The 110506-nt window shown below is 68.5% G+C and carries 106 protein-coding genes and 2 pseudogenes (1 of these 108 running past the window's edge); 47 read left to right on the plus strand and 61 right to left on the minus strand.

Annotated features, from left to right (window positions below; translation table 11 throughout):
- Nucleotides 1–441: 441 nt before the first annotated feature.
- Together ACT9AS_RS04140 and ACT9AS_RS04145 are read right to left on the minus strand one after the other, a co-directional pair.
- Nucleotides 442–1143, minus strand: a complete 702-nt coding sequence (locus ACT9AS_RS04140; protein WP_445098839.1) for a pseudouridine synthase — start codon at nucleotides 1141–1143, stop codon at nucleotides 442–444.
- Nucleotides 1140–2261 carry a methyltransferase gene (locus ACT9AS_RS04145; protein ID WP_445098840.1) on the minus strand — a complete coding sequence of 374 codons (1122 nt, stop codon included), beginning with the start codon at nucleotides 2259–2261 and terminating at the stop codon, nucleotides 1140–1142. The genes ACT9AS_RS04140 and ACT9AS_RS04145 overlap by 4 nt, the downstream gene beginning before the upstream one ends.
- Nucleotides 2262–2357: 96 nt before the next feature.
- On the opposite strand from ACT9AS_RS04145, the gene ACT9AS_RS04150 reads away from it, so the two are divergent.
- Entirely contained in the window at nucleotides 2358–3110 is a 753-nt protein-coding gene (locus ACT9AS_RS04150) for a DNA-formamidopyrimidine glycosylase family protein (protein WP_445098841.1), read from the plus strand.
- A 72-nt stretch (nucleotides 3111–3182) separates the two neighbouring features.
- The gene (locus tag ACT9AS_RS04155) at nucleotides 3183–3449 is read left to right on the plus strand and encodes a hypothetical protein (RefSeq protein ID WP_445098842.1); all 267 of its coding nucleotides are present in this window, start codon (nucleotides 3183–3185) and stop codon (nucleotides 3447–3449) included.
- Between the two features lie 123 nt (nucleotides 3450–3572).
- Here ACT9AS_RS04155 and ACT9AS_RS04160 read toward each other — a convergent pair whose 3' ends face one another.
- Nucleotides 3573–6155: an FtsX-like permease family protein gene (locus tag ACT9AS_RS04160; RefSeq protein WP_445098843.1), complete on the minus strand. Its 2583-nt coding sequence runs from the start codon at nucleotides 6153–6155 to the stop codon at nucleotides 3573–3575.
- On the minus strand, nucleotides 6152–6892 hold the full coding sequence (locus tag ACT9AS_RS04165) for an ATP-binding cassette domain-containing protein (protein ID WP_445098844.1): 741 nt from the start codon (nucleotides 6890–6892) through the stop codon (nucleotides 6152–6154). The genes ACT9AS_RS04160 and ACT9AS_RS04165 overlap by 4 nt, the downstream gene beginning before the upstream one ends.
- A 140-nt stretch (nucleotides 6893–7032) precedes the next feature.
- Between ACT9AS_RS04165 and ACT9AS_RS04170 the strand changes: the two genes are divergently transcribed.
- From ACT9AS_RS04170 to ACT9AS_RS04180, 3 genes are all read left to right on the plus strand, one after another.
- Nucleotides 7033–7701: a GDSL-type esterase/lipase family protein gene (locus ACT9AS_RS04170; RefSeq protein ID WP_445098845.1), complete on the plus strand. Its 669-nt coding sequence runs from the start codon at nucleotides 7033–7035 to the stop codon at nucleotides 7699–7701.
- Between the two features lie 113 nt (nucleotides 7702–7814).
- Nucleotides 7815–8405 carry a sigma-70 family RNA polymerase sigma factor gene (locus tag ACT9AS_RS04175; RefSeq protein ID WP_445098846.1) on the plus strand — a complete coding sequence of 197 codons (591 nt, stop codon included), beginning with the start codon at nucleotides 7815–7817 and terminating at the stop codon, nucleotides 8403–8405.
- A complete protein-coding gene (locus tag ACT9AS_RS04180) occupies nucleotides 8405–9100 on the plus strand; it encodes a hypothetical protein (RefSeq protein WP_445098847.1) in 696 nt (231 codons plus the stop codon). The genes ACT9AS_RS04175 and ACT9AS_RS04180 overlap by 1 nt, the downstream gene beginning before the upstream one ends.
- A 101-nt stretch (nucleotides 9101–9201) precedes the next feature.
- On the opposite strand, the gene ACT9AS_RS04185 is transcribed toward ACT9AS_RS04180, so the two are convergent.
- The 6 genes and pseudogenes from ACT9AS_RS04185 to ACT9AS_RS04210 all read right to left on the minus strand — a co-directional run bounded on the left by ACT9AS_RS04185 (nucleotide 9202) and on the right by ACT9AS_RS04210 (nucleotide 14388).
- The gene (locus ACT9AS_RS04185; RefSeq protein ID WP_445098848.1) at nucleotides 9202–9939 is read right to left on the minus strand and encodes a peptidoglycan DD-metalloendopeptidase family protein; all 738 of its coding nucleotides are present in this window, start codon (nucleotides 9937–9939) and stop codon (nucleotides 9202–9204) included.
- Nucleotides 9940–9967: 28 nt separating this feature from the next.
- Nucleotides 9968–10996: a L,D-transpeptidase family protein gene (locus tag ACT9AS_RS04190; protein WP_445098849.1), complete on the minus strand. Its 1029-nt coding sequence runs from the start codon at nucleotides 10994–10996 to the stop codon at nucleotides 9968–9970.
- A gap of 79 nt (nucleotides 10997–11075) precedes the next feature.
- Complete coding sequence (locus ACT9AS_RS04195) at nucleotides 11076–11918, minus strand: murein L,D-transpeptidase catalytic domain-containing protein (RefSeq protein ID WP_445098850.1); 843 nt, start codon at nucleotides 11916–11918, stop codon at nucleotides 11076–11078.
- 52 nt (nucleotides 11919–11970) lie between these two features.
- Nucleotides 11971–12873, minus strand: a pseudogene (gene ligD / locus ACT9AS_RS04200) (non-homologous end-joining DNA ligase); the annotation flags it as partial.
- Between the two features lie 27 nt (nucleotides 12874–12900).
- On the minus strand, nucleotides 12901–13884 hold the full coding sequence (gene ku / locus ACT9AS_RS04205) for a non-homologous end joining protein Ku (RefSeq protein WP_445098851.1): 984 nt from the start codon (nucleotides 13882–13884) through the stop codon (nucleotides 12901–12903).
- A 108-nt stretch (nucleotides 13885–13992) separates the two neighbouring features.
- On the minus strand, nucleotides 13993–14388 hold the full coding sequence (locus tag ACT9AS_RS04210) for a baeRF12 domain-containing protein (RefSeq protein WP_445098852.1): 396 nt from the start codon (nucleotides 14386–14388) through the stop codon (nucleotides 13993–13995).
- 138 nt (nucleotides 14389–14526) lie between these two features.
- On the opposite strand from ACT9AS_RS04210, the gene ACT9AS_RS04215 reads away from it, so the two are divergent.
- The gene (locus ACT9AS_RS04215; protein ID WP_445098853.1) at nucleotides 14527–14826 is read left to right on the plus strand and encodes a DUF3247 family protein; all 300 of its coding nucleotides are present in this window, start codon (nucleotides 14527–14529) and stop codon (nucleotides 14824–14826) included.
- Between the two features lie 36 nt (nucleotides 14827–14862).
- On the opposite strand, the gene treF is transcribed toward ACT9AS_RS04215, so the two are convergent.
- The 10 genes from treF to ACT9AS_RS04265 form a co-directional block, all read right to left on the minus strand.
- Nucleotides 14863–16443, minus strand: a complete 1581-nt coding sequence (gene treF, locus ACT9AS_RS04220; protein ID WP_445098854.1) for an alpha,alpha-trehalase TreF — start codon at nucleotides 16441–16443, stop codon at nucleotides 14863–14865.
- Nucleotides 16436–17236 carry a glucose 1-dehydrogenase gene (locus ACT9AS_RS04225; protein WP_445098855.1) on the minus strand — a complete coding sequence of 267 codons (801 nt, stop codon included), beginning with the start codon at nucleotides 17234–17236 and terminating at the stop codon, nucleotides 16436–16438. The genes treF and ACT9AS_RS04225 overlap by 8 nt, the downstream gene beginning before the upstream one ends.
- A 64-nt stretch (nucleotides 17237–17300) precedes the next feature.
- Nucleotides 17301–17492, minus strand: a complete 192-nt coding sequence (locus ACT9AS_RS04230; protein WP_445098856.1) for a hypothetical protein — start codon at nucleotides 17490–17492, stop codon at nucleotides 17301–17303.
- A 294-nt stretch (nucleotides 17493–17786) separates the two neighbouring features.
- A complete protein-coding gene (locus ACT9AS_RS04235) occupies nucleotides 17787–18845 on the minus strand; it encodes a DUF6708 domain-containing protein (protein ID WP_445098857.1) in 1059 nt (352 codons plus the stop codon).
- A 1-nt stretch (nucleotide 18846) separates the two neighbouring features.
- Nucleotides 18847–19494: a hypothetical protein gene (locus ACT9AS_RS04240; protein ID WP_445098858.1), complete on the minus strand. Its 648-nt coding sequence runs from the start codon at nucleotides 19492–19494 to the stop codon at nucleotides 18847–18849.
- A gap of 91 nt (nucleotides 19495–19585) precedes the next feature.
- Nucleotides 19586–20632 (minus strand): DUF6708 domain-containing protein, encoded by a 1047-nt coding sequence (locus ACT9AS_RS04245; protein ID WP_445098859.1) that lies wholly within the window; start codon nucleotides 20630–20632, stop codon nucleotides 19586–19588.
- A 1-nt stretch (nucleotide 20633) separates the two neighbouring features.
- Nucleotides 20634–23345: a T6SS effector BTH_I2691 family protein gene (locus tag ACT9AS_RS04250; protein ID WP_445098860.1), complete on the minus strand. Its 2712-nt coding sequence runs from the start codon at nucleotides 23343–23345 to the stop codon at nucleotides 20634–20636.
- A complete protein-coding gene (locus ACT9AS_RS04255; RefSeq protein ID WP_445098861.1) occupies nucleotides 23342–24205 on the minus strand; it encodes a DUF4123 domain-containing protein in 864 nt (287 codons plus the stop codon). Before ACT9AS_RS04255 ends, ACT9AS_RS04250 begins: the two co-directional genes overlap by 4 nt.
- A 1-nt stretch (nucleotide 24206) precedes the next feature.
- The gene (locus tag ACT9AS_RS04260) at nucleotides 24207–27017 is read right to left on the minus strand and encodes a type VI secretion system tip protein TssI/VgrG (protein ID WP_445098862.1); all 2811 of its coding nucleotides are present in this window, start codon (nucleotides 27015–27017) and stop codon (nucleotides 24207–24209) included.
- Nucleotides 27018–27230: 213 nt separating this feature from the next.
- A complete protein-coding gene (locus ACT9AS_RS04265) occupies nucleotides 27231–27440 on the minus strand; it encodes a cold-shock protein (protein ID WP_036194962.1) in 210 nt (69 codons plus the stop codon).
- Nucleotides 27441–27790: 350 nt separating this feature from the next.
- Between ACT9AS_RS04265 and ACT9AS_RS04270 the strand changes: the two genes are divergently transcribed.
- Nucleotides 27791–28060 (plus strand): DUF3297 family protein, encoded by a 270-nt coding sequence (locus ACT9AS_RS04270; protein ID WP_445098863.1) that lies wholly within the window; start codon nucleotides 27791–27793, stop codon nucleotides 28058–28060.
- Nucleotides 28060–29631 carry an SDR family oxidoreductase gene (locus tag ACT9AS_RS04275; protein WP_445098864.1) on the plus strand — a complete coding sequence of 524 codons (1572 nt, stop codon included), beginning with the start codon at nucleotides 28060–28062 and terminating at the stop codon, nucleotides 29629–29631. Before ACT9AS_RS04270 ends, ACT9AS_RS04275 begins: the two co-directional genes overlap by 1 nt.
- A gap of 12 nt (nucleotides 29632–29643) precedes the next feature.
- On the opposite strand, the gene ACT9AS_RS04280 is transcribed toward ACT9AS_RS04275, so the two are convergent.
- The 3 genes from ACT9AS_RS04280 to ACT9AS_RS04290 form a co-directional block, all read right to left on the minus strand.
- Nucleotides 29644–30435 (minus strand): ZIP family metal transporter, encoded by a 792-nt coding sequence (locus tag ACT9AS_RS04280; RefSeq protein WP_445098865.1) that lies wholly within the window; start codon nucleotides 30433–30435, stop codon nucleotides 29644–29646.
- 168 nt (nucleotides 30436–30603) lie between these two features.
- Nucleotides 30604–31365 carry an ABC transporter permease gene (locus tag ACT9AS_RS04285; RefSeq protein WP_445098866.1) on the minus strand — a complete coding sequence of 254 codons (762 nt, stop codon included), beginning with the start codon at nucleotides 31363–31365 and terminating at the stop codon, nucleotides 30604–30606.
- Nucleotides 31362–32330 (minus strand): ATP-binding cassette domain-containing protein, encoded by a 969-nt coding sequence (locus ACT9AS_RS04290; protein WP_445098867.1) that lies wholly within the window; start codon nucleotides 32328–32330, stop codon nucleotides 31362–31364. Before ACT9AS_RS04290 ends, ACT9AS_RS04285 begins: the two co-directional genes overlap by 4 nt.
- A 411-nt stretch (nucleotides 32331–32741) precedes the next feature.
- Here ACT9AS_RS04290 and ACT9AS_RS04295 point away from each other — a divergent pair, with 411 nt between their 5' ends.
- Complete coding sequence (locus ACT9AS_RS04295; RefSeq protein WP_445098868.1) at nucleotides 32742–33293, plus strand: NAD(P)H-dependent oxidoreductase; 552 nt, start codon at nucleotides 32742–32744, stop codon at nucleotides 33291–33293.
- Between the two features lie 111 nt (nucleotides 33294–33404).
- Nucleotides 33405–35099 carry a hypothetical protein gene (locus ACT9AS_RS04300; protein ID WP_445098869.1) on the plus strand — a complete coding sequence of 565 codons (1695 nt, stop codon included), beginning with the start codon at nucleotides 33405–33407 and terminating at the stop codon, nucleotides 35097–35099.
- A 33-nt stretch (nucleotides 35100–35132) separates the two neighbouring features.
- On the opposite strand, the gene ACT9AS_RS04305 is transcribed toward ACT9AS_RS04300, so the two are convergent.
- Complete coding sequence (locus ACT9AS_RS04305) at nucleotides 35133–35702, minus strand: DUF6630 family protein (protein ID WP_445098870.1); 570 nt, start codon at nucleotides 35700–35702, stop codon at nucleotides 35133–35135.
- A gap of 208 nt (nucleotides 35703–35910) precedes the next feature.
- Between ACT9AS_RS04305 and ACT9AS_RS04310 the strand changes: the two genes are divergently transcribed.
- The gene (locus tag ACT9AS_RS04310) at nucleotides 35911–36153 is read left to right on the plus strand and encodes a hypothetical protein (RefSeq protein WP_445098871.1); all 243 of its coding nucleotides are present in this window, start codon (nucleotides 35911–35913) and stop codon (nucleotides 36151–36153) included.
- Between the two features lie 23 nt (nucleotides 36154–36176).
- On the opposite strand, the gene ACT9AS_RS04315 is transcribed toward ACT9AS_RS04310, so the two are convergent.
- On the minus strand, nucleotides 36177–37490 hold the full coding sequence (locus ACT9AS_RS04315) for a sigma-70 family RNA polymerase sigma factor (protein WP_445098872.1): 1314 nt from the start codon (nucleotides 37488–37490) through the stop codon (nucleotides 36177–36179).
- A gap of 90 nt (nucleotides 37491–37580) precedes the next feature.
- On the opposite strand from ACT9AS_RS04315, the gene ACT9AS_RS04320 reads away from it, so the two are divergent.
- On the plus strand, nucleotides 37581–37970 hold the full coding sequence (locus ACT9AS_RS04320) for a YciI family protein (protein WP_445098873.1): 390 nt from the start codon (nucleotides 37581–37583) through the stop codon (nucleotides 37968–37970).
- A 12-nt stretch (nucleotides 37971–37982) separates the two neighbouring features.
- Here the strand turns inward: ACT9AS_RS04320 and ACT9AS_RS04325 are convergent, their stop codons facing one another.
- Nucleotides 37983–39122, minus strand: a complete 1140-nt coding sequence (locus ACT9AS_RS04325; protein ID WP_445098874.1) for an HD domain-containing phosphohydrolase — start codon at nucleotides 39120–39122, stop codon at nucleotides 37983–37985.
- A 135-nt stretch (nucleotides 39123–39257) separates the two neighbouring features.
- The gene (locus tag ACT9AS_RS04330) at nucleotides 39258–40703 is read right to left on the minus strand and encodes an MFS transporter (RefSeq protein ID WP_445098875.1); all 1446 of its coding nucleotides are present in this window, start codon (nucleotides 40701–40703) and stop codon (nucleotides 39258–39260) included.
- Between the two features lie 74 nt (nucleotides 40704–40777).
- Between ACT9AS_RS04330 and soxR the strand changes: the two genes are divergently transcribed.
- The gene (gene soxR / locus ACT9AS_RS04335) at nucleotides 40778–41227 is read left to right on the plus strand and encodes a redox-sensitive transcriptional activator SoxR (RefSeq protein ID WP_445098876.1); all 450 of its coding nucleotides are present in this window, start codon (nucleotides 40778–40780) and stop codon (nucleotides 41225–41227) included.
- A 78-nt stretch (nucleotides 41228–41305) separates the two neighbouring features.
- On the opposite strand, the gene ACT9AS_RS04340 is transcribed toward soxR, so the two are convergent.
- Nucleotides 41306–43360 carry a TonB-dependent receptor domain-containing protein gene (locus tag ACT9AS_RS04340; RefSeq protein WP_445098877.1) on the minus strand — a complete coding sequence of 685 codons (2055 nt, stop codon included), beginning with the start codon at nucleotides 43358–43360 and terminating at the stop codon, nucleotides 41306–41308.
- A 104-nt stretch (nucleotides 43361–43464) separates the two neighbouring features.
- Here ACT9AS_RS04340 and ACT9AS_RS04345 point away from each other — a divergent pair, with 104 nt between their 5' ends.
- Genes ACT9AS_RS04345 through ACT9AS_RS04355 form a run of 3 tightly spaced genes read left to right on the plus strand, consistent with a single transcriptional unit; the run spans nucleotide 43465 to nucleotide 45685 of the window.
- Entirely contained in the window at nucleotides 43465–43752 is a 288-nt protein-coding gene (locus ACT9AS_RS04345; protein WP_445098878.1) for a hypothetical protein, read from the plus strand.
- Nucleotides 43742–44026 carry a hypothetical protein gene (locus tag ACT9AS_RS04350; protein ID WP_445098879.1) on the plus strand — a complete coding sequence of 95 codons (285 nt, stop codon included), beginning with the start codon at nucleotides 43742–43744 and terminating at the stop codon, nucleotides 44024–44026. Before ACT9AS_RS04345 ends, ACT9AS_RS04350 begins: the two co-directional genes overlap by 11 nt.
- A 15-nt stretch (nucleotides 44027–44041) precedes the next feature.
- Complete coding sequence (locus tag ACT9AS_RS04355) at nucleotides 44042–45685, plus strand: PepSY domain-containing protein (RefSeq protein WP_445098880.1); 1644 nt, start codon at nucleotides 44042–44044, stop codon at nucleotides 45683–45685.
- Nucleotides 45686–45688: 3 nt separating this feature from the next.
- Here the strand turns inward: ACT9AS_RS04355 and ACT9AS_RS04360 are convergent, their stop codons facing one another.
- The 3 genes from ACT9AS_RS04360 to ACT9AS_RS04370 form a co-directional block, all read right to left on the minus strand.
- Nucleotides 45689–46729, minus strand: a complete 1041-nt coding sequence (locus ACT9AS_RS04360) for an alpha/beta hydrolase-fold protein (protein ID WP_445098881.1) — start codon at nucleotides 46727–46729, stop codon at nucleotides 45689–45691.
- A 178-nt stretch (nucleotides 46730–46907) separates the two neighbouring features.
- A complete protein-coding gene (locus ACT9AS_RS04365; RefSeq protein WP_445098882.1) occupies nucleotides 46908–47330 on the minus strand; it encodes a PepSY domain-containing protein in 423 nt (140 codons plus the stop codon).
- A 195-nt stretch (nucleotides 47331–47525) separates the two neighbouring features.
- A complete protein-coding gene (locus ACT9AS_RS04370; protein WP_445098883.1) occupies nucleotides 47526–48437 on the minus strand; it encodes a LysR substrate-binding domain-containing protein in 912 nt (303 codons plus the stop codon).
- A 100-nt stretch (nucleotides 48438–48537) separates the two neighbouring features.
- Between ACT9AS_RS04370 and ACT9AS_RS04375 the strand changes: the two are divergent.
- Nucleotides 48538–49779 (plus strand): annotated as a pseudogene (locus tag ACT9AS_RS04375) (MFS transporter); the annotation flags it as partial.
- 621 nt (nucleotides 49780–50400) lie between these two features.
- Nucleotides 50401–50997 (plus strand): GDSL-type esterase/lipase family protein, encoded by a 597-nt coding sequence (locus ACT9AS_RS04380; protein ID WP_445099032.1) that lies wholly within the window; start codon nucleotides 50401–50403, stop codon nucleotides 50995–50997.
- Between the two features lie 57 nt (nucleotides 50998–51054).
- Here the strand turns inward: ACT9AS_RS04380 and ACT9AS_RS04385 are convergent, their stop codons facing one another.
- Entirely contained in the window at nucleotides 51055–51726 is a 672-nt protein-coding gene (locus ACT9AS_RS04385) for an SDR family NAD(P)-dependent oxidoreductase (RefSeq protein ID WP_445098884.1), read from the minus strand.
- Between the two features lie 168 nt (nucleotides 51727–51894).
- Here ACT9AS_RS04385 and ACT9AS_RS04390 point away from each other — a divergent pair, with 168 nt between their 5' ends.
- The 5 genes from ACT9AS_RS04390 to ACT9AS_RS04410 are packed head-to-tail and all read left to right on the plus strand — an operon-like array spanning nucleotide 51895 to nucleotide 57245.
- Entirely contained in the window at nucleotides 51895–52737 is an 843-nt protein-coding gene (locus ACT9AS_RS04390) for a phytanoyl-CoA dioxygenase family protein (protein WP_445098885.1), read from the plus strand.
- Nucleotides 52734–53855: an alcohol dehydrogenase catalytic domain-containing protein gene (locus tag ACT9AS_RS04395; protein WP_445098886.1), complete on the plus strand. Its 1122-nt coding sequence runs from the start codon at nucleotides 52734–52736 to the stop codon at nucleotides 53853–53855. Before ACT9AS_RS04390 ends, ACT9AS_RS04395 begins: the two co-directional genes overlap by 4 nt.
- Nucleotides 53852–54697, plus strand: coding sequence for an alpha/beta hydrolase-fold protein (locus ACT9AS_RS04400; RefSeq protein ID WP_445098887.1), 846 nt, complete (start codon nucleotides 53852–53854; stop codon nucleotides 54695–54697). Before ACT9AS_RS04395 ends, ACT9AS_RS04400 begins: the two co-directional genes overlap by 4 nt.
- Before the next feature lie 11 nt (nucleotides 54698–54708).
- A complete protein-coding gene (locus ACT9AS_RS04405) occupies nucleotides 54709–56355 on the plus strand; it encodes an alpha-amylase family glycosyl hydrolase (RefSeq protein ID WP_445098888.1) in 1647 nt (548 codons plus the stop codon).
- A 23-nt stretch (nucleotides 56356–56378) separates the two neighbouring features.
- The gene (locus tag ACT9AS_RS04410; RefSeq protein WP_445098889.1) at nucleotides 56379–57245 is read left to right on the plus strand and encodes a helix-turn-helix domain-containing protein; all 867 of its coding nucleotides are present in this window, start codon (nucleotides 56379–56381) and stop codon (nucleotides 57243–57245) included.
- 15 nt (nucleotides 57246–57260) lie between these two features.
- On the opposite strand, the gene ACT9AS_RS04415 is transcribed toward ACT9AS_RS04410, so the two are convergent.
- Nucleotides 57261–57521 (minus strand): hypothetical protein, encoded by a 261-nt coding sequence (locus tag ACT9AS_RS04415; RefSeq protein ID WP_445098890.1) that lies wholly within the window; start codon nucleotides 57519–57521, stop codon nucleotides 57261–57263.
- A 119-nt stretch (nucleotides 57522–57640) separates the two neighbouring features.
- Between ACT9AS_RS04415 and ACT9AS_RS04420 the strand changes: the two genes are divergently transcribed.
- The 7 genes from ACT9AS_RS04420 (at nucleotide 57641) to ACT9AS_RS04450 (ending at nucleotide 64144) form a co-directional block, all read left to right on the plus strand.
- Entirely contained in the window at nucleotides 57641–58456 is an 816-nt protein-coding gene (locus ACT9AS_RS04420) for an alpha/beta hydrolase-fold protein (protein WP_445098891.1), read from the plus strand.
- A gap of 98 nt (nucleotides 58457–58554) precedes the next feature.
- Nucleotides 58555–60687, plus strand: coding sequence for a M13-type metalloendopeptidase (locus tag ACT9AS_RS04425; protein WP_445098892.1), 2133 nt, complete (start codon nucleotides 58555–58557; stop codon nucleotides 60685–60687).
- Nucleotides 60688–61455, plus strand: a complete 768-nt coding sequence (locus tag ACT9AS_RS04430) for a glycosyltransferase (RefSeq protein WP_445098893.1) — start codon at nucleotides 60688–60690, stop codon at nucleotides 61453–61455.
- A 13-nt stretch (nucleotides 61456–61468) separates the two neighbouring features.
- Complete coding sequence (locus tag ACT9AS_RS04435) at nucleotides 61469–61747, plus strand: hypothetical protein (RefSeq protein WP_445098894.1); 279 nt, start codon at nucleotides 61469–61471, stop codon at nucleotides 61745–61747.
- A 126-nt stretch (nucleotides 61748–61873) separates the two neighbouring features.
- Nucleotides 61874–63145, plus strand: coding sequence for a histidine kinase (locus ACT9AS_RS04440; protein ID WP_445098895.1), 1272 nt, complete (start codon nucleotides 61874–61876; stop codon nucleotides 63143–63145).
- Nucleotides 63138–63911 carry a response regulator gene (locus ACT9AS_RS04445; RefSeq protein WP_445098896.1) on the plus strand — a complete coding sequence of 258 codons (774 nt, stop codon included), beginning with the start codon at nucleotides 63138–63140 and terminating at the stop codon, nucleotides 63909–63911. The genes ACT9AS_RS04440 and ACT9AS_RS04445 overlap by 8 nt, the downstream gene beginning before the upstream one ends.
- Nucleotides 63912–63937: 26 nt before the next feature.
- Nucleotides 63938–64144, plus strand: a complete 207-nt coding sequence (locus ACT9AS_RS04450; RefSeq protein ID WP_445098897.1) for a hypothetical protein — start codon at nucleotides 63938–63940, stop codon at nucleotides 64142–64144.
- 2 nt (nucleotides 64145–64146) lie between these two features.
- Here ACT9AS_RS04450 and ACT9AS_RS04455 read toward each other — a convergent pair whose 3' ends face one another.
- The 4 genes from ACT9AS_RS04455 to msrB all read right to left on the minus strand — a co-directional run bounded on the left by ACT9AS_RS04455 (nucleotide 64147) and on the right by msrB (nucleotide 66793).
- Nucleotides 64147–65130 carry a hypothetical protein gene (locus tag ACT9AS_RS04455; protein ID WP_445098898.1) on the minus strand — a complete coding sequence of 328 codons (984 nt, stop codon included), beginning with the start codon at nucleotides 65128–65130 and terminating at the stop codon, nucleotides 64147–64149.
- Complete coding sequence (locus ACT9AS_RS04460) at nucleotides 65127–65771, minus strand: DUF5671 domain-containing protein (RefSeq protein ID WP_445098899.1); 645 nt, start codon at nucleotides 65769–65771, stop codon at nucleotides 65127–65129. The genes ACT9AS_RS04455 and ACT9AS_RS04460 overlap by 4 nt, the downstream gene beginning before the upstream one ends.
- A 72-nt stretch (nucleotides 65772–65843) precedes the next feature.
- Nucleotides 65844–66347 carry a peptide-methionine (S)-S-oxide reductase MsrA gene (msrA, locus tag ACT9AS_RS04465; RefSeq protein ID WP_445098900.1) on the minus strand — a complete coding sequence of 168 codons (504 nt, stop codon included), beginning with the start codon at nucleotides 66345–66347 and terminating at the stop codon, nucleotides 65844–65846.
- Nucleotides 66344–66793: a peptide-methionine (R)-S-oxide reductase MsrB gene (gene msrB / locus ACT9AS_RS04470; protein WP_445098901.1), complete on the minus strand. Its 450-nt coding sequence runs from the start codon at nucleotides 66791–66793 to the stop codon at nucleotides 66344–66346. The genes msrA and msrB overlap by 4 nt, the downstream gene beginning before the upstream one ends.
- 120 nt (nucleotides 66794–66913) lie before the next feature.
- Between msrB and ACT9AS_RS04475 the strand changes: the two genes are divergently transcribed.
- From ACT9AS_RS04475 to ACT9AS_RS04485, 3 genes are all read left to right on the plus strand, one after another.
- The gene (locus ACT9AS_RS04475) at nucleotides 66914–67681 is read left to right on the plus strand and encodes a HipA family kinase (RefSeq protein WP_445099033.1); all 768 of its coding nucleotides are present in this window, start codon (nucleotides 66914–66916) and stop codon (nucleotides 67679–67681) included.
- Nucleotides 67668–68054: a DUF3037 domain-containing protein gene (locus tag ACT9AS_RS04480; RefSeq protein ID WP_445098902.1), complete on the plus strand. Its 387-nt coding sequence runs from the start codon at nucleotides 67668–67670 to the stop codon at nucleotides 68052–68054. The genes ACT9AS_RS04475 and ACT9AS_RS04480 overlap by 14 nt, the downstream gene beginning before the upstream one ends.
- Before the next feature lie 136 nt (nucleotides 68055–68190).
- Nucleotides 68191–68541, plus strand: a complete 351-nt coding sequence (locus ACT9AS_RS04485) for a hypothetical protein (RefSeq protein WP_445098903.1) — start codon at nucleotides 68191–68193, stop codon at nucleotides 68539–68541.
- A gap of 83 nt (nucleotides 68542–68624) precedes the next feature.
- On the opposite strand, the gene ACT9AS_RS04490 is transcribed toward ACT9AS_RS04485, so the two are convergent.
- From ACT9AS_RS04490 to ACT9AS_RS04500, 3 genes are all read right to left on the minus strand, one after another.
- Nucleotides 68625–68999, minus strand: coding sequence for a hypothetical protein (locus ACT9AS_RS04490; protein ID WP_445098904.1), 375 nt, complete (start codon nucleotides 68997–68999; stop codon nucleotides 68625–68627).
- Between the two features lie 53 nt (nucleotides 69000–69052).
- Complete coding sequence (locus tag ACT9AS_RS04495) at nucleotides 69053–69838, minus strand: TSUP family transporter (protein WP_445098905.1); 786 nt, start codon at nucleotides 69836–69838, stop codon at nucleotides 69053–69055.
- Nucleotides 69839–69937: 99 nt separating this feature from the next.
- Nucleotides 69938–71146 carry an acyltransferase family protein gene (locus ACT9AS_RS04500; RefSeq protein WP_445098906.1) on the minus strand — a complete coding sequence of 403 codons (1209 nt, stop codon included), beginning with the start codon at nucleotides 71144–71146 and terminating at the stop codon, nucleotides 69938–69940.
- Between the two features lie 180 nt (nucleotides 71147–71326).
- On the opposite strand from ACT9AS_RS04500, the gene ACT9AS_RS04505 reads away from it, so the two are divergent.
- Both ACT9AS_RS04505 and ACT9AS_RS04510 read left to right on the plus strand, forming a co-directional pair.
- Nucleotides 71327–72172 carry a LytTR family transcriptional regulator DNA-binding domain-containing protein gene (locus tag ACT9AS_RS04505; RefSeq protein ID WP_445098907.1) on the plus strand — a complete coding sequence of 282 codons (846 nt, stop codon included), beginning with the start codon at nucleotides 71327–71329 and terminating at the stop codon, nucleotides 72170–72172.
- Between the two features lie 25 nt (nucleotides 72173–72197).
- Nucleotides 72198–73106: an ATP-grasp domain-containing protein gene (locus tag ACT9AS_RS04510; RefSeq protein ID WP_445098908.1), complete on the plus strand. Its 909-nt coding sequence runs from the start codon at nucleotides 72198–72200 to the stop codon at nucleotides 73104–73106.
- 36 nt (nucleotides 73107–73142) lie between these two features.
- On the opposite strand, the gene ACT9AS_RS04515 is transcribed toward ACT9AS_RS04510, so the two are convergent.
- The 4 genes from ACT9AS_RS04515 to ACT9AS_RS04530 form a co-directional block, all read right to left on the minus strand.
- The gene (locus ACT9AS_RS04515) at nucleotides 73143–73556 is read right to left on the minus strand and encodes a DCC1-like thiol-disulfide oxidoreductase family protein (protein ID WP_445098909.1); all 414 of its coding nucleotides are present in this window, start codon (nucleotides 73554–73556) and stop codon (nucleotides 73143–73145) included.
- Nucleotides 73540–74061: a DUF4166 domain-containing protein gene (locus ACT9AS_RS04520; protein WP_445098910.1), complete on the minus strand. Its 522-nt coding sequence runs from the start codon at nucleotides 74059–74061 to the stop codon at nucleotides 73540–73542. Before ACT9AS_RS04520 ends, ACT9AS_RS04515 begins: the two co-directional genes overlap by 17 nt.
- Entirely contained in the window at nucleotides 74058–74600 is a 543-nt protein-coding gene (locus tag ACT9AS_RS04525) for an excalibur calcium-binding domain-containing protein (protein ID WP_445098911.1), read from the minus strand. The genes ACT9AS_RS04520 and ACT9AS_RS04525 overlap by 4 nt, the downstream gene beginning before the upstream one ends.
- A 98-nt stretch (nucleotides 74601–74698) precedes the next feature.
- Entirely contained in the window at nucleotides 74699–75598 is a 900-nt protein-coding gene (locus ACT9AS_RS04530; protein WP_445098912.1) for a LysR substrate-binding domain-containing protein, read from the minus strand.
- A gap of 116 nt (nucleotides 75599–75714) precedes the next feature.
- On the opposite strand from ACT9AS_RS04530, the gene ACT9AS_RS04535 reads away from it, so the two are divergent.
- Complete coding sequence (locus ACT9AS_RS04535; protein ID WP_445098913.1) at nucleotides 75715–76482, plus strand: SDR family oxidoreductase; 768 nt, start codon at nucleotides 75715–75717, stop codon at nucleotides 76480–76482.
- A gap of 6 nt (nucleotides 76483–76488) precedes the next feature.
- On the opposite strand, the gene ACT9AS_RS04540 is transcribed toward ACT9AS_RS04535, so the two are convergent.
- The 4 genes from ACT9AS_RS04540 to ACT9AS_RS04555 all read right to left on the minus strand — a co-directional run bounded on the left by ACT9AS_RS04540 (nucleotide 76489) and on the right by ACT9AS_RS04555 (nucleotide 80637).
- The gene (locus tag ACT9AS_RS04540; protein WP_445098914.1) at nucleotides 76489–77883 is read right to left on the minus strand and encodes a PQQ-dependent sugar dehydrogenase; all 1395 of its coding nucleotides are present in this window, start codon (nucleotides 77881–77883) and stop codon (nucleotides 76489–76491) included.
- Nucleotides 77880–78308, minus strand: coding sequence for a DUF2231 domain-containing protein (locus ACT9AS_RS04545; RefSeq protein WP_445098915.1), 429 nt, complete (start codon nucleotides 78306–78308; stop codon nucleotides 77880–77882). Before ACT9AS_RS04545 ends, ACT9AS_RS04540 begins: the two co-directional genes overlap by 4 nt.
- Before the next feature lie 94 nt (nucleotides 78309–78402).
- Nucleotides 78403–80274, minus strand: a complete 1872-nt coding sequence (locus ACT9AS_RS04550; RefSeq protein ID WP_445098916.1) for a DUF885 family protein — start codon at nucleotides 80272–80274, stop codon at nucleotides 78403–78405.
- 66 nt (nucleotides 80275–80340) lie between these two features.
- Entirely contained in the window at nucleotides 80341–80637 is a 297-nt protein-coding gene (locus tag ACT9AS_RS04555) for a winged helix-turn-helix transcriptional regulator (RefSeq protein ID WP_445098917.1), read from the minus strand.
- 130 nt (nucleotides 80638–80767) lie between these two features.
- Here ACT9AS_RS04555 and ACT9AS_RS04560 point away from each other — a divergent pair, with 130 nt between their 5' ends.
- A complete protein-coding gene (locus ACT9AS_RS04560; protein WP_445098918.1) occupies nucleotides 80768–81475 on the plus strand; it encodes a glutathione S-transferase N-terminal domain-containing protein in 708 nt (235 codons plus the stop codon).
- A 193-nt stretch (nucleotides 81476–81668) separates the two neighbouring features.
- On the opposite strand, the gene ACT9AS_RS04565 is transcribed toward ACT9AS_RS04560, so the two are convergent.
- Both ACT9AS_RS04565 and ACT9AS_RS04570 read right to left on the minus strand, forming a co-directional pair.
- Nucleotides 81669–83537, minus strand: coding sequence for a DUF885 family protein (locus ACT9AS_RS04565; RefSeq protein ID WP_445098919.1), 1869 nt, complete (start codon nucleotides 83535–83537; stop codon nucleotides 81669–81671).
- Nucleotides 83538–83696: 159 nt separating this feature from the next.
- On the minus strand, nucleotides 83697–84536 hold the full coding sequence (locus ACT9AS_RS04570; protein WP_445098920.1) for a LysR family transcriptional regulator: 840 nt from the start codon (nucleotides 84534–84536) through the stop codon (nucleotides 83697–83699).
- 111 nt (nucleotides 84537–84647) lie between these two features.
- Between ACT9AS_RS04570 and ACT9AS_RS04575 the strand changes: the two genes are divergently transcribed.
- The 3 genes from ACT9AS_RS04575 to ACT9AS_RS04585 all read left to right on the plus strand — a co-directional run bounded on the left by ACT9AS_RS04575 (nucleotide 84648) and on the right by ACT9AS_RS04585 (nucleotide 86570).
- Nucleotides 84648–85142: a lipocalin-like domain-containing protein gene (locus tag ACT9AS_RS04575; protein WP_445098921.1), complete on the plus strand. Its 495-nt coding sequence runs from the start codon at nucleotides 84648–84650 to the stop codon at nucleotides 85140–85142.
- Nucleotides 85143–85329: 187 nt separating this feature from the next.
- Nucleotides 85330–85917: a pesticin C-terminus-like muramidase gene (locus ACT9AS_RS04580; RefSeq protein WP_445098922.1), complete on the plus strand. Its 588-nt coding sequence runs from the start codon at nucleotides 85330–85332 to the stop codon at nucleotides 85915–85917.
- Nucleotides 85914–86570: a hypothetical protein gene (locus ACT9AS_RS04585; RefSeq protein ID WP_445098923.1), complete on the plus strand. Its 657-nt coding sequence runs from the start codon at nucleotides 85914–85916 to the stop codon at nucleotides 86568–86570. Before ACT9AS_RS04580 ends, ACT9AS_RS04585 begins: the two co-directional genes overlap by 4 nt.
- On the opposite strand, the gene mddA is transcribed toward ACT9AS_RS04585, so the two are convergent.
- Entirely contained in the window at nucleotides 86545–87330 is a 786-nt protein-coding gene (gene mddA / locus ACT9AS_RS04590) for a methanethiol S-methyltransferase (protein ID WP_445098924.1), read from the minus strand. The two genes, ACT9AS_RS04585 and mddA, sit on opposite strands and share 26 nt — an antisense overlap.
- A gap of 154 nt (nucleotides 87331–87484) precedes the next feature.
- Nucleotides 87485–88549: an alpha/beta fold hydrolase gene (locus ACT9AS_RS04595; RefSeq protein WP_445098925.1), complete on the minus strand. Its 1065-nt coding sequence runs from the start codon at nucleotides 88547–88549 to the stop codon at nucleotides 87485–87487.
- A gap of 176 nt (nucleotides 88550–88725) precedes the next feature.
- On the opposite strand from ACT9AS_RS04595, the gene ACT9AS_RS04600 reads away from it, so the two are divergent.
- Nucleotides 88726–89052: an excalibur calcium-binding domain-containing protein gene (locus tag ACT9AS_RS04600; RefSeq protein WP_445098926.1), complete on the plus strand. Its 327-nt coding sequence runs from the start codon at nucleotides 88726–88728 to the stop codon at nucleotides 89050–89052.
- Nucleotides 89053–89083: 31 nt separating this feature from the next.
- Nucleotides 89084–89983 carry an NERD domain-containing protein gene (locus ACT9AS_RS04605; protein WP_445098927.1) on the plus strand — a complete coding sequence of 300 codons (900 nt, stop codon included), beginning with the start codon at nucleotides 89084–89086 and terminating at the stop codon, nucleotides 89981–89983.
- Between the two features lie 198 nt (nucleotides 89984–90181).
- On the opposite strand, the gene ACT9AS_RS04610 is transcribed toward ACT9AS_RS04605, so the two are convergent.
- Together ACT9AS_RS04610 and aceE are read right to left on the minus strand one after the other, a co-directional pair.
- Nucleotides 90182–91885, minus strand: a complete 1704-nt coding sequence (locus ACT9AS_RS04610) for an AAA family ATPase (protein ID WP_445098928.1) — start codon at nucleotides 91883–91885, stop codon at nucleotides 90182–90184.
- Nucleotides 91886–92016: 131 nt separating this feature from the next.
- A complete protein-coding gene (gene aceE / locus ACT9AS_RS04615) occupies nucleotides 92017–94722 on the minus strand; it encodes a pyruvate dehydrogenase (acetyl-transferring), homodimeric type (RefSeq protein ID WP_445098929.1) in 2706 nt (901 codons plus the stop codon).
- Nucleotides 94723–95048: 326 nt separating this feature from the next.
- Between aceE and ACT9AS_RS04620 the strand changes: the two genes are divergently transcribed.
- The gene (locus ACT9AS_RS04620; protein WP_445098930.1) at nucleotides 95049–95522 is read left to right on the plus strand and encodes an REP-associated tyrosine transposase; all 474 of its coding nucleotides are present in this window, start codon (nucleotides 95049–95051) and stop codon (nucleotides 95520–95522) included.
- A gap of 247 nt (nucleotides 95523–95769) precedes the next feature.
- Here ACT9AS_RS04620 and ACT9AS_RS04625 read toward each other — a convergent pair whose 3' ends face one another.
- The 5 genes from ACT9AS_RS04625 to rsgA form a co-directional block, all read right to left on the minus strand.
- Entirely contained in the window at nucleotides 95770–98052 is a 2283-nt protein-coding gene (locus ACT9AS_RS04625) for a phosphate acyltransferase (RefSeq protein ID WP_445098931.1), read from the minus strand.
- Between the two features lie 146 nt (nucleotides 98053–98198).
- Complete coding sequence (locus ACT9AS_RS04630) at nucleotides 98199–100370, minus strand: ESPR-type extended signal peptide-containing protein (RefSeq protein WP_445098932.1); 2172 nt, start codon at nucleotides 100368–100370, stop codon at nucleotides 98199–98201.
- Between the two features lie 119 nt (nucleotides 100371–100489).
- Nucleotides 100490–102076 carry a M4 family metallopeptidase gene (locus ACT9AS_RS04635; RefSeq protein ID WP_445098933.1) on the minus strand — a complete coding sequence of 529 codons (1587 nt, stop codon included), beginning with the start codon at nucleotides 102074–102076 and terminating at the stop codon, nucleotides 100490–100492.
- A gap of 192 nt (nucleotides 102077–102268) precedes the next feature.
- Nucleotides 102269–103531, minus strand: coding sequence for a tyrosine/phenylalanine carboxypeptidase domain-containing protein (locus ACT9AS_RS04640; RefSeq protein ID WP_445098934.1), 1263 nt, complete (start codon nucleotides 103529–103531; stop codon nucleotides 102269–102271).
- Nucleotides 103531–104685: a ribosome small subunit-dependent GTPase A gene (gene rsgA, locus ACT9AS_RS04645; RefSeq protein WP_445098935.1), complete on the minus strand. Its 1155-nt coding sequence runs from the start codon at nucleotides 104683–104685 to the stop codon at nucleotides 103531–103533. The genes ACT9AS_RS04640 and rsgA overlap by 1 nt, the downstream gene beginning before the upstream one ends.
- Nucleotides 104686–105024: 339 nt before the next feature.
- Here rsgA and ACT9AS_RS04650 point away from each other — a divergent pair, with 339 nt between their 5' ends.
- The 3 genes from ACT9AS_RS04650 to ACT9AS_RS04660 are packed head-to-tail and all read left to right on the plus strand — an operon-like array spanning nucleotide 105025 to nucleotide 107639.
- A complete protein-coding gene (locus tag ACT9AS_RS04650; RefSeq protein WP_445098936.1) occupies nucleotides 105025–106275 on the plus strand; it encodes an aminotransferase class I/II-fold pyridoxal phosphate-dependent enzyme in 1251 nt (416 codons plus the stop codon).
- 21 nt (nucleotides 106276–106296) lie between these two features.
- Nucleotides 106297–106932, plus strand: coding sequence for a GDSL-type esterase/lipase family protein (locus ACT9AS_RS04655; RefSeq protein ID WP_445098937.1), 636 nt, complete (start codon nucleotides 106297–106299; stop codon nucleotides 106930–106932).
- A gap of 17 nt (nucleotides 106933–106949) precedes the next feature.
- Nucleotides 106950–107639, plus strand: coding sequence for a methyltransferase domain-containing protein (locus tag ACT9AS_RS04660; protein ID WP_445099034.1), 690 nt, complete (start codon nucleotides 106950–106952; stop codon nucleotides 107637–107639).
- Between the two features lie 196 nt (nucleotides 107640–107835).
- Here ACT9AS_RS04660 and ACT9AS_RS04665 read toward each other — a convergent pair whose 3' ends face one another.
- Nucleotides 107836–108642 carry a polysaccharide deacetylase family protein gene (locus tag ACT9AS_RS04665; protein ID WP_445098938.1) on the minus strand — a complete coding sequence of 269 codons (807 nt, stop codon included), beginning with the start codon at nucleotides 108640–108642 and terminating at the stop codon, nucleotides 107836–107838.
- Between the two features lie 148 nt (nucleotides 108643–108790).
- Between ACT9AS_RS04665 and grxD the strand changes: the two genes are divergently transcribed.
- A complete protein-coding gene (gene grxD / locus ACT9AS_RS04670) occupies nucleotides 108791–109720 on the plus strand; it encodes a Grx4 family monothiol glutaredoxin (RefSeq protein WP_445098939.1) in 930 nt (309 codons plus the stop codon).
- A gap of 249 nt (nucleotides 109721–109969) precedes the next feature.
- On the opposite strand, the gene ACT9AS_RS04675 is transcribed toward grxD, so the two are convergent.
- Nucleotides 109970–110506: the 3' portion of a DUF924 family protein gene (locus ACT9AS_RS04675; RefSeq protein WP_445098940.1), read on the minus strand. Its footprint extends 3 nt past the window's final position; the window shows 537 of its 540 coding nt (coding positions 4–540); its start codon lies beyond the right edge, outside the window; it ends in the stop codon at nucleotides 109970–109972.

Here is a 110506-nt window from a genome sequence, read left to right on the forward strand (position 1 = left end):
GTCGGGTGTCGGGTGTCGGGACCGGGAACGGGAACGGGCTTCAGACTTTGGTTCGCTGTCCGCTCATCTTCGATGGTGGCGTCAGGTCGAAAATGGGCTTCGGGCGGGAGCGTCGCCCCGGCTGGGGTATTGCTTCCCGGCTCGGTCGGGCATCCATGCCCGACTCGCCGGCCGCGGACATCCATGTCCGCTGTGCGCAATACCCCAGCCGGGACGCCGCGTCGCGACGGGCTGGTGTGGGCGGTTTTTGGCTGGGCCGGCTTGATGTAGGAGCGACGTAAGTCGCGATTTCCTCGCCGTTTCCGGGTTCAGGGCGTCGCGACTTACGTCTCTCCTACAACGGAGGGACACCGCGATAACGTGGAAACGCGCGCGATGAAGGAAAACCCGATGCGTCGGCAGAGCCCGTCGCTGAAGAAGGGCCACCTCCGTGCCAGCCCATCAACCGGCGAACAACCGCTCGATATCCGCCTCGCCCAACATCCGCCACTCGCCCTCCGCCAGCTCCTCGAGCGCCAACCCACCCACCCGGCTGCGATGCAGCGCCTCCACATGGTTGCCGACCGCGGCGAACATGCGCCGGGCCTGGTGGTAGCGCCCTTCGGTCAGGGTCAGTCTGGCGTGCCTCGGGTCGACCACCTCCAGCCCGGCCGGCGCCAGCGGGGTCTTCTCCGACTCCAGCATCAGCGTGCCGCTGGCGAAGATCGCCTTCTCGTCGCCGCGCAGGTCCTGCGCCAGGGTCGCCTCGTAGACCTTCGACAACTTCGACTTCGGCGAGACGATCCGGTGCAGCAGCTGGCCGTCGTCGGTCAGCAGCAGCAGGCCGCTGGTGTCGCGGTCGAGCCGGCCGACGGTCGACAGCAGCGGCGAACGCAGGCGGTAACGCGGCGGCAGCAGGTCGTAGATGATCCGGCCGGGGTCGCGGGTCGAGCAGGTATAGCCGACCGGCTTGTGCAGCATCAACAGCATTCCCGCAGGTGGATCAAGCGGTTCGTCGTCGATCCGGATGGCATCGTGCGCGACCTTGTCGTCGGCGTACAGCACCTCGCCATCGGCATCGGTGATACGGCCCTCGCGGAACATCAGCGCCACCTGCTTGCGGCTGCCGTAACCGAGGTTGGCGATCAGCTTGACCAGTTTCATCGCCCGTGGTTCCTCGCGGCGGCGGCCTTGTCGAATGGTTTCGGCGCGCGTTCGGGTCGCGCCGGCAACGCCTTGACGGCCTCGATGATCTTGAAGCCGTCCTGTTGGGCGACGGTGCGCACGCTGCCGAAGCTCGCGTTGAGGACTTCCTCGTACGGCAGGTGGCGGTTGGCGACCAGCCACAACCGGCCACCGGGCTTGAGCGCTTCGGCGGCGACGGCGATGAAGCGGCGGCCGATGTCGGGACGGTCGGCGCGGCCCTGGGTGTGGAACGGCGGGTTGCTGACGATCACGTCGTAGCGTTCCGGCAGGCCGGTGGTGACGTCCTGCCAGTGGTAGCCGAGCGCGGCCTGCGACTCGAACGACGCGAGGTTGTGGCGCGCCAGGTCCAGCGCGCGCGCTTCGGCCTCGTACAGGTCGAGCGCGGTGATGCCGGGACAGCGTTGCAACAGTTCGACGGAGAGATAGCCGAAGCCCGCGCCGAGGTCGGCCGCGCGGCCGGACAGGTCGGCCGGCAACTGGGCGGCCAGCAGGGCCGAGGCCGAATCGATCCGGTTCCACGCGAACACACCGGGGCGGCTGGTGAAGCGCCCGTCGGCAACCGCTCGCGGCGCGTCCAGCGCCTGCCACTGCGCCAGCAGCGCGACATCGACTTTCGCGGCGCTGTCGGCCCGATGCAGCGGTGCGGTCCAGAACACGCGGCATTTGTTCTTGGTCAGGCTGCCGACCGGACCGGCGAGCCTGCGCAGGTCGTCCTCGCCCGAACGTGCGCCCTCGTTGTTGGCAAGGCAGGCGACGACCCGGCCGCCGGGCGCCACCGTAGCCACCGCACGCGCATACAGTGCCCGCGCTTCCTCGCGCTGGCGCGGAGGCAGCAGCAACACCAAGGGGTAGCGTCGGTCATCGCCGGGCTCCGCCAGCGTGAGTCCCGCGCGTTGCAGCGCGTCCGCATCGGGCTTGAAGCTCTGCTCGCAGACCAGCCCCGCACGCGGGCGCCGGTGCAGCGCCGCGCCCTCGCGCGCGCGCAGGAACAGCGTGCCGGCGGCGTCCGGCCACGGCAGCAGGTTCTGCTCGAACGGCAGCATCAGGGTGTCCAGCGCGGGATCGTCGAGGGTCATGCGGGCGGGCGTGGCAGCGGGTCGCCCAGTTTACTGGCGCCCGGCGGCGCGCACGCCTGCACGCATCCGTGACGGTTGGCCACGCAGGCTGCGGAAATGCCGGAAGGTCCCTCCATCGTGATCCTGCGCGAGCAGGCCGCCAAATTCGCCGGCCAACGCATCCACGAGGTCGGCGGCAACAGCCGGCTCGACATCCAGCGCATGGCCGGCCAGCGGGTGGAGGCGCTGCACAGTTGGGGCAAGCATTTCCTGCTGTGCTTCGAGCCGCCGGACGCCGGCAACTTCACCCTGCGCGTGCATTTCCTGCTGTGGGGCAGCTACCGCATCGACGAGCGCCGCGAGGGCCGCGCCGAGCGCCTGTCGCTGGCATTCGACAACGGCGAGCTGAATTTCTACTCGAGCTCGCTGAAATACATCGAAGGTGACCTAGACGCCGCCTACGACTGGAGCGCGGACGTGATGTCCGACGCCTGGGACCCGAAGGCCGCGCGCCGCAAGCTGCGGGAACGACCCGATGCCCTGGCCGCCGATGCCCTGCTCGACCAGGACGTGTTCGCGGGCGTCGGCAACATCATCAAGAACGAGGTGCTGTTCCGCATCCGGGTCGACCCGCGCACGCCGGTCGGGGCGCTGTCGGCGCGCAAGCTGGGCGAGCTGGTCACGCAGGCGCGTGAATACAGCTTCGATTTCTACCGCTGGAAGAAGGACTACGTACTCAAGAAGCACTATCAGGTCCATACCCGGACCGAATGCCCCCGGTGCGGTCGCGGGCTGAAATTCGAAGCAAAACTCGGCCGCAAGCAGCGCCGCGCGTTCTTCTGCGGGCATTGCCAGAAACTGTACGAATGACGTTCACTTTTTTCATCCGGACCCAACGTCTCCGCCCTCATCCTTGCCCCCACACTTCCAGCGGAGAACGCCATGCGCGCCCTATTCGTCGGTGGCACCGTCGACAACAGCGAACTGGACATGGACGGTGAGCCGCCAACCCACTATCCGGAGAACACCGGCGCCGGCCGCCCGCGTTATCGGCTGCACCAGCTCGGCCAGCGCGACGACGGCATCGCCTACGCGGTCTACGCCGCACCGGAGATGGCCGACGACGAAATCGAGCGGATCACCGACGAGCGTGATTACGCGCGACGCTTCAACGCCACGGCGGTACGAGCGGACCTGCCCGCACCTTGAGCGACTGTTCGATCGCCGGTCGGATGCTGCAGGCAGCACCCCTGTAGGAGCGACGCAAGTCGCGACCCGCCGATCCCCGGAGGCGATGAACGGTCGCGACTCATGTCGCTCCAACCTGGCCTGTCAGCCTTGCAGTTCGCGCAGCGTCACCGACGGCGGCGCATCCAGCACCCGGCGGGTGGCGAACAGGCCCGCCGCCAGCGCGGCCAGCATCCCGAGCGCGGCACCGACCGCGGCCATGCCCCAGTTGGCCTCCCATGGCAGGTCGAACACCCGGGTCGCGACCACGCCGGCCAGCACCGAGGCCGCGATCGCCGCGACCACGCCCGAGAGCAGCCCGATCGCCGCGAACTCCGACGCCTGCGCCAGGCGCAACTGCCTGCGGCTGCCGCCGAGGGTGCGCATGACCCCACCTTCCAGCAAGCGCTCGTCCTGGCTGGCGCTGACCGCCGCCATCAACACCAGCAACCCGGCCAGCAGCGAGAACCAGAACACCACCTCGACCACGGTGGACACCTGGTCGGCGGTCGCGCGTACCTGCTTGAGCACCGCGTCGATGTCGATCACGCTGAGGTTGGGGAAGCGTCCGACCAGATCGGCGGTGAAGCGTGGGTGTTCCGGCGACACGCTGACGGCGGTGATGTGGCTGGCCGGGAAGCCGTCGAGCGCACCCGGCGAGGCGACCACGAAGAAGTTGGGCCGGAAGCTCTCCCAGTCGACCTCGCGCAAGCTGGTGATGGTGGCGCTGAAGCGCTGGCCGGCGATGTCGAACGCGACCGTGTCGCCGATCTCCCAGCCAAGCGATTCGGCATAGCCCTGCTCGACCGACAGTTCCGGCGCAGCCGGCACCTTGGCCCCCCAGAACGTGCCGGCGACCACGCGGTTGTCGTCGCGCAGTTCATCGGCCATCGACAGGTTGAACTCGCGGTCGGCACGGCGACGCGAGCGCTGCGCATCCTCGCTGGCGGCACCATCGTTGCCGTCGTCGGCAGGGGTATCGACATAGTCATCGCCCGACACCGGCTCGCCGTTGTGCTCCACCAGCCGGCCGCGGACCATCGGGTACAGCGTCGGCGCATCGATACCCTGCGCGGCGATGAACGCACGCACCGCGTCGACCTGGTCGTCCTGCACGTTGATGATGAAACGGTTCGGCGCGTTCGCCGACAGCTGCAGCTGCCAGCGGTCGAGCAGGTCGGTGCGCACGAAGGTCAACAGCAGCAGCGCCATCAGCCCGAGGCCGAGCGAGGCGACCTGGGCGATGCTGGTGGCGGGCCGGCGGCCGACGTTGGCCAGTCCGTAGCGCAGGCTGCCGCGCAGCCGCGAGCGCAACCGCCGCAACAGCACGATCAAGCCCCATGCCAGCAGTGCCAGCACCGCGAAGGTGCCGACGATGCCGGCCAGCATCGCGGTGCCGAGCGTGGCCGAGCCGGCCTTCCACCACAGCAGCGCGCCGAGCCCGCCCAGCCCGGCCAGCGCCACCAGCCATGCGCTGGGTTCGGTCGGATCGAGGTCGCGGCGCAAAACCCGCAACGCCGGCACCCGGCGCAGAGCGAGCACCGGCGGCGCGCCGAACGCCAGCAACACCAGTAGGCCGACGCCGTAACCCTGCAGCGCCGGCAGCCAGCCTGCGGCCGGGATCGCCATGCCGAGCACGGGCTCAAGCCACAGGCCGATGGCCCATTGCAGGACGAACGCGATGCCGACGCCGACCGTGCTCGCCAACAGGCCGAGCAGCACCAGCTCGCCGATGTGGACGCCGGCCAGGGTCGCCTGGCTGGCACCGAGGCAACGCATCACCGCGGTGCCCGACAGATGCCGCTCGCTGTGCCTGCGCGCGGCCATCGCCACCGCGACCGCCGCCAGCACCACCGACACCAGCGCGGCGAGGCCGAGGAAGCGGCCGGCGCGATCGAGTGCGGAGCGGATTTCCGGCCGCGCATCGCTGACCGTCTCCAGCCGCTGGCCACGCGCGAGTGCGGGCTTGGCTTCGGCGACGAAGCGCTCGACCGCGCCCGGCTCGCCGGCCACCACCAGCCGGTAGCGCACGCGGCTGCCCTCCTGCACCAGCCCGGTCGCGGGCAGGTCAGCGAGGCTGATGGACAGCTTCGGCGCGACATTGAAGTAGTCGAGTGCGGCATCGGGCTCGGCGATGACCAGAGCGGCCAGCCGCAGCCGCGAATTGCCGACCGTCACCTCGTCGCCGATACGCGCACCGAGTGCGTCGGCGCCGGCGCGGCTGAGCCATGCGGTGCCGCTCGCGGGCACGCCGCCGGCAAGGCGTTCGACGCCGGAGCCGTCGACCAAAGTGAACGCGCCGCGCAGCGGGAATCCCTCGCCCAGCGCGCGCAGGTCACCCAGTTGCAAGCGCGCATCCGCACCGCTGCCGACTCCGATCATGGTGTTGAGTTCGACCGTGCGGGTGGACTGCAGGCCGGCTGCGGCGCGTTCGATCTCCACGCCGACCGGCGCATCGCCGCGCACCACCGCGTCGCCACCGAGCAACTGGTTGGCCTGCAGCGTCAATGCGCGCTCAGCGCGATCGGTGACGAAGCCGACCGCGGTCACCGCCAGTACCGCCAGCACCAGCGCCGCCAGCAGGATCCGCACGTCGCCGGCCTTGAGGTCGCGGCGCATCTGCCGCCACGCCATCGCCAACACGTTCGCCGGGCCGATACCGCCCGGCCGGACGCGGCCCGCACTCATGCGGCGATCCGCTCGTCCGCCACCAGCTCGCCACCGTCGAGCCGCAGGCGGTGACGGCAGCGCTCGGCCAGGTGGTCGTCATGCGTGACCAGCACCAGCGTGGTGCCGGCCTCGGCGTTGAGTTCGAACAGCAGCTCGATGATCGACTGCCCGGTGTGGCTGTCGAGGTTGCCGGTCGGCTCGTCGGCGAACAGCAGCGACGGCGCGGTGACGAACGCACGCGCGAGGGCGACGCGCTGCTGCTCGCCGCCCGAGAGCTGTCGCGGGTAGTGGTCGAGCCGCTCGCCGAGCCCGACCTTGCGCAGGATTGCACGCGCCGGTGCATCGACCTCGGCGTCGCCGCGCAACTCCAGCGGCAGCATCACGTTTTCGAGGGCGGTCAGCGACGGCAGCAGCTGGAAATTCTGGAATACGAAGCCGACCTTCTCGCCGCGCACCCGGGCGCGGCCGTCCTCGTCCAGCGCCGACAACGCCTCGCCGTGGAGCGTGACGCTGCCGCTGCTCGGCAGGTCGAGCCCCGCCATCAGCGACAGCAGCGTGCTCTTGCCCGACCCCGACGCACCGACGATCGCGACGGTGTCGCCTTGCGCGATCGTGAAGCCGACCCCATCGAGGATGGTCAACGGCCCCGATGGTAGCTGCACGCGCTTGCCAAGCCCGGCGACCTCGAGTGCCGCGGTGACCGGTGTCGAACCGGCGGGCGTGGTGGCAAGCTGCTGAACGTGGCGATCGGCCATGATGGGTCCTGTGGCGACCCCTGCCGGGCGCGTGGCGCCGGCGACAGGAGACGGATGCAATGGGTGGATGGGTGAACGGAACGCGCGTCGTGCGACACAGGTATGCGGCCTCCAGCCGCCCGGTTCAATGTGCCATTGGCTTGTTGCTGGCGTCGCTGGTCGCGCTTTTGCTGCTGCACGCCGGCCCGGCGCGGGCCGCGCCGGCGCAGGATGGCGACGGTGAAACGGCCCGGACCCGCACGGTGCTGGTGATGGGTGACTCGCTGTCGGCCGCCTACGGCCTGGCCGCCGACGAGGGCTGGGTCGCGCTGACCGCCGAGCGCATCGCCAAGCGCAAGCCCGGCTGGCAGGTGGTCAACGCGAGCATCAGCGGCGAGACCACCGACGGCGGCGCGGCGCGGATCGTCGGCGCACTGGTGCGGCACCGGCCGGACGTGGTGGTCATCGCGCTCGGCGCCAACGACGGCTTGCGCGGACTGCCGACGGCGCGCACCGCGGCCAACCTCGCCTACATGATCGGTGCCGCCGACGGCGCCGGCGCGCGCGTGCTGCTGATCGGCATGCAGATGCCGCCCAACCTCGGCGCCGCGTACACAAAGGCATTCGCCGGCAACTACCCCATGCTGGCCGAGCGGTTCGATACCGCGCTGCTGCCGTTCCTGCTGGAACCGATCGCGCTCGACCGCAATGCATACCAGGCCGACAACCTGCACCCGGTCGCCGCCGCACAGCCGAAGTTGCGCGACCATGTGTGGACCGAGCTGGCACCGCTGCTGGACCTACCCCACCCTGCAACCCCGCCCTTGTAGGAGCGACGCAAGTCGCGATGGCAAATCGGTCGCCCGGCACCCCCACTCACAACCCGCCACGCTTCCAACGCACCCGCGTGTGATATTCCGGCTACCCATGCGAATCACCCGGTATGGACACCATCACGGACCTCCCGGTGATCGACGCCATCGACACCCACGCCGATCCGCGGCAAGCGGACCCTCCCCAGGCCCGATTTGCCGCACTGCTCGACCGGCACCGCGGCATCGTGCTCAAGGTCGCCCACGGCTATTGCCGCGACCCCGAGGACCGGCGCGACCTGCTGCAGGACATCAGCGTCCAGGCCTGGCGCGCGTTCCCCGCGTTCGACCCGTCGCGCAGCCGGTTCTCGACCTGGCTGTACCGGATCGCCTTGAACGTCGCGATCTCGCAGGTACGCCGCAGCCAGCTGCGCCGGCAACACCACGCCAGCCTCGATGACGAAGCGATGGCATCGTTGCCCGACCCGGCCGCGCACGGGCCGGACGGGGCCGACGCCGGCATCCGCGCGCTGCACGCCGTGATCGACCGGCTCGATCCGCTCAACCGGGCATTGATGCTGCTGTACCTGGACGAACGCAGCCATCGCGAGATCGCCGAGATCCTAGGCATCAGCGAAGGCAACGTCGCGACCAAGCTGCACCGGTTGCGGCAACGGATCCGCGAAGAACTCGATCCCCCCGCCACCCCGAGGACACCCTGATGGAACTCGACGAAATGAAGTCCGCCTGGAGCCGCCTCGACGCCGAGCTCGATGCCGCGTGGACCCGGCTCGACCTGCGCGCGGACGGCATCGAGGCCCTCGTGCTGCAGGACCGGCGCGAACGCGGTCTTGGGCTCGGTCGCGCGGCGCTGCGCCGGTTCGGCCTGGCGCAACTGGTGGAGATGGCGGTCTGGATCGCGATGGTGATCGTCGCCGCGTCGTTCTGGTACGACCACCGCGCGACGCCGCACCTGCTCGCCGCCGGCCTGGTCCTGCACGTCTACGGCATCGCCGCCATCTGGGCCGCCGCCACCCGCGCGCTGCTCGCCGCGGGGGTCTACTACACCGCCCCGGTGCTGGACATCCAGCGGCGCCTGGCCCGGCTGCGGCGGTTCACCAGCGTCACCACCGTCGCCCTGGGTCTGCCGTGGTGGTGCCTGTGGCTGGTCGCGACGATGGTCGGCGCCAAGCTGTGGATGGGGATCGACCTGTACACGGCCGCGCCCGGCTGGGTGGTGTCCACGCTGGCATTCGGCGTGGTGGCGATGGCCGGCAGCGTATGGCTGGCGGTGCGATGGTCCAGGCATCCGCCGGCCCACCCGTGGCTGCGCGCAATCATCGATGACCTGGCGGGCTGCAACCTTCGGCGAGCCGGGCGACAGCTCGACGAGATCGAGCGGTTCGAGCGGGCGTAGGCGGGGCGCTTCTGTAGGAGCGACGTGAGTCGCGATCTCACTGATATCCGGTTTCGCCGTGCGTTCGCGACTTACGCCGCTCCTACAGGGGGCGGTGACGGTTACAGGGGCTGTTTGCCGGTGAGGACGGGGTAGGGATTGATCGCGGTGCCTTCCCACCAGCGCTTCTCGGGGCCGAGCACGAAGATCGCGAAGTGCAGGTGCGGGGCGTCCTCGCTGGCGTTGCCGGTGCTGCCGACGTAGCCGATCACCTCGCCGCGTTTCAGCACCTTTCCTTCGACCAGCCCGGCGGCATAGCGGTCCAGGTGGGCGTAGTAGTAAGCGTGGCGGCCGTCGGGGTCGAACTGGTAGATCGTCAAGCCGCCCGGGACGCTGGTGAACAGTTTCTCGACCTTGCCGTCAGTCGCCGCCAGCACCGGCGTGCCGCGTGGCGCCATGATGTCGATCGCTTCGTGCACGCGACCCTGGCCGCGGGCATCATCGAAGGTGTTGTCGAGTTGGGCGAGCTGGATGCCGCGGACCGGCACGATCAGCTCCGCGCCAACCGCGGCGACCGTCGGAGTGGATGCCTGCGCCGACGTCGGTGCGGTGGACAACGGCGGGGACAATGGCGGCGCGTCGATCCGCGTCGATGGCGGCGTTACCGCCTGGCGGGTGGGATCGGCCGATGACGCAGGCGGCGTCCCGGCCGACGGCGCGGTAACGGACTCGGCATGCTGACTGCGCTCGCGCGCGAACACCACCGCCGCATCCGGATCGGCATCGCCCCAGGTCATGAGGAAGTACACCGCGTTGGCGCCGACCAGCAGGCCGGCGAGGAACACCAGCAGCACCTTCATCTAGCGTTCCCCTGCCGCATCGTCATGGTCATTCGCGCAGCACCGCCGTCGTGCCCGGGGCAACCGCTTCCGACAGCGCGCGGGCGCTCCAGTTGGTCATGCGGATGCAGCCGTGCGACTGGGTCTTGCCGATCGTCGACGGCACCGGCGTGCCGTGGATGCCGTAATGCTCCTTCGACAGGTCGATCCAGACCACGCCGACCGGATTGTTCGGGCCGGGGGCTATCTCGGCTTTCTGATGGCCGGGGTCGGCGTCCCAGAACAGGTCCGGGTTGTAGTGGAACGGCGGATCCTTGGCGACGCCCTTGATGGTCCAGTCGCCGATCGGCAACGGGTCGTGCGAGCTGCCCATCGTCGCCGGCCACTGGGCGAGCGTCCGGCCCGCGTCGTCTAGCAGCATCACCACCGCGTCGGACTTGTCGACCACGACCTTGTCGCCCTTCGGCAGGGTGGCCGCGGCGACGTTCGGCACCGTCCAGGTGGCGCCGACCTCCGTTTTCGCACCCGGGTTCAAGCGCTGCAGCAACGCCGGGCTGGCGTGGAAGCGTTCGCCCAGCGCTTCGAGGGCGGAGCCGTAACCCAGATGTTCCAGCCCGGCCTTGGCCTCCATGTCCTCGGGGATCTCCACGAATGGGCCGGCGACATCCGCGGCTGTCAGGGTGTAGCGCACCAGCGCGTCGACGGTATCGCTGTTGAGTGCGATCCAGGTCGCGGGATCGATGGTGCCGCTCGGATCGAGGTCGCGGCTGCGCTGGAAACCTTCGATAGCGCGCCGGGTGTTGGAGCCGAAGGCGCCGTCGATCTCGCCGGGCGAGAAGTGCGCGCGATCGAGCAGGATCTGCGCGCGCAGCACCGCGGCGCCTTCCGCGCTGCTGTCGGCGCCCACCGGGGTGCGGATGGCGGCGTCGTTGACGCTGGCGGCATCCAGCCGATCGGATTCTTCGGCAGCTGTCGCAGGCGGGGCGTCCTCGGCCGTCATCGGTTGCGTGTCCTGTGCGAACGCGGCGAGCGGCATTGCCGCAAGCGCACACGCCAGGGAGATCGCGTGCTTGCGCATCCGGAAGGAAGTGGGGAAACAAAGGTCTGCTGTCACGGCAATCGTCCATCAATCGATTGCCACCGATCCTGCTGGAGCCCTATTCGCGGTTGCGTGAAAGCGGCCGACCAGGCTGGCTGGCAACTGAAGCGACCGCCTTGTCCGGCGCGCCTTCATCGGCGCACGCGAGGAAGCGCGAGCCCTTGAGCCAATCCATGTCGGGGTAATAGGCGAACAGCAACTGGCCGCCCTTGAGGCTGTCGATCACCTCGCGTGCGATACCGCTGCGTACCGCCGGGCAGCCGAAGCTGCGACCCAGCCTCCCCTGCCGCAGTGCCTGCTCCGGATCGACGTAGTCGGCGCCGTGGATCACGATCAGGCGCTCGCGCGCGTGGTCGTTGACGCCGGGTTCAAGACCATCCATCCGCAGCGAATAACCGTGGCCGCCGATGTAGGTCTCGGCGGTGCTGAACAGCCCGAGGCTCGACTGCAGGCTGCCCTCGACATTCGAGAACTCGGTGGCCAGGTTGGCGCCGCTGTGCTTGCCGTGGGCGACATGCTCGACGTACAGCAGCCGGGCGTCGTCCAGCGCGAACACCCACAGCCGTGGTTCGGTCGACGGCCGCGAATAATCGATCACCGCCAGCCGCTCGACCGGTGCGACCGTACCGCTGCCGGTCGCGCATTGTTGCGCCTGGACCGCCAGCGCGAGCACCTCGGGATCGGCCTTGGGCGCGGCGAGCGCGAGGCGTTGGGCCAGCGTGGGCTGTGGCGGCGCGGGAGGCACCGGCGGCGGGAGGATTTCCGGGACCGACACCACCTCCACAGGCGGCGGGGTGCTGGTGCAACCGGGCAACAGCGTCAGCATCGATGCCGCGACCAGCCATGCAAGGCGACGCAGCACCGCGCGCGGCGGCATCGGGTTGTCGGGTCGCGGATCCACCTTCACATTTTATCGACACGGGACCGCGCGCGACTGAATCACCCTGAACGCGTCAGCCCGGTTCAGCCAGCGTTTGCGTGCTCGCCTCATCCCAACCCTGCCAGGGATCCCGGCGCAGGCTGGCCGCGCGGCGCAATGCACGCGCCATCGTGTAATCGGCGCCGGAACGGGTGCGGCCGAGTTCGTCCCAGTGCAGCGGCATCGCCACGCCCGCACCCGCACGGGCCCGCAACGACCAGCTTGCAACGCTGGTTGAGCCGCGCGCGTTGCGCAGCCAGTCGATGAAGATCACGCCGCGCCGCTTCGCCTTGGACGCGGTGGCCACGTAACGGTCGGGTGCCTGCTCCGCCATCGCATCGGCGATCGCTTCGCAGAATGCCTTGGCCTCGTCCCAGCCGGGTCCCGGCGCGATCGGTACCACCACGTGCAGCCCCTTGCCGCCGGACAGGCGCAGGAAACCGGCCATGCCGGCACCCGCGAGCCGGTCGCGCACGTCGCGTGCGCCAGCGCGCATCGCCGACCACGCCACACCCGGGCCGGGGTCGAGATCGAACACCAGCCGGTCGGGATGTTCGAGATCGTCGATCCGCGACCCCCAGGGGTGCAGCTCCAGGGTGTTCATCTGGACCAGTTCGAGCAGGCCGGTCGCGTCCTCGATGTACAGGTAATCATCGTGCGCGCCGTCCTTCTCGCGGATCGGCACCGCATGGACCGAGTCGCCAAGGGCCTGCGCATGGTGCTTCTGGAAGAAGCACTGGCCCTTGATTCCGTCGGGACAGCGCACCACCGACAGCGCCCGGCGCGCGACCTCCGGCAACAGGCGGGGCGCAACGGTCCGGTAGTAGTCGGCGACCTGCTGCTTGGTGATTCCGTCGGCCGGATACGACAGCTTGCCGGGGCTGGTAAGCCGCACCGCGTCCGCCGGTGCCATGCCGGTCATGTCGTCGTCCCCGTCGCGCTGCGGATACCCATCGGCGGCGGACTATGCGGCCTTGCTGCGTTTTGCCGTGGTTTTCTTCGCGGCCTTCCTGGTGGCCTTCTTTGCCGCCTTCTTCGCGCTGGCCTTCTTGGCGCCCTTCTTCGCCGGCTTCTTCGCGGCCTTCTTCGCCGGCTTGCGCTCCGCCTTGTCGTCTTCGTCCTTGCCGGCCGACTTCCTCGCGGGCGTGCGCTTCTTCTTAGCGATGCTCTGCTGCAGCAACTCCATGAAGTCGACCACGTTGGTGCTGGCATGCTCCTCGACCTCGGGCTCCTCGTCGCCATGACGGACGACGCCCTTGTCCTTCATCCGCTGGGTGATCACCTCCTGCAGGCGGTGGCGGAACTCGTCCTGGTAATCGTCCGGCTGCCAGTCGCCCGACATGGTGTCGATCAGCTGTTCGGAGAACTTCAGCTCCTTGTCGGTGATCCGGTAGTCGCCACTCCTGCCCTCGGGGATGCGGTACTCGTCGATGTCGACCAGTTCCTGCGGGTAACGCATCATCAGCAGCAACAGTGCATTGTCCTGCGGCATGACCGCGCACAGGCTCTCGCGGGTGCGGATCACGACGCGCGCGATGCCGATCTTGCCGGTACTGGCGAGCGCCTCGCGCAGCAGCACGTAACCCTTTTCGGCCTTCTTCGCGGGCACCAGCACGTAGGGCTTCTCGAAATACTGCGGACCGATCGCGGCGACGTCGACGAACGCCTCGACCTCGATGGCGTCATGGCTTTCCGGCGCGGCCGACTTGATGTCGCCGGGGTCGAGCACGACGTAGCTGCCCTTGTCGTACTCGAACGCCTTGACGATGTCCTTCCAAGCCACTTCCTCGCCGGTCTCCGCGTTGACCCGCTCGTAGCGGATCGGGTGGTTGTCGCGGACGTCGAGCATGCGGAACGAAATGTCGGTCTTGCGTTCGCCCGACATCAGCGATACCGGGATGTTGAGCAGGCCGAACGACAGCGTTCCTGACCACACGGGACGAGCCATGGCGATCTCCTGGACGAGGCGGTCCACGGGCACCGCCCGGACCGGGCGCACAGTATCGAGAGCCCCGCGTGACGCGTGTGTCGAGCTTCTTCGCCGGGGCCTCCGTCGTCAGGACAGCGCGCGCTCGATGTCCGGCAGCGGGACGTTGGTCAGGTCGCGATCGAGTTCGCCGATCAGCCGGTCATGAACTTCCTTGTGCAGTTGCGGGCGTATCTCGCCGAGCGTACGCGGGTCGGCCACCAGCACCACGTGGGCATAGCGCTGTTGCAGGGCGCCTTCGTTCAGGCGGCGCGCCAGTTGTCGCGCGAACGTCGCCTCGTCGGTCTGGTAGCCGTCGTTCCCACCGGGCTGTATGCCGGAAGGACCCTCGTCGTTCACGTTCATGACCTCGAGCAGGTCGACCTGCTGCAGCGAGAGCCCGGGCGGGTCGCCGACGTTGCGGAACACGCGCGCGCTGCCACCGTCGGCGACCACCACCAGCGTGCCTGCGGGGATGTTTTCCACGAGCCTTCTCCTTTCGTGTTTCGAAAGGACAGTCTGGCCGCGGCGATGTGATGCGGAAGGCTAGGCCACGCGAATTTTTCACCTTCGGTTTCCGCCGAGCCCGCTAGCGTGGCCACCACGCCAGTGGAGACCACGCAGATGACCCGCAACGCCGAACGCGTCCACACCGACCGGGCCGAACTCGACCGGCTTGGCCACCTCATCGAACAGTTGCCCAATGGAGCGCACGTGGTGCTGCGGATGGAGGACGGCGATGCCATCGAGGGCATCGTCGCGGCCCGTCCGATCGCCCAGGTGTTCTTCGGGCCCGGCGGGGAGGAAGGCACCAACGCGGTGCTGCGGCTGGAGCAGCCGGCGCTCGACCAGCCGGAGAGCGCCGGATGGCGCGATGTCTGGGTCGACCGGATCCAGGCGGTCCGGCGGCTTGATCCGGAATGAGCATGGCGACGTTCGCGCCCGGCGCTCCCGGTGCCGCTATCCCTGCAACAGCATCCGGGTAACCCCGTTGGTCCAGCCGAAGCCGTCCTGCAGCGGGTACTCACCGCCACCACCGCCGTGCGCGTCGTCCGGGGTCGCCCGCACGTCGTATTTCTCGACCAGCTTGCCTTCGCGCCGGTAAACGTCGGAGACGGTGCGCAACCAGCGTCGTCGAATGTCGCCGGCCAGCGCCGACTCGCCGTAGTCGGCCAGGCCGAGGATCGCCATCCATTGCAGCGGCGCCCAGCCGTTGGGCCGGTCCCATTGCTCACCGTTGGCCACGCAGGTGGTGGCGAGCCCGCCGCGGTCCAGCAGGCGGTTGCGCACGGCGTTGGCGACACCGGCGGCCTGGGCGGGACTGGCGATGCCGACGTACAGCGGAGTCGTCATCGCCGCGTTGGGCTGCGGACGCGGCTGACCGTCGCGCCAGTCGTAGTCGAGGTAGGTACCGTGCGCATCGCTCCACAACCAGCGGTCGATCGCGTGGCGGCGCGCGCTTGCGCGGTGGGCGAACTCGCTGGCGGCCACCTCGTCGCCGGCGGCGGCGCCCAGCTCGGCGATCTGCTCCTCCAGCTTGTGCAGGAAGCTGTTGAGATCGACAGGCACGATCGCGGTGGTGCGGATGCTGGTCAACGCACCGTCGCCTCCGCACCAGCGCGAGCTGAAATCCCAGCCCGAGGCCGCGCCGGCGCGCAGCTCGCGGTAGACCTCGTGCGCGGGGCGGTCGCAGGCGCGCGCCGTGGTCACGTCCTCCAGGTACGACTCCTCGCGCGGGGTGTCGCGGTCGTCCCAGTAGCGGTTGAGCAGCGCGCCGTCGTCCATCCTCACGCAATGGCGATGCACCTCGCCAGGTCGCAGGTCCTCGCCGCCGTCCATCCAGAACGCGTGCTCTCGACGCAGCCGCGGCAGGTAGGCCAGTGCCTCGCGCACGCCCTCACGCTCGAACAGTTCGGTCATCAGCGCGAACACCGGCGGCTGCGAGCGGCTCAGGTAGTAGCTGCGGTTGCCGTTGGGCACGTGGCCGAAGGTGTCGATCAGGTAGGCGAAGTTGTCGGCCATGTGCCGCAGCAGGTCGCGCCGGCCGCTGGCGGCGAGGCCGAGCATCGTGAAATACGAATCCCAGTAGTACATCTCGCCGAAGCGTCCGCCCGGGACGACGTAGGGGTTGGGCAGCGGCAGCAGGGAGGAGCGCACCGGGTGCTCGCGCGGCTGCCGGGTCAGCACGCTCCACAGGCCATCGATATGCTCGACCAGCGAGCGCTCGGGATCGGACACGTAGTCGCTTTCGTGCGCGGCCTCCGGCTGGAAGTGCTCGTGCACGAAACCGGCCAGGTCGAAGTCCGGCTGGTCGTGGCGTGCGCGATAGGCCTCCAGGATGCGCTCGGGCGCGGCCAGTGGCGCGCAGTCGACAAAGGTCTTGCTGTCGGGAAAAACCCGCTGCATCTGCACCGCCACGAACAGCTCCTGGTAGCGGTCCGCCGGGCCCAGGCTGTCGGCCGGTGCCACCCGTGCAACCCGGGCCTGGTGGCGTTCCGTGTCGGCGTTCGCGTCCACCCCGGGGCGTGCAGGCTCAGTCATCGGCGCCGCTTTCATCGGTCCGGATGCGCTTCTCGCTGTAATCCCAGGTCAGGCCGCCATCGACGTAGACGGTGCTGCCGGTGATGTAGTCGGCATCGCTTGATGCGAGAAACGCGGCGACCCCGGCGACGTCCTTCGGGGTGCCCAGCCGGTTCAGCGGAATGTTGGCCAGCAGCGGCTCGAGCAACGCGGGGTCATCCATCACCGGCGCGTTGATCCGCGTGCGGATCGCGCCGGGCGCGATGTTGTTGACGGTGATGCCCAGCGGCGCCAGCTCGACCGCGAGATTGCGCATCAGCATCTTGAGGCCGCCCTTGCTGGCGGCGTAACTGGCGAAGTTGGGGAACGGCAACTGCTCGTGGACCGAACTGACGTTGATGATGCGCCCGCCACGCTTCGCCGCGCGGCAATGGCGGACGAAGGCCTGCGCGGCGAAGAACGCGCCCTTGAGGTTGATGTCGAGCACGCGGTCGTAATCGGACTCGGTGACGTCCTCGAACGCGGCGAAATGCTCGACTCCCGCATTGTTGACCAGGATGTCGATCCGACCGGCCTGGCTCGCCGCCGCGTCGACCATCGCCCGCACCGCGGTGACGTCGCCGATGTCGGCCGCGAGCACCCAGCCGTCACCGCCGCCTTCGCGTATCAACGCCAGTGTCCTGCGCGAGTCGGCGTCGTCGTGGAGGTCGACGACCACCACCCGCGCACCCTCGCGGGCCAGCCGCACCGCGATCCCGCGACCGATGCCCTGGCCGCTGCCGGTAACCAGCGCCACCTTGCCTTGCAGACGCATGCGTCCTCCTGCCGGGAAAGTGGTCGCAGGCTAGCGCGGCGCGGGTAAAGGGACTGTCGCCGGATCAGCCGTCGCGTGGCTGCTCGCAGTCGATTTCTTCGCGGCTCAGGTTGCGGTCGCCGCGCTGCTGCTGGATCGGCGGCGTGACGTTGCCGCCCTGGCCGGGCTGGTTGGCGCGATCGCCGGGATTGCGCAGTTCGCCCTGGTCGGTATGGACTTCGTCGTCGGGTGACGCAGGTGGATGCAACTTGCTCATGGGCGACTCCTTCGGCGGCGGTTGGGCCGTCGTCGGAAACAGGTGTAGCAGCGCCGATGGCTCGACAATGTCAACGCCTTTACATCGAATGCGCGCATGTGGTTCTCGCGCCAAAAATCGATGGCTGGTGCTTGGCAGGTACCGCTGCAGTCCACTCCACGTCCGAGTATTCGAACCAGGTATTGGTGGCGTCCTTGGGACTGCCGACCGTCACGAACGACGCTTTCTGCGGGTGGCTGTCGCGCGTGCAAGGGCGGCAACTCTTGTAGGCCGGCAGCAACGGCTCTTCAGCACTCAATCCAAGAACTTGATCAGAATCGAGCCGATGGCTCCGAAGAAAATTCCGATCCCGAGAATGGTGCAGACCAAGGGCCAGTAGAGCTCCCACCAGCCCAGCGGCCCGTTGTCGCGCCACGAGAGGATGTAAGGGTCGTCTGGGTCAACCGGGTTGGCCTCTTCCACTTCCGGCGGCCAGACCGGCTGCTTGCTGGTCCACATCGCGAACATGCGGCCGATGGCGTTAAGGCCGAACGGAATGCACATCAGAATTTGCGCCCACGGCCAATGTCCTCCCGGAGCAAAGGTCCGCGCAATACTCCAGCGCCAGCCCTCTTTGCGCCCATCGATTGGCAACAACTGAACATTGTTGCCATCTTTGCCCTTCAGATGCCGATAAGTCCGCTCCATGCCATCCGGCGCCTCCATATATGGCTGCAAGAAGGCCCAAAACTTGTTCATGGACTCCTTGGTACAAGGCCACGTATAGCCGAGCGAAAACGACTCACGCACCGTCTCAGCATCGGCGTCCAACACATGGGCACGCAGGTCGTAGGTGGTGCCGGCAAGCGGACTCTTGGCCTCGCCGCGAACGATGTACAGATCGTCCCACGGCACCGTTAGGACGGTCCCGTTCTGGCGGAATACATGCACTTGCCGGGTCTTGCGGTTCAGACGCATTGGGTAATGAGTCCAACGCCAGGATTCGGTTCGGATGAGCCACCACCCCGCCCAGACCAAACCTAGGCTGAGCGGGGCCAGCACCAGCAACAGGAACCAGAGAGCCGATCGATCCGACGATTCGGGCGCCCATAAGAATGCCGTCCCTGAAATGCCAGCCAAAAACACGCCGCCAAACGCCACCGCAGAACCCAGCCACGCATTGAAGCCTTTGATGGGATACCAGCGATCCACCAAATCCATATACGTGCTGTTGAGTTTTATTACCGACAGAAAGTCCATCGGCGGCGCACTTACGACGCGATCCGGATCGTATCGAGTGGTCCGCTCCTCATCTGTCAGCGGACGGTCTACCGGGTAGCGGATGTTCCGATAATCGAGGCCTTCGTAATCCATCTCAACCTGCCAATGCGATCTTCAATTCTTTGAGCTCAAGTTCCGAGCCTTCGTAACGTTCGGCTTTGTCGAATGTCCCGAAGTAGCAGCGCTCGAGCCAGTCCTGCACCCTGTTGTCCTTGAACACTTCGATCAATACCGCAATGGTGATCACCAGCACCACCAGCACGATGCCGACACCGGTTGCCGCTGCACCAAAAATCAGAGCGCCCAACTTTGAGAAAGCGATCACCGCGGCAAACGAAGCCATGGCAGAACCGACAAACATCGCACCCACCCACGTGTTTCCTTCCTGGATTTCTTTCCAGCCGCGATAGCCATCCCAGATCGCCATCACGACACCAGCACCAATGCCCAAGAACTTGCCGACGCCCCGCAGCAACACCCCCAAGGTCTTCTCCAATTTCACAGCCAATCGGCTACCCGCTGTCGCCGCACTCTCCGACCACTTGCCCGTGGTCTCCGCCAAGGTGCCGGCCAGTCCTGCAAGGCCGGTATGGAACCGCCACTGGTTCTCGTTGGCCTCGTGCGCCATGCTTTTGTCCACGTCGTCGGCCAGCTTGGTCAAGGCGGCAATCTGCAGGCAACCGGTGATGACACCCAAGCCGGCGGCACCCGGCAGCAATTTCTTCCAGCGCAACTTGGTCATGTGGGCGATCCACGGGGTAACAGAGTTTTCCGATATCGCGACCAGCAAGATCCATGTCAACTTTCCGGTGCGATCTTCAGCTCTTCAGCACTCAATCCAAGAACTTAATAAGAATCGATCCGATGACACCGAAGAAAATGCCGGTTCCGAGCAACGTGCAGACCAGCGGCCAGTAGAACTCCCACCAGCCCAGCGGCTCGTTGTCGCGCCAAGTAAGGATGAAGGGGTCTTCGGGGTCGACCGAGTGGGCTTCTTCCATTTCCGGCGGCCAGACCGGCTGCTTACTAGTCCACATCGCGAACATGCGGCCGAGGGCGTTGAGGCCCAGCGGAATGCATAGCAGTAACATGGTCCACGGATACGGCCAACCCGGGGCAAAAGTCCGAACGATGCTCCAGCGCCAGCCTTCTTTGCGTCCATCCAGCGGCATCAATAGTCCATCGCGAAGATGCTTGTGGGTTCGCTCGACGCCGTCCGGCGCTTCCATGTAGGGCTGCAGGAATGCCCAGAACTTATCCATCGACTCTGGTTTTCCGGGAAACGAATAACCGAGCGAAAACGACTCACGTACCGTTTCGCCATCAGCATCCAGCACATGGGCGCGCAAGTCGTAGGTGGTACCGGCAAGCGGACTCTTGGCCTCGCCGCGAACGATGTACAGATCGTCCCACGGCACCGTGAGGACGGTCCCGTTCTGGCGGAATACATGCACTTGCCCGGTCTTGCGGTTCAGACGCATTGGGTAGTGAGTCCAGCGCCAGGACTCGGTTCGTAATATAAAAACTCCCGCAACTGCTATTAAAATAAACAAGGGAGAAAATACCCCTAAAGCTATCCAGTCAGACACCGCCACTGGAGCTTCTCGCCCCGAAAAAAACAAAGCATGGTAGATCATCAGGAGAACTCCAACAGACGCCACTGCGATGGCCCCGCCAAACCATGCGCTGAAGCCCGTTATCGGATACCAGCGATCCACGAGATCGATGTACGTGCTGTTGAACTTGATCACCGATAGAAAATCCATCGGCGGTGCATCCCCGATCTTTTTCTGGTCATAGCGTGTCGCCCTCTCCGCCCGTGTGAGCGGGCGATTCGAGGGATAACGAAGCTTACCGATGTCGCGACCAGCAAAATCCATATCAACCTTCCAGTGCGATCTTCAGTTCTTTCAGTTCCAATTCTGGCTCGTCGTAGCGCTCGGCCTTTTCAAAACTGCCGAAGTAGCAGCGCTCCAGCCAGTCCTGAACCTTGTTGTCTTTGAACACCTCGATCAGCACCGCTATCGCGATGACAAGCACAACCAGCACGATACCGATGCCCGTGGCGAGACCGACACCGATCAGCGAAGCTGCCCAGCCGGTAAACATGATGGCCGCAACAAACGATGCTGCTGCACTGCCGATGTAGAGCCACCCAATGCCATTCCCCTCTTGAATCTCCTGCCAGCCTCGATAGCCATCCCAAATCGCCATCACGACACCAGCACCAATGCCCAACGCCTTGCCACCGATGCGCAACCATCGACCAATCGTCTGCTCGATCCGAATGGCGTAACGGCTACCCGCTGTCGCCGCACTCTCCGACCACTTGCCCGTGGTCTCCGCCAAGGTGCCGGCCAGTCCTGCAAGGCCGGTGTGGAACCGCCACTGGTTCTCGTTGGCCTCGTGCGCCATGCTTTTGTCCACGTCGTCGGCCAGCTTGGTCAAGGCGGCAATCTGCAGGCAACCGGTGATGACACCCAAGCCGGCGGCACCCGGCAGCAATTTCTTCCAGCGCAACTTGGTCATGTTGGCCCGGTCCGCTTCGGTCAACAACGCACTTTCCGCGAACCGTCGGGGGGTGCCTTGGGGGGTCAGGCCGGGGAAGTCTCCCACCACCTGCGGGTCGGTCATGATCAGGTAGCGGTGGTGGCCGCGGGTATTGACCGATGCGCCGTAGATTTTCGCCTTGCGCATCTGCAGATCGATAGCTCGATTGAGGTCATCCATGCCCATCTGGGCGACCTTGGGATTGACGGCCACCATGCGTGCGGTCAGTTCGGCAATGGCATCCGCCTTGCTCATTGTCATGTCCACCGCGATCACCGGGGCCTTGGCGATCACACCCAGCATCACCAGGGCGGGGCCAATCACCTCGTCCACGGCCTTGCCCGCCACGTCGGCAATCGGACCGCCAATGGCAGCGGCCAGGCGCACCACGGAGTTGCGACCACCCTCGCCCAAGGCCTCGACTGCGCTGTCGTAGCCGCTGATCAGGCCGTCCCACGGAAGCCCTTGCAGGGAGTCGGGAGCCAACCCGCCTTGCGCCACCTTCTCAAGCTGCTCCAGTACTTCTTTCTGGTTGTAGCCCATGGCTCGCAGCACAAGGTTGTCTTTCTCGATCTGCGTGGCTCCCAGCCAGCGTCTGTATAGGCGATTGCAGGGCGTGTACTCCTGCGTGTTCTGGATACAGAGCAGCACGGTGTCAACGAACCCCTTTCCCGATCGGATATCGGAGTCATCGCAGCTGCAATGCAGGCGATCGACCAGGGATGTGCTCTGCATCCACGCCACATGCGCGTCTGCCAACGGCTTGATGACAGTCTTGTCGAGCTCGGCCATGCCGGTGCTCCACTGATCCTCCCAGCTGGCCAGCCGGCGATGGTTGTATTTCTTCCGGTACTTGACCCAAGCCTCTTCACGCGCGCTTTTGATCTGTTCGGGCGACGGATTGCGCCAGCGCTCGACGAATGCTTCGCGGCGCTCTTTGAGGCCAGGGCTCCACAAATCCGCCAGCGCCATGCCAGCGCGTGCGGCGCCGCCACCATCGCCCATTCCCATGTATCCGGGGTCGATCGCGTTGCGCGCATCGCGCTCGGATTGCCAGATCTGTCGGTTCTCTGCGTCTTCCTCGATGAAGCGGCGGATATTTCCGATAGCTGTGGATATGGCCAGCGGACGCTCGAACTCGACCGCCGTCAGCTTTTGTTCCAGTCGGGCTGCCATGAGCATGGCCAGATCGGCGGCGACTCCCACCGGATCACCCACCGCCACCAGCATCGGCTGTGCACCGACCTTCTCTCCGGCCTTTGCGGCCCATTCAAGCAGCCCCGGGGTTTCCTCTCCGCCAAACACGAAATCGTGATGCGAATGAGAGAACGCAGCCGCGCTTGAGGTCGCGGTAACCCTGCCCAGCAGCGACTGGGTTTCCTTCAACTTACCCGACTGTTTGTCGATGACGCGGGTTTCACCGATGACTTGACCACCTCGCAGGTTGTCAGTTGTCGCCAAGGCAAATTCGTTGACGACCTGCGTTAGCTGATCAAAGGGCGCCGTGTTCGGCTGACTGGTGTTGCCCGCCACCCATTGACCAACGTCGAAATGGGTCATGTGTCGCTGGCGGTAGGCCTGCTTGCGATGCTCTTCGAGTACGGCCGGGGTCCAGGCGGTGTCGGAGAAGCCCAGCCAGATCGCACCGGCACTCGCGGCATCCGGGATGGTGATGCAACGGGCGATGTACTCCTCGCCGGTGCGAAAACAGCTGAATTCGATCCGGTCAGCATCGGGCGGAGTGGTGTCCTCGATGTCGAACTCATACAGGTAGCCGTATGCGGTTACCAGATATGCCTTCCATTCGCCGCGCACCTCATTGAAGGAATACAGATAGCCGGGACGCAGCAGGCGCGCTGTGTACTTGGCGCTGTCCGCAGGCAGTGCGATGTCGATCAGCCCCGAGCCCAGCGTGGCCGGGAAGTCGAGCGCGGCAGGGCCGAGGTCTTCCAGGTCCTTTCGGGCAATCGCGGGGCGCAGGGGAAGAATCGGCAATCCCTGCTTCTCGCAAAAGGGACATTGTTTGGCGGCGGGTTCAGTCATGCCAGCATCCTTGATGGCGGGGCCAGTTCGGTAGCGAACTGACGCAGGGTGGTTTGGTCCAGGTCACGGCAGGCGCCGACATATCCACCCGGGTGCTCGTGCGCGCGATCGAGCCGCTGGACGATTTGCGGGTGACGATGGATGTTCTGGTGGATGATGACGGCCTGGGCGGCGTACAGGCGACGGTCTGCTTCACCGGTGAGGCGGTGTCGTTGCCATGCTTCCCGCAGCAAGGCGTCGATGCGCTTGGCCAATCCGTCGTCGAGAACGAAACCGGCTGCACTACGCTCGATTTGCTGCAAGGTCTTGTTCAGCATGCCCAGCCTCTGCAAGGAGTCCCATTGCTCTGGCGTGACGCGAAACCCGGACAGCACCGAGGGCATCTCGATGCGCTCGTACTGCTGCCAGTCGCGTGCGGTGTCGCGCCAAGTCCAACGCGCGATCCGTCCCATCAGCAGTGTCATCTGTGTGTCCGTCAGCAACCACGCCAGATGGCGGAAGACGCGCGGATCGAAATGGCGCAACAGCGCGTTGCCGCCATCCGGAGTCTGGATGACCAGCCGGTTGGAGAGGTGTGCGGCCACGGCCGAGGTATCGGCGTCGGTAACCAGCAGCGCGGAGAAGAACGGGTGGCGACTGTACTTTTCATGTCGTTGAACGCGTTCAAGCAGGTTCGCGCAAGCAGTATCGGAAAAGCCCCTCAGAGGGAACAGCCGCGGCATCAACTCTGGACGCACCTCGACCCGCGCCGGCACGAGCGGCGTGAAAGGAAGATCGCTCCACAGGTCCGCGTCCACTTGCAACGGGTTGAGGATGGCGTAGTCATGCGCTTGCAGCAGGCGGTGATGAAGGTCTGCCATGTCACCCCCCCAGCGGCACGGCAGCTTCACCCGCCGAGTCCGCGCCGCGAGCCCTGAACTCGCAGAGTTTCAGCTCCCCCTTCGTCAACTTCGGCGCCGGCCCACTCGCGCCCTGCCCGCTCGCCCACTCCTTCTTCGCCGCCAGGAACTCGATGGTTCCAGGCGCACCCAGCTCGATATCGCCGCCTTCCAACTTGATGTAGGAACCGGCCGCAGCGGCCAGCAGGTGCTTGTTGGGGGCTGCGATCTGTACGTCTGCGGCGGTGCTGGCGATGGTGACACTGACCTGCGCGGCGACCTGCGCGGTGGCGCTGGGCGCTCTGGCGCTTACCGTGCCCTGCACGGCGTGCAGGGCGATACCGGTATCGGTGTTGGGTTTGCCGGCCGGGGAGTCGCTGCCATGGGTGTACAGGGCGATGCCGTTCTGCGCGGCGATGACGGTCGCTCCCTGGCTCAACCACTGCAGGTCGCTGCCGGCGGTCAGGCCGGTCTGTTCGCCGGATACCCAGACGTTGTCGGCCGGCGTCACCGCGGCGATGCCGTCGGGACTGGTCGCCAGCAGCGCCGGCGCAGTCCACGCCGGGGCCTGGCCATCGCCGCCGCCAATGCCGGCACCGGAGGCGCTCGCAGTGTGGGTTGCGGCCAGATGCCCGCCCAGCGTGGCCAGGCTGGCATCGACTTGCAGGGTGTCCGCTTCGCCCGGCAGGTCGGCGCCCTGTGCCTTGGCCGCGCCGTTGAGGCTGGCGATCAGCTGCTGGCCCTGCGCCAGTTGCGCCTGTCCTCCGCCGGCGTCGAGTTGCTGGCGGCCGGGTTCGGTCGACAGCAGCAGGCCGGCACCAGCACGGATCGCGCCGCTGGCCTGCGTCGACAGTTCGATGCCGAAGCCGCGCTCGCCGCCACGGACGTTGTCACGGCCGCCCTTGAGGTGACCGAGGGTCAGCGTGGTCGCGTGCTGGGTGGTGGACGCCTGCGCGCGGCCCTGCCCGGGCGTGTCGTCCAGCCGCAGTTGCTGGTAGCCGCCGCTACCGGTCTGGCTGGCGGCCAGCTCCTGGCTCTTGAACCCGGTAAACACGGCGTTGTGGTCGTTGCCGTCGAACCACGCCGGGGCGTTGCCGGTGGCATGGACTGCACCGCCGGCGACCTGATTGTGCGGGGCGTCGGCCTGGCCGGCGCCGTTGTAGACGCTGCCGACCACCACCGGGCGATCGATGTCGCCTTCAAGGAAAGCCACGAGTACCTCTTGCCCCCTGCGTGGCAACAGCACGCTGCCCCAGTTGTCGCCCGCCCACGCGGCCGAAACGCGAACCCAGGTCCAACTGCCGGCATCGGCCGGGGCGTTGTCGTCACCGGCCGGGTGCGACTGATGGCTGCTGGCGTTGCCGCCGCGCTGCCACGGGAACTGCACCTTGATGCGGTGGTCGCGGTCGGTCTGGATCGGCCCGCCGTCGGTGACCACGATCGCCGACTGGGTGCCGCGCACCACCGGCTTGGGGCGCAGCGCTTCGCCGAACCCGTTCGCGTACCGCGGGCGGTAGGTGCGCTCTTCGGGGATGCCGAAGAACGCGTTGTCGTAGAAGTACCCACCGACGGGACCCGACGCCAATGCGGCATCGCTGGCCGCGTTCGTGCACGGCATCGCCGCGTCGTCGCTGGCCGCATCGCCATCGGTGTAAGGATTGATGGCCGCCGGCAGCGGCAATGCCGGCAACGTCGCACGGCCCAGTACCTGCTCGACGTGCGCCAGGATGTCGGCGCCGAGGTTGTTGCGCGCACGGTGGTGGCTGCGCAGGCAGACAAAACGACCGCCTTGCGGGTGCTGGACCAGTTCGATGCGGGCACCGGCGCGCAGCCGACGCCAGCTGCCCTGCCCGCTGATGGTGAGGCCCGTGACCTTCAGCGCCTCGTCGCGGCGCTGTACCAGCCGCTCGCCGGTTGCGCGGTCGGGGTAGGCATACGGTTCAAGGATGTCCTCGTCGGTGACGCCGATCGCTCCGTCGCTGCCGCCGGCCTCGACCGCCCGCGTGTCCAGGCGCCGGTAGTCCCAACTGCTGCGCCTGAGCGACTGCGGCTGCCACGCCACCTTGCGTGACCACTGCTGGATGCTGTCGCTGCGCTCGGTGGCATCACTGCGGTGGAAGCGCACCGGGCCCAGGTCGGCGAAGGCGTCGTTGTGGTCGGCGAGCACCAGCGTGTGCTTGCCGAAAGACCCGCTGGACGGGTCGCCTTCGTGCTCGAAGTGGTAGTGGATGCCCTCTTCGGCCAGCAGGCGCTCGACGAACGCCAGGTCGGTCTCCTCGAACTGGGTGCACAGGCTGCGCTTGCGGTAGACCGCCGTGTCCTTCAGATCCCAGCGCCAGGCGGGGACCAGCCTGCCGGCATCCGCGTAGTCGGCGAACACTGATTCGACGATCTCCGGCGTGGTCAGGTCCTGGAACACGTACTGGTCGAGGCGCTGGCCGAGGAAGCCCAGCCACGGCTCGATCACCAGCCGGTAACGGGCCAGGCCACCGTTGCTGCCCACCCGCTCGGCGGCGGTCACGTGGCCGTGGAACGGGCGGCGCTCGCTGAGGGTTTCCGCCGCCTGCAGTTCCAGCAGTACCGGCTGGCCAAGCAGTTCGGCCAGGTCGAGGTGGGCGTTGGTTGAAAGCGCCGTCAGGTCGAAGCGGAAGCCGCCGTGGTCGAGCGATTCCGCCCCCTGGAAGGTCTCCGCGACCAGCACACCGGGCCCAAAGGGCGAATGCAACCTCAGGAATCGGTCGGAATCCCGGGGGCCGGCGGCGATAGCCGCCAGTGCAGCAGATACAACGTCCATGATCGTGCCTTCTCTGTCCGTGAGATCCGGCCCCGGCGGCAATGCACCGACGATGGGCCAGTGGCCGCAGAATACCATCCGGGGCGCGGCCGAACGCGCGCCCAAGAAGAAAACCCGGCCGAGGCCGGGGCGCATCCAAAAAGAAACCCGGCCGAGGCCGGGTTTCCTGGTATCTCGTGCTACCGCCAGAGGCGGTTGCCTTCGATCGATGCCTTACAGCGCTTCGACGGCGTCAGCCTGCAGGCCCTTCTGGCCCTGGGTGACGGTGAAGCTGACCTTCTGGCCTTCCTGCAGGGACTTGAAGCCCTGGCCCTGGATGGCGCGGAAGTGAACGAACACGTCCTCGCCATTCTCACGGGAGATGAAGCCAAAGCCCTTGGCATCGTTGAACCACTTGACGGTACCGGTTTCACGGTTCGACATTTTCTTGCTCCTTGGAACAGTTTTTTGAAATACCGCTTGCGCGGTGGGGTGCTGGTTGCAAGGAGTAAGCGAGGTGCAACGATGTAGCGGATCAGGGATCTACGGCATCGGGCCACGATTCACGGTGACCCTGGCAAACAGCAAGCGCACCCTAGCCCGCCCGGCGCGGGATTGCAACTACCCCGTCGACCCGCCCGCAGTCGCGTTCAGACAGGCCTCCGGGCCCCGCCCGGAAACCCTCTATCCACGGGCCCGGCAGCTTCGCTTGGCCCTGGCGGGCGCCGTCGCCGTATCCTGTGCGGCGCGCGGCCACCCAGGCCGCTCCGATACCCACTGCGAGACACTGCGAAATGACCATCGACACCCCGCCCGACCGCCTTGCCGCCGATCCGCGCAGCAAGTTCCATGACGCCGCCGCCTTCGAACGCGGCATCGGCATCCGCTTCAACGGCGAAGAGAAGCACAACGTCGAGGAGTACTGCGTCAGCGAGGGCTGGGTCCGCCTGCCGGTCGGCCGCTCGCTGGACCGTCGCGGCAACGCGATGACGATGAAGTTCAACGGCACGGTGGAACCCTATTTCCTCGACATCCAGGCCGACACCGAATCCGACGCCGGCTGATGTCGACCGCGACCACCCCCGCGACGTCCCCGCGCGACGAGGCCCCCGATACGCTGCTCGAACGCATGCGCGCGGCGGCGGAACTGCTGGAGCTGGTCAGTGCCGACCATTCGGTGCTCGACGCCCTGCCCCGCGATGACCGCGAGCGCCTGCAGCGCGCGGTCGCCAGCGCCTACCACCCCGACCGGCAGGCGCGCCGCCAGCGGCAGAAGGCGGCCAAGAAGGCCGCGCACGCCGAGCGCGTCGGTCGCGAGGAGGAGCGCCTCAACCAGACCGGCATCCGCGAGTTGCGGCGCAAGCCGGTGTTCACCACGCCCAACTATTTCCCGCCGCAGGACTTCCAGCCACGCGATCTCGACGCCGACCAGCCGTTGCATGCCGAGGCGATCGAGCCGCAGCACTGTTACGTCTGCAAGAAGAAGTACACGGCAATCCACCACTTCTACGACCAGCTGTGCCCGGCCTGCGCCGAGTTCAACTTCCACAAGCGCACCGAGCTGGCCGACCTGCGCGGACGGGTCGCGCTGCTGACCGGCGGCCGGGTCAAGATCGGCTACCAGGCCGGGCTGAAGCTGCTGCGTGCCGGCGCCGAACTCATCGTCACCACGCGCTTCCCGCGCGACTCGGCCGCGCGCTACGCCGCCGAGCCGGACTTCGCCGAATGGGGCCACCGGCTGGAGGTGTTCGGGCTCGACCTGCGCCACACCCCGAGCGTCGAGGCATTCTGCACGCAGTTGCTGAAGACCCGCTCGCGGCTCGACTTCATCATCAACAACGCCTGCCAGACCGTGCGCCGCCCGCCGGATTTCTACGCGCACATGATGGAAGGCGAGACCGCGGCCCTGGCCGACATGCCCGCCGAGGTCCGCGGGTTGCTCGGCCGCTATGAGGGCTTGCGCGAGGCGTCGATGCTGCCCGGGGACGGCGACGCATTGGTCGCGACGGGCACGGGCCAGGCACCCGGGCTCACGCGCGCCGCCGAGCTGTCGCAGATGCCGTTGCTGCCGGAGGAACTGCTGTCGCAGCAACACCTGTTCCCCGAAGGCCGGCTCGACCAGGACCTGCAACAGGTCGACCTGCGCGAGAAGAACTCGTGGCGACTGCGCATGGCCGAGGTGCCGTCGGTCGAGTTGCTTGAAGTGCAACTGGTCAACGCGATCGCGCCGTACATCATCAACGCCCGGCTCAAGCCGCTGATGCTGCGCACGCCCGGCCACGACAAGCACATCGTCAACGTCTCGGCGGTCGAGGGCCAGTTCTACCGCAACTTCAAGACCACCCGGCACCCGCACACCAACATGGCCAAGGCCGCGCTCAACATGATGACGCGCACCGCGGCGGCCGATTACCACGGCGACGGCATCCACATGAACAGTGTCGACACCGGCTGGGTGACCGACGAGGACCCGGCCGGCCTGGCCGCGCGCAAGGTGGTCGAGGAGCGCTTCCACCCGCCGCTGGACATCGTCGACGGCGCCGCCCGGATCGTCGACCCGATCATCGACGGCATCAACACCGGCGAGCACGTGTGGGGGCAGTTCCTGAAGGATTACCGACCGACGGACTGGTAAGCGCGGACCGCCTCAGGCCAGCGCGGTATCCAGCAGCATCATCAGCACGAAGCCGAGCATCAGGCCGGTGGTGGCGAAGTTCTCGTGGCCCTGCCGGTGCGACTCGGGAATGATCTCGTGGCTGACCACGAACAGCATCGCGCCGGCGGCGAAGCCCAGCCCGACCGGCAGCAGCAACGGTGCCGCCACCAGCACGCCGACACCGAGCAGGGCGCCGACCGGCTCGGCCAGGCCCGATGCCATCCCGACCAGCACCGCGCGACCGCGGCCGTAGCCGGCCGCGATCAGCGCCACCGCAACCACCAGTCCCTCGGGAATGTCCTGCAGGGCGATGCCGGTCGCCAGCGCGGTGCCGTGGCTGAAGTGGGAGGCATACGCCGCGCCGATCGCCAGGCCTTCCGGCAGGTTGTGCAGGCAGATCGCGAACACGAACAGCCAGGTGCGCCGCAGCCGCCCGGCGGCGCGCCCCTCCGGACCCTTGATGAAGTGTTCGTGCGGCAGCATGCGGTCCAGCGCCATGATCAGCGCCGCGCCGAGCAGGACCGCGAAACCCACCACCAGGCCCGCGCCCCATTGACCCGAACCCTGCGCGCGGGCCGCCTCGATGCCGGGCAGCACCAGCGAGAACGCACTGGCCGCGAGCATCACCCCGGCGCCGAAGCCGAGCATCGTGTCCAGCGCGCGCTGTTCGAGCCGGCGCGCGAACCACGCCGGCAACGTTCCCAGCGCGGTCGCGGCGGCGGCGGCAGAACCGCCGACCAGCGCGGCCAGCACCGGGCTGGCCTCAAGCGCCGGCAGTGGCACCGCGGTCTCGCCGTGTCATCGCAGACGGGTGCATGCCGGGCCGGCCTGCAGCAGGCGCGTTCATACGGGTTTGCTCATGCCGGACCCTCGAATGCGAACCGCCATGCCGACGGCTCGGTCGGCCCACGTTGCCGCCACCGCCGTCGGCTCCGCGTCAACAGCGACGCCTCAGGCCTTGAGCTTCCAGCCGGTCTTGAAGATCCACCAGACCGCGGCCAGGCACGCCACCAGGAACGCCAGGATCACCGCGACACTGACCCCTACGTTGACGTCCGACACTCCGTAGAAGCTCCAGCGGAAGCCGCTGATCAGGTACACCACCGGGTTGAACAGGGTGACGGTCTGCCACACCGGCGGCAGCATCTTGATCGAGTAGAACGCGCCGCCGAGGAAGGTCAGCGGCATCACCACCATCAGCGGGATCAGCTGCAGCTTCTGGAAGTCGTCGGCCCACAGCCCGATGATGAAACCGAACAGGCTGAAGGTCACCGCGGTCAGCACCAGGAAGCACAGCATCCAGAACGGATGGGCGATCTCGTAGGGCACGAACAGCCGCGCGGTGATCAGGATCAGCACGCCCAACAACAACGACTTGGTCGCCGCCGCGCCGACGTAGCCGATCACCACCTCGACGTACGACACCGGCGCCGACAGCAGCTCGTAGATCGTGCCGGCCCACTTGGGCATGTAGATCCCGAACGAGGCGTTGGAGATGCTCTCGTTGAGCAGCGACAGCATCAGCAGGCCGGGAATGATGAAGGCGCCGTAGCTGACCCCCTCGATGTCTCCCATGCGCGAACCGATCGCGGCGCCGAACACCACGAAGTACAGCGAGGTCGACAGCACCGGCGAGGCGATCGACTGGGTGATCGTGCGGAAGGTGCGCGCCATCTCGAAGCGGTAGATCGCACGGATGCCATGGATGTTCATGCGCGCGCCTCCGTTGTCGCGACGTCCGCCGGCGGCCGGCTCGCATTCGAGCGCACCAGGTGCACGAAGATGTCCTCCAGCGAACTCTCGCTGGAATGCAGGTCCTTGAAGTCGATGCCCTGCTCCGCCAGCTGCCGCAGCAGGGTGGCGATGCCGGTGCGCTCGGACTGCACGTCGAAGGTGTAGACCAGCGCGGTGCCGTCGTCGGACAGTTCCAGCGGCAAGCCCGACAACCCGTCGGGCACGCGCTGCAGCGGCTCCTGCAGGGTCAGGGTCAGCTGCTTCTTGCCGAGCTTGCGCATCAGCGCGGCCTTGTCCTCGACCAGGATCAGCTCGCCCTTGAGGATCACCCCGATGCGGTCGGCCATCTGCTCGGCCTCCTCGATGTAGTGGGTGGTGAGGATGATGGTGACGCCCTGCTCGCGCAGGCGGTGGACCATCTGCCACATGTCGTGGCGCAACTCGACGTCGACGCCGGCGGTGGGCTCGTCGAGGAAGAGTATCTGCGGCTCGTGCGCCAGCGCCTTGGCGATCAGCACCCGGCGCTTCATGCCGCCCGACAGCGCGAGGATCTTGCTGTCCTTCTTGTCCCACAGCGACAGGTCGCGCAGCACCTTCTCCAGGTGCACCGGGTCGGGCGCCTTGCCGAACAGGCCGCGGCTGAAGGCGACCGTCGACCACACCGACTCGAACGCGTCGGTCGACAGCTCCTGTGGCACCAGGCCGATCTTGCTGCGCGCGGCGCGGTAGTCGGCGACCACGTCGTGGCCGTCGGCCAGCACCGTGCCGGAACTCGGATTGACGATGCCGCAGATGATGCTGATCAGGGTGGTCTTGCCGGCGCCGTTGGGGCCTAGCAGGGCGAAGATCTCGCCCTTGCGGATGTCGAGGTCGACGTTCTTCAGCGCCTGGAAGCCGGAGGCGTAGGTCTTGTCGAGGTTGCGGACGGAAATGATCGGTTGCACGGAACTCCCTCGGCGCGGTGCGCCTGGCGGATCGAACGGGACGGCCGCCAGCTTGCCCGCGGCGGCGGCCGCGATAAACCCCCGGTGCGGGGAGGCAATGTTCCGGCGGCGGGACAGTCCGCCGGCGCGAGGCGTCACGGCGGCGTGAGCCGGGCCGGGAGGGCGCGTTGCTACGCTCGCGATTCGCGATTCGCGATTCGCGATTCGCGGTTCGCGGTTCGCGGTTCGCGGTTCGCGGTTCGCGGTTCGCAGCCCGCTTCATTGTAGGAGCGACGTAAGTCGCGATTTCACTGACAACCGGGATCGCCGTGCGATCGCGACTTACGTCGCTCCTACAGGACGCGCACCGTCAGGAAGCACACCGCCCGTCGGCACACCCTCGCCAGTCAGCAAGCCAACCGGAGCACACCCATGAGCAAAATCCTTGTAGTCGTCGGCAGCCTTCGTCGCGACTCGTTCAACCGCAAGCTTGCGGAGGCGCTGGTCAAGCTGGCCCCGGCCGGGTTCGATTTCAGCTTCGCCGGGATCGACGACCTGCCGCTGTACAACCAGGACGACGATGACAACCAGGCCGATGCGGTCACGCGCCTGAAGGGTGAGATCAAGGCCGCCGACGGCGTGCTGTTCGTCACCCCCGAATACAACCGCTCGGTCCCCGGCGTGCTCAAGAACGCGATCGACCATGCCTCGCGCCCGTACGGACAAAGCGCCTGGGCCGGCAAGCCGGCGGGCGTGATCGGCGCCTCCATCGGCTCGATCGGCACCGCGATGGCGCAGCAGCACCTGCGCAACACGCTGGCCTACCTCGACATGCCGACCATGGGCCAGCCGGAAGCCTTCATCCACGTCAAGGACGGCCTGTTCGATGACGACGGTGGCATCGGCAAGGACAGCCGCGATTTCCTGCAGGGCTGGATGGGCGCCTTCGTCGCGTGGGTGGGGAAGCACGCGGACAAGGCGTAGCCGCACCGCCGGATCGACGCGCTGGCGCGGTCCTTGCGTGGCTTTTCCCCGGTTGCAGGCGACTTTCCGCAGGCGTAGAAAAGCGTCAGGGGGAGCTCCCGGAGGCTCGCCATGAACCGTTACCGCCATCCCGCCCTGCTCGCCGCCGCGATCACCCTCGCCAGCGCCTGCACCGGTTCGCACGATGACCCCGAGGCCCTCATGCAGGCCGCGTCGCCACCGGAAGCCGCGCTCGGAGTCAACCTGCTCGAAGGCCTCGGCGACCACCATTTCGCGGTCACCAGCGACCACCCCGACGTGCAACGCTGGTTCGACCAGGGCCTGATGCTGGCCTACGGCTTCAACCACGATGCCGCCGAGCGGTCGTTCCTGCGCGCCACCGAGCTCGATCCCGGATGCGCGATGTGCTGGTGGGGTGCGGCGCTGGTACTGGGCCCGCACGTCAACGCGGCAATGGACCCGGAAAACAATGCGCGAGCCTGGCGCCGCCTGCAGAAGGCCCGCTCGCTCGCATCCAGCGCAAGCGACCGCGAGCGCGCCTTCATCGAGGCCCTGTCGGCGCGCTACGCCGAAGACCCGCCGGAGGACCGCCGCCCGCTCGACCAGGCCTATGCCGATGCCACCCGGGTGCTGATGCAGGGCCGCCCGGACGACCTGGACGCCGCCACCTTTCACGCCGAGGCGCTGATGGACCTGCAGCCCTGGGACTATTACGACGACCGCCGCCGGCCCAAGGGCAATACCGCGGAGATCGTCTCGGTGCTCGAATCGGTGATCAGCCGCGACCCCGACCATGCCGGCGCGCTGCACCTGTACGTGCATGCGGTCGAAGCCTCCGACGACCCGCAGCGCGGGGTCGCCGCCGCCGACCGCCTGCGCGAGCTGATCCCCGGTTCCGGCCACCTGGTCCACATGCCGGCGCACATCTACTCGCGGGTCGGCCGCTGGCACGACGCGGTGATCGCCAACCAGCGCGCGATCGAAGCCGACGATGCGTACCTGGCGATGTGCCGCGGCAACACCGGCGGCGTCTACCCGCTGGGTTACGTACCGCACAACCACCACTTCCTGTGGTTCGCCGCGAGCATGGAAGGCAACAGCGCGATCGCCCGCAACGCCGCGCTGGAGACCGCCAGGCGTACCGACCTGCCCGAGCTGATGCGCCAGCCCGGCTTCGCCGCCCTGCAGCACTACTGGATGACCCCGTGGTTCGACCGCGTGCGTTTCGGCCGCTGGGACGAGATCGTCGGCGTACCCAACCCGGCGCCCGACCTGCCCTACGTCAGCGCGATCTGGCACTACGCCGAGGGTACCGCGGCGGCACGACAGGACCGCATCGCCGATGCCGAACGCCACCTGGCGGCGTTGCGCAAGCTGGCCGACGACCGCGCAATGGAGAAGCTGATGGTGTGGGACCGCTACCCGCTCAGCCATTCCGCGCGGATCGCCGAACGCAGCCTCAGCGCCGAGGTGGCAAGCGCCGGCGGCGACCTCGACGGTGCGATCGTCGCGCTGCGCGAGGCCGCCACGATCGAGGACGCGATCCCCTACGACGAGCCGCCGGGTTGGCACGCGCCCGTCCGCCACTCGCTGGGTGCGTTGCTGCTGGCCGACGACCGGCCGGTCGAGGCGGAAGCGGTGTACCGGGCGGAACTCGATCGCAACCCGGCCAATGGCTGGTCACTGCGCGGGTTGGCCCAGAGCCTGCAGGCGCAGCGTCGCAGCCATGATGCGGGCGAGGTCCAACGGCAATTCGAGGCCGCCTGGCAGCATGCCGACGTCGACCTGGTGGCGTCGCGCCTCTAGGCGGGCGGCGGACCGGGTCGCGACCCGGCCGTCTCAGAACGCGTCGCTGCCGGGCCGCACGTCGATGCCGAGCGCGGGCGCCAGCAGCCGCACCGCGTCGTCGTCGCGACTGAGCGTGATCCAGCCGGCGTGGGCATCGGCACCGGCATCCCAGGTCCACAGGGTGTAGCCGTATTCGCGCAGGCGGTCGTAGGCGGTCGACATCAGTTCCGGCACGTCGGTGGCGGCCAGGAACCCGTCGTCGCCGACGTCCTCCACGCCCCAGTCGACCGCCAGGTTCCAGCGCGCGACCAGTTCATTGATGGCGTCGATGAAGGTCGACGGGTCATCGGCTTCGACGTGGAAGCCCGAGGTCCAGTCGATCACGTCCTTCAGTCGGGCCATCGGATCGGCTTCGTCCACGCCATCGGCGGCCACGGCGTCGCGGTAGCCGTCGAACTGGCGCAGCGCGGCTTCCTCGTCGCCGGGGTTGATCACCAGCAGCAGCTGCCAGACCAGCGCCTCGGTGCTGGCCTCATCGTCTTCGTCGTGCAGCGGCGACTCGTGCTCGCGGCTGTTCTCGAAGTTGTCGTCGGGGTCGAACTCGCGGTCGGGAGCGTTCATGGCCGTCGCCGGTCAGCGGGAGGCGTGATGGTGCGCCGACGGGGCGGGCTTTGGAAGCATCGTCGCAGTTCAGTTTCAGCGATGAAGGGCCGGTATCGGCATGGCGTCTTTTCCGTTTTCACCGGGAAGCGCGCATAGTGGGGCCAGGCCGTCGCACGGCGGCCTCCATGCAAACCCCGAGGTGCGTCAGCCCTCGCAGGAGGGATTGATGTCAGCCAGCAAGAAGAGCAGCAAGACCAAGACCCGCAAGAACGCCGCCGGTGCCGGCGGTGGAAACCTGCACAAGCACTTCGAAAGCGAGCGCATCTCCGACGATATCGCCGCGTTCGAGAAGGCCGGCGGCAAGGTCGAGAAGCTCGGCGTGACCCGGGTGCTGCAGAAGATCGCGCCGACCAGCGCCAGCGAGACGGCCAGCGCGCCGAAGTCCGCCGCGAGCCCGCGCAAGCGCTGACGGCGCGTCCGGCGCAGGCACGCTCAGCCTGGCGGTGCGCCGCTCGCCCCATCTCCACCCGATCCATCTCCGGCCGCGCGATCCAGCAGCAGCGCGCGCTCGCGCTCGTTGCGGGTCAGCCCGGCGGCGCGCTCGAACTCCAGGCGGGCCTCGTCGCGGCGCCCGAGCTTGTCGAGCAGGTCGCCACGTACTGCCGGCAACAGGTGGTAATTCCGGAGCGCGGGCTCATCGGCCAGCCTGTCCACCAGCGCCAGGCCGGCGGCGGGGCCATCGGCCATCCCCAGCGCGACCGCGCGGTTGAGCTCGACCACCGGTGACGGCGCGACCTCGGCGAGCACCGCGTACAGTGCCGCGATACGTGGCCAGTCGGTATCGGCGGCCTCCCCGGCCCGCGCGTGGCAGGCGGCGATGGCGGCCTGCAGCGCGAACGTGCCGCGCGCGCCACCCAGCTGTTCGACCCGTTGCAACGCGGCCAGCCCGCGGGCGATCGCCAGCCGGTCCCAGCGCGCGCGGTCCTGCTGCGGCAACACGATCGGCGTTCCGTCCGCGGCAACCCGGGCATCCGCACGCGAGGCCTGGATCTCCATCAGCGCGACCAGCCCGTGGATTTCCGGTTCCAGCGGCATCAGCCCCGCCAGCACCCGGCCCAGCCGCAAGGCCTCCTCGCACAGCGCCGGTCGCATCAGGTCATCGCCGGCGGTCGCCGAGTAGCCCTCGTTGAAGATCAGGTAGACCACGCCGAGCACCGACGCCAGCCGTTCGCGCAGGTCGTCGCGGCGCGGCACCTCGAACGGCACCTGCTTGTCGGCCAGCGTCCGCTTGGCGCGCACGATCCGCTGGGCGACGGTCGCCTCCGGCTGCAGGAATGCGCGCGCGATCTCGTCGGTGGTCAGGCCGCCGAGCAGGCGCAGGGTCAAGGCGACCTGCGCCTCGGTCGACAGCACCGGATGGCAGGCCGTGAACACCAGCCGCAGCAGGTCGTCGCCGATGTCGTCCTCGAGGCGACCTTCATCGTCCGGCGGCCGGTCGAGCGCATCCATCTGCCGCTCCTCCAGTTCGTGACCGAACTCCTCGTGCTTGCGCTGGATCAACGTGTTGCGGCGCAGGCGGTCGATCGCGCGGCGCTTGCCGGTGGCCATCAGCCAGGCACCGGGATTGTCGGGCACGCCATCGACGGGCCAGTGTTCCAGCGCCGCAACCAGCGCGTCCTGCGCCAGTTCCTCGGCCAGCCCGACATCGCGCACCATCCGCGCCAGCCCGGCGATCAGCCGCGGTGACTCGATCCGCCAGACGGTGTCGATGGCGCGGTGGGCGTGGTGGTGGTCGCTGGTCGGCATGGCGGACGATGACACCACCGCGGCCCAGCCGGCACAAGGGCCACGGATCTGCGGCATCATTGGGCGCCCCTTTGCTCCCCCGGAAGACACATGCAATTCCTGCTGCTGGTCTACACCGACGAAACCCTGCTCGATGCCCTGCCCGACGGCCGGTACGACACCCTCATGCGCGGATGCTTCGAGCATGCCGACGAACTGAAGGCGGACGGCTGCCTGCTCGGGTCGCAGCAGCTCGAGCCGGCGAACACCGCGCGCTCGGTACGCATCCGCGGCGGCCGTACCCAGGTGTTCGACGGCCCGTTTGCCGAGACCAAGGAAGTGCTCGCCGGGTTCAACCTGATCGAGGCCGCCAGTTTCGACGATGCGGTCCGCATCGCAGCGGAATTCCCGTGGGCGGCGACCGGGTGCATCGAGGTGCGGCCGGTGCGCGACATGGCCGCGGTGCGGCAACGCGTGGGCGCGGACCCGCAGCCGGCCTGAGCCGTCGCGCGTCTACGGACGCAGCAGCCCGCGATCGTTGCACCACAACTCGCCGGCGCCGGCGACGAGCACCTGGTATTTCTGCGGCGGCACGGTTTCGGTGATCGCGTATTCGGGCTTGCTGGTGTCGCGCTGCGTCGCGATCGCGGCGAGGGTGCCGTTGGCATTGATCAGGCGCGACACGAAGGGGTGTGCCGCATCGGCGCCGCGGCGCCGCACCACCCCGATCTCGCCGTTGGCCAGCTGCACCGGCGTGCCCGGCGGGAACACGCCGATCTCGCGCACCAGCAGGGTCGCCAGCGCCTCGTCGACGACCTTGCCCCGCTTCAGGAACAGGTTGCGCAGCGCATGCCGGGCGTGGATCGCCTCGCGGTAGCCACGCGGCCTCACCCGGGCCGAAAAGATGTCGACGATCGCCAGCATCCGCGCGCCACGGCTGATCGTGGGGCCCGGCAGGCGATTGGGGTAGCCACTGCCATCCAGCCGCTCATGGTGCTGCAGCACCACCTCCAGCCATACCGGATCGGTGACGCCGGCGGCCTGCAGCAGTTCGACCCCGGCCTGCGGATGGGAAGCGATCAGTTCGCGCTGGTCGGCGGTCAACGCGGTCTGCTGACCATTGAGCGTCGCGGCGACCGGGCCCAGCGCGATATCGAAGGTCAGTGCGGCGGCCACCACCGAGCGGCTCTCGTCCTCGTCCCAACCCTGTGCCTGCGCCAGCATCTGGCACAGGGTGGCGGCATGCATCATCCGCGCGACCTCGCCGTCGTCGCCGACCTCCAGCTGCATCGCCGCCAGCGCCGCATCGGCGTCACGCAGCACCAGCGCGCGCAGGCGGTCGGCCAGCTCGAGCACGTCCTCGCCGAGCGTGTCGCAGTCCGATTGCAGGATCGCCTCGTGGAGCCCCTGGAGCTCGCGCCGCAACTGCTGCATCAGGCGGAATACCGGCGGCTCGGCCTCGCGCGGGGCTGCCGCTTCGGCATCATCCGCGCCCTCGGCATCTTCGGCGAGCCAGTCGTCCGGTTCCGTGTCGGACGGCTCGGGCATCACCATGCCGCGCTCGAGCACGATGTCGAGGTGGGCCTGGCTGGCGATCACCATGCCCTGGACGAACAACAGCTTGCGGTCGCGGTCGTATACCGACCACGGCAAAGCCGATCCGATTTGCACCTCGTCTGTAATGACCGGTCGCACGACCGCCCCCGGCGGCCGCACGGAAGGCCGCGTTTCATGTCCTGTTAACGACCGCGCGACCGCCTCCTGAAGGGGCGATTTTCATCGATCCGGCTATGGCGCCTCCAGCGGGCGCACGCGCGCGGCCAGCACGGCGCCCAGCGCCGCCAGCGCGGCGGTGATCGCGAAACCCGACAGGTACGCCGCCGTCGGTGCGCGCGCCAGCAACGCGGCGAACAACGAGCCGCCCAGCGCCAGCACGGCGGCGGTGAACAGCGCATCGCACAGCTGCAGCGCCGAGGCGTTGACGCCCTGCCGCGACGGTGGCGACAGCTCCAGGGTCAGCACCGACAGGCTCGGGAACACCGTGCCCATGCCGAGCCCGGCGAGCACCCAGCCGGCCATTGCGACCGCGACCGGCACCGCCGGCACGACCGCCGAGCCGGCCACCAGCACCCCCGCGGTGAGCATCGCCATGCCGACCCGGAGCACCCGCGACGGCGTCGGCGCGACCATCCGGCCGCGGTTCCACGAGCCCAGCGACCAGCCCAGCGCGCCGATGGTCAGCGCGACCCCGGCCCAGGTCGGCGACAGGCCGCGCTCGCGCGACAGCAGCAGCGGCAGGAACACCTCGGTGCCGAAGAACGCCGACGCCGCGATGCCGCGCAGCGCGACCACGGTCGGCAGGCCACGGGCCGCGCGCAGGGTACCCGCCGGCAGCAGGCGCAGCACGCACACCAGCAGCGCGACTGTCGCCAGCGCCAGCAGCCCGGCCGCAAGCCAGCCGCGTTGCTGCCCGCCGTAGTGCAGCAGCAACGCGCTGGCGGCGGCGCCCACCGCCCAGAGGATGCGCCGTCCGTCGCCGGCCGGCGCGGACGCGTCCTGCGCCGCCGCGCCGATCCCGCGCAGCGCCGGCAACACCATCGCCGCCGCCGCGACCGCGAGCAGCGGCACCAGCAGGAACACCCAGCGCCACCCAAGTTGCTCGACGATCAGGCCGCTGATCACCGGGCCGACGATCGCCGGCAGCACCCATGCGGCGGCGAACGCGGCGAAGATCCGCGCATGCAGCCGTGGCGGATACACCCGGCCCACCACCACGTACAGGGTCACCGACATCAGGCCGCCGCCGAAGCCCTGGACGATCCGACCGAGCAGCAGCACCCACATCGCCGGCGCCAGCCCGGCGACGACCAGGCCCAGCGCGAACCAGACGATGCCGTGCTGCAGCGGCGCGCGCGGGCCACTGCGGTCGGCCCAGCGACCTGCCGCGACCATGCCGACCACGCTCGCGGCGAGGGTCCCGGCGAACGCCATCGCGTACAGGGCCAGCCCGTCCAGCGCCTGCGCCACGGTCGGCATCGCGGTGCTGACCGCCAGCGCCTCGAACGCGTACAGCGCGACCAGCGCCACCGCGCCCAGCGTCGGCGCCCGGTAGCGGCGCGCCAGCAGGCCGTCGTCGGCGCCCGGGCCTGCGGCGGTGGCGGCCAGGTCGATGGTGTCGACGGGCGCGGCCGCCGACTCGCCTGCAATCGATGCGGAGTCGTGCTGGTCGGTCATGGAGCGTTTCTCGATTGACGCGGCAGTGCGTGGGCAACGAGGATAAAAGCTCAAGCAAGCTTGAGGTCAAGCCCATGCCGGAAGCGCAGGAACTGTCGGTCGGACAACTGGCCGAACGCAGCGGAGTGGCGGTGTCGGCACTGCACTTCTACGAGACGCGCGGATTGATCCGCAGCCGGCGCACCGCCGGCAACCAGCGCCGCTACACCCGCGACACGCTGCGGCGGGTGGCGGTGATCCGCGTCGCCCAGCGCGTCGGCATCCCGCTGGCGACGATCCGCGAGGCGCTGGCGACATTGCCCGACGACCGCACCCCGACCCGCGCGGACTGGTCACGGCTGTCGGCGCGCTGGCGCGGCGAACTCGATGCCCGCATCCGCCAGCTCAGCCAGCTGCGCGACACGCTTGATGCCTGCATCGGTTGTGGCTGCCTGTCGCTGCGACGCTGCAGGCTGGCCAACCCCGCGGACGAACTGGGCCGCCAGGGCGACGGCGCACGGCGCTGGAACGAGGCTCCGGACTGAAGCCTCGCGCCAACGCCCCACTGAACCGGCAACAGTGCCTGACCTCGACTACGACGCAGCGCGGCCAGGCACGGGACCTCAGAACCGCAGGTCGACGCCCACCCACAGGCGCCGGCCGGCATCGATGTACCAGTTGCCGTCCAGGCCGTCGAAGCGGCCGCGGTCGTCCACGGGGACCACGCGGTCGGTGAAGTTGAGCAGCGCGGCGTTGAAGGTCACGTTGGGGTTCAGATCCCAGCTCGCGCCGGCGTCGAAGGTGGTTGCCGCGGGACGCGTGCGCACGTTCATCGCGCCATTGCGGAAGCCGGCCCAGTACTGCTTGCCCATGTAGTGGGCGCCGAGGTTGAGGCCGAGCGCGTCGGTGGCCTGCCAGTCCAGCCGCAGGTTGGCGACGTGCTCCGGGGTCATGTCCAGCGGGCGGCCGTCAAGCGAGCCGCCGTCGAACGCCGGCTCGCCGCCGCCCTGGCGCTCCGAATCAGTGTAGGTGTAGTTGCCCTTGAACGTCCAGTCCGGCGAGAAGCGCTGCTCCAGCGACAGTTCCACGCCGCGGATGCGCACCCGGTCGATGTTGTCGTAGACGTAGACGACCTGGGCGGGGTTCTGCGGATCGGCCTCGTCGGTGGCGTAGCTGGCCACGCGGTTCTGGAACTTGGTGTCGAACACGGTGGCGCCGAAGTTCATGGCCTCGCTGTCGTAGCGCACGCCGGTCTCGACCGTGCGGCTCTCCTCCGGTTTCAGGTCCGGGTTGCCGCACAGCGGGCCGCGCACCTGGGTGCCGCCACCGGTGGTCATGCAGTAGCCGGCGGTGACCTGGCGCAGCTTCGGCGTCTTGAAGCCCTCGGCGACGCCGCCGCGCAGGGTCCAGTTCGGTGTCATCCGGTAGTTGGCGTACAGCCGCGGGGTGACGTGGGTGCCGAAGTCGTCGGAATGGTCGGCGCGCACGCCGCCGGTGAGGCGGAAGGCGTCGCTGAAGCGCAGCTCGTCCTCGGCGAACAGCGCCCACTGGTTGCGCTGCACGGTATCGACGTTGGTGTAGCCGGGCACGCGGTCCTGCTGCGCTACATCCTCGACCTTCGTGCGCATGTACTGGCCGCCGAACTTGATCGTGTTGCGCTCCAGCGGCAGCGTGAACAGCGCATCGAACACGGTATTGGTCAGCTCCGGCGTCGCCGGGTTGCGCACGCCCGCGTCCCAGGTGGCGTAGCGCGCGTTCTCCTGCTGCAGCGCCAGCGCCATGGTGAGGTTTTCCCACTGCGCGTCGTGGGCGATGCTGACGTGGTCGCGCAGGTGGCGGTCGCGCAGCGAGTCGCCGGCCGGCTCGTCGCCCATGGTCCTGCCGGCGGTGGCGGTGTATTCGAGCAGGTCGTGGCCGGCCTCGATCATGAGCCGCTGGTAGTCGCTGAAGGCCACGCCGAGGCGGGCGCCGAAGTTGCGGTTGTCGAGCTCGTCGCTGCCGGCGGTGTACGACGTCGGATAGAAGATGTCGTCCTCGTCGCGGTGCTGGCTGCCGCCCCAGGCCTGCAGGCTGAGCGCGTGCGACAGCGGGCCGCCGACCCAGAACGAGGCGCCGCGGCTGTCGCCGTGGTCGGAGTCCTCGTTGAAGGTGCCGTTGAGCGTGGCCGAGCCGATCCAGCGCTCGGGGTCCTTGCGGGTGATGACGTTGATTACGCCGCCCATCGCGTCCGAGCCGTACAGCGCCGACATCGAGCCGCGGATCACCTCGATACGCTCGATGGCGTCCAGCGGCGGCAGCAGGTTGGCCTGCACGCCGGTGGTGCCGCGGTTCATGGTCTCGCGCGTGCCCTGGCGGCGGCCGTCGACCAGCAGCAGGGTGTACTCGCCGGGCATGCCGCGGATCAGGATGTCGGTGTTGGCCGGGTCGCTGCCGGCGACCGACACGCCCTCCAGCTCGCGCACGGCGTCGGCGAGGCTGGTGTAGGGACGCGAGCGCAGTTCTTCGCCGCTGATCACGCTGATGCTGGCGGGCGCGTCGGCGATGGCCTGCTCGTAGCCGGCGGCGGTGACGACGACGGTGTCGAGGTCGGTCGCCTGCGGTTCCGAGGCGGTGGCGGCCAGCGGTGCGAGAAGTGCGGTGATGGCGAGGAAGAGCGACGAGTTGCGCAGGGGTGACATCGTGGGTCCCAAAGGTTGAGAAATCCGCCCATGCTAACGCGAATCATTCTCAAATGAGAACCGTTCCCGTATAGTCGCGCTTCCAGACGCACCGCCCTCCCGTCATGTCCCTTTTCCTCTGGTCGACCTGCTGGCTGTCCTGCGCCGGCCTCGCGTGGCTGCTGTACCGGCTGTGCACCCACCATCCGCGGCGCTGGCGCGCACCGTGGCCGATGTCGGTCGCGGCGATCGCGCTGTTCGCGCTGGCCTGCTGGCTGACCGCGCGCGCCACCGGTACCGGGCTGGCGGTGGCCGTGGCCATCGTGCTGACGCTGTCGATGCTGTGGCTGGCGCTGGTGCCGCTGCTGTCGACCTGGTGGCGGCACAGGAGGGCGGCCGGCCATGGCGCGTGAGCAACTGCGCGGGCGCGACTGGCTGTCGTTCTCGCTGGCCGCGGCGCTGCCGGGCTTCGTGCTGGCGATGGCGCTGGCGGGGGTGTTCCAGTACCTCGGCGACCCGATCGCGCAGGACAAGAGCCAGGTGACGATGTGGATCGTGCCGCCGCTGTGGATGGCCGCCGCCGGCACCGCCTTCTGGTTCCGCAGCCCGCGCGCGGCCTGGGGCTGGCTGCTGCTGGCGGCCGCGCTGGCGAGCGCCGCGGTTTTCGCATTGCGGACCTGGGGTTGATGGGGAGTTGAAGACGTGGGCCTGAAGATCCGTACCGACCTGATCCGCCGCTACAAGACGCTGCACACCTGGACCGGCGTGATTGCCGGCTTCGGCCTGTTCATCGCGTTCTACGGCGGCGCGCTGAGCATGTTCAAGCAGCCGATCGCCGACTGGGCCTCGCCGACGCGTTCGGCGCCGCTGGCCGACGGGGTCGATCGCGATGCGCTGTTCGCCCGCGTGGTCGAGGCGACGCCCGACTTCCAGGCGGTGCGCGTGCACCTCGATTCCGACGCGCGCGTTCCCGGCACCGTGGTGCTGCCGACCGGGCGCGACGACACGGCGCCGGTACAGGTCGCCAGCCTCGACGCCGATGGCGCGTTGCAGTTGCGCGAGCGCACGCCGACGCCGCTGGCCGAGTGGATCGACCTGGTGCATCGCACCGGTGGCATCCCGGGCGATCCGGAGATCGGCATCCACGTCATGGGCATCGTGTCGGCGCTGTACGCGCTGGCGCTGGTGTCGGGCGTGATCGTGCTGCTGCCGACGCTGGCGCAGGACCTGCTGGCGCTGCGCATCGGCAGGAACCGCAAGCGCATGTGGCTCGACGCGCACAACCTGCTCGGCGTGGCCAGCCTGCCGTTCCACCTTGTGATGGTGCTGAGCGCGGTGGTGTTCGCGTTCCACCACGACATCTACGACCTGCAGGACGCGACCATCCATCGCGACAGCCCGGTCGCCGAGGCCGCCTATGCGCCACTGACGCCGCAGCCGGTGCGGGCCGACGCGCTGCTGGGGCCGGGCGCGATCGTCGAGCGGATGCACGCGCTGTCGCCGGAGTTCACCGTGACCTCGATCGACTACCGCGGCGGCAAGTCCGAAGCGGACGGCACCCGCGCGGTGACCGCCGTCGTGCAGGGCCATGCGCCCAACCGCTTTCTGCGTGGCGGCACCTTCGGCGTGGCGTTCCTCGACGCCGGCAACGGGCAGGTGATCGGCGACGGCTTCCTGCCCGGCCACCAGCGCGGCTGGTCGCATGCGGTCGCCGCGTTCTTCGCGCTGCACTTCGGCAACTTCGGCGGGCCGGGCATCCAGTGGGCCTACTTCCTGCTTGGCCTTGTCGGCGCGGCGGTGTTCTACACCGGCAACCTGCTGTGGGTGGAGTCGCGTCGCAAGATCTCGCGCAATGGTGCGCCGCCCGCACTGCAGACCCGCAGCGCGCGCAACCTCGCCGCGGCGACGGTCGGGGTGAGCCTGGGCTGCGTGATCGGGCTGTCGGCCACGATCGCCGCGGCGCACTGGATCACCGGCCGGGTCGACTCGCTGCTGGCCTGGCACCAGGGCGTGTACTGGGTGGTATTCGCGCTCGCATTCGGCTGGGCGATGTGGCGCGGTGCGGCCCGCTCGGCGGCCGGACTGCTGCGCGCATCGGCGCTGGTGACGGCGTTGATCCCGGCCACGACCTTGCTGGCGCAGCTGTGGCCGGCGGCGACGGCGCTCGACGGCGTGCCGCGCGGCTATGCGGTCGAACTGGTCGCGGGCCTGGCCGCGGTGGTGATGTGGTGGCTGGCCGGGGTGTCCGCGCGTCGCGCCGCGCGGGTGCCGGTCGACAGCGTGTGGTCGGCGGGGATGCGGGCATCGGCTCCGGTGGCGGCGCAGGCGCAGGTGGAAGGCGGCTGAGCATCAGGGCCCGGCCGGCGCGACTGGTCGCATCGCTTCGTGCCCGTGTTCCAGGCCGGCGATCCCGCGCAGCATGATCGGCAGCGACCCGCCCAGGGTGTCGCCGTGCGAGAGGCCGGGCAGCGTCCGGTAGTCGACCTCCAGCCCCGACTCCCGCAGCCGCGCCGCCATCTGCAGAGCGGCATCGGCCGGTATGCCCGCACGCGCGCGGCGCATCGCCGCGACGGCCGGCGACGGTGCCGCGTCCGGCGCGCGGTGCGGCGACGGCGTGCGTGCACCCTCACCGACCAGAATCTGTATCGCAGCTCCGGACGACGGCGATCGCGCGCGGCGCTCCTCTTCGAGCAGGTGGCCGTCGCCCCACCACAGCGACGGATCGACCGCGACGTAGCGGTCGAACGACTGCGGCCGGGTGAACAGCACGTGCAGCACGAACAGCCCGCCGTAGGAGTGGCCCCACACGGTCCGCCGGCGCGGGTCCAGCGGCGCCAGCGCCGCCACCCGCGGCATCACCTCGCCGGTGACCAGCGCGAGGAAGTCCGCCGCGCCGCCGGTCCGTCGCCCGCCGCGCACGTCCACCTGCGCCAGTTCACCGCCGGATCGCCGCGGGGTGTAGTCGTACGCGCGGCCGGTGGCGTTGATCCGCAGGTCGTCGTCGTAGCTGATGAACACCACCATCGGCGGATGCGGCGCATCGGCCAGCGTCGCCAGCAAGCCGGCGTCGACTTCCATCAACGCGGCATTGCCGTCCAGCAGGAACGCGGCCGGGAACCCGTCGGCCGGCGCGTCGGCCAACGGCACCGCGACCCGGATGCGGTAGTGCCGCTGGCCATCGCTTGAAGCCAGCCGGAAGGACTCGAAGCGATAGCCGGGCGCGCCGGTGTCGGCCACGGTGGTGCCGATGCGCCGGGACAGGTCGGGCTGCGCATGGGCGACCGGTGCGGCCAGCACCGACAGCGCGACCGCCAGCAGCAGGCCGCGTCCGGAGAAACCCTTGCCGCGACCAGAGAGCAGGCAACGCAGCGCGTCGATGATGCGGTCCATGGAACCTCGGGAAGCGGATGCCGGCGGTCGCTGACGGACGCGCGCAACGGGAGCCGGAGTCTTCCACGTATGAGAATCGTTCTCAACACGGCCCGTTGGTCCGCACGCCCAAATGAAAGAAGGCAGCCCGCGGACCGGACTGCCTTCCGAACGTGACAACGCAGAACGTGCCGCGTGGTCAGTCCTTCTCGCTACCGATGACCTTGCCGTTCGACGGGTCGATCTTCAGCTCGACATCCTTGCCTTGCGGATCATCGGCCTCCGCATTCCAGATGCCGTCTTCGTAGTCGACGTCGTGCACGTTGACGTAACCCGCCGCGGCCAGCTGCGCGCGCACGTCGGCCTCGCTCATCCGTGCGGCCTGGGTATCCGGATAGACCTTGCCGGTGGCGGGATCGATCCGCACTTCCATGCGGTTGCCGTCGGCGCTGCGCGCGTCCGCCTTCCACACGCCGTCCTCGAACTCGACGTCGTTGACCTTGGTGTAGCCCTGTTCGGTCAGGCTGGCGCGGACCTGCTGCTCGGTCATCGCGTCCTGCGCCAGCGCGGCGCCGGACACGCACATGGCGAGGGCCAGGGTGAGGATTGCGATCTTCTTCATGGGTGCCTCCGGGCGGTGGGGTTTGCCGGACGAGTCTTGGCGGATGGGTGGAAACACCCGGTGAATAACGCGACCGGCCGATGCGACCGATTCAGCTTGGTCGCATCGCGGGCACGACCGACCGATTCAGCTTGGTCGCATCGCGGGCACGACCGACCGATTCAGCTTCGTCGCATCGCGGCCGCTACCGACGGGTCAAGCTCGCTCCCAGGGCGGCGTTTCTCCCCATTTTTCGGCCAGGAAATCGACAAACGCGCGCACTCGCGGCGGCACCAGCCTTCGTTGCGGCATCACCGCGTGGATACCGGTGTCGATGAACCGGTACCCGGGCAACACCACCTGCAGCCGGCCGGCACGCAGATCGTCACTGGCATGCCAGAGCGAGTACCGCACAATGCCCAGGCCCGCCAGGGCTGCGTTATGCAAGAGGTCGCCCTGGTTGCTCTCGATGCGCCCGTCCACGCGCACTGCAACCTCGCGGCCACGACGGTCGCGCATGCGCCAGGTGTCCTGTCGCCCGTGGGCGGCCACCAGCAACAGGCACTGGTGGCGCCCCAGCTCGTCCGGAGTCGACGGCATGCCGTGCCGGCGCAGGTAATCCGGCGACGCGCACAGCACGCGTCGGTTGGTCGCCAGCTTGCGCGCGACCAGGCTGGAATCGTCCAGCGTTCCGATACGGATCGCCAGGTCGAGACCGGCACTGACCAGGTCGGCATTCTGGTCGCTCAGGTCGACACTGACCCGCACCTCGGGGTAGCGCGACAGGAATTCCGGCAGCAACGGCGAGATGTACAGGCGCCCGAAGGCCGAGGACACCGTCATCCGCAACGTACCGGCGACCCGTGCGCCACCCTGGCGCAGGCCATCGGTCAGCACCTCCAACTCCTCGACCAGCGCGCGGCCCTGCCCGGCCAGCAACAGGCCCTCGGGCGTCGGGTGCAACTGGCGCGTGGTCCGGTGCAGCAGGCGCACGCCGAGCTGCTTTTCCAGCCGCTTGAGCCGCTGGCTGGCGACCGCCACCGAGAGGTCGAGGCTGCACGCGGCGGCGCTGATCGAGCCGAGGTCGAGCACGCGCAGGAACAGGGCGATGTCGTCGATGCGGTCCATGGCTATCAACAAACTGTTGAAACTGATTGTCGATAGTGATGGTTTTTGCAGATAACGCAACGGCCTAGCCTGCGCGCTTCCTTCCCGCCCGGCAGCCGCCATGTCCACCGCTTCCCCCGTTCCCGTCGCCCGCCCGCGCACCCCGCTCGCGCTGTACGCGCTGACCATCGGCGCGTTCGGCATCGGCACCACCGAGTTCGTGATCATGGGGCTGCTGATGCAGGTCGCCGCCGACCTGCAGGTCACCATCGCCGCCGCCGGCCTGCTGATCTCCGGTTATGCGCTGGGCGTGTTCGTCGGGGCGCCGCTGCTGACCGCGGCGACCAGCCGGATGCCGCGCAAGGCCGCGCTGGTGGCGTTGATGGTGGTGTTCACCCTCGGCAACCTGGCCTGCGCGCTGGCACCGGATTACACGTGGCTGATGGTCGCGCGGGTGGTCACCTCGCTCGCCCACGGCACGTTCTTCGGCGTCGGCGCGGTGGTCGCGACCGGGCTGGTGGCGGAGGACCGCAAGGCCTCGGCGATCTCGATCATGTTCACCGGGCTGACCGTGGCGACGCTGCTCGGCGTGCCGGCCGGGGCGTGGCTCGGGCTGCACTTCGGCTGGCGTTCGACGTTCTGGGCGGTGGTCGCGATCGGCGTGCTCGCGACCGCGGTGATCGCGGCGCTGGTGCCGCGCGACCGCGCCGGCCAGCCGCCGGTATCGATGCGCGAGGAGGTCCGGGTGCTCGGCCGCGTGCAGGTGCTGCTCGGGTTGCTGGCGACCGTGGTCGGCTACGCCGGCGTGTTCGCGGTGTTCACCTACATCCAGCCGATCCTGACCCGCATCACCGGCTTCGCCGACAGCGCGGTGTCGCCGATCCTGCTGGTGTTCGGGGTCGGCATGATCGCGGGCAATTTGATTGGCGGAAAGCTCGCCGACCGCCGGCTGGTGCCCACCCTGCTCGGCTCGCTGGCAGTGCTGGCGCTGGTGCTCGGGTTGATGACGTTCGCGCTGCACAGCAAGCCGGCCGCGGTGCTGTTCACCGGCCTGCTTGGCGCGGCCGCGTTCGCCACCGTCGCGCCGCTGCAGTTGCGGGTGCTGCGCAAGGCCGAGGGCGGCGGCCAGAGCCTGGCGTCGAGCTTCAACATCGCCGCGTTCAATCTGGGCAACGCGATCGGCGCGTGGCTCGGCGGCGCGGTGATCGACCACGGTCCCGGGCTGGCGGCGGTGACTTGGGTCGCCGCGCTGGTGACCGTGCTCGGGCTGGCGATCGCGGCGTGGAGCGTGCGGCTCGATCGCCAACCGCGGGTGAGCCGCCGGCCCGTGCACGGTGCCGCCGCCGTCCTGCTGCTGGTTGGCGCCATCTTCGCCACCACCCCCGCGCAGGCCAGCGAGGTGCCGGATCGGCCGGCGTGGACCGCGACCTGGACCGCAAGCCCGCAACCGCTCTGGGAAGGCGACTTCGCCCTGCCGGTCAACGTGCCGGGCAGCCTCTGGAACCAGACGGTGCGCCAGGTCGCGCGGGTCAGTGTCGGTGGCGACCGCGTGCGGGTGCGGCTGTCGAACGAGTACGGCACGACCCCGCTGCATGTCGGCGCGGCGCGGATCGCGCTGGCCGGCGATGGCGTCGCCACAGTTCCGGGTTCCAGCCGCGCCCTGACCTTCGGCGGCAAGGCATCCATCACGATCCCGCCCGGCGCACCGGCGGTCAGCGACCCGGTCGCGCTCGACGTGGCCGCGCTGGCGAGCCTCTCGGTCAGCCTGTACCTGCCACGGCCGACGGCGGTGTCGACCTTCCACTGGGACGCGCGGCAGACCGCTTACGTGATGGCGGGCGACCAGGTCGCGGCCGACGCGCCGGTGCCCGACTCCACCCTGTCCGCGCGCGTGTTCCTGACCTCGATCCTGGTCGAGCGCGCGGCGCCGACCCGCACGGTCGTCGCCCTCGGCGACTCGATCACCGACGGCGCCACCGCGACGATGGACGCCGACACGCGCTGGCCGGACTTCCTCGCCGAACGACTGGTCGACGACGACATCGCCGTGCTCAACGCCGGCATCTCCGGCGGGCGGCTGCTGCGCGACAAAATGGGCAGCAACGCGCTCGCCCGCTTCGAGCGCGACGTGCTGGCGCAACCCGGGATCGCCGCCGTCATCGTGCTGATCGGCATCAACGACATCAGCTGGAACGCGATGGTGTTCGCGCCGCACGACGACCCGGTCGCCGCCACCGAAGTCATCGCCGGCTACCGCCAGCTGATCGCCCGCGCCAGGCTCCACGGCGTCCGCATCGTCGGCGCCACGCTGCTGCCGTTCGGGGGCGCGCTGCAGGACACGCCGATGGCGGGCTACTTCAGCGCCGAGAAGGAGCAGGTGCGCCAGGCGGTCAACCGCTGGATCCGCGACAGCGGCGAGTTCGACGCGGTGGTCGACTTCGACGCCGTGATGCGTGACCCGGCCCGTCCATCGCGCCTGCTACCGGCCTACGATTCCGGCGACCACCTGCACCCCGGCGACGCCGGCAACCAGGCCATGGCCGAGGCCATCGATATCGATGCGCTGCTCGGCAGCCACTGAGCCCGGCACGGGCCACCGCTGCGCGGGCGGACGATCAACCGCGGCGCGGCGGCTCGCTCACCACGGCAAGGGACTGCCGTTGGCGTGCCAGAACGTGCCGGTCTGCTCCAGCGTGAGCGTGTCGAGCCGTTCGACCAGTTGCGCGGCCGCCTGCTCCGGGCTGACGTCGCCGCTGCCGCCGACCATGTCGGTGGCGACGAACCCCGGGTGCAGCAGGAACACCGCGATCCCGCGCGGCGCCAGGTCGACCGCCAGCGACTTGCCGATCGCGTTCACCGCCGCCTTGGACGCGCGATAGCCGTAGCGCCCGCCCGAACCGTTGTCGGCCATCGAGCCCATGCGGCTGGTGATGATGCCGACCTTCGCGTTGTCGGCGAGCTTGCCCATCAACGCCTGCGCGACCCGCAACGGGCCGAGCGCGTTGACCTCGAACTGCCGGCGCATGCTGTCGAAGCCGTCTTCGTCGATCTCGCCCAGCACCTCGCGCCCGAGGATGCCGGCGTTGAGCACCAGCACGTCGATACGCGTGTCCCCGAGGCGTTCGGCGAGTGCGGCCAATGCACCGTCGTCGGTCACGTCGACGCCGGGCTCGACCTGCGCACCTGTCGCGGCCAATGCATCACTCGAATTGCGACAGGCCGCGATGACGGTGTCGCCGCGGCCGGTGAAATGCTTCGCAAGCGCCAGGCCGATGCCGCGGTTGGCGCCAGTGATCAGGACGGTTTTCATGGGGCGACTCCGTGTGGGGATCCCCGATGGATGGCGCCGCGCGCCACGCCAATCAACCCCGGCCGACCGACGCCGCACCCCTGGAAGGTCATCAATTCGATAGTTACCGGCGGAGAAACGACAACCCGGGCGGATGTAGCGGGCGCTGGCGCTGCCTACGATGCAGGCATGTGTACGAATCGCGATATCGACGAGGCCCGCATGACGATCGACCTGGACCGGCCGTACCGCCTGTCCGACAGCCAGGTGGCGCAGTTCCGCCGCGACGGCTTCATCAAGCTCAAGGATGTGTTCAACGCCGACGAGCTGCGCCATTACGGCGAGGAGATCACCCGGCTGACGATCGCGCTCAACACCCAGACCCTGCCGCTGGAGCAGCGCAGCACCTACGACCGCGCATTCCTGCAGGTGATGAACCTCTGGCGCGAGGGCGGGCGCGTGCGCGAGTTCGTGTTCGGCAAGCGCCTGGCCGGGCTGGCGGCGGCACTGCTGCAGGTCGACGGCGTGCGCCTGTACCACGACCAGGCGCTGTACAAGGAGCCCGGCGGCGGCATCACCCCGGCCCATGCGGACCAGTACTACTGGCCGGTCGACAGCGACCGCTGCATCACCGCCTGGGTGCCGCTGCAGGCGGTGCCGCAGGAGATGGGCCCGTTGGCGTTCTTCGCCGGCAGCCAGGACGTCGAGTTCGGCCGCGACCTCGGCATCTCCGACGAGAGCGAGCAGCTGATCACCGCCAACATGGAGGCGCACGGCTTCCCGGTGGTCGACGCGCCGTTCGAGCTCGGCGAAGTCAGCTTCCACCTCGGCTGGACCTTCCACCGCGCCGGACCGAACCGCTCCGACCGCCCGCGCGCGGTGATGACGGTGATCTACATCGACCGCGACATGCGGCTCAAGGCGCCGGAGAACCACATGCAGCAGGCCGACCGGGACAAGTGGTGCCCGGGCGCCGTGGTCGGCGAGGTGATCGACAGCCCGATCAACCCGGTGCTGTTCGAACCCGCATGACCGGCCAGGCGCGCCACGTCGTCACCGGACCGGCCGCGATCGCCGACGGGCAAGGCGGCTTCTCAATCGAGACGATCGAGGTCGACCCGCCCGGTCCCGGCGAGGTGCGGGTGGCGATGTCCGCCGCCGGCGTCTGCCATACCGATCACGCCTCGCTGCGCTGGCCGGGACCGCTGGTGATGGGGCACGAGGGCGCCGGCCACGTCGAGTCGGTCGGCGACGGCGTGCACGGACTCGAACCCGGCCAGCCGGTGCTGCTCAACTGGGCGATTCCCTGCGGCGACTGCTTCCAGTGCATGCGCGGCGCGCAGGCGCTGTGCGAACGCACGCATGAACTCGACGTGCCGCGCCTGGGCAGCAGCCGCGCGCATGCCGGCGGCACCCGGCTGCGCGGCGAGCCGGTCGCGCGCTCGTTCCACCTCGGCACCTTCGCCTCCCACACGCTGGTGCGCGCCGAGGCGGTGACGCCGCTGCCACCCGACCTGCCGCTGGATACCGCCTGCATCCTCGGTTGCGCGGTCATGACCGGGGTCGGCTCGGTGGTCAACGTCGCCGCGGTGTCGCCGGGCGAGTCGGTCGCGGTGATGGGCTGCGGCGGGGTCGGCCTCAACGTGGTGCAGGGTGCGCGGCTGGCGGGCGCAACCACCATCATCGCGATCGACCGGCAGCCGTCGCGGTTGCAGCGCGCGCGCGAACTCGGCGCCACCGATTTGATACTGGCCACCGACGGTGACCCGCAGGCGGTGGTCGACGCGGTCCGTGCGCTCAGCGACGGGCGCGGCGTCGACCATGCATTCGAAGCCACCGGCGTGCCGGCACTGGCGTTCCTGCCGCTGCAACTGGTGCGCAATGGCGGCAACGCGTTGCAGGTCAGCGGCGCGCACGGCGACGGCTGCGTCGAACTGCCGCGTTTCTTCTGGAACAAGCGCTACCTGACGCCGCTCTACGGCGACTGCGTGCCCGCGCGCGACTTCCCGCGGCTATTCGCATGGGTGGCCCAGGGCAAGCTCGAACTCGACTCGCTGGTCAGCCACCACTATCCGCTGGAGGGCCTCGACCGGGCGTTCGCCGACATGCTCGACGGCCACAGTGCAAAGGGAGTATTGCGAATCGCATGAACAGCAAACCCGCCCCGTTCCGCACCGTCGAGCGCTCCAACCTCGGCATCCCGATGGACGGCCTGGAGTTCGTGACGGTCAAGAGCCGGGCACTCGGCCAGCGCGCCGACATCACCTTCCACGTCCCGCCGCAGGCGCGCGGCTGCACCGACCTGCCGGTGGTGATGCTGCTGCACGGCGTCTACGGCTCGCACTGGGCATGGGCGCTCAAGGGCGGCGCGCACGTGACCGCACAGCGCCTGATCGACGAGGGTGCATTGCCGCCGGTGATGCTGGTGATGCCGTCCGACGGGCTGTGGGGCGACGGCTCGGGTTACGTCGCCCACGGCGGCCAGGATTTCGAACGCTGGATCATCGACGAGGTGCCGCAACTGGCGACGCAACTGGCGGCTGGGTGCACGTCGCGTTCGCCGCTGCTGGTGGCCGGCCTGAGCATGGGCGGCTTCGGTGCGTTGCGGCTCGCCGGCAAGTATCCGGACCGCATCACCGCGGCGGCCGCGCATTCGGCGGTGACCGACCTCGCCCAGCTCGACGACGCGATCGAGGAAAACCGCGACGGCTGGAGCGATGCCTGTGCCGACCGCACCGTGCTCGCCGCGCTCACCGGCGCTCGTGGAAAGTTGCCGCCACTCCGCTTCGATTGCGGTCGCAGCGACGGCCTGTCGGCGGCCAACTTCGCCCTGCACCAGTCACTGCAGGACGCCGGCATCGCGCACGAGTACGCACAGCGCAACGGCGACCACGACTGGGACTACTGGACCCTCGCACTGGAGGACACGTTGCGCTTCTTCGGCGATGTCCTGCGTGGCGAAAGGCCCGCAACCGGAGAAGACCACGCATGAGGAAAACGCGCATGACGGGAACACCCATCGCCCTCGCCCGAAAGCTGGCTGGCTGGACCCTCGCGGCGGGATTGCTGGCGACGGCGGCGGCGTGCTCACCCGAGCCTTCCGAACCGGCAACCGAAGCAAGCACGGCGCCCGCCGACGACGCACCGACACCCGAGCTGGCCAAGGCCGGCGAGGAAGTCTTCTACCACGTGTTCATGCGCAGCTTCCGCGACAGCAACGGCGACCGCATCGGTGATCTCCCGGGCCTGACCGCCAAGCTTGGCTACCTGCGCGAACTCGGCATCACCTCGATCCTGCTGACCCCGCTGCAGCCGTCGCCGTTCTACCACAACTATTTCGCCACCGACTTCAAAGCGATCGAGCCGGCGTACGGGACGATGGAGGACTACACCGCCTTCGTCCGCGCCGCCCACGGGCACGGGCTGAAGGTCTACCTCGACCAGGAGATCCAGTACGTCGGCGAGGGCCACCCGTGGCTGGAGCAGTCGCGCGGCAAGCCCGATGCGCCGTTCGCCGACTACCTGCTGTGGCGCGACGCCGGGCACACCGAACCCGAACCGTTCCTCGACCAGGCCCGCTGGGAGGGCTACGACGGCCGCCACATCGCCATCGCAATGGTCGACATGAACCAGCCGGCGGTGAAGCGCTACTTCGAGGACCTGCTGCTGTTCTTCGCCGACCCGCACGGCGACGGCAGCGGCCGCGACGGCGTCGACGGGTTCCGCATCGACCACATGATGGACGACCTCGACCACAAGGGCCTGGCCACCAACCTGTTCGCCGACTTCTGGACGCCGATCTTCGACACCCTGCGCAAGCGCCGTCCCGGCTTCCGCATCCTTGCCGAGCAGAGCGACTGGGGGTTCGGCGAGGACTGGCTGGTCGAGGGCGATGCGGACCTGGTGTTCGCGTTCCCGCTGCGCGGCGCGCTGATCGAGCTCGACAAGGCTGCGATCGTCGACGCCGCGCGCAAGACCGCGGCGATCACCCCCGACGGCAAGGGCCAGATCGTGTTCCTCGAGAACCACGACACCGACCGTTTCATGTCGGTGCTCGAGCGCGACGGCAGTACCGACGATGCACCGGCCCGCGCGCGCGCCGGCGCCGCACTCGCATTGCTGATGCAGGGCGAACCGCTGCTCTACTACGGGCAGGAACTCGGCATGCGCGGCATCACCCGCACCGGCACCCTGTCCGATTCGGCGCACATCCCGCTGCGCGAGGCGATGCGCTGGTCGGCCGAGCTCGGCGCACCGGGCTCGGCAACCTGGTACCAGGGCGACCAGCCGTGGTGGACCGACCGCTACAACCGCTCCAGCGACGGCGTGTCGGTCGAGGAACAGGACGCCGACGCCGGTTCGCTGCTCAACTGGTACCGCAGCCTGCTGGCCCTGCGCCAGTCGCGCCCGGAACTGCGCAACGGCGACCAGCAGTTCGCCTGCCCCGACAGCCCGGACATCGTGTGCCTGCTGCGCACCTCCGGCACCCGCCGCACCCTGCTGCTGGCCAACCTCGGCACCACGCCCGCCGCTCCCGGCCTCGACGCCGCGCTGGCCGCCGAGTCGTGGACCGACCTGCTCGACGGTGGCACAGTCGACCCGAGCCAGCCCCTGCCCGCCATGGCCGTCCGGATACTCGGCTCGCCCTGAGCAACCCACCCGCGGACGTCGACATGCCCCTGCCCCATCTCGACCGTCCCCTCTGCGAACCGGTGGAACTGCGACCCGGCACCGGCCTGCGGCTGGAACGGGTCCGGCAGGGCGCCGATGCCGGCATCACCACGCCGTTCCCGCACTACCACGACGTGCACGAGCTGGTGCTGTTCGGCAACGTGCGCGGCGACTTCCTCGCCGATGGCTGGCGCTACCCGCTGGAACCGGGCTGCATCGCCTTCGTGCCGTCGATGCGCCAGCACGACTTCACCCTGGAACCCGGCCCGCGCGACTGGGTGCTGCTGCAGGTCGACGCCATCGCCGGTGAAACCCTCGCCCGCGAGCCCGGACTGGAACGCCTCGCGCAGGCGTTCTGCGCCCTGCCGGGCCCGCGACTGCGGCAACGCATCGGCCAGATCGCCGAGTGGCTGGGCGAACTGCGCAGCGACGATCCGCTGGCGCTGCCGCTGCTTACCGCGCTGCTGCACGCCACGGTCCGCGCGCCGCTGATCGAAGGCGACAAGCTGCCCGGCGACAGTGACAGTCTCGAACGGTTGCGCCCGGCGATCGAACGGCTGCGCCGCGACCCGGCCAACGCGCCCGCCGCCGAACAGGCCGCCGCGCTCTGCGCGCTCGCACCGGCCTATTTCAGCCGACGTTTCAAGCAGCAGATCGGCATGGCCTGGAGCGAGTACGTCCGCACCCACCGCCTGCACCTGGCCAGCCAGCGCCTGCTCGACAGCGACCGCACCGTCAGCGACATCGCCTACGGCCTGGGCTTCTCGACCCCGTCGCATTTCGGCGAACTGTTCCACCGCCGCTTCGGCATGACGCCGATGGAGTACCGGCGCGCCGGCCGCGCGCGCCAAGCCGACCCACCCGGATAGACGACCGAGCCGTCGCTACTTCCTGTCGTCGCCAGACCGGCCCTCGTCCGCGTCGCGGTCGATCGAATCATCGTACCCATCGCGCACGCCCTTGCTGTCGCGGTCGCGCAGATGGTCGTCGACCTTGGCTCCGCGCGATTCCAGGTCGACGTTGCCCAGTCTGTCTTCGGTCCGCTGATCGTCGGACGGCTGGCGCAGGCCCTGGTGCTGGCCACCGGCCTCGCCGCTGCTTCGGCTGGCGGCGTTGCCGGATGACGGGTTGGATGGCTTGTTCATCTCGGTCTCCTTGCACGGAAGTACCGGCCTACCGTCCCACGGGCTGCGTTAGCGTTCCGCGACAGATCGAATCGCAATCGATCACGCGGGACCGACGCACGCCGAAAGATGCTGCCGCCATGGGTAGCGAAATCCTGACCAGTGCGAAGCAGCGCAACTACACGATCCGCGTGCACCTGCCGCCAGGCGATCCACCGCCGCGCGGACATGCGCTGGTCTGGTTGCTCGACACCCCGACCACCTGGGCGCCGATGCAGCAGGCGCTGAACGAGCAGGGCGATGGCGGCGTCGTGGTTATCGGAATCGGCTGGGAGGAACAGGGCAGTGTCGATCCCGACCTGCGCCGGCGTGACTTCACCCTGCCTGCGCGGCATGCGGTTCCGCCGCCGGGTGGCGGCGCCGGCGACTGGCGCGAGGACGGCGACGCCGACGCGTTCCTGGCGTTCCTGATCGATGTCGCGCAACCGCGTTACCTCGATGCGTTGCCGATCGATGCCGCGCGGCAGGTGCTGGTCGGCCACTCGCTGAGTGGCCTTTTCGTGCTGCATGCCTTGATGACCTGCCCCGACCGGTTCCACGGTTTCGTGGCCGCCTCGCCGTCGATCTGGTGGGACAAGGCACGGATCGTTGACGACATCGCTAACACCGACCTCTCCACCGCCCGCGACGCGCGCGTGCTGATAACGGTAGGTTCCGATGAACAGGTCGCCGGGCCGGAGAAGCCACCCCGGATCGACGGCGAAGACGAGGCGGCGATGCTCGGCGAGCAGCATATGGTCGACAACGCCAGCGCGTTTGCCGGCGCGCTGCGCAAGCGTGGCCTCGACTGCCGCTTCGAGCTGGTCGAAGGCGAGGACCACAAGTCGGTGATCCCCGCCGCGATGGCGCATGCGCTGCGTTTCACCCGCGACGACGCGCGGTCATTCCCGGAATGACACATGGCCCTACCTGTACAGGCGGCAATGACTTCCGGAAGTTTTCATTCCGTCCGCCGCTGGCCTAGGCTGGCCGAACCCACCGTCCGGATCCCGCCATGTCCCGCCTTCCCCGCCGCTCGCTGCTGTCGCTGACCCTGTCCGCCGCCCTCGCCACCGGCCTGGCCGGCTGTTCGCCCGGCACCGACGGAAGCGCCGACGCCCCGACGACCGACAGCACCACCCCGGCCGCCGACACCGCGACCACCGCGCCGGTGCTCGGCAGCTTCGGCTTCGACATCGCCGGGATGGACCGCGAGGTCCCGCCCGGCGACGACTTCTACCGGTACGCCAACGGCGGCTGGATGGAGTCCACGCAGATCCCGGCGGACCGCTCCAGCTTCAACAGCTTCACCCGGATCGTGGTAGACACCGAGAAGAACGTCCGCCAGATCATCGAGGACGCCGCCGACGACGAGGCCGCGCAGGGTCCGATGCGCAAGGTCGGCGACTACTACACCGCGTTCATGGACGAGGCGGGGATCGAGGCCAGGGGCATCGCGCCGCTGCAGCCGCAACTGGACGAAATCGCCGCGATCGCCGACAAGCAGGCGCTGGCGACCGAGCTGGGCAGCCAGTTGCGCGCCGACGTCGACCTGCTCAACGCCACCGACTACTACACCGACCGCCTGTTCGGCCTGTGGGTCTCGCAGGACCTGCACCAGCCCGACCGCAACGTGCCCTACCTGGTGCAGGGAGGCCTCGGCATGCCCGACCGCAGCTTCTATCTCGACGACGGCCGCATGGCCGAGTTGCGCACGGCCTACCAGGCGCATGTCGCGAAGATGCTGGAGCTGGCCGGGATCGATGACGCCGCGGCCAAGGCCGAACGCATCGTCGCGCTGGAAACCGCGATCGCCAAGGTGCACGCCACCCAGGAACAGACCAACAACGTCGAGGCCGGCGCCAACGCGTGGACCGCGGCCGACTTCGCGGCCAAGGCGCCCGGCATGGACTGGGATGCGTTCCTCAAGGCGGCCGGTCTCGGCGGGCAGCAGGACTTCATCGCCTGGCAGCCCGACGCCGTCGCCGGCATCTCAAAACTGGTCGCCTCGCAGCCGCTGGACACCTGGAAGGAGTACCTGACATTCCACGCCATCGACCGCGCCGCGGCCACGCTGCCCAAGGCCTTCGGCGATCAGCAGTTCGCGTTCTACGGCAAGACCCTCAACGGCACCCCGCAGCAGCGCGACCGCTGGAAGCGCGCGGTCAGCGCGACCAACGGCGCGCTGGGTGAAGCGGTCGGACAGGAGTACGTCGAGCGCCACGTCAGCGCCGAGACCAGGGCGCGCGCCGAGGCGATGGTCGACAACATCGTCGCCGCGTTCGGCAAGCGCATCGACGCGCTGGAGTGGATGAGCGACGAGACCAAGGCGCAGGCCCGGGCCAAGGTCGCCGGGCTGACCGTCGCGCTGGGCTACCCGGACAGCTGGCGCGACTACGGCGCGCTGGAGATCAAGCCCGACGATGCACTGGGCAACGCGCAGCGCGCGTCCGCGTTCGAGTACCAGCGCAACCTCGCCAAGCTCGGCCAGCCGGTCAACCACGACGAGTGGTACATGCTGCCGCACACGGTCAACGCGCTGAACGTGCCGCTGGAGAACCGGCTGATCTTCCCGGCCGCGATCCTGCAGCCGCCGTTCTTCGATCCCAATGCCGACGACGCGGTCAACTACGGCGCGATCGGCGCGGTCATCGGCCACGAGATCAGCCACAGCTTCGACAACCTCGGCGCGCTGTTCGACAAGGACGGCAGGCTGCACAACTGGTGGACGCCGGAAGACCTGGAGCGCTTCGAGGCCGCGGGCGACGCACTGGCCGCGCAGTTCAGCGAATACAAGGCGTTCGACGACCTGGCCGTCAACGGCAAGCTGAGCCTGGGCGAGAACATCGCCGATGTCGCCGGCCTCGCCACCGCCTACGACGCCTACCGGCTGTCGCTGCAGGGCCAGCCCGGCGAGACGCTGGAAGGCTTCAGCCCCGACCAGCGCTTCTTCCTCGGCTTCGCCCAGGCGTGGCGCGGCAAGTACCGCGAGGCCGCGCTCCGCAACGCGATCCTGACCGACGTGCACGCGCCCGGCCGGTTCCGCGCGCAGACCGTGCGCAACCTCGACGCGTGGTACCCGGCGTTCGAAGTGACCGAAGGCCAGGCGCTTTACCTGGCGCCGGAAGACCGGGTCAAGGTCTGGTAGTTGCCTGGCACCGGACCGGACGCACGGACGACGCCGGCCGCGGGCGCAACGCCACGCGGCCCGGCCTGTTCGTTCGTCATCCCGGCGCACGACGAGGCGGCGCTGCTCTGCGACACCCTGTCGGCGTTGCAGGCGGCCGCCGACAGTCTGCAACTGGATTACGAAGTCGTCGTGGTCGACGACGCCTCGACCGACGACACCGCCGGCATCGCGCGCCGCGCCGGGACGCGGGTGCTGCAGGTATCGCACCGCCACATCGCCGCGACCCGCAACGCCGGCGCCGGCGTCGCCCGCGGCGAGCGGCTGGTGTTCGTCGATGCAGACACCCGGCTGGATGCGACCGTGCTGTCCGCCGCCATCGCGGCGATGGATGCGGGCGCGGTCGGCGGCGGCTGCGCGGTGCGGCTGGCGGGCAAGGTGCGGCTGACGGAACGCGGGTTCACCGCGCTGGTGATGCAGGTGTTCCGCATCACCCGGATCGCGCCCGGCTGCTTCCTCTTCTGCACCCGCGAGGCCTTCGACCGCGTCGGCGGCTTCGACGAGGGCCTGTACGCGGCCGAGGACGTGGCGATGAGCCGGGCGCTGGCCCGCCAGGGTCGCTTCGTGATCCTGCGCGAGGCGGTCTGGACCTCGGACCGCAAACTGCGGACCTTCAGCGTCGTCGAGCACCTGCGGTTGATGCTGCAGGTCGCATTCCGCGGCCGCGGCGCGCTGCGCTCGCGCGAGCACCTGGGGCTCTGGTACGACAAACGGCGGAACGACCGATGAGGTGCGCACCACGATGAATACGCCCGACATGATCGGCTGGGGCGCCTCGGCGATCCTGATCGCGACGCTGGCCCGGCAGGGCTGGCACCAGTGGAAGGATCCGGACCCGCGCGGGGTGTCGCACTGGCTGTTCCTCGGCCAGATATCGGCCTCGGTCGGCTTCATCGCCTACAGCTGGATGCTGGACAACATGGTCTTCATCGTCACCAACAGCCTGATCCTGGTGACGGCGATCGTCGGCCAGCTGGTGTTCCTGCGCGCGCAGCGCAGGTCCAGGCGCGCGAAGCGGTAGGCCGGGCACGTCCCGGTCGGGGTTTCGCGCGCTTCGTCGGCGCATGCCGGGCTTCGTCGCCGGCGCCGCCAGCAGCGGCCTGGTACTGGCTATGCTCCGGCCATCCCAGCCGTCGGGCCAGAGATCATGATCAGAAACTTCTTCTTCGTCCTCCGCTTCGCCATCGCCTGGATGCTGGCGATCATCCTTGTCGCGATCCTGTGGTCCAACCTGCCGCTGGTCGGCTGGATGGACTGGCCGATCGTGCTCGGCGGGATGATCCTGATGGCGCTGGTGGTCACCGGGGCGGTGTCGCACGTCGGCCGGGTCCGGCTGATCGCCGGGCGGACCGACCGCGACGCGCTCGGCAACCGCCAGCGCCGCCAGATCGAGATCCCGCTGGAGGCCGGCGAGGCGTTCGACCTGCTCGACGCGGCGATCCGCGAACTGCCGCGCGTCCAGCAGGTCGAGAGCGCGCGCGACAGCCTGCAGGTGCGCGGCAAGATCGAGCGTCCGCAGACCTACGGCAGCCGTCCGCTCGGGCGCTGGAACCCGCTGCTGTGGTTCGGCATCCCGCGCAACCAGATCCTCGCCACCGTCACCCCCAACCATGACAGCGGCAGCGTGACCCTGATCTGCGAGCCCGAATCGCCGACGTGGAGCGACTGGTTCCTGGTCGACGACGGCACCAACTACGAGAACGCCGAGGCGATCAGCCGCGCGATCACCCGCCGCGTCGCCGAGCACCGCCGTGGCGAGCGCGCCGCGGCCGTGCAGACCGAGACCGAGAAGGAACTCACCGTCGCCAGGCTCAGCCTGCTGCACGCGCAGGTGGAGCCGCACTTCCTCTACAACACACTGGCCAGCGCGCAGCTGCTGACCCGCAGCGACCCGGCGCGCGCCGACGAGATGCTCGGCCACCTGATTCAGTACCTGCGCCATTCGCTGCCGCGCACCGAGAACGAGATGTCGACGCTGGGCGCCGAACTGGAGCGCGCATTGGCCTACCTGGAAATCCTCAGGATCCGGATGGGGCCGCGGCTGTCGGTGCAGGTCGACGTGCCGGAGAACCTGCGTGCCACGCCGCTGCCGCCGATGATGCTGCAGACGCTGGTCGAGAACGCGATCAAGCACGGCCTGGAACCGCGCACCGGTGGCGGCACGGTGTGGATCCGCGCACGCCGCAGCGACGGCACGGTGGCGGTGACCGTGGCCGACGATGGCGACGGCTTCAGCAGCAAGACCGCCGGCACCGGGATCGGCCTCAGGAACGTCCGCGAGCGGTTGCGCCTGCTGTTCGGCAACGAAGGCTCGCTGGCGGTGATCGCCAACTTCCCGGCCGGCGTTGCCGCCACCCTCAGCGTCCCGGCCGGCCCGCCCGCCACCGCTCCGACGCAACTGGCCGACGCCGATGTCTGAATCCGTCACCACCTGCATCGTTGCCGAGGACGAAGCGCTGCTGCGGCAGTCGCTGGTCGAGCAGCTCGGCCACGCCTGGCCGCAACTGCGGATCGTGGCCGAATGCGAGGACGGCGCCGGCGCACTGGAAGCGCTGGCCGAACACCGCCCCGACATCGCCTTCCTCGACATCCGCATGCCCGGCCTGACCGGGCTGGAAGTCGCGGCCGCCGCGGCCGAGGTCAGCCCCGGCACCCGCATCGTGTTCGCCACCGCCTACGACCAGTACGCGATCGACGCGTTCGAGCACGGCGCGGTCGACTACCTGCTCAAGCCGATCATGCCGGAGCGGCTGGCGGCCACCGTGCAACGCCTGCAGGCCCATGCCGGCCAGCACAATGCCGAGGCCCTCGCGGCACTGCTGGCACGGCTTGGCGCGCGGCAGCCGGCCGGCGACGCGCCGCCGCTGACCTGGCTGACCGCCAGCGCGGGCCGCGAGACCCGCCTGGTCCTGGTCGACGAGGTCGCGTATTTCCGCGCCGACAACAAGTACACCACGGTGATGACCGCCGACGGCGAGGCGCTGCTGCGGACGCCCATCCGCGAGCTGCTCGGCCTGCTCGATCCTGCGGTGTTCAAACAGATCCACCGCTCGACCATCGTCAACCTCAAGGCGATCGCCGGCATCACCCGCGACGACAGCGGCCGCGGCATCGTCCGCCTGCGCAACCGCCCGGAAACACTGACCGTCAGCGCACCGTACATGGCGCTGTTCCGCCACATGTGACCACGACACGTCCTGCGAGGTGACCCGTGAACACGCTCATCGTCCTGCTGGCGCTGCTGCTCTCGCCGTTCGGCATCGAGGTCGGCACCACGGCGCCCGCCACCGGCGCCGATTCGACCGGCACCTGCCTGGTGGCGACGCTCCAGCGCATGGCCTGGGCGACCGGTGACGGCGGTCGGCGCGACTTCCATCTGTGCATCGCTGTCGAGGGCGCCGACGCACCGGCCCGATAGCCTCAGCGCGCTATGCAGGTCCGGCCGGCCCACAGGTGGGTGACGCGCGCATCCGGGCCGGCCGAGTCGAGCAGCCCCGCGACCTGTCCGGCGCTGAACTCGGTGCCCAGCGACGAGGGCGCGATTTCGACCACCGTGCCGCCGCCTTCGAGCGCGGCGCGGGTGGAGCCGATCGCGATCCCGTCGACGGTCGACAGGCCGGACCCGTCCGGGCCGAGCGACCAGCCGACAAACGCGTCGTCGGCGAACCACGTCGCCAGGCCACCCGGCCAGCGCACCCGGGTGGCGCCGCAGTCGCTGTTCCCGCTTTCGCCGGTCGGCGCCGCGCCGAGTACTTTCCGGAGCATCGCCAGCGTTTCGGCCTTGCCGGTTCCGAATGCGACCGGCCGCGCCGAGCCCGATGGCAGCACGAAGATGCGCAGGCCCTCGCCTTCCAGCGCCAGCGTCGCCGCCGGTTGTTCCGATGCAGTCGGCTCCGATGCAGTCGGTTCCGGTGTCGCCGGTGCGGACGATGCAGCCGAGCTTGCCACCGCCCGCGAACCGGGTTTCGGCGCCGTCGCCGTGCGGCTGAAGCACTGCGGCCCGACATCGTGGTTCCACTCGCCGGCATTCCACGGCCCACCGCGCGCCTGGACCCGCGCGGTATCGGTGACGAACTCCGCGCACAGGGTGTAGCTGCGCGCGCCGTCCACCGTGTAGCCGTAGGCGGTGCCGGTCACCGGATCGACGATCGACAGTTGCTGTCCGGGCTGCGCGGCCAGGGTGGCGAGGTCCGGCGGCACCGTGTCGTTGGCCTGCACGTGGATGTCGATCGCCTGGACGATGCGGTTCAGCTCGTCGATGCGGCGGCTGTCGAGCCGGGCGTCGCGCTGCACCGACGGCGAGTCCATCACCAGCACCGCGGCCACCACGGTCGCCAGCACCACCACGCTGGCGATGACCGCGAGCCAGCGCCCCGAACGGTCGTGCTTCGGGTCGGCGCTCACGCTTCGGCCTCCTCGCGACGCAGGTCGCGCAGGTAGTAGCCGAAGATCGCACCCGCGATCGCTCCGACCACCAGCACCTTGAGCACGAAGCGCAGCGACAGCTCGCCGCCCAGCAGGTTGTAGACCAGGGTGATGAGGTCGCCGATCAGGATCGTGGCGGCGAGGAACAGGGTCAGGTAGGTCAGCCAGCGCCGCACCGCCGACAGGCGCCGGGCCGGGTTGCGCGCCATGTCCTGGCCGAGGTGGCGGGCAACGAACAGGAACACCGGGAAGGCGATCACCAGCGACGCCACCGACCAGCGCATCGAGTGCGCGGCACTGCGGACCGCGTACGCCGGGTCGGCCGCGTCGGGCAGGAACCGGTTGATCAGGTCGAACAGCAGGCTGCCAAGCTGGTAGGCCGACAGGTACAGCGTCGCGAACAGCACCAGATAGAGGAACGCCTCACGCGGTGACAGGTAGGGGCGCGGTCGTGGCACCGGCAGCCGGAACTCGACGTCGGCATAGGCGTCGATCGCGTCGCGGGCCTGCTCCGGGGTCCAGCCGGCGGCGGCCAGCGCGGTGCCGATCGCCTCTTTGGAGGCGCCCGCGGCGAGCGCCTCGCGTACGAACATATCCAGATCCTGCGTGCCTGCGGCCATGCCTGCTCCTCATCCGGGACATCGGTCCCCGGAATCTAGCAGGCCCGCATGATGTGCCGCGTGGCGCACGGATCAGCCGTCGCGGCGCGGCAGCTTCCAGTCCGGACGGATGAAGTGGCAGGTGTAGCCCTCCGGAAGCCGCTCCAGGTAATCCTGGTGCTCCGGTTCGGCTTCCCAGAAATCACCGGCGGGCTCGACCTGGGTCACCACCTTGCCGGGCCACAGACCGGATGCATCGACGTCGGCGATGGTGTCCTCGGCGACCTTTTTCTGCTCCGGCGATGCGTAGAAGATCGCCGAGCGGTACGACGTGCCAAGGTCGTTGCCCTGGCGGTTCTCGGTGGTCGGGTCGTGGATCTGGAAGAAGAACTCGAGCATCTCGCGGTAGCTGGTCTGCTCCGGATCGAACACGATCTCGATCGACTCCGCGTGGCTGCCGTGGTTGCGGTAGGTCGCATTGGGCACGTCGCCGCCGCTGTAGCCGACCCGGGTCGAAACCACCCCGGGCTGCTTGCGGATCAGGTCCTGCATGCCCCAGAAGCAGCCGCCGGCAAGAATCGCCTTTTCAGTACTCATCGAATGTCCTCCACCTGGTCCAGATAGGCGCCGTAGCCCTGCGCGTCCATCTCCTCGCGGGGGATGAAGCGCAGCGACGCGGAGTTGATGCAATACCGCAGGCCGCCGCGGTCCGGCGGGCCGTCGGGGAATACATGGCCAAGGTGGCTGTCGCCGTGGGTGGAACGCACCTCGATGCGGGTCATGCCGTGGCTGGTGTCGCGCAACTCGCTGACGTGCGCCGGTTCGATCGGCTTGGTGAAACTCGGCCAGCCGCAGCCGGACTCGAACTTGTCGGACGAGGCGAACAGCGGCTCGCCGGACACGATGTCGACATAGATGCCCGGGTGTTTGTTGTCCAGATACTCGCCGGTGCCGGGCGCTTCGGTGCCGCTGTGCTGGGTGACGCGGAACTGCTCGGGGGTCAGGCGGGCGATGGCGTCGGGATCCTTGCTGTACCGGGACATGCGAATTTCCTGATGCGGGGAGGACACCCGACTGGATGGGGATCGCCGGGCCAAACTCAACATCCCCGCGGGCCTCTGCTAACGTCGCCGCACACACCGCCAGGCCCGCCGATGACCCCGCTGCGCACCGTCCGCGTCACCCGTTACGTCACCCCGCTGCGCGAGGGCGGCTCGATGCCGGCGGTCGTCGAGGCCGACGACGACGGCCTGTACGTGCTCAAGTTCCGCGGCGCCGGCCAGGGCGCACGGGCGCTGGTCGCCGAACTGGTGGTGGGTGAACTCGCCCGCGCGCTCGGTCTGCCGGTGCCGGAGATCGTGCTGGTCGAACTGGACCCGGAACTCGCCCGCACCGATCCCGACCCGGAAATCCAGGAACTCATCCGCGCCAGCGCCGGCCTCAACCTCGGGCTCGACTACCTCCCCGGCTCGATCAACTTCGATCCCGCCGCCGAACAACCCGACAGCGCCCTCGCCTCGGCGGTGGTCTGGCTCGACGCGTTCACCAGCAATGTCGACCGCACCTACCGCAACACCAACCTGCTGATCTGGCACCGCGCACTGTGGCTGATCGACCACGGCGCGGCGCTGTATTTCCACCACGGCTGGGACGGCTCGACCGACGCCGCCGGCAGCCGGTTCCCGCTGATCCGCGACCACGTGCTGCTGCCACTGGCCGATGAGCTGGAAGACGCCGACGCGCGCCTTGCGCCGCTGGTGACCCGCGAGCTGCTGCAGGCCATCCTCGCCCGCGTACCGGACAGCTGGCTGGCCGATGCCGATGCGTGGGCCGACCCGGCCACCCAGCGCGCGGCCTACGTCGAGTTCCTGCTGCAACGGCTCGCGCAGCGCCGTGGCTTCATCGAGGAGGCCCAGCATGCACGTGGCTGAGAGCTACGACTACGCGCTGATCCGGGTGGTGCCGCGGGTGGAGCGCGGCGAGTTCATCAATGCCGGGGTGATCGTGTCCTGCGAGTCGCGGCAGTTCCTGCAGGCACGCGTCGAAGTCGACGAGCAGCGCCTGCGCGCGCTCGATCCGGCGATCGACATCGACACCGTCCGACGCCACCTGCAGGCGATCGTGCGGGTCTGCGAAGGCGCGCCCGACGCCGGGCCGATCGCGCGCCTGCCGCGTCGCGCGCGCTTCCACTGGCTGACCGCCACGCGCAGCTCGATCATCCAGACCTCGCCGATCCACATGGGCCGTTGCACGGACCCCGCGGGATCGGTCGAACGGCTGTTCGAGCGGATGGTTTCAACCTGAACGGCGCCGGCCCTGAACCGGCGGATTTCACGAACGGCTAGCCGGTTTTTAACAACCGCCATGACAGCCTCGGGGTGGCAAAACGCAACACGATGCACCGGACGCATCTCCCCCACGCCACTTCAGGAGCATCGCCATGACACGTTTCAAGCTTTCGACACTGGCCTTCGCGCTGCTGGGCAGCCTGGCCCTCACCGCCTGCGACAACAGCGTCGACACCGCCGCGACCGATACCTACCCGGCAGCGGATTCCACCGCCGCCACCCAGCCGGTCGACGACACGGCCCCAGAGGGGATCACTGATCCGACCACCGACCCGTACGCCACCGATGACGCGACCACCACCATGGGTGACGCGAGCATCCCGACCGAGGATCCGATGGTCGACCAGGACCCGTCCCTGGCGCCGCAGACCGATCCGATGGATCCGGAAGCCGAGGAACTCGATTCGACCGACCCGACCGACGAGCCGACACCGCAGCCCTGACGGACGCGGGATAACGAAAAGGGGGCGCGAACTGTTCGCGCCCCCTTTTTCTATGCCGGTTGTGGATGTCACCGCGGGCCCGGTTACTTCTTCCCGACCAGCCAGTCCATGGCCTCGGCCTCGTCACGGAACACGCGCGCCTGCAGCCCCGCGGCGACCGCGGAAATCTCGCAGTACATGATCTGGTCCAATGCGAACGGTTTGACATGGGCGATGAGGACCCCTTCCAGCCCGTGGCCCTTCATCCGCGCCACCAGCCCCTTCCATTCCGACGCCGACAACTCCTCGCCCTTCAGTTCGTCGATGAGCAACAACCCGGACGGGCGCCGCCTGGCCAGTTCGTCCGCTATCGCCTGCCAGTAGCCGATCGTCGACGACAGCGTGCGCACGCCGATGACGCGCGCCCGCAGGACGTTGCTGTCGCAATCGGAAAAACGGATCAGGAATTCTTTTTCCATGGTCCTGGCTGGTGGATGCGTCGGTCCCATGTTGCAGGGTACTCCCCCGCAATCTAGCCGCCACCGGTCAGCAACCTGGTCAACGGATTGGCCGGATCGGCCAGCAACTTCACCGTCAACGCCAGCGCCATGACCACCAGCAGCGGCCGGATCACCTTGCCGCCCACCCGCAGCGCCAGGTGCGCGCCGACCTGGCCGCCAGCGATGCTCGCCACCGCCATCAGCAGGCCGACCATCCACAGCACCTGGCCGCCGATCACCAGCGTGACCAGCGCGGCGACGTTGCTGGCGAGGTTGAGGAACTTGGTGTGCGCGGTCGCCGACACCAGCCCCATGCCGAACAGCGCGACCAGCACCGTGGTCAGGAACGAGCCGGTGCCGGGACCGAAGAAGCCGTCGTAGAAGCCGATCGCGATGACGATGCCAACCAGCGCACCGGTGCCGAGCCGACTGTGGCGGTCCTCTTCGGACGCCTTCGGGGCGACGGTGAAATAGATCACCATCAGGATCAGCAGCACCGGGATCAGCCCGGCGAGGAACGCCGGGTCGATCCGCTGCAGCACCCAGGCGCCGACCGCGGAGCCGAGGAACGCACCGATCGCCGGCTTGAGGAAGCGCCGGAAATCGATCCGCCCCTTGCGCGCGAACGCGACCACCGCGCTGGCAGTGCCGAAGCTGCTCTGCAGCTTGTTGGTGGCGATCGCGTGGACCGGCGGCACGCCCGCCGCCATCAGCGCCGGGATCGTCAGCAGCCCGCCGCCGCCGGCGATCGCGTCGATCACCCCCGCCACGAACGCCACCGCCATCAGCAGGGCGATGACTTCGATGCCAAGTTCCATGGGGCCTGCACGGGTGGTCGACGGGCCCGCATTATCGACCAGCGCGGATGAACGTGCCGGCTGTGCCGCCGCCCGGGCGTGGTGCCCGGGCACGGCAGGTCAGCGCAGCGCCAGCGCTTCGACCGCGTCGGAACGCGCGGGCCGCGGCCGCGCAGTCATCCCGAACAGCGGCCGCAGCCAGCCGACGCGCGCGATCACCGCGGTGATTAGCACGCAGCCCAGCGCGGTCGCCGCGACCAGCAGCGGCGGCTCCAGCCACGGCCCCAGCGACAGCGACGCCAGCCACACCCCGGCAACGACGGTGACGGTCTGGTGCAGCACGTACCACGGGTAGACCGATGCGGTCGCCCAAGGCAGCCAGCGGAACGGACGGTTGAGCAGGTGGTGGCCCCAGCCGAGCACCAGCAGCAGCCAGGTCCAGGCATTGAGGCGCTGGGCCACGTCGTACAGCGCGCGCTCGACGCTCGGCTCCGGCACGGTGGTGAAGCGCAGCCACTGGAACACGGCGAACGTGCACAGCGCCACGCCCAGCAGCCACCAGCGCCGCTTGCGCAGCTCGGCCCACAGCCCGGTGTCGGCAGCGATCCAGTAGCCGTAGAGGAACATCGCCCCGTACTGCGCGTGCATGTGCCAGTCGTGCAGCAGGTCGTGGGTGGTCGGGAAGCGTCCCGCCAGCGTCCACGACGCCAGCACCAGCGGCGCGACCGGCAGCAGCCACAGCCGCCAGCCGCGCAGACCGCGGAACCAGCCGGCGACCGCCATCCCCACGCGACTGCGCAGCAGCGGCAACAGCGCCGCCAGCAGCAGCGAGTACGCCAGCAGGTACGGCAGGTACCACAGGTGGTTCCAGGTCACGCCCACGTGCGAACCGTCGAACGCCCCCGCCGGCCACGGCTGGAACGTGAAGTAGGCGGCGAGGAACGACAGGTAGCCGCCGTCAAACGCCCCGTTGGCCTGCGCCTGCAGCCAGGCCTGCGGCGGCACCACCACCGCCATGCCGAACAGCAGCGGCACAAGCAGCCGCTTCGTCCGCGACCACGCGAACCCCGCCGCGGTGACCCGGCGCAAAAGGAAGTGCACCGCCACGCCGGAGATCAGGAACAGCAGCGACATCCGCCACTGGTTGACCAGGATCATCGGCCACTTGAGCCACTCGAAGGCGTGGCCGGATTTGACGTGCCAGCCCCAGTCCGGCACGTAGAACATGCCGACGTGGTAGAGGATCAGCACGGCGAAGGCGAGCACCCGCAGGGCGTCGATATCGTGGCGGCGGCCGCCGTCGGCGGTGCGGTCGGGGGCGGGAATCATCGGCTCGGGGTTCCACGGGAAGGGACTGCAGCCTCGTCCCGGCGCGCATCGCCCGCCAGCGGAAAGTGCCGCCCCGCGGGCCTGCGGGGACAAGCGGCGGGAGCCGGGGACGAATCGGGACGCCCGCGCTAGACTCGCCCGCTGGCCACGCGCCAACCCCCAGCCCAGCCGAGGACCGCCGTGCAGCCGCAGACCTACCTCCGCCACCGACGCGCCTTCGAGGTCGGCCTGTGGGTGCTGGCGGCCGCGGTCAACTGCGCCGGCAACGCGATCACGGTCAACATCGACATGGCCAACAGCGGCCTCGACGTCGCCCGCTGGGAGCCGTGGGTGTGGGAGGCGACCAGCGCGCTCCTCTGGCTGGCGCTGATCCCGCTGCTGCTGTGGTTCACCGGGCGTTTCCCGCTGGAAGGCGGCCACTTCCGCCGCAGCTTGCCGGCCCACCTGCTGTTCACCATTCCGGTGTCGCTGCTGCACGTGCTGGGCATGGTCGCCCTGCGCAAGCTGGCCTACGCCGGCATGGGCGCGGAGTACGACTTCGGCGGCTGGGCCGGGCGGCTGTGGTACGAGTACCTCAAGGACGTGCGCAGCTACGTCCTGTTCATCGCGCTGATCCACCTGTACCGCTTCGTGCTGCGCCGCTGGCAGGGCGAGGCCGGGTTCATCGCCGAGGGCGTCGAGGACGTGCCGCCGGAGCCGGTGACCGACCGCTTCCTGGTCAAGAAGCTCGGCCGCGAGTTCCTTGTGCGGGTCGACCAGATCGACTGGATCGAGGCGTCCGGCAACTACGTCAACCTGCGCGTCGGCGAGCGCGTGTACCCGTTGCGCGAGACCATGGCCGGCATCCAGCAGAAGCTCGAAGGCCACGGCTTCGCCCGCGTGCACCGCAGCGCGATCGTCAACCTCGACCGCGTGCGCGAGATCGAGCCGTTCGACACCGGCGACGCCCGCGCGCACTTGCTGAGCGGCGGCACGGTCGCGGTGAGCCGTCGCTACCGGCAGGCGCTGAAGGATCGACTGGCCTGACTGTCTCCCACATACCGGAAGCCCGATGACCGAGACCGCCATCCTCACCCCCGACCCGTCCGACGCCACCTTCGCGGCGTTGTGGCCGGGCGTGCTCGAACGCCTCCGGCATGCGCTGGCCGCCGTTGGCGTCACCGCGGCGCCGACGCCGTGGACCGACCATGTCGACGATGCCGGCGGACTGGAGCGGTTCCCGCTGGTGCTGCCGTTGATCGTTTGGGGCTACCACTACGTACCCGAGCGCTGGCTGCAGGCCTGCCGGACGTGGCAGGCGGCCGGCATCGCGCTGGCCAACCCCGCCGACGTGCTCGCGTGGAATGCGGACAAGCGTTACCTGGACCGGTTCGCGCAACGCGGCATCGCGGTGCCGCCGACCGTGTGGACGCAGCGGGTGACGGCCGAGCGGATCGAGACCGCGTTCGCCAGCACCGGCGCGGAGCAGCTGATCGTCAAGCCGACCGTCTCCGGCGGCGGCTGGAAGACCCGACGCCTGCGCCGCGGCGATGCACTCGACGACGTAACGCACGACATCCCGGCCGGCGACGCGATGATCCAGCCCTACCTGCCGACCATCGAGACCGAAGGCGAAACCTCGCTGCTGTTCTTCGGCGGCCACTTCAGCCACGCGGTCAACAAGCGGCCGGTCGCCGGCGAGTTCCGCATCCAGGTGCAGTACGGCGGGATCTACACGCCGGTGCCGACGCCGCCCGCCGGTGCGCTGGCACTGGCCGAGCAGACGCTGGCCGCGATCGACGCACCGCTGCTGTACGCCCGCATCGACACCGTGCCCGATGCCGATGGCCGCTGGTTGCTGATGGAAGCCGAATTGATCGAGCCGGATTTCTACCTCGACACCGCGCCGGAGGCGGGCGCGGCGTTCGGCCGTGCGGTCGCCGGACTGATCGCGAGCGGCACTCCATTCGCGTCGCGGTGAAAGGCCTGCCGATCAGCACCGCCAGTTGCGTGTTGCCTACGGGAGGAAGCGATCGAGTTCCGCCGGCTCCGGAGCCCGGCACTGCGCCCGCCGCCCGAACCATCGATAGCGGTTCCGCGCGGTAAACCGGTAACCCCGGTCGCGCCACGCGCGGGGTACCGCAAGCAGCATTTTCGCCAGCACGCGCCAGCCGCCGCCGAGTCCATGCAGGACCCGGCCGATCGCGTCCGTGTCGGTCCAGGCGCCCGCTTCGTCGACCAGCAGGAACGACAGCGGATCGTCCGGATCGAGCCCGTGCCGCGACAGCAGTTCGCGCCCGGATCCCGACTGCATCGCCGCGAAGCGGTACCGCTCCTTGCGGTCATGGCGCAGCAGGAACCGCACCCAGCCGTTGCACAACACGCAGACGCCATCGAAGACGATGACCGCGCCGTCAGAGCGGCTCGACATGCAGCCACCCCCGGTAATGCACCAGCAGACCGACCCACGGCAACGCGGCGCGGACATCGAACGTGTAACGCCCGTCCGATTCCGATTCGCAGGCTACGACCGCGCCGAAAGCACGCGCCGGCAGCGGCACGCCCAGCGCACGCACGCGGTGCACCCGCCAGACCAGCCGGCCGTGTTCGACACAGAGGCGGAAGCCGAACGTCACCAGGCCCAGCCGCTCGCACAGCATGCCGTCGGACGCCCACAGGCGCGAGCGCATCGCGTGACCTGCTATGTGTCGGGTCCAGTATTCCTCCGTCGCGCCCGACTCGATCTCGACGACCACCGGGCCGTGGCCGGCCGGCGGCAGCCGCGTGGCCCAGGCACACAGGCGCGACAACGCGCCGCGTCCACGATCCACCTGTACCTCACCGGCGTACACCGTCGTTCCCGCGCGCATGTGCAAATGCTGCACGCTCGGCGGCAACGCGGCGAAACCGGCACCGAGAAGCTGCCGGGCGTTCACTGGCACATGTTCTCGCATGGATGCCCATCACCATCACCATCCATCTTGGTGTTCGGGCATTGCTGGATGTAGAAACGCGCCTCGGCGCACGAGGCCATCTGCGAGCAGTACTGTTTCCCGGTGCACTGGAACCGGTGTGCCTGCACAGGGGTTGCCTCGCCGGTTGCGGCGGCCATGTGGGCCTGCTGGTTCCCGAGCCGACGCTCGCGATCCTGCACGTGGTACCAGTAGCCGCCTGCGGCCAGCGCAATCAGCACCGCCACACCGAGCCACGACGACCCGGATCGGCTTCGATGCTCCGGGCCGCTGCGCCGCTGCCGGCTGGTCGCGGCTGCACCTGCGTAGTGGATACCGGTTGCTTTGGGCCGTCCCCGCTCCTCGACAAGGGTGTAGGTGACCACCTCTCCAACGACCGGCCGCACGCGTCGATCATCGAACCCGCTGATGTGTGCGAATGCCCGCTCGTCGCTCCCGTTCTGGACGACGAAACCGAAACCACGCGCATCGTTCCATTCGACGATCTTTCCCTGCCGCCTCATGTTTCCCCCTGATCGGAATCGTCCGGTCGACGGCTTGTCCGCAGTCCGACCGCCCTTCCGGATTGTATGCGCGCCAGTCCCGGCAGCCGGCAGCGCGGCTAGCCGCCGAGGTACGGCTCGACCACCTGTGTGATCCACTGCAGGAACGCCTGCACCCGCGGCGCGAGTTGGCGGCGGTGCGGGTAGACCAGCGACACCGGCATCGGCGCGGCGGTGAACTCCGGCAGCACCTCCACCAGTCGCCCGGCGTCGACCAGCGGCTGCGATCCGGGGACCGGCACCTGGATCAGGCCGAGTCCGGCGAGGCATGCGGCGCTGTAGGCCTCGGTGCCGTTGACGATGATCGCCTTGCGCACCGGATGCTGGCGGACCGTATCGCCATCGCAGTACTCCCAGCTGGCGCCGTGCGGACTGAGCCGGGTCGAGTAGTGGACGATGCGGTGACGGGCCAGGTCGGCCAGGCAGGTCGGCACGCCGTGCGCCTGCAGGTAGGCGGGGCTGGCAAGGTTGCGCATCGGCATCATCCCCAGCGGCCGCGCGATCAGTTCGGCGTCGGCGAGCGCACCGATACGCAGCACGCAGTCGAAGCCTTCCTGCACCAGGTCGACGTGGCGGTCGGTGGTGCTGATCGCCAGTTCGAGTTGCGGGTGGCTGGCGAGGAACTCCGGCAGGCGCGGGATGACCAGGTCGCGTGCGAGCACGTTCGGCATGTCGACCCGCAGGCGGCCGCGCAGTCCGCTCGCCGCGGGGCGGAACATCCCCTGCAGTTGCTCGGCGTCGGCGATGAGCTGGCCGCAGCGATCGAGGAACTGTTCCCCGTCCGTGGTCAGCCGCACGTGCCGGGTCGTGCGTTGCAGCAGCCGCGCGCCGACCCGCGCCTCCAGTTGCCGCACCACGGTCGAGACGCGGCTCTTGGCGAGGCCGAGTTGCTCGGCGGCCTGGGTGAAGCTCCCCAGTTCGGCCACGCGGGTGAACACACGCAGGTCATTGAGTTCCATCGCCGGACTGTACTCCCTATGAGAACAGTGATGTCACTTCATGCGTATTTATCCGCAACCAGTGAATTGCGCAAAGTGCCCACGTCGCTTCATTCCCCCGAAACAGGAGACCGAAAATGACCGGATCAATCCAGCGCGTGGCGCTCATCACCGGTGCGAGCCGTGGCCTGGGACGCAGCAGCGCGCTGAAACTCGCCGAAAACGGCGTCGACGTGGTGCTGACCTACAAGGACAACGCCGATGCCGCCCGCACCACGACCACTGAAATAAAGGCGCTCGGCCGGCAGGCGGTCGCGCTTCGGCTCGACATGGCCGACACCGGCAGCTTCGCGGCGTTCGCGGCCCAGTTGAAGAGCACGCTTGCCGGGACCTGGCAGCGCGACCGTTTCGACTACCTCGTCAACAACGCCGGCACCGGTGCGCAGGTGCCGTTTGCCGAGACCACCGAAGCCCAGTTCGACCAGCTGGCCGCCGTCCACCTGAAAGGCACGTTCTTCCTGACCCAGGCGCTGCTGCCGCTGATCGCCGACGGCGGACGGATCGTCAACACGTCCTCGGGCCTGGCCCGCTTCAGCCTCCCGGGCTACGCCGCGTACGCGGCGATGAAGGGTGGCATCGAAGTGCTGACCCGCTACATGGCCAGGGAGCTCGCGCCGCGTGGCATCCGCGTCAACACCATTGCGCCCGGCGCGATCGAGACCGACTTCGGCGGCGGCCTCGTGCGCGACAACGCGCAGGTCAACGCGCATATCGCCGACGCCACCGCGCTGGGCCGGGTCGGCCTGCCCGACGACGTCGGTGGCGCGGTGGCGGCGCTGTTGTCGGACGACAACCAGTGGATCACTGGCCAGCGCATCGAGGTGTCGGGCGGGATGATGCTCTGAGCGGACTCAGGGCACCGGCGGCGTGGACGCGCCTTCACCTGCGGGCGCCGCCTCCGGCGACGCGCCGTCCGTCGCGGCGGGCTCCGGCGGCGATGTTGGCGCCGCCGGTGTCACGGGTGTCTCCGGCGTCACCCGCCAGATCGTGTTCGACAGGTCGTCGGCGACGATCAACGCGCCGCGCGGATCGACGGTCACCCCGACCGGGCGCCCATAAGTCGTGCCGTCGACATTGAAGCCGCTGACGAAGTCGATCGGGTCGCCGGCCGGACGGCCGTTGCGGAACGGCACGAACACGACCTTGTAGCCGACCGGCTCGGCGCGGTTCCAGCTGCCGTGCTCGCCGACGAACGCGCCGTTGGCGAACGCGCCGCCCATCGCCGCCACCGAGAAGTCCAGGCCCAGCGCCGCGACATGCGAGCCCAGCGCGTAGTCCGGCTTGATCGCCGAGGCGACCTTCTCCGGATCCTGCGGCATCACCCGCGGGTCGACGTTCTGGCCCCAGTAGCTGTACGGCCAGCCGTAGAACCCGCCCTCGCGCACCGAGGTCAGGTAGTCGGGCACCAGGTTCGGGCCGAGCTCGTCGCGCTCGTTGACCGCCGCCCACAGCTGGTCGGTGCCGGGCAGGATCGCCAGCGCGGTCGGGTTGCGCAGTCCGGTCGCATACGCCTTGTGCATGCCGGTCGCCGGATCGATCTGCCAGACCACGGCGCGGTCGACCTCGGCGGTCATCCCGCGCTCGGTGATGTTGCTGTTGGAACCGATGCCGACATACAGGAACCGACCGTCCGGGCTGGCGGTCATCGACTTGGTCCAGTGGTGGTTGATGTCCGAGGGCAGGTCGGCGACCTTGACCGGTGCGCCACTCGCCTGGGTCTGCCCCTCGCGGTAGTCGAACCGCACCAACGCGTCCTGGTTGGCGACGTACAGCGCGTTGCCGACCAGCGCCAACCCGTACGGCGCGTTGAGGTTCTCGGCGAACACCGATTGCAGTTCGTAGGTGCCGTCGCCATCGGCGTCGCGCAGCAGGCTCAGGCGGTTGCCGCCCTTGACCGACGTGTTGCCCGCCGCCTTGATCGGCCCGGCGATGATGTCCTTGGGCTTGAGCTTGGCTGCACTGCCACCGCGGCCTTCGGCCACGAGGATGTCGCCGTTGGGCAGCACCAGGGTCTGTCGCGGGATCTTCAGGTCGGTGGCGATCGCGGTTATACGATAACCATCGGGCACCACCGGCCGGCGTTCGCCCCACTCGCCCGGGCTGGCGATGACCATGCTCGGCAGCAAGCCGCGCGAGGGTTCCGGCAGGGTCGGGTTGGCGCCGTATTCCGGTGCCGGCGGAGTGCCACCGCAACTGGCCAGCAGCACTGTCGCGGTGGCGGCGGCGAAGACGTGCACGCGGTTCATGACACACCTCCGGCGCGATACCCCGAGAACCCCTGCCAGGTCGCCACGATTGCCAGTGCGGTGACGATCAACGACAGCACCAGCGCCTCGGGGAAGATCGCCCATGCGTCCTGGCCGTGGACCAGCGCGTTGATGAAGCCGAGCACGAAGGTGGCCAGCAGCAGCAGGAAGTGCAGCAGCCCCGGCCGGCCGCCGCGGAACAGCCCGAAGATCGAGCACACCAGCGCGATCCCGCACAGCACCATTGCCCCGGTTATCAGCCACGACGCGAAGTTGCTCCACTGGATGTGCTGGCTCGATCGGTATGCCCAGTCGCACAGCAGGCCACCGAAGAACAGCGGCACCATCCCGGCCAGCAGGAACGCGTGGAACGGATGGAGCGGTCGGACCACGCGGAAGCGGGTCCGGTCGTAGGTCGCAGCCATGCCTTTTCTCCTGAGGGGGGCCTGAACGGGACCAGCCCACCACAGAGGAAGTGCACGCGAGGCGAAGACCCGGCCGGTCGCCGGGCCCCGACCCTCAAGGATTGGCCGTCACCGACGCCACCCATTCGTCCACCACCTGCTCCAGTACCAGCAACGGCAGCGCGCCGTTGCCGAGCACCACGTCATGGAAGGCGCGGATGTCGAAGCGCTCGCCAAGTCGCGCCTTCGCGTCTTCGCGCAGCTCCAGCATCTTCAGGTGGCCGATCTTGTACGAGCACGCCTGGCCGGGTTGCACCAGGTAGCGGTTGATCTCGGTGCGCACGTCGTCCGGGTTCATGCCGGTCTTCTCCACCATGTAGGCCGCGGCCTGCTCCGGGGTCCAGCGCTTGCGGTGCAGGCCGGTGTCGACCACCAGCCGTACCGAACGGAACATCTCCGCCTGCAGGCGGCCGAGGTCGCCCAGCGGGTCGTCTTCGTACAGTCCCATCTCGGCGACCAGTTGCTCCGCGTACAACGCCCAGCCTTCGGTGAACGCGCTCGGGTTGAGGCTGCGGCGCAGCAGCGGCAAGTCGGTCAGGGTCTGGCCGAGGGCGATCTGGAAGTGATGGCCCGGCGAGCCTTCGTGGTACGCCAGGGTCGGCAGGCTCCAGCGCGTGTTGGAGCCCATGTCGCGGAGGTTGATGAAAAACGTGCCCGGCCGCGAGCCGTCCATCGCCGGCGGGTAGTAGTAACCGCCGGGCGCGGTAGCCTGTGCGTGCGCCGGTACCGGGAGGACCTGCAACGGCTGCTCCGGCACCAGGCCGAAGTAGTCGGGGATGTGCGGCTGCAGGCGCTCGATGGCGGCTTCGATATCGGCGATCACTTCCGCCCGGCCGGCATCGGAATCCTCGTAGGCGAAGCGTGGATCCTTCGCCAGCGCCACCACCCGTTCGCCCACCGGGCCCTCGGTCAGGCCCTGGGCGTCGAGCAGCGCATCCATGCGCGCTTCGATGCGCGCCACCTCGTCGAGCCCGATCCGGTGGATCTCATCGGCGTCGAACGTGGTGCTGGTGTTCCAGCGCAACGCGGCATCGTAGAACGCCTTGCCGTCGGGCAGTGCCCACACGCCGTGGTTGCCGGGGTGGCCGGCGAGCGTTTCGTCGATGCGCGCGAGCAGCCGCGCGTAGGCCGGGTTGGTGTGGATGCGGACAGCATTCTCGGCCTCGGCCAGAAGCGCGGCGCGCCGTTCGGCGTCGATCGCCGGCACCTTGTCCAGTTTCCGCCGCAGGGCATCGACGAACAGGCTCGCGCCGGGCTCGGGTGCCAGCAGCGTTCGGATCTGCGCGGCGGCACCCTCCAGCGCGACCTCCGGCGGCACCACGCCGTGTTCGGCCTGCATGTCGAAGTTGGCTATCACCTGGTCGAGCTTGGTCGCGATCGCCTCCAGCCGCGCGATGTAGTTCTCCGCATCGCCCTCGTCGACCACCCGGTGGTGGCTCTCCATGAACTGCGGGATAGACACCGGGATGCTGAACAGCTGGTCGACCGCATACACGGAAGCACCCGCCGGCAGCCACGCGGGCGACCAGTCGAACGCCATCAGGTCGATCTGGGTCCGGTAGAACCAGGTCGCGAGGTCGTGGCTCCAGCGTTCCTGGCCGACCAGCGCCTGGCGGTCGAACGCGGCGACCGCCTCCAGGCCTTCCTGCATGTCCGCCCGCAGCACCGCGCGGCGCGGCAGCGACACGTCGTTCATGCGGTGCGACAGGTCGCCCACGCCGTCGTCGGACAGGCCGAGCATGGTCCGCAGCTCGGGGTCGCTGTTGATGCTGCGCGCGGTCAGTTCGTCGAACAGCTGGTGGAAGCTGCCCGGCCGGGCGTCGGCCGCCGCTGCCTGCGCGGCGCCACCGTCCTGCGGCACGCGGTCGGCCGCGATCGCCGCGGGAAGGGCGCCGGCGAGGCAGAGCGTCAACAGCAGTTGTTTCATCAGGTGTGTTCCTTGCGACGACCGACGGGAATGACGGCGGCTACGGGGATGGGGCTGGATGCCCGCTCAGGCATTTTTCCGGGCGGTTTGACGGGCGAGCCGCGCGGCCCATTTTTTCGACGTGGCCGAAAGCGGAAGCAGCGCCGCGTGGACTTCCCGGCCCAGGTCCGACACCGCGTAACCGCTGTCCTGCCTGACCACCAGGCCGGCGGCGCGCAGCTCCTTGAGCCGCGTGTTCAACACCGCGGGCGAGATGGTCCCACACGCGGCTTCGAGTTGGCCAAAGGTGCACGGGCCTTGTTCGCTCAGCACCCACACCACGCCCATCGCCCATCGCCGGCCGAGCAGGTCGAACAGCGCCATGATCGGGCTGCCGCTCCTCGACCCGCGAACAGGTACGCCCGGAACCGGAACTCTGGCCATCTTTCGGGTTGCTACCGTCGCTATTTTTTCCATAGTACGCTATGTTTTCGATAGCGAACAGGGCAAGCGCATGAACCGACCAACGCTCTACACCGGGACCCGCAACGCCTCCAGCTGGGCGATGCGCGCCTGGCTCGCGCTCAAGGCGTCCGGCTACGACTTCGAGGAGGAAACGGTCGACATCCGCCGACCGCAACGCTTCCGCAACCTGGCGAGGATCGGGAGGTTCTCGCCGCCGGCCGCAGTGCCGGTGCTCGATACCGGCCGCACCGTGATCTACGACTCCAACGCGATCATGGAATTCGCCAACGACGTGTGCGACGGCCGGCTGTTGCCGCACGACATCGAAGCGCGCGCCGCGGCCCGCGCGCTTGTCGCCTGGCAGCACGCCGGGCTGTCGTCGCTGTGCCACCGCATCTCGTTCGAGAGCGCCTTCTATCCGATCAGGCGGCCGCTGACCGCCACGGAGCAGGGCGAGTGCGGCCGACTGTTCCATTGCTACGAGACGGCGCTGCATCGTTACGGCGGCCCGTACCTGTTCGGCGACCCCTCGCTGGCCGACTTCATGCACGCACCGACCGTGGTGCGACTGGCCCGGCACGCGGCCGACACCTCGGCGTGGCCCACGACCGCGGACTGGATGCGTCGGCTGCTCATTCATCCGCTGGTCGCCGAATGGCTGGAGCAGGCCGACCGACTCCCGCATATCTGGTACGACGACTACCTGCCCGTCCCCGGCGATTGCGCGGCGCTGCTCGAACCCCAAGCCACTCCGTGACGCCATCCCGGGGGCGACGCGGCCCCTGTCGTCGTGCCCGAAGCGCGCGGCCGGGGCGGTGGTCAGGCTGGCGAGGACCTGCCGCCAGTCCAGTTCGGCGCGCGCCATCAGCTCGAACTCGCGGCGGGTATCTCAAACGACAAGGCCCGGGGATCACCCGGGCCTTGTATTGCAACGCGTTCGACCCGGTCGATCAGGCCTTCTTCTGGTCCTCGATCCACTGGTCGACCTTGCGCTCCAGCAAGGTCAGCGGCAACGCGCCGCCGCCGAGCACGGTGTCGTGGAAGCCGCGGATGTCGAAGCCGTCACCCAGCTCCTTCTCGGCCTTCGCGCGCAGCTCCTGGATCTTGATCATGCCGATCTTGTAGCTGGTCGCCTGGCCCGGCCAGGTGAGGTAGCGCTGCACCTCGGCCTGGATCGTCGCCAGCGGGATCGAGCTGTTCTCGGAGAAGTACTCGACCGCCTGGTCCTGGGTCCAGCCCTTGGCGTGCATGCCGGTGTCGACCACCAGCCGGATCGCGCGCCACATCTCGGAGGTCAGCCGGCCGTACTCGGAGTACGGGTCGGTGTAGGTGCCCGGCATCTCCTTGGCCAGCGCTTCGGCGTACAGGCCCCAGCCTTCCTGGTAGGCATTGAAGCCGGCCTGCTTGCGGAACTCCGGCACGCCTTCCAGCTCCTGCGCGATCGCGATCTGCATGTGGTGGCCCGGCAGGCCCTCGTGGTACGCGATGACCTCCAGCGTGGTCTTCGGCATCGAGTTCATGTCGGACAGGTGCGCGTAGTAGACGCCCGGCCGCGAGCCGTCCGGCGTGCTCGGGTAGTAGTGCTGCGCGGCGCCGTCGACCTCGCGGAACGGCTCGACGCGCTTGACCACCAGGTCGGCCTTCGGCAGCAGGCCGAAGTAGTTCGGCAACTGCTTCTTGATCGTGTCGATCGCCTTGGTGGCGTCGTCGATGTAGCCCTGGCGGCCGGCATCGGTGTTGGGATATTTGAACTGCGGGTCGGTGTCGACGAACTTGAAGAACGCCTTCAGGTCGCCCTCGAAACCGACCTTCTCTTTCAGTGCTTCCATCTCGCCACGGATGCGCGCGACCTCGTCGAGGCCGATCTGGTGCACCTGGTCCGGGGTCAGGTCGGTGGTGGTCGCCGCACGCAGGCGCTCGGCATAGTAAGCGGCGCCGTCCGGGTGGGTGGTGCCGACTCCCGACGGATTGACGTCGGCGTTCGGCAGGTCGGCCTTGTACCAGGCAATGACGTCGGCGTAGGCCGGCTGCACCGCCTCCACCAGCGCGGCGCGGGCGGAGTCCTTCAACTCCTGCGCCCGGGTGGCGTCGATCTTGCCGGCCTCCACCAGCGCATCGGCCTTGGCCTGCGCGTCGGCCCACAGCGCGCTGTCCTTGCCGTCGGTGAACGGCGCGCCGGTGATGACCTTGCCGGCCTGCTCGATCACGCCCTCATGGGCGAAGCGCGGCGGCCGGATGCCGAGTTCGGCGGAGTGCTTCACCTGGTCCATCAACTGCCCGAACGCGCGCGGCACCTCGCGCAGGCGCGACACGTAGGCGGTGTAGTCGGACTCCTCCTCGACCTTGTGGAAGCTGATCAGGAAGGTCGGCAGCTGCGACTGCATGCCGCCCATCTGCTCGAACGGATAGCCGTGGTCGGCGAACCTGTCGGCCGCCTGCGCCGCCTGCGCCTGGTACTCGAACAGGTCCCACGACAGCTTGGTGGCATCGCCGAGCGCGTCGTAGTCGAACGTGGACTTCATCTCCTCCAGCGCCGCGACCTTCCAGGCCAGCCGCTTCTGCTCCGCCTCGCGCGACATGTCGTCGAGCTCGGAGTAGCGGTCCTTGCGACCGAGGAAGGTCATCTGGACCGGACTGAACTGCAGTTGCTCTTCGTACTTCTTCTCGAACCACGCATTGATGCGCGCGTCCTCGCTGGTGGCGCCCGCCTGCGCGGCGGTGGCATCAGGCGCGGCGGCGGACGAGTTGGTCGGTGCGGGGTTCGAGCATGCGGCCAGCAAGGCCAGCGACAGGGCGGATACGACGAGGGTGCGGCGCATGGAGGCTCCGGGTTGGATGGGAGCGGGGCTCCCGGACCGGTCGATGATGCAGGAAGGCCGGGAGAGACACGTAGGCCATCAGTACCGGACAGCGGGATCGCAATCCCGGATCGCGCAACCACGGTAAGGCGCAGTTGGAGCCACGCACGAAGCGCGAGTTCACTGGAACGCCAGCGTCAGCACCCGCAGCGCCTCGCGTGAGCGGCGGTCGTTGACCGCGCTGTAGAGCATCACGTCCTGCGCGGGAATCGGCGGCAGCGACAGGCGTTTGCCGACGTCCACCGTGCCCGGCGGTGCTGCCCGGCGCGCCAACGCCGCGACCGCCAGGCCGCCGGCGGCCGCGGCGCCGAGGATCGCGGCGCCCTTGCCGACGAATACCTCGCACCACTCGACCCCGGCGCGGTCGAGCGCGCGCACCGCGGCGGCGCGGAGCCGGCACGACGCGCCCTGCGTCGCCAGCGGCAGTGGCTGGCCCACGCGGCGCTCCCAGCCAGTCGCGGCGAACCAGCCAAAGGATTCCTTGAACGCCGCCCTGCCCTGCTTGCGGCGATCCTCGGGGCGCAGCACCAGCACGGCGTCGAGCTCGCCCTGCTCGTGGGCCTGCAGCAGCGCGCGCGAGCCCGCCACGTGCATCTCGACCAGCAGGTTCGGGTCGTGCTCGCGCATTCGGCGCAGCAGCGCGGACAGCTCGCTGCCGACCAGTTCATGGCTGATGCCGATCGCCAGACGGCGCTGCTCGGAGTCGAACGCCGCCGCCGCGCGGTCATGGGTCGACACCAGCTCGCGTGCCACCTCGAGGAAGGCCTGCCCATCGCTGGACAGGCGCACCTGCCGCGGCGTGCGTTCCAGCAGGCGCCGGCCCAGTTGTTCCTCCAGCCGGCGCAGCTTGAGGCTGACCGCGGACTGGGTCGTACCCAGCACCTCGCCGGCGCGGGTGAAGCTGCGCAGGTCGGCCGCCAGCACGAAGGCCTTGATCGCATCGACGTCCATCGCCTTCATTTGCATGATTCGATTTCCGAATGACAGATATATCCATAAATGGGTTTTTCTTATCTTGCAACCGGCCTAGCCTGCACGCGCTCGATTCCTACCCCACCAAGGAGCTTTGCGATGAAACACCTGATGAGTGGCGTGACCCTGGCGATGCTGGCCGGAATGGCGACACCCGCCGCCGCGGCCGCCGAACACTTCCCGTTACAGGGCACCTGGACCCTCGTGGCGGCCGACAAGATCCTGCCGGGCGGCGAGCGCGCGCGGGACTATGGCGAGGCTCCGAAAGGCCGGCTGGTGGTCGATGGCGACGGTCGCTACTCGCTGCAGATCCTCAAGTCCGAACGCCTGCGCTTCGCCACCGACAGCAAGGCCGACGGCAGCGCGGACGAGTTCGAGTCCGCCGTCATGGGCAGCAGCACCCACTACGGCACGATCGAGATCGACCGCCGGAACAACCTGCTCGTGTTCTCGATCGAAGGCTCGTCCTTTCCCAACTGGGAAGGCACGGTGCAAAAGCGCCAGTACGAGATCGACGGCGCGCAGCTGAGCTACCAGGTGCCGCCGCGCGCGGACGGCAGCATTCCGATATCAGTGTGGCGCCGGCTGGATTGAGCGTTCCGGGGCGGCCGCCACCCGGCGCGGTGGTGGCCGTTCACGGCTGGGTCGACGCGTGACGATAGACCGGTTCGCACCGATCATCGGCCGATCAGTGCCTTTGCCGGAAGAGCTTTACCATCGGCTACCCGCAGCGGAGACTGCGCCACGGGATGTCCCGCATCCCACGTCATAAGGAGATGACATGCCCAACCTGATCGACTACGGCTTCCTGTCCGCGCGTGAAGGCGCCCTCGTGCTCGACGGCTACGTGCCGGCGCCCACCGTCAGCCGGAGCGGCGTCACGATCGCGACCGGCGTCGACCTTGGCCAGCGCAGCAAGGCCGGGTTGCGCGCACTGGGACTGCCGCTCTCGCTGGTGGACAAGCTCACGCCCTATCTGGGCGTGACCCGCACCGACGCCGCGCGGTTGCTGGAGAAGAAACCGCTCCGGATTTCGCTGCTCGAAGCCCTAATGATCGACCAGGCGGTCAAGCAGGCCCATGTCGCCAAGTTGGTCGCGAACTACAACACCTCGCCCCACAACACCCGCAGGATCGACTTCTTCTCGCTGCCGGCGGAAGCCCAGACCGTCATCGCATCGGTGTCGTTCCAGTATGGAACGCTGGCCACGGAAGCCCCGAGGTTCTGGAAATCCGCCAGCGCGCAGGACTGGCCTGCGGCCGTGCGGGAGCTACGGAATTTCGGTGACCTCTACCCGACCCGGCGCAAGCTGGAAGCCGATCTGCTGGGCGCATTGATTCCCGAACAGGTCACGGAGACGGTCCGATGAGAACGATGGCTCTAAGCGTGTTTCTTGTCTGGGCTGTCACCGCGTGCGCGAGCACCGGCGATGCCCGCGAGGAGGTACTCGTCTTCAACCCCGAGTTGCGCGAGGCGCTTGCCCACTACAGCGCCACCATGGCTGCACCGCGCGTCCCAATGGCCATGGCCTCGGGGGCCACGGTGTCCAGTTGCGATGAATACCTGGCGCAGGGAAGCCGTGCCGGAACCGCATCCGTCCCGGCGAACAACACGGCATCGCTGGATTACGTCATCTGCGACTCGGTCGCAGCCTTGCACGATGCGCTGCCCGCCCCGCTGGACGCCGCCAACGCGCGTGGCGAAACCCTCGCCGACCGGCTGGACCTGCGCAGCTTCCGATCGTCCCGCTACCAGCGCACCACGGATGAGGCCTACACGCTGCGGACGGTGACCGACCAACCGCTGGACATCGACACATACTCGGCGGCGCTGGATTCGCCCGGCTGGTATTTCAAGCTGGAAGTCGTTGCGGTTACCGACATCGATGGAAGCGGCCAAGCCGACTGGCTGGTGTGGATGGTGGATCAGTCGCGGGGAGGTTCCTACCTGTCCGTCGTTCCGTTGGTCGTCCATGACCCCTCAATCGTCGGATTGCTCAACGCAACGCCGCTGGCGCGTTAGCGTCCGACGTCTTCCCGCCGGCCCGCGCAGTGCGCCGCCACGGCAACAACATCGGCACCCGACGCTGGTAGTCGCGATAGGTCTCCCCGAACTGCGCCACCAAGTCGCGCTCTTCCAGGCACTTCACAGCGATGAGGATGTAACCGGTGGTCACGCCCGCAAACAACAGGTGCCCCACGGTCATCGTCGGCGTGGCCCAGAACGCGATCAGGAAGCCGAGCATGATCGGGTGGCGCACGATGCGGTACAACGCGCGGGTCACGAAGGGGGCGGATGGCGTCGGCCCGCGTCCGAGCGCGGCGCGCCACGACTGGCGTACGCCGAACAGGTCGAAGTGGTCGATCAGGAACGTGCTGGCCAGCACCAGCAACCAGCCCACCGCCGCCAGTCCGTTGAGCAGCCAGCGCGCGGCCTCGGCCTCGGCGTCCCACACCACCATCGGCAGCGGGCGCCATTGCCAGTACAGCAGCACCAGCACCAGGTTGGTGGCGAGCACGAACGTGCTGCGCTCCAGCGGCGCCGGCACGATGCGGGTGAACCAGCGCTTGAACGCCGGCCGCGCCATGCCGCTGTGCTGCACGGCGAACAGCGACAGCAGCACGAGGTCGATCGCCAACGCCGCCGGCCACGCGGTCGGCACGCCGTTGTCGACGTGCTTGGGCACGCCCACGCCGGAAACGAAGCCGATCGCGTACAGGAACACCAGCAGGAACACCGCGTAGTTCGCGGTGCCGTAAAGGAAGGCGAAGAAGCGGAACATCGACGTGACTCCTCGAAACGGTCATGCCCAGCCTGCGCCCCTGCCATCGCGTGCGGCGATGGGAACCTTGTCCCGGTTGCAACGGGCGTTGCGGGGCCGATCGGGACAAATGTCCCGGATGCCGCTTCGCCGCCTTCGCCGATGTCCTGCGGCGTCAGTTCGCCTCGCGCCGCCCGACCACCTGCACGATCGCCTCGGCGCGGCTGCGCACCCCGAGCTTCCGGTACAGCCCCGAGAGGTGGTTGCGCACGGTCTTCTCGGCGATGCCCAGCTCCCAGCCGATCTGCGCATTGCTGCGGCCGGCGCACAGCAGCGCCAGCGCCTCGCGCTCGCGCGCTGTCAGCACCGGTCCGCGTTGCGGGTCCATGCGCGCCTCGGGCCATGCGACGCCGGTGAAGGCCAGCACTTCGTCCTGGAAATCGCGCCACGCCGGCTCGTGTTCCAGCAGCACGTGGTTGCTGGAATCCAGCTGGACGAAGCGCGCGCCCGGGATGCGGCTGGCCAGCAACCGGCCCTGCGCCAACGGCGCGATCTGGTCGCGGTTGGCATGCAGCACCAGGGTCGGCACCCGGACCTGCTCGAGCTGGTCGCTTACGTCGACATTGCCCCGCGCCTGCAACAGCGCCACCGCATTGGCCGGCGAGGTGGTCTGCCGGCACAGCTCGTTGAACCACGCCAGTTGCGCGGCCGTGCCCTCCGGCGCGAAGCGCTCGGCGAACAAACGGCGGAACGCCGGGTTGTCGCTGCCCCAGCCCAGGCCGACCACCTCCATCACCGCGCGAAACATCGCCGCACGCTCCGGGTCGTCGCTGCGCAGCCCGCCGACCGCGTAACCGCCATACAGAACCAGGTGCGAGACGCGCCGCGGGTGCCGCACCGCATAGCGGATCGCCGTGGCCGCGCCTTGGCTGATGCCGAGCAGCGCGAACGGCCGATCGATGCCGGCCGCGTCGACCACCGCCTCCAGATCCTCCACCCAGCGCGGCAGCGTCAGGTCGCCGGCCTTCCAGTCCGACATCCCACAGCCGCGCTCGTCATAGCGGAGGTAGCGGTAGTGCCCGCCGAGGAAGCGCACCCAGTGGGCCCAGACCGGGCTCTCGCTGTCGTACTGCAGGTGGGTCAGCCAGGTTGCCGCCTTGACCAGCGGCGTTCCGCGGCCGGTCTCCGCCCAGGCCAGCTGGACGTGGTCGCCGGTTTCGACGTAGTGCACTTGCTTCATTGGGCCCAGCCGTTGCGGGGACGGATGGTTCAGGCCAACGCGGGCGGGTCGGTGGAGCGGACGCCGGTACCGATGTACAGCAATGAGGCAAGCCAGGCCAAGCTCGCATTTATTTGTCCGCCGGGCGGTTGGTGGTAGCGTCGGCCCGTCGATCACGGATGCGGGGGGGCTTCCTGATGAAGACGGCTTTACGTATAGCCGCATGCGGCGCCCTTGCGGCGCTAGCCAGTGTGGCCTGGGCCCACAGCGGCGGCTTGAACGCCGAGGGCTGTCACAACGACCGCAAGAACGGCGGCTACCACTGCCATCGTTCGCCAGCGGCGGCACCGCCCAACGCCACTCAATTCGCGCCAGTCGGCGCATCCGGATACAACGCAGGCAGCGGCCGCGCATTTCGCAATTGCACTGCAGCGCGCGCAGCTGGCGGCGCCCCGGTGCGACGTGGCGAGCCGGGTTATGGGTCGCATCTGGATCGAGACAACGATGGCGTTGGATGTGAGTAACCCCACTCTGCAGTAACCGCACGGAGGCCCAATGAATCCTTATCTATCGACACTCATCGTTGTTCTGTCGGTGTTTGTACCCTCAGCGTTGGCGGTTGGCCTTCTGTGGCTTTACCGAAAATGGCTCGACCGCGAAGGAAAACGCTGCCCTGTGGGTGACAAGCGCATCCACGGTCCAGGGGAGCAGTTGCGCAAACGCATCGAGCTCGAAGCTGACGAGATGATGGGGGGACTCGTCGTGCTCTTCTTTATCGGCCCCTACTTTCTTGCGATATGGGCGCTGAGACATGTCGAGTGGACAGGAATACGGGTGGGCTTCGGCGAGTGGCTCTGGCTGAGTGCATTTCTGGTTGTCGCGGGATGGGCAACACACAGAATATTGCGTCATGGCATGCGGCGCAGACGTGCCAACGCGGGGCTACGCGCGGAGCTTTACACCGCCCAGGAACTCAATCGACTCATGCAGTCTGGATGCCACGTGCTCCATGACGTTCCCGCCGAAGGCTTCAACCTGGACCATGTCGTGATTTCGCCTGCGGGGGTCTACCTGGTTGAGACGAAATCCGTCCGAAAGCCCCTCGCGCGCAATAACAAACATCACTTCAAGGTTGAATTTGACGGCGAAAAGCTTCGCTTCCCTACGTTCACTACCGATAGGGCTGTGCAGCAGGCACGTCGTCAAGCGCAGTGGCTCTCGGAGTACCTTCGTGGGGCCTTGAATCGCTCCGTACGTGTACACCCAACGATCGCGCTGCCCGGCTGGTGGATCGACGGCGGCCGCACATCGGGCGGCAACGCTGTGCAAGTGTTCAACCCAGCAGGACGGGGCGCCATGTTCATGGCCGAGAGTCGCGCTACGCAACTGGATACAAGTACGGCCGCGCTAGTGATGCAGGCCCTGCTGATGCGCTATCCGGTGAGTGAGAGCTAACAGTCAATTCCGTTAGCAGATGCTGAGTTAGCCCGCTGGCTAGCCCATAAGTGTTGTCCAAAGAAGACTCGCAGGCTGACAACGGTCATTGATAACGTCGGATAATGCCGCCGCACCCATCCGTCCGTGCGCCGCGGCCGGATCTGAGGTATGACGCACACCGCGCCATTAATCATGCTTTCCCGCTCTACCTCAAGCTCACGCGTTCCAGCGACGGATCGTGGCCACCAGCGACTCCATCCGCGCCAACCAGTCAAATCGAGACATCATGGACTCGGTGGTCATGTATCGCCGAGCGGAAGCAGCTAGCTCTATTTTGTCGATCGATTTTCTCCCCATCATCTTCTCGACATAGGACTCCCCGCGACCGCCCGCTCGTGGAAAGAACGTCTGAAACTGAGAAGGATCCGGAAGTGTATCCATTCCACACGCTGCCGCGATTACCGTCCCAGGAAGATAGTTTTCAATCTCCTTGGGTTCCGTGACCCATATGAGGGCACCGGGTATGCGATCAACCTCTTCGCGAATTCTACGGACGCGCGCTTTAAGATGTTTCTTCGGCGCGTCGCGATCACTGTCACAAACAACGGCCAAGTTCGCGTTAACGTGGAGGAGATTTACCAACTCATCCTCAGCGTCCTCTGGACAAGTAAATTGAGTTCTTGCTAGCAACGAACCACCATAGAATGCGCACAAATAATCGCGCCCCTCCCGCAACTCCCCACGACTAACTTCTTTAATCCAAGCGTTCAGATATACACAATCGGACGGCCCTTCGACCCATACGATTCCGTTTGCCTGTAAGAGATCGGACGGCTTCGCTCCAAGCTCAGCAACTATCCCCAGGCGATCTAGATGCGCAGCGACGGTAGCCGTTCTCGCAGAACTCCCGTCGTGGCTTACGTGAACAATCTGTGCATTGCCGGATGCACTGAACTGATCAAGAGCAACGCCCGAGTGGGTTGTTAGAAACACATGTGCATCTTCGACTTTTACATATTCTTCTATGAAACATAAAAGTCTGCGTAGCAGAGCTGGATGCAGATTATTCTCCAACTCCTCGAAAGCAAATACAAACCGTGAGCGCTCTTTACCTTCAATCTTTGGAACAGCAATTAAGTTCAGGAGCACAAGCATGACGGTCTTCAACCCGCTACCCGATCTACTTAACGCCACCAATCCTTTTCGAGCCTCACCAAGATAGACCTCCCAGTGCTCCTTTACTCCGTCCGAGGTATCCTCGTCATGCTGCTGCACTTGTATCTCAGTGAAACAGCCGTCTGAGCCAAACACAATATTCAGTGCTTCAAGCAGTTCCACCTGAATAACATCACGAGGCAAATTGGTGCTGGAGCTAAGAATGAACCGACGAATGATGTTTGTTGCACCAGTTCCGTCGGATGCTAACTTCATATCCTGAGAGGCTGGTTCAGTTCGGATATCCCTATCCGCTAATATGTGCCGAAAGCTCTTGCCCGAAAAAGGGGGCGTAGCGCGCCCAACGATCCCCTCAATCTGTTTTCGGCGCGCTACGACTACAGAATCTCTGGTCAGTGGCTCGCTATCGATGGTGAGATTTTTGATTTGTCCATGCTCGCTTTCCCATGTGCAATATAAACCAATGAAGTGCACACCATGGTTCTGCCAATGGTTGCCGCCGAGATTTCCCTGAGAAACATTCTCAGGAAAAAACGGGCGCAGACTGGCTTCATCTAAACATCCCATGCAACGAAAGCTAGGCCCGATCGGCAGCTTATCCTTGCAGGCAAAACGGACAAGGTCTATGAGTTGAGACTTGCCAGTGTTGTTCCTACCGATGATTATATTTATGAGGGATAATGAATCGAAGCCGGCCCAATCTGAAGTGAAGCACCGGTAGCCCTTAAATTTTAGCGCGCTCATGATCACGATAATTCCCCTGCGACGACTGTCTTAAACATCTACTTGCGTCGCCGCGACTATAGCAACACTTTCTCTGACCATAAAAAAGGGGTGGCGATCCGCCACCCCTCGCATTAAAAGTCTGGCTCCACTTAAACCCCAAGCGGATTCGGCTTCTCCACATCGATCTTGTACTGCTTGATCGCCCGAGCCACATCCTTCGCGGTCATCTTCCCTTCCGCCGCCAGCGCCGCGATCGCGGCATGCGCGACGTGGTACCGGTCCACCTCGAAGTGGCTGCGCAGGTTCGCCCGCGTATCGCTGCGGCCGAAGCCGTCGGTGCCCAGCACGGTGTAGTGCATCGGCACGTAGGCGCGGACCTGCTCCGGGTAGGCGCGGATGTAGTCGGTCGAAACGATCGCCGGGCCCTGGCGGCCTTCCAGCAGGCTGGTGATGTACGGCTTGCGCGGGGCCTTGGACTCGGGGTTCATGCGGTTGTAGCGCTCGGCGTCCACGCCATCACGCGCCAGCTCGTTGAAGCTCGGGCACGACCAGATGTCCGCGGTCACGCCGAAGTCCTTCTCCAGCAGCTCGGCGGCGGCGATCACCTCGCGCAGGATGGTGCCGCTGCCCATCAGTTGCACGCGCTGCTCGCCCTTCTTGGCCTTGCCGGCGTCCTTCAGCAGGTACATGCCCTTGATGATCCCCTCGGCGCTGCCCTCGGGCATGTCGGGGTGGCTGTAGTTCTCGTTCATCAGGGTCAGGTACCAGTACTCGTCGACCTGGTCTTCGAGCATGCGCTTCATGCCGTGCTGCAGCAGGGTGACGACCTCGTAGCTGAAGGTCGGGTCATAGCTGCGCACGTTCGGGATCAGCCCGGCCTGCACCATGCTGTGGCCGTCCTCGTGCTGCAGGCCTTCGCCGTTGAGGGTGGTGCGGCCGGCGGTGGCGCCGAGCAGGAAGCCGCGCGCCCGCATGTCGGCGGCCTGCCAGGCGGAGTCGCCGATGCGCTGGAAGCCGAACATCGAGTAGTAGATGTAGAACGGGATCAGCTGCAGGTCGTTGGTGCTGTAGCTGGTGGCGCAGGCCATCCAGCTGGCGAACGCGCCGGCCTCGGTGATGCCCTCTTCCAGTACCTGGCCGGCGGCGTCCTCGCGGTAGTACATCAGCTGGTCGCGGTCGACCGGCTTGTACTTCTGGCCGTGCGGCGAGTAGATGCCGAGCTGGCGGAACATGCCTTCCATGCCGAAGGTGCGGGCTTCGTCGGCGACGATTGGCACGCAGCGCGGGCCCACCTGCTTGTCGCGCAGGGTGATGCTGAGCGCCTGCACGAACGCCATGGTGGTGCTGATCTCGCGCTCGCCGGTGGTCTTGAGCAGGCGCTCGAAGACTTCGAGCTTGGGCGCGGTCAGCGACTCGGTGGACTTGCGCCGGCGCTGCGGCAGGAAGCCGTTGAGCGCTTCGCGGCGCGCCTTCATGTACTGCACTTCCTCGGAGTCTTCGCCGGGGTGGTAGAACGGCACCTTGCCGTCGGCCAGTTGCTCGTCGGTGACCGGCACGTTGAAGCGGTCGCGGAAGATCCGCACCGCCTCGTCGTCCATCTTCTTGGTGCCGTGGGTCGGGTTGAGCGACTCGCCGGCATCGCCCATGCCGTAGCCCTTGACCGTCTTGGCCAGGATCACGGTCGGCATGCCCTTGGTGTGCACGGCCTGGTGGTAGGCGGCGTAGACCTTGTGCGGGTCGTGGCCGCCGCGGTTGAGGCGCCAGACGTCCTCGTCGCTCATGCTGGCGACCAGCTGGGCGGTCTCCGGGTATTTGCCGAAGAAGTTCTCGCGGGTGTACTTGCCGCCGAACGCCTTGCAGTTCTGGTACTCGCCGTCGACGGTTTCCATCATCAGCTGGCGCAGCTTGCCGGAGGTGTCGCGCGCCAGCAGCGGATCCCAGTAGCTGCCCCAGATGGTCTTGATGACGTTCCAGCCGGCGCCGCGGAAGTTGCCTTCCAGCTCCTGGATGATCTTGCCGTTGCCGCGCACCGGGCCGTCGAGGCGCTGCAGGTTGCAGTTGATGACGAAGATCAGGTTGTCGAGGCCTTCGCGGCCCGCGACGGAAATCGCGCCGAGGCTTTCGGGCTCGTCGGTCTCGCCGTCGCCGAGGAAGCACCAGACCTTGCGGTCGGTCTTGGGCATCAGGCCGCGGCCTTCGAGGTACTTCCACTGCCGCGCCTGGTAGATCGCGGCGATCGGGCCCAGGCCCATCGACACGGTCGGGGTCTGCCAGTAGTCCGGCATCAGCCACGGGTGCGGGTAGCTGCTCAGGCCCTTGCCGCCGGTTTCCATGCGGAAGCAGTCGAGCTGCTCCTCGCTGATGCGGCCTTCGAGGAAGCTGCGCGCGTAGATGCCCGGCGAGCTGTGGCCCTGGATGTACAGCAGGTCGCCCGGGTGGTCTTCGGACGGGGCGCGCCAGAAATGGTTGAAGCCGACGTCGTACAGCGTGGCGCCGGACGCGAAGCTGGCGATGTGGCCGCCGAGGTCGCCGGGCTTGCGGTTGGCGCGCACGACCATCGCCATGGCGTTCCAGCGGATGATCGAGCGGATCTTCCACTCCATCGCGGCGTCGCCGGGGCTCTTGGCCTCAAGGTGCGGCGGGATGGTGTTGATGTACTCGGTGGTCGGCGCGAACGGCAGGTGGGCGCCGGCGCGGCGGCTGACCTCGACCATGTTCTCCAGCAAGGCATGCGCGCGGTCGGTGCCGTCGCGCGCGATGACCGCCTCGATCGACTCGACCCACTCCTGGGTCTCGGTCGGGTCCGGGTCGTCGTGCAGGAGATCGGTGAACGGGCTTTCGTAGGTCGTGGCCATGCGTCTCGCGGCCCCATGGCCGCGCCTCTTGGATGGGGGTGGGAAACGTTCCTGCCATTCTATCAGCGGGGTCTGGCGGGGGGCTGGTGACTTGGGTCATGGGGCGGTGACCGTGCGAGGGCGTATGGCTTGTGTGGGTGTGTGGCGATCGGGGTAGCGTGTTGGGGGACGGTTGGTGATCGCGACTTACGTCGCTCCTACAGGGGGCGTGGGGCTGTCGTGGCTTTTGTAGGAGCGACGTAAGTCGCGAACGCGCGGAGTTATCCGACCCGGCGTAGGTGCCTACCCCGATACCACCCGCCTGCCCCCACAACGATCCTGCCCGAATGGGCAAACTCTCCCCCGTCCACCGAGGCCACGCCGCGCTCCGCCGCGGGCGCGTGTCTCTCCCGAACCAGGTCTATCTGGTGACTTTCACCACGTCCCAGCGCGCGCCGCTGTTTTCTGATCCGGACTGCGCCATGTCGATGGCGCGCGCGTTGATCGATCGCCGCCTGTGGGCGTCGTCGGAATTGCTCGCGTGGGTGTTGATGCCTGACCACTGGCATGGGCTGGTCGCGCTGGGCGAGCGTGATTACCTGCCGTCGCTGGTGCAGCGGCTCAAGGCGAATACCGGGCGGCATGTGCGGCAGGCGGACCCACGCGTCGGGCGGGTGTGGGGAAGCGGGTATCACGACAGGTTGTTGCGCGCGGAGGAGCAGTTGGTGGATGCGGCGCGATATCTGGTGATGAATCCGGTGCGCGCGGGGTTGGTGCGGCGGGCTGGGGATTACCCGTATTGGGACGCCAAATGGCTCTGACGCGCCCCGGAGTCCTGGCTCTTGTAGGAGCGACGTAAGTCGCGAACGCCACAGCAGGGATCAGGGCGTCTGAATCCGTTTGGCGGCAACTCCCCCCGAAGGCGACCGGCAGTCCGTCGTCCGGTGCGCGGTCACGGGCGTGCGGTGCGTCGTGCGGTCGCGACTTACGTCGCTCCTACAGGCCGGCGGGGCCGGCCGTTGGGTGGGACGCGGGACGAGGCGGCCCCCTTTCGGTGGCGCGCGCGCGTCACCCGCCGCGGGCGGTGCGGATCTGGGCGTCCACGGCGGCGATGGCGGTCAGGTTGACGATGCGGCGGGAGGTGCAGTCGGGGGTCAGGATGTGCGCGGGCTTGTCCAGGCCCATCAGGATCGGGCCGATGGCGACGCCGTCGGTGGCGACGCGGAACATGTTGTAGGTGATGTTGGCGGCGTCGAGGTTGGGCATCACGAACAGGTTGGCGCGACCGTTGAGGCGCGTGTTCGGGAAGATGCGGCGGCGCAGGGCGTCGTTCCAGGCGGTGTCGGCCATCATCTCGCCGTCGACTTCCAGCCGCGGGGCGCGCTGGCGCAGGATCTGGTAGACCTTGCGCATCTTCGCCGCGCTCGGGTTGTCGTGGCTGCCGAAGTTGGAGTGCGACAGCAGCGCGACCTTGGGTTCGACGCCGAACAGCTTGAGCCGGTAGGTCGCCTGCAACGTCGCCTCGGCGATCTGCTCGGCGGACGGGTCGAGCTGGACGTGGGTATCGAGGAAGAACCACGCGCCCTGGTCGTTGATCACGCCGGTCATCGCGGCGGTGCCGGTGACGCCGCGGTCGAAGTCGAACACGCTGCGCAGGTAGCCGAGCTTCTTGTGGAAGCGGCCGACCACGCCGCAGATCATCGCGTCGGCCTCGCCGCGCTCGACCATCAGCGCGGCGATCAGGCTCGGGCGCGAGCGCAGCAGGCTCTTGGCGGCGTCGGCGGTGACGCCGCGGCGCTCGGTCAGCGCGTGGTACTGCTGCCAGTAGTCGTTGAAGCGCGGGTCGTCGTTGATGTTGGTCAGTTCGAAGTCGACGCCCTGGCGCAGGCGCAGGCCGAGTTTCTCGATGCGCGCGTTGATGACGTCCGGGCGGCCGATCAGGATCGGGAACGCCAGGCCGTCGTCGACCACGGTCTGCACCGCGCTGAGCACCACGTTCTCCTCGCCCTCGGCGTAGACCACGCGCTTGCGGTCGCTGCGGGCACGGTCGTAGACCGGCTTCATCATCAGGCCGGTGCGGTAGATGAACTGCGCCAGCGTCTCTTCGTACGCCTGCATGTCGGCGATCGGGCGGGTCGCCATGCCCGATTCCATCGCCGCGCGCGCGACCGCCGGGGCCAGGATCACCAGCAGGCGCGGGTCGAACGGGCGCGGGATCAGGTAGTCGGGGCCGAAGGTCGGCACGTCGCCGCCGTAGGCCGCGGCGAGGTCGCCGGCCTCCATCCGCGCCAGTTGCGCGATCGCGTGCACGCAGGCGAGCTTCATCGCCTCGTTGATCTCGCGCGCGCCGACGTCGAGCGCGCCGCGGAAGATGTACGGGAAGCACAGTGCGTTGTTGACCTGGTTCGGGTAGTCCGAACGGCCGGTGGCGATGATGCAGTCGGGGCGGACCGCCTTGGCGGCATCCGGCAGGATCTCCGGATACGGGTTGGCCAGCGCCAGGATGATCGGCCGGTCGGCCATCGCTGCGACCATTTCCGGCTTGAGGATGCCGCCGGCCGACAGGCCGAGGAAGATGTCGGCGCCGGCGACGATGTCGGCCAGCTCGCGCAACTCGGTGTCGGACGCGTAGCGCGCCTTGTCCGGGTCGAGGTTGGGCCGGCCGCTGTAGATCACGCCCTCGCGGTCGAACGCGATGATGTTTTCCTTGCGCACGCCCAGCGCGACCAGCATGTCGAGGCAGGCGATACCGGCGGCGCCGGCGCCGGTGGTGGCGACCTTGACGCTGCCGATGTCCTTGCCGACCACTTCCAGCGCGTTGACCACGGCCGCGCCGACGATGATCGCGGTGCCGTGCTGGTCGTCGTGGAACACCGGGATGTTCATGCGCTCGCGCAGCTTGCGCTCGACGATGAAGCATTCCGGCGCCTTGATGTCCTCCAGGTTGATGCCACCGAAGGTCGGCTCCATCGCCGCGATGATCTCGACCAGCTTGTCGGGGTCGCGCTCGTCCAGCTCGATGTCGAACACGTCGATGCCGGCGAACTTCTGGAACAGCACGCCCTTGCCTTCCATGACCGGCTTGCCTGCCAGCGGGCCGATATCGCCCAGGCCGAGCACCGCGGTGCCGTTGCTGACCACCGCCACCAGGTTGCCGCGCGCGGTGTAGTCGAATGCGCTGAGCGGGTTTTCGACGATCGCCTCGCAGGCAAAGGCCACGCCCGGCGAGTACGCCAGGGCGAGGTCGCGCTGGGTCACCATCGCCTTGGTCGGGGTGACCTTGATCTTGCCCGGCGGGCTGAGGCGGTGGTAATCGAGGGCGGCTTGCTTGAAATCGTCGGTGTCGGACATCGGTCTGGGCGCGGCGGAGGAGCCTCTGATTCTAGCGGTGCTGGCCGCGGAAAGCCGCCGCGACCCGCGCCCAGTGAAAAACCCGGCGCCTCGCGACGCCGGGTTTCGAAGGGCCGCCGGATCCGGCGCGGCCCCAACAGCGGCCTTTACCAGCTGAAGCCGGCGCCCACGCCCACCGAAGACTCGCTGCCGGAGAACGCCCCGCCCACCGAGATGCTGGCGCGGTTGCCGGAGAAGGCGCGCTGGAAACCGACCGAGACCGCCTCCTGGCCGCTGTAGGACCCCAGGCCGATGCCGATGCGGTTCTCGCCGGACAGGCCGGAGGTGTTCATGGCCATCTGCGACATCGCCGCGCCCATCGCACCGATCCGCGCCATAGCCCGGTCCTGGGTGTGGAAACGGTCGTCGACCTCGTTGCGGAACTCGTTCAGCCCGGCATCGAACGCGGCGATCTGCTGGTCGGTGTAGGCATTGGCCGAGGTCAGCGTCTGGGTCGTGGTGGTGTCGGTGTAGGTGCGTGCCGATGCAAGCGTGGAGGCGTCGCCGGCATCGGCATGCGCGTTGGCGGATGCGATCGCGGCGGTGTCGCCGGCATCCGCGTAGTCGTTGGCCGCATCCAGAGCGACCGCGCTGACATTGGCGATCCGGCTGTCGGTGTAGTCGTTGGCCTGGGACAACGTGGCCGCATCGCCGGCGTCGGCGTAAACGCTGGACTGCGCCACCGCCGTACCCGCCACTGCCTGCAACTGGCCCAGATTGACGGCATCGGTGGCCGCCACGCCATCGGCCACGTTGACCACCCTGCGCTCCGCACCGATGTCGCCGATCGACACGGTGTTGTCCTGGCCGGCCACGGAACCCGCGCCGATGGCGACGCTGTTGGCACCGGTGGCGACAGCGGCGAAACCGAGTGCCGTGCTGTCGGCGCCGGAAGCCGCCGACGCAGCACCAACCGCGGTGGAGAAGTCGCTCGCTGCCCATGCGCTGGCACCGAAGGCCGAGGAACCGGTTCCATCGGCTTCGGTGACATCGCCCGTAAGGTTGCCACCGACGGCGGTGCTGGCATTGCCCAACGCGACGCTGCGGTCACCGACCGCAACACTGGTGACGCCGATCGCCTGCGAACTGAAACCCACGGCGGTCGCCTGAGCCCCTTGGGCGATAGCGCCGTACCCGAGCGCGGACGACAGTCGTCCGAACGACATGCTGAATCCGCCCAGCGCAGTCGCCCCGACATCCTGCGCGCCGCTGTTGAAACCAATTGCGGTCGATTGCTGGGCCACTGCACCGCCGTTCCCACCATCGGTCTGCGTTCCGATCCCGATGGAATAGGCACCAGCCGCGTAGGAATCGGTACCCAGCGCGGATGCGCCCTGGCCCAGCGCCTGCGCGCCGTTGCCGATCGCCGTGGCCTGGTCGGCCGCCGCGTACGAGCCGGCACCGAACACGGACGCGCCGATACCCTGCGCCCAGGCGCCATTGCCGCTGGCGGTCGCGCTGTCGCCGAGGGCGATGGTGCGATAGCCGAGCGCCATCGCGCCGACGCCTTCGGCGACGGCGACCGAGCCGACCGCGATCGCGCCAAGGCCCTGCGCTTCGGTGGCCAGCCCGAGGTTGTCCGGATCCGGGTCGCCGCCGCCGATCGCGATGGTCTCGCGGCCGATCGCGGAAGCATTGGCACCCAGTGCGACGCTGTTGTAGCCATCGGCGCCGGCGTTGGTGCCGCCGGCGAACGAGTTCTGCCCGGTGGCATACGACAGCGCGCCGATCGCGGTGCTGTCGATGCCTTCCGCGCCGGAGCCGGCACCGATGGCGGTGGCGCCGGACGCCGTGGCGATGGTGGTGTAGGGGGTGCCATCGAGGTCGACGTAGGTGCCGCCGATGGCGGTCGCCGAGTCGGCCTCGGCAAGGCTGTTGCTGCCGACCGCGGTGGCATTGGCGCCGATCGCGCCTGAGAAGTACCCGAGCGCCGAAGCGCCGGCACCCTCGCTGTACGCGAGCGAGCCGAACGCCGACGCGCCTGCGCCGATCGCCGCCGCACCCGGGCCACAGGTGAATGCATCGGGGTCGAGCGGCGGCAGCTCGAAGGTCGGGGTCAGGCCGTCGAGCGTGTACACACAAGCAGCGGGCGCCGATTGCGCCAGTGCCGCGCCCAGCGGGGCCAGCGGCAATACCAGCAGCAGCGCGGCCGCACTGCCCAGGGCCGCCACGCTGCGCCGCCGGCCGCCGGCGGCCTTTCCATTACCGCTGGCGAGTTCGGACGCCACCACCATCATGCCGCGCGCGCGGCTCCACACCATGCCGTAGATCTTGTTCATCTGTATTTGTCCTGGAATCGGATGCGACAGCCGGACACGCGCGCATGCGCACGCGGTCCGCCATCGGCGGGATAAGTCGGTAGGCGCGGGCCGCCGTGGCGACCCGCGCGATCAGGCACTCAGGGGGCGCAGGCCACGTCGACCTGGGCGAACGCGGCGGTCACGTCCGCGGCCGGATAACCCCGGTCGACAGCCGCCTGCTCCACGCCACAGGCGCCACCGTCGAAGGTTTCCAGCGGCCCCCAGTACAGCGCGTTGGCATCGTGGAACACCTCGAACGCCTTCCGGGTGTCCCAGCCGGCGGTCTTGGCGAGGGTGCAGAAGGCGCGGTTGTAGACGCCACTGGAATAGTGGACGTCGAGGCCGTCGTAGTAGTCCCTGGCGCTGTCGATCGACACGCCATCGTTGCTCGGGGTGCACATGTCACGCAGCGACGGTCCGAGCAGCGGCACGACTTCGGGCTTGACGATTTCGTCGCCCACCAGGAAGTTGTTGCTGCCGCGGTCGAAGTACTTGACCGCTTCGCCGGCCATGTCGGAGAACGCTTCGTTCATGCCGCCGGACTGGCCGAAATACTCCAGGCCCGAATGCTGCTCGGTGAAGCCGTGGCTGATTTCGTGGCCGGTGATGTCCAGCACGACGAACGGATAGAAGTACGAATCGCCGTCGCCGAAGACCATCTGCGCGCCGGTCCAGAATGCGTTGCCGTAGTTGGTGCCGTAGTGCACCCACATGTCCAGCCGCATCGGCGTGGTGCCGTCGGTGGTCAGCGGCGGTGCGCCGAACCAGCTGGTGTACATGTCATGCACGACGGACCCGAAGTGGTGGGCGTCGTTGATCGGCGATGCGGCGCCATTGATGTCATCGCCGCTGCTGGTGCCGGCGGGGGTGCCGATGCCGCAGCCGAACGACCACAGGGTCAGGCGGTTGCTGCCGATCACGTTGTAGGTCGCGACGTCGTCGTTCTGCGTGTAGCAGACGTTGCCGATGCGGGTGACCCGCAGCGGGTCGAGCCCGGGGCCGGAACCGTCGTAGTTGTAATAGCCGGTGGCCGGGTTGCCGCCCGGCCCGTAGGCGGTCGCGGCGACAGGGGTCGAGGTGCCGCCGGGCGGGCGCCGGCCATTGGTGAGGCCGTCCCACTGGCGGATGACCTGGCCGGTGTTGGCGTCGATCAGCGCGGTCGGACGGGTCGGCTTGCCGTTGAAGGTGGTGAAGTACGAACTGCGGTAGACGAGCCGGGTCGGTGCGTTGTCCGCCGTATGGACCAGCAACTCGTTGCTGGCGTTGTCGACGCTGCGGACCAGGCGATGGCCGGCGCTGGCCTTGAGCGCGGCATGCGCCTGGCTGGCGGAGATACGCGGCTGCACGCTCGGCACCTCGGATGCCAGGTCGCGCTGGGCCTCGCCTTCCACGCGCAGGATGGTTCCGGCGCGGTCGCGCTCGACCACGAGGCGCGAGCCGTAGACCGGTACGCCGCGCCACACCTGGCGCTCGCGGGTCTTGGTGGTACCGCGCGCCGTGCGAACCCGGGCTTCGGTCACCAGCGCGCTGCCGGTGCCGAGGTGCAATCTGGTGGCAAGCGCGCTGTTGGAGAGCCGGCCGAGCCGCCCGGCTTCGATCTTGTCGGCGGGCGCGGCGGCGGCTGTCGCCATGGCACCGATACCCATTGCGGCAACCAGTGCGGAAGCCAGAATCTTCTGCTGCATGTATTGGACCCCTGAAGTCGGAAAGTCCCGCCGGACAGCCGGGGAAACCGGCAGTGGGCGGGCACGGGAAGCGATTGCCGTCGGCGACTTATCCCCAAGTCCACCAACTTTCCGAACCTACTTCTCATTTGCCATGTGAGTCAAATCACATTACGGACCGATCGCAGCGGCCGGGCTATTTCGCCGACGCGCCTAGGGATCCAGCCAGTCGCCACCGTCGTCGATCGCGTCCAGCCGGATCTGGTTGGCGAACAGCGAGAACGCCAGCATCCCCGCCAGGCCGTTGGCGCGGGCGATCCAGCGCGGCATCCAGCGCGGCGGCAGCAGCACGCCGGATTCGAACAGCGGCGCGAAACGCTGCACGTCGAGCAGGGTCATCTTGCCGGCGAACAGCCAGCGGCACAGGCGCAGTTGCCGCTGCCGCATAGCCCAGCGGAAGAAGGTGTGCACCCCGACCAACCCGCGCAGGTACACCGCGTCCTTGGTGAACGCCGCGCCGCCGGTGGTCGGCACGCCACGGAACACGCGCTGGGCCGAGGCGAAGCTTTCTTCGGGACTCTGGCCGGAATCGAGGAAGTAGCGGAACACCTCGATGAAGTCGGCGCCCTCCAGCGCCATCGCCACCGCCTCGATCCGCAGGCTGAGCCGCTTCATGCGGCTGATGTCGATGCTGCCGGTGATCTGTTCGGCGAACGTCGCCAGCCCTTCCTGGGTCGCGGTGGCGCGCGGCGAGGACAGCGCCAGGCTTCCGAGCACCGGCTGCTCGCGGCCGTTGAGGGCGCTCAGCGAATGCACGAAGGCTTCGTGCTGCAGCAGCTGGTCGCGGTCGTAGTCGGTGAAAGAGGCGGTGGTGCGCAGGCGGATGCGGGTGGCGCCGGCGGCGGCCTTGGCGATCAGGTCGGGATCGAGCACGACGTCGATCACGCGCTCGTTGAAGTAGTCGTCGAGGTCGCGTTGCAGTTGCAGCTGCAAGGCGGTGGCGGAGATCGCGACCTGTTCGGCCGGCGATATCAGTTCGCGGTCGTACTCGTCGGCGATCGCGAGGAAATGCCGCGCGGCGACGCGGGCGTCGGGGCCGTTGCCGGGCAGCGGGTCGAACGGGCTGCCGTAGAGCTGGATCGAGAGGTCGGTGACCGCGCTGGTGCCGAGCGCTTCGCAAAGCCGGGCGGCGGTGGCCCAGCTGCGGGAGGAGTCGATCAGGTACTGGCCGAGCGGGTGGCCGGGATCGGCTTCGCGCCCGATCGCGTCGAGTTCGGCGCGGGCCGCGCTGAAATCGTGCCGCGGGTATTCGATCCGCGGCAGCCGGGCGACGCCGCGGGCGTAGTCGGCGACGAAGTCGGTCTCGCGACCGGCCGGCCAGCTGGCCAGGCTCAACAGCTTGATGTCGCGGGCGACGGCGACCATGCGCGCGTCGAGCGCGGCGTGATGGGCGACGTCGGGCGCGAGGGCGGTCATCAGCGCCGGGTTTTGCGGCCGCTGGGGCGTGCGTTGGGGATGTCGCCGGCCGGTTTGGCGGCGGGCCGGCCGGGCGCGCGGGTGGCGGTGTTCTCGGCCTGGCGCTGGGCCAGCCGGTCGGCGGCGCCGGCGACCTCGCTGCCAAGCTTGAGGTAACTGGCAAAGCGTTGCGGGTCGAGCTTGCCGGCCTCGATCGCGGCGCGCACGGCGCAACCGGGTTCCTTCGCGTGCTGGCAGTCGCGGAACTTGCAGTGCGCGGCCAGCTCCTCGATGTCGGCGAAGCTGTCGGCGACGGTTTCCTCGCCGGTCGGCTTGAGCTCGCGCATGCCGGGGGTGTCGATCAGGCAGGCGCCGGACGGCAGCGGGATCAGCGCGCGGTGGGTGGTGGTGTGGCGGCCGCGGTCGTCGCTCTCGCGCACGGCGCCGGTCTTCATGCGTTCGATCCCGAGCAGGGTGTTGGTCAACGTCGACTTACCCGCGCCGGAGCTGCCGACCAGCACCGCGGTGCTGCCGGGTTTCAGCCACGGATTGAGCGCGGCGACGCTGTCGGGGTCGCGGGCGTTGACTGCGCGCACGGCGATGTCCTGCGCGGCCAGTTCGACCAGCGCCGCGAGCGAGCCGGGAACGTCGGTCGCCTGGTCGGCCTTGGTCAGCACCACCACCGGCTCGGCGCCACTGCCGTGGACCAGTAGCAGGTAGCGCTCGATCCGGCGCGGGTTGAAGTCGGCGTCGAGGCCGCAGACCACGAACACGGTGTCGACGTTGGCGGCGATCAGTTGCTGCCTGTAATGCTCGCCGGCGGCGCCGCGCTTGATCGCGCTGTGGCGCGGCAGCAGCGCGACGATCTGGTCCTTGCCGGCGGCGTGCTCGGTCGAGGGCGCGATCAGTACCCAGTCGCCGACGCCGGCGCGCTGCTCGGCCGGGGTCGCGCCCTTTTTGTAGCTGGGCGCGCGCTGCCACTGCGGCGGCGACTCGACCGCGAAACTGTTGTCCGGGCCGTCGGCGACCACGTAGCCGCTGCGGTGTTGCTCGACCACGCGCGCCGGGCGGGCCTGCGGATGGGCGGCGATGGCCTCGCGCCAGCCGGCGATCGCGGGCTGGCCGTCGGAATCGAGCGGCCAGCCGATCGCCTGCAGGGCGAGGTCGGGAATCACGACGAGCGGTGGGTTTTGCGCATGGCTGGATTCTACAGTCGCGGGCGGCCCCCGCCGGCCGATGGAATCCCGGGCGTAGAGGGATGTAGGAGCGACGTGAGTCGCGAACGCCTCGGCATGGATCCGGGCGCCAGCATCCGTTTGGCGACAATGCGTCCCGGAAGCGACGCGATGGTCTGCCGCACGGTGCGCGGTCACGGGCGGCGTGGTGCGTCGTGCGTTCGCGACTTACGTCGCTCCTACAGGGGTTTCGGGTCGTATGGCGTGGTGGCCGGCCGGGCGTGGCGGGCGGCGGGGAATCGGCTAGGCTTGGCCGACCCCACATTGACCCGTTTCCCGATGCCGCCTGCCAGCCTGAAAACCCGTGCCCGCCTGTCCGAAGTGCGTTACGAGATCCGCGGCGAGCTGGCCCGCCGCGCACGTGAGCTGGAGACGCAAGGCCGGCAGTTGATCAAGCTCAACATCGGCAACCCGGGCGCGTTCGGATTCCGCGCGCCGGAGCACCTGCAGCAGGCCATCGCCGGACGCATCGCCGATACCGATCCGTACACCCACCAGCAGGGCCTGCCGGCCGCGCGCGAGGCGATCGCCGCGTTCCACAGGCAACGCGGCACGCCCAACGCCAGCGCCGAGCGGGTGTTCGTCGGCAACGGTGTCAGCGAGCTGATCGATCTGTCGCTGCGTGCGCTGCTCAACCCCGGCGACGAGGTGCTGCTGCCCTCGCCCGACTACCCGCTGTGGTCGGCCTCGACGATCCTCAACGACGGCCGGCCGGTGTATTACCGCTGCGCCCCGGAAAACGGCTTCCTGCCCGATCCCGACGAGATCGAGGCGCTGGTCAGTCCGCGCACGCGCGCGATCGTGCTGATCAACCCGAACAACCCGACCGGCGCGACCTACCCGCGCGAGTTGCTGGAACGCATCGTCGCGATCGCCGCGCGACACGGCCTGCTGCTGATGGCCGACGAGATCTACGACTCGATCCTGTACGACGGCGCGACCTTCCAGCCACTCGCGCCGCTGGCCGGCGAGGTGCCGTGCCTGTCGTTCGGCGGACTGTCGAAGGTCCACCGCGCCTGCGGCTGGCGCGTCGGCTGGGCGATGCTGTCGGGCGACCCGCTGGCCAGCGGCGAGTTCCACCACGCGATGGACCTGCTCGGCGCGCTGCGGCTGTGCGCCAACGTGCCGGGGCAGTTCGCGATCGAGGCGGCACTGCACGGCGAGGACACCATCGCGCCGTTGTGCGCGCCGGGCGGCCGGCTGTACGAGGCACGCCGCGCGGTGGTCGAGAGCGTCGCCGCCAGCGAGCACCTGCAACTGGTCGAGCCGGCCGGCGCGCTGTACGCGTTCCCGGCGGTGACCGGCGCCGCGGCGCAGGGTTTCGACGACCACGGGTTCGCCCTGGAACTGCTCGAATCCGAGGACGTGCTGGTGGTGCCGGGCTCGAGCTTCAACGTGCCCTACCGCAACCATTTCCGGGTCACCCTGCTGCCGCAGCCGGACGACCTGCGCGAGGTGTTCGCGCGGATCGAACGCGTGCTCGCGCGCCGCGCCGATGCCGCCGCCCGCGGCCGCACCGCCGCGGCCTGACCGCAGTCCCACGGAGCTTCCATGGCCACCGACCCCACCGCCCTGACCTACCTCGCGCTTGGCGACAGCTACACCATCGGCGAGGGCGTCGCGTCCGGCGAACGCTGGCCGGTGCGCCTGACCCTGGCCCTGCGCGAGGAAGGCCTGCCGCTGGAGTTCCCGCGCACGCTGGCGACCACCGGCTGGACCACCGACGAGCTGTCGACCGCGATGGACGCCGCGCAACCGCCGCTGGGGCATTACGACTTCGTGTCTTTGCTGATCGGGGTCAACAACCAGTACCGCGGCCGCAGCGCCGGTGACTATCGGGGCGAATTCCACGGGTTGCTGAGGCGCGCGATCGCCCTGGCCGGCGACCGCAGCGACCGGGTGCTGGTGCTGTCGATCCCGGACTGGGGCGTCACCCCGTTCGCGACCACGCAAGGTCGCGACGCGACGCAGGTCGCTGCCGAACTGGACGCCTACAACGCCATTGCCGCCGAACTGTGCGGACAGCACGGCGTGGCGTTTGTCGACATCACCGGCATCAGCCGCGCGCGCGGTGCGGAGCAGTCGATGCTGGTCGACGACGGCCTGCATCCGTCGGCGGCGATGTACGCGCTCTGGGCCGAACACGCACTGCCTGTTGCACGCGGGTTGCTCGGTCGCCGGGAATGAGCGTCGCCACCCGGCCGATGGCGCGCGAACAGGCCCGCGCGATCGCCGCCGCGTTCGCCCCGGCACGCCTGTTCGGCAGCCGCTGGGACTACTTCTACAGCCGCAGCAAACTCGCCAGTGACCCGTTGTATCCCGGCGTCTGCGAGGCGCTGCGCGACAGCACCACACCGCTGCTCGACATCGGCTGCGGGCTCGGCCTGCTCGCCCACGCGCTCCGCGCCGACGGCATCGGCCTGCATTACCGCGGGATCGACAACGATGCCGGCAAGATCGAGCGCGCCCGGGGCGCGGCGCAACGGCAGGGACTGGTCGACGTCGGGTTCGATTGCGTCGACCTCGCCGGCGCCGGGTTTTCACTCGACTCGCTCGGCCACCGCGGCAGCGTCGCGATCCTCGACGTGCTGCAGTTCATCCCGCCCGACGCGCAGGACCGCACGCTCGACGCCGCGATCGCGATGCTGGAACCCGGCGCGCGGCTGGTGATCCGCACCGGCCTCGACGACGGCGGCCGGCGCGCGCGCGTGACCCGCGCGGTCGACGTGTTCTCGCGCGTGCTGGGCTGGATGAATGCCGGGCCAAGCCGTTACCCCTGCGCCGACGCCTTGCGCGCGAAGTTCGACGCCGCTGGGCTGGTGTCGGAGTTCACTCCCCTGTACGGCAACACCCCGTTCAACAACTGGCGCGTGGTGGCGGTAAGACCGGCCTGATTGCCCGTCGGCGGTGGTGCGTAATGCCCACGCCGCGAAAATGCCGGATACGAATGTAGGAGCGACGTAAGTCGCGATTTCCCTGTTCCCACGTATCGCGCATTGCGCGCGGAATCCCGGTGTCGCGATCGCACTTCCTCGCACGCGGGCGTGTGTTGATGGACGGTTGGCGAGGAAATCGCGACTTACGTCGCTCCTACACGTGGGGCTTTTCGGGTTCGGGCGGCAGCCGCTCCGGCAGCACCGTCCGGTAGCCCAGCTCCTCCAGCCGTAGCAGCAGCAGCGCGATCGCCTCGACGTTGCGGCCATGGCGCGCACCTTCATGCAGCAGCACGATCGCGCCCGGCCCGAGGTCGCGCTCGATCCGCGCAACCACCGCCGCCGGCTCCGACGCCACCGCGTCGAAGCCACGCGCGCTCCATGCCACCCGCGCCAGCCCGTACTCGCGCAGCGGCGCCGAGACGAACGGGTTGGCCATGCCGACCACCGCCCGGAACCAGCGCGGCGCCACCCCGCCGATGCCGGTCAACGTCGCCTGCGCCTGCGCCACCTGCTGGCGCATCCGCGCCGGCCCCAGCGCCCAGAACCATGCCTGCGGGTGCGACTGGCTGTGGTTGCCGATGCCATGCCCGCGCCGCGCGATCTCGCGCAGCGTCGCCGGGCGGGCCTGCGCGCGCTCGCCGACCACGAAGAAGGTCGCGGTCGCACCGTGGCTGTCGAGCAGGTCGAGGATCGCGTCGGTGTCGTCGGAGGGGCCGTCGTCGATCGTCAGCCAGACCACCCGCTCCCGCGTGGGCAGCCGCACCAGCACCGGGCTGAACATCGCCGAATCGGGCTTCATCACGCCCCACAGGAACACCATGTGGCTCGCCAGCATCAGCGGCAGGCCGACGGCCCAGCCCAGTTGCCACCACGCCATCGCGACCAGCAACTGCGAAACCACCAGCGCGACCAGCCAGGCATGCGGGCGGCGCGGAACGCGGTGGAGGGCTGTGTCGGACATGGCCGGCATCATGCCATCGGGCCTGGCGGACGGCGTGGCACGAAAGCACCCGCAACGCGGCGACACATCACAAGTCAGCCCCGGTAAACCGGCCGCCGCGCCCACGGCGGTACACTGGCGGGCCCACGTCCGTTGCCGGTAAACCGCCATGTCGCTCGACCCCGCCCTGCACTCGCGCATCCAGTCCCTGCTCGACGCCAACAAGGTCGTGCTGTTCATGAAGGGCGAGCCGGGCGCGCCGCAGTGCGGCTTCTCGGCCAAGGCGGTCGGCGCGCTGGCGTCGACCGGCGTCGCCTACCGCCACGTCGACGTGCTGTCCGACCCGGAGATCCGCGAGGGCATCAAGCAGTACGGCGAGTGGCCGACGATCCCGCAGCTGTACATCGGCGGCGAGCTGGTCGGCGGCAGCGACATCATCGAGCAGATGGCCAACTCCGGCGAGCTGCATGCCGCGCTCGGCGTGCCCGCGCCGGACCGCACTCCGCCGCAGATCAGCATCACCCCGGCCGCGGCGCAGATGCTGCGCGAGGCGGTGGCCAATGCCGGCGACGGCTACGCGCTGCAGATCGAGATCGACCCGCGCTTCAACGCCAAGCTGCAGCTGGCGCCGGTCGATGCGGGCGCGATCGCGACCGAGGCCGAGGGCCTGCGCGCGCAGTTCGACCTCGCCAGCGCCCAGCGCGCGCGCGGCCTGTCGATCGACTGGGTCGACGACGAGCGCGGCCGCGGGCTGGTGATCGAGAACCCCAACGCGCCGCCGAAGGTCACCCCGATCAGCGCGGTGGAGGCGGCCGAGCGGGTCGCCGCCGGTAGCCTGGTGCTGGTCGACGTGCGCCCGGCCGAGGAGCGCGCGAGTGCCTCGGTCAACGTGCCGTTCTCGATCATGGAAGGCGAAGCGCTGGCGCATCTGGAGGCGCTGCCGAAGGACACCGAGCTGGCGTTCCTGTGCCACCACGGCCGCCGCAGCGCGCAGGCCGCCGAGCATTTCCGCGGGCTTGGCTTCACCCGGCTGCACAACGTCGAGGGCGGCATCGAGGCGTGGAGCGAGACCGCCGACAGCCACGTGCCGCGGTATTGAGGCGGCGCCGCGGTTGACCGCATCGGGTCACCGTTCGGCTCCGCGATTCATCCGCAGCCGCCAGTGGGCACGAAGCCGGATGTAGGAGCGACGTAAGTCGCGATTTCCCCGGCAACCGTGTGGTGATATTCGATCGGCGCGCAGGGACATCGCGATCGCGATGGCGGGATTCCGCGCGCATAAAGTCATATCCGGCAGCAGTGAGATCGCGACTTACGTCGCTCCTACATCAAGGCCTTTGCCTGGACTTCAGCCGACGAAGCCGCCCTGGTCCAGGAACTCCTGCTCGGCCGGGGTGGTGACGCGGCCGAACAGGCGGTTGCGGTGCGGGAACCGGCCGAAGCGCTCGATGATCCCGTGGTGGTGCACCGCCCATTTGTCCGCGCCGGGTTCCATCAGGCGGTACAGCTCCAGCGCGCGTTGCTGGTCGAGCATCGCTTCGGAATGGATGAACGGCAGGTAGAAGAACGTGCGCAACTCCGGGTCGACCTGCCGGTCGAAGCCGTGCCCGACCGCGCGCTCGGCGACGCTGCGCGCCAGCGGGTCGGTGGCGTAGGCGTGTGCGCTGCCACGGAACACGTTGCGCGGGATCTGGTCGAGCAGCAGCACCAGCGCCAGTGCGCTTTCGGCCCATTCGGCCCAGTCGTGCAACTCGCCGCGCGCGGCGGCCAGGTGCAGGTCGAGGCAGGCCTCTCGGCATTGCGCATCGAACGCCGCGCCACCGCCAAACCACTTCGACTCGCCCGCCTCGCGCCAGAAACCTACGACCTCGCTTGCCCTCGCATC

It is taken from the genome of Lysobacter sp. F60174L2 (assembly GCF_052547135.1).

Excerpts from the sequence above, each read along its gene's own strand:
- ACT9AS_RS04140 (WP_445098839.1), bottom strand. The coding sequence starts at position 1,143 with ATGAAACTGGTCAAGCTGATCGCCAACCTCGGTTACGGCAGCCGCAAG.
- ACT9AS_RS04145 (WP_445098840.1), bottom strand. The coding sequence starts at position 2,261 with ATGACCCTCGACGATCCCGCGCTGGACACCCTGATGCTGCCGTTCGAG.
- ACT9AS_RS04150 (WP_445098841.1), top strand. The coding sequence starts at position 2,358 with ATGCCGGAAGGTCCCTCCATCGTGATCCTGCGCGAGCAGGCCGCCAAA.
- ACT9AS_RS04155 (WP_445098842.1), top strand. The coding sequence starts at position 3,183 with ATGCGCGCCCTATTCGTCGGTGGCACCGTCGACAACAGCGAACTGGAC.
- ACT9AS_RS04160 (WP_445098843.1), bottom strand. The coding sequence starts at position 6,155 with ATGAGTGCGGGCCGCGTCCGGCCGGGCGGTATCGGCCCGGCGAACGTG.
- ACT9AS_RS04165 (WP_445098844.1), bottom strand. The coding sequence starts at position 6,892 with ATGGCCGATCGCCACGTTCAGCAGCTTGCCACCACGCCCGCCGGTTCG.
- ACT9AS_RS04175 (WP_445098846.1), top strand. The coding sequence starts at position 7,815 with ATGGACACCATCACGGACCTCCCGGTGATCGACGCCATCGACACCCAC.
- ACT9AS_RS04180 (WP_445098847.1), top strand. The coding sequence starts at position 8,405 with ATGGAACTCGACGAAATGAAGTCCGCCTGGAGCCGCCTCGACGCCGAG.
- ACT9AS_RS04185 (WP_445098848.1), bottom strand. The coding sequence starts at position 9,939 with ATGAAGGTGCTGCTGGTGTTCCTCGCCGGCCTGCTGGTCGGCGCCAAC.
- ACT9AS_RS04190 (WP_445098849.1), bottom strand. The coding sequence starts at position 10,996 with ATGCGCAAGCACGCGATCTCCCTGGCGTGTGCGCTTGCGGCAATGCCG.
- ku (WP_445098851.1), bottom strand. The coding sequence starts at position 13,884 with ATGGCTCGTCCCGTGTGGTCAGGAACGCTGTCGTTCGGCCTGCTCAAC.
- ACT9AS_RS04215 (WP_445098853.1), top strand. The coding sequence starts at position 14,527 with ATGACCCGCAACGCCGAACGCGTCCACACCGACCGGGCCGAACTCGAC.
- treF (WP_445098854.1), bottom strand. The coding sequence starts at position 16,443 with ATGACTGAGCCTGCACGCCCCGGGGTGGACGCGAACGCCGACACGGAA.
- ACT9AS_RS04225 (WP_445098855.1), bottom strand. The coding sequence starts at position 17,236 with ATGCGTCTGCAAGGCAAGGTGGCGCTGGTTACCGGCAGCGGCCAGGGC.
- ACT9AS_RS04230 (WP_445098856.1), bottom strand. The coding sequence starts at position 17,492 with ATGAGCAAGTTGCATCCACCTGCGTCACCCGACGACGAAGTCCATACC.
- ACT9AS_RS04235 (WP_445098857.1), bottom strand. The coding sequence starts at position 18,845 with ATGGATTACGAAGGCCTCGATTATCGGAACATCCGCTACCCGGTAGAC.
- ACT9AS_RS04240 (WP_445098858.1), bottom strand. The coding sequence starts at position 19,494 with ATGACCAAGTTGCGCTGGAAGAAATTGCTGCCGGGTGCCGCCGGCTTG.
- ACT9AS_RS04245 (WP_445098859.1), bottom strand. The coding sequence starts at position 20,632 with ATGGATTTTGCTGGTCGCGACATCGGTAAGCTTCGTTATCCCTCGAAT.
- ACT9AS_RS04250 (WP_445098860.1), bottom strand. The coding sequence starts at position 23,345 with ATGACTGAACCCGCCGCCAAACAATGTCCCTTTTGCGAGAAGCAGGGA.
- ACT9AS_RS04255 (WP_445098861.1), bottom strand. The coding sequence starts at position 24,205 with ATGGCAGACCTTCATCACCGCCTGCTGCAAGCGCATGACTACGCCATC.
- ACT9AS_RS04260 (WP_445098862.1), bottom strand. The coding sequence starts at position 27,017 with ATGGACGTTGTATCTGCTGCACTGGCGGCTATCGCCGCCGGCCCCCGG.
- ACT9AS_RS04265 (WP_036194962.1), bottom strand. The coding sequence starts at position 27,440 with ATGTCGAACCGTGAAACCGGTACCGTCAAGTGGTTCAACGATGCCAAG.
- ACT9AS_RS04270 (WP_445098863.1), top strand. The coding sequence starts at position 27,791 with ATGACCATCGACACCCCGCCCGACCGCCTTGCCGCCGATCCGCGCAGC.
- ACT9AS_RS04275 (WP_445098864.1), top strand. The coding sequence starts at position 28,060 with ATGTCGACCGCGACCACCCCCGCGACGTCCCCGCGCGACGAGGCCCCC.
- ACT9AS_RS04285 (WP_445098866.1), bottom strand. The coding sequence starts at position 31,365 with ATGAACATCCATGGCATCCGTGCGATCTACCGCTTCGAGATGGCGCGC.
- ACT9AS_RS04295 (WP_445098868.1), top strand. The coding sequence starts at position 32,742 with ATGAGCAAAATCCTTGTAGTCGTCGGCAGCCTTCGTCGCGACTCGTTC.
- ACT9AS_RS04300 (WP_445098869.1), top strand. The coding sequence starts at position 33,405 with ATGAACCGTTACCGCCATCCCGCCCTGCTCGCCGCCGCGATCACCCTC.
- ACT9AS_RS04305 (WP_445098870.1), bottom strand. The coding sequence starts at position 35,702 with ATGAACGCTCCCGACCGCGAGTTCGACCCCGACGACAACTTCGAGAAC.
- ACT9AS_RS04310 (WP_445098871.1), top strand. The coding sequence starts at position 35,911 with ATGTCAGCCAGCAAGAAGAGCAGCAAGACCAAGACCCGCAAGAACGCC.
- ACT9AS_RS04315 (WP_445098872.1), bottom strand. The coding sequence starts at position 37,490 with ATGCCGACCAGCGACCACCACCACGCCCACCGCGCCATCGACACCGTC.
- ACT9AS_RS04320 (WP_445098873.1), top strand. The coding sequence starts at position 37,581 with ATGCAATTCCTGCTGCTGGTCTACACCGACGAAACCCTGCTCGATGCC.
- ACT9AS_RS04330 (WP_445098875.1), bottom strand. The coding sequence starts at position 40,703 with ATGACCGACCAGCACGACTCCGCATCGATTGCAGGCGAGTCGGCGGCC.
- soxR (WP_445098876.1), top strand. The coding sequence starts at position 40,778 with ATGCCGGAAGCGCAGGAACTGTCGGTCGGACAACTGGCCGAACGCAGC.
- ACT9AS_RS04340 (WP_445098877.1), bottom strand. The coding sequence starts at position 43,360 with ATGTCACCCCTGCGCAACTCGTCGCTCTTCCTCGCCATCACCGCACTT.
- ACT9AS_RS04345 (WP_445098878.1), top strand. The coding sequence starts at position 43,465 with ATGTCCCTTTTCCTCTGGTCGACCTGCTGGCTGTCCTGCGCCGGCCTC.
- ACT9AS_RS04350 (WP_445098879.1), top strand. The coding sequence starts at position 43,742 with ATGGCGCGTGAGCAACTGCGCGGGCGCGACTGGCTGTCGTTCTCGCTG.
- ACT9AS_RS04360 (WP_445098881.1), bottom strand. The coding sequence starts at position 46,729 with ATGGACCGCATCATCGACGCGCTGCGTTGCCTGCTCTCTGGTCGCGGC.
- ACT9AS_RS04365 (WP_445098882.1), bottom strand. The coding sequence starts at position 47,330 with ATGAAGAAGATCGCAATCCTCACCCTGGCCCTCGCCATGTGCGTGTCC.
- ACT9AS_RS04370 (WP_445098883.1), bottom strand. The coding sequence starts at position 48,437 with ATGGACCGCATCGACGACATCGCCCTGTTCCTGCGCGTGCTCGACCTC.
- ACT9AS_RS04380 (WP_445099032.1), top strand. The coding sequence starts at position 50,401 with ATGGACGCCGACACGCGCTGGCCGGACTTCCTCGCCGAACGACTGGTC.
- ACT9AS_RS04385 (WP_445098884.1), bottom strand. The coding sequence starts at position 51,726 with ATGAAAACCGTCCTGATCACTGGCGCCAACCGCGGCATCGGCCTGGCG.
- ACT9AS_RS04390 (WP_445098885.1), top strand. The coding sequence starts at position 51,895 with ATGTGTACGAATCGCGATATCGACGAGGCCCGCATGACGATCGACCTG.
- ACT9AS_RS04395 (WP_445098886.1), top strand. The coding sequence starts at position 52,734 with ATGACCGGCCAGGCGCGCCACGTCGTCACCGGACCGGCCGCGATCGCC.
- ACT9AS_RS04400 (WP_445098887.1), top strand. The coding sequence starts at position 53,852 with ATGAACAGCAAACCCGCCCCGTTCCGCACCGTCGAGCGCTCCAACCTC.
- ACT9AS_RS04405 (WP_445098888.1), top strand. The coding sequence starts at position 54,709 with ATGACGGGAACACCCATCGCCCTCGCCCGAAAGCTGGCTGGCTGGACC.
- ACT9AS_RS04410 (WP_445098889.1), top strand. The coding sequence starts at position 56,379 with ATGCCCCTGCCCCATCTCGACCGTCCCCTCTGCGAACCGGTGGAACTG.
- ACT9AS_RS04415 (WP_445098890.1), bottom strand. The coding sequence starts at position 57,521 with ATGAACAAGCCATCCAACCCGTCATCCGGCAACGCCGCCAGCCGAAGC.
- ACT9AS_RS04420 (WP_445098891.1), top strand. The coding sequence starts at position 57,641 with ATGGGTAGCGAAATCCTGACCAGTGCGAAGCAGCGCAACTACACGATC.
- ACT9AS_RS04425 (WP_445098892.1), top strand. The coding sequence starts at position 58,555 with ATGTCCCGCCTTCCCCGCCGCTCGCTGCTGTCGCTGACCCTGTCCGCC.
- ACT9AS_RS04435 (WP_445098894.1), top strand. The coding sequence starts at position 61,469 with ATGAATACGCCCGACATGATCGGCTGGGGCGCCTCGGCGATCCTGATC.
- ACT9AS_RS04440 (WP_445098895.1), top strand. The coding sequence starts at position 61,874 with ATGATCAGAAACTTCTTCTTCGTCCTCCGCTTCGCCATCGCCTGGATG.
- ACT9AS_RS04445 (WP_445098896.1), top strand. The coding sequence starts at position 63,138 with ATGTCTGAATCCGTCACCACCTGCATCGTTGCCGAGGACGAAGCGCTG.
- ACT9AS_RS04460 (WP_445098899.1), bottom strand. The coding sequence starts at position 65,771 with ATGGCCGCAGGCACGCAGGATCTGGATATGTTCGTACGCGAGGCGCTC.
- msrA (WP_445098900.1), bottom strand. The coding sequence starts at position 66,347 with ATGAGTACTGAAAAGGCGATTCTTGCCGGCGGCTGCTTCTGGGGCATG.
- msrB (WP_445098901.1), bottom strand. The coding sequence starts at position 66,793 with ATGTCCCGGTACAGCAAGGATCCCGACGCCATCGCCCGCCTGACCCCC.
- ACT9AS_RS04480 (WP_445098902.1), top strand. The coding sequence starts at position 67,668 with ATGCACGTGGCTGAGAGCTACGACTACGCGCTGATCCGGGTGGTGCCG.
- ACT9AS_RS04485 (WP_445098903.1), top strand. The coding sequence starts at position 68,191 with ATGACACGTTTCAAGCTTTCGACACTGGCCTTCGCGCTGCTGGGCAGC.
- ACT9AS_RS04490 (WP_445098904.1), bottom strand. The coding sequence starts at position 68,999 with ATGGAAAAAGAATTCCTGATCCGTTTTTCCGATTGCGACAGCAACGTC.
- ACT9AS_RS04495 (WP_445098905.1), bottom strand. The coding sequence starts at position 69,838 with ATGGAACTTGGCATCGAAGTCATCGCCCTGCTGATGGCGGTGGCGTTC.
- ACT9AS_RS04500 (WP_445098906.1), bottom strand. The coding sequence starts at position 71,146 with ATGATTCCCGCCCCCGACCGCACCGCCGACGGCGGCCGCCGCCACGAT.
- ACT9AS_RS04510 (WP_445098908.1), top strand. The coding sequence starts at position 72,198 with ATGACCGAGACCGCCATCCTCACCCCCGACCCGTCCGACGCCACCTTC.
- ACT9AS_RS04515 (WP_445098909.1), bottom strand. The coding sequence starts at position 73,556 with ATGTCGAGCCGCTCTGACGGCGCGGTCATCGTCTTCGATGGCGTCTGC.
- ACT9AS_RS04525 (WP_445098911.1), bottom strand. The coding sequence starts at position 74,600 with ATGAGGCGGCAGGGAAAGATCGTCGAATGGAACGATGCGCGTGGTTTC.
- ACT9AS_RS04530 (WP_445098912.1), bottom strand. The coding sequence starts at position 75,598 with ATGGAACTCAATGACCTGCGTGTGTTCACCCGCGTGGCCGAACTGGGG.
- ACT9AS_RS04535 (WP_445098913.1), top strand. The coding sequence starts at position 75,715 with ATGACCGGATCAATCCAGCGCGTGGCGCTCATCACCGGTGCGAGCCGT.
- ACT9AS_RS04540 (WP_445098914.1), bottom strand. The coding sequence starts at position 77,883 with ATGAACCGCGTGCACGTCTTCGCCGCCGCCACCGCGACAGTGCTGCTG.
- ACT9AS_RS04545 (WP_445098915.1), bottom strand. The coding sequence starts at position 78,308 with ATGGCTGCGACCTACGACCGGACCCGCTTCCGCGTGGTCCGACCGCTC.
- ACT9AS_RS04550 (WP_445098916.1), bottom strand. The coding sequence starts at position 80,274 with ATGAAACAACTGCTGTTGACGCTCTGCCTCGCCGGCGCCCTTCCCGCG.
- ACT9AS_RS04555 (WP_445098917.1), bottom strand. The coding sequence starts at position 80,637 with ATGGCGCTGTTCGACCTGCTCGGCCGGCGATGGGCGATGGGCGTGGTG.
- ACT9AS_RS04560 (WP_445098918.1), top strand. The coding sequence starts at position 80,768 with ATGAACCGACCAACGCTCTACACCGGGACCCGCAACGCCTCCAGCTGG.
- ACT9AS_RS04565 (WP_445098919.1), bottom strand. The coding sequence starts at position 83,537 with ATGCGCCGCACCCTCGTCGTATCCGCCCTGTCGCTGGCCTTGCTGGCC.
- ACT9AS_RS04570 (WP_445098920.1), bottom strand. The coding sequence starts at position 84,536 with ATGAAGGCGATGGACGTCGATGCGATCAAGGCCTTCGTGCTGGCGGCC.
- ACT9AS_RS04575 (WP_445098921.1), top strand. The coding sequence starts at position 84,648 with ATGAAACACCTGATGAGTGGCGTGACCCTGGCGATGCTGGCCGGAATG.
- ACT9AS_RS04580 (WP_445098922.1), top strand. The coding sequence starts at position 85,330 with ATGCCCAACCTGATCGACTACGGCTTCCTGTCCGCGCGTGAAGGCGCC.
- ACT9AS_RS04585 (WP_445098923.1), top strand. The coding sequence starts at position 85,914 with ATGAGAACGATGGCTCTAAGCGTGTTTCTTGTCTGGGCTGTCACCGCG.
- mddA (WP_445098924.1), bottom strand. The coding sequence starts at position 87,330 with ATGTTCCGCTTCTTCGCCTTCCTTTACGGCACCGCGAACTACGCGGTG.
- ACT9AS_RS04595 (WP_445098925.1), bottom strand. The coding sequence starts at position 88,549 with ATGAAGCAAGTGCACTACGTCGAAACCGGCGACCACGTCCAGCTGGCC.
- ACT9AS_RS04600 (WP_445098926.1), top strand. The coding sequence starts at position 88,726 with ATGAAGACGGCTTTACGTATAGCCGCATGCGGCGCCCTTGCGGCGCTA.
- ACT9AS_RS04605 (WP_445098927.1), top strand. The coding sequence starts at position 89,084 with ATGAATCCTTATCTATCGACACTCATCGTTGTTCTGTCGGTGTTTGTA.
- ACT9AS_RS04610 (WP_445098928.1), bottom strand. The coding sequence starts at position 91,885 with ATGAGCGCGCTAAAATTTAAGGGCTACCGGTGCTTCACTTCAGATTGG.
- aceE (WP_445098929.1), bottom strand. The coding sequence starts at position 94,722 with ATGGCCACGACCTACGAAAGCCCGTTCACCGATCTCCTGCACGACGAC.
- ACT9AS_RS04620 (WP_445098930.1), top strand. The coding sequence starts at position 95,049 with ATGGGCAAACTCTCCCCCGTCCACCGAGGCCACGCCGCGCTCCGCCGC.
- ACT9AS_RS04625 (WP_445098931.1), bottom strand. The coding sequence starts at position 98,052 with ATGTCCGACACCGACGATTTCAAGCAAGCCGCCCTCGATTACCACCGC.
- ACT9AS_RS04630 (WP_445098932.1), bottom strand. The coding sequence starts at position 100,370 with ATGAACAAGATCTACGGCATGGTGTGGAGCCGCGCGCGCGGCATGATG.
- ACT9AS_RS04635 (WP_445098933.1), bottom strand. The coding sequence starts at position 102,076 with ATGCAGCAGAAGATTCTGGCTTCCGCACTGGTTGCCGCAATGGGTATC.
- ACT9AS_RS04640 (WP_445098934.1), bottom strand. The coding sequence starts at position 103,531 with ATGACCGCCCTCGCGCCCGACGTCGCCCATCACGCCGCGCTCGACGCG.
- ACT9AS_RS04650 (WP_445098936.1), top strand. The coding sequence starts at position 105,025 with ATGCCGCCTGCCAGCCTGAAAACCCGTGCCCGCCTGTCCGAAGTGCGT.
- ACT9AS_RS04655 (WP_445098937.1), top strand. The coding sequence starts at position 106,297 with ATGGCCACCGACCCCACCGCCCTGACCTACCTCGCGCTTGGCGACAGC.
- ACT9AS_RS04660 (WP_445099034.1), top strand. The coding sequence starts at position 106,950 with ATGGCGCGCGAACAGGCCCGCGCGATCGCCGCCGCGTTCGCCCCGGCA.
- ACT9AS_RS04665 (WP_445098938.1), bottom strand. The coding sequence starts at position 108,642 with ATGTCCGACACAGCCCTCCACCGCGTTCCGCGCCGCCCGCATGCCTGG.
- grxD (WP_445098939.1), top strand. The coding sequence starts at position 108,791 with ATGTCGCTCGACCCCGCCCTGCACTCGCGCATCCAGTCCCTGCTCGAC.